This window comes from Citrobacter sp. Cpa228 (assembly GCF_030333085.1).
Lineage (GTDB): Bacteria > Pseudomonadota > Gammaproteobacteria > Enterobacterales > Enterobacteriaceae > Citrobacter > Citrobacter pasteurii.
Genome location: NZ_JAOWGQ010000031.1, coordinates 114,007 through 229,349 on the forward strand (window position 1 = coordinate 114,007; position 115,343 = coordinate 229,349).

95 protein-coding genes, 1 pseudogene and 1 other annotated feature (1 of these 97 running past the window's edge) are annotated in these 115,343 nt (G+C 49.4%); of the genes and pseudogenes, 58 read left to right on the top strand and 38 right to left on the bottom strand.

The window, feature by feature from the left end; genetic code table 11:
* Positions 1–200: 200 nt before the first annotated feature.
* The 5 genes from artM to OGX91_RS01760 form a co-directional block, all read right to left on the bottom strand.
* Positions 201–869: an arginine ABC transporter permease ArtM gene (artM, locus tag OGX91_RS01740; RefSeq protein WP_005122106.1), complete on the bottom strand. Its 669-nt coding sequence runs from the start codon at positions 867–869 to the stop codon at positions 201–203.
* On the bottom strand, positions 869–1,585 hold the full coding sequence (gene artQ / locus OGX91_RS01745) for an arginine ABC transporter permease ArtQ (protein ID WP_040231854.1): 717 nt from the start codon (positions 1,583–1,585) through the stop codon (positions 869–871). The genes artM and artQ overlap by 1 nt, the downstream gene beginning before the upstream one ends.
* Positions 1,586–1,591: 6 nt before the next feature.
* Complete coding sequence (artI, locus tag OGX91_RS01750) at positions 1,592–2,323, bottom strand: arginine ABC transporter substrate-binding protein ArtI (protein ID WP_005122104.1); 732 nt, start codon at positions 2,321–2,323, stop codon at positions 1,592–1,594.
* Positions 2,324–2,339: 16 nt separating this feature from the next.
* Complete coding sequence (artP, locus tag OGX91_RS01755; RefSeq protein ID WP_003027295.1) at positions 2,340–3,068, bottom strand: arginine ABC transporter ATP-binding protein ArtP; 729 nt, start codon at positions 3,066–3,068, stop codon at positions 2,340–2,342.
* 225 nt (positions 3,069–3,293) lie between these two features.
* The gene (locus OGX91_RS01760) at positions 3,294–3,809 is read right to left on the bottom strand and encodes a lipoprotein (protein WP_040231856.1); all 516 of its coding nucleotides are present in this window, start codon (positions 3,807–3,809) and stop codon (positions 3,294–3,296) included.
* Positions 3,810–3,935: 126 nt separating this feature from the next.
* On the opposite strand from OGX91_RS01760, the gene OGX91_RS01765 reads away from it, so the two are divergent.
* A complete protein-coding gene (locus OGX91_RS01765; RefSeq protein ID WP_001160725.1) occupies positions 3,936–4,259 on the top strand; it encodes a heavy metal-binding domain-containing protein in 324 nt (107 codons plus the stop codon).
* Positions 4,256–5,086, top strand: coding sequence for an N-acetylmuramoyl-L-alanine amidase (locus OGX91_RS01770; RefSeq protein WP_005122087.1), 831 nt, complete (start codon positions 4,256–4,258; stop codon positions 5,084–5,086). Before OGX91_RS01765 ends, OGX91_RS01770 begins: the two co-directional genes overlap by 4 nt.
* Before the next feature lie 164 nt (positions 5,087–5,250).
* Here the strand turns inward: OGX91_RS01770 and OGX91_RS01775 are convergent, their stop codons facing one another.
* From OGX91_RS01775 to poxB, 4 genes are all read right to left on the bottom strand, one after another.
* Positions 5,251–6,264, bottom strand: coding sequence for a 3-beta-hydroxysteroid dehydrogenase (locus OGX91_RS01775; RefSeq protein ID WP_040231857.1), 1,014 nt, complete (start codon positions 6,262–6,264; stop codon positions 5,251–5,253).
* Positions 6,265–6,361: 97 nt separating this feature from the next.
* Positions 6,362–7,792 (bottom strand): SDR family oxidoreductase, encoded by a 1,431-nt coding sequence (locus tag OGX91_RS01780; protein ID WP_155020889.1) that lies wholly within the window; start codon positions 7,790–7,792, stop codon positions 6,362–6,364.
* Between the two features lie 10 nt (positions 7,793–7,802).
* Complete coding sequence (gene ltaE, locus OGX91_RS01785; protein WP_061067664.1) at positions 7,803–8,804, bottom strand: low-specificity L-threonine aldolase; 1,002 nt, start codon at positions 8,802–8,804, stop codon at positions 7,803–7,805.
* A gap of 155 nt (positions 8,805–8,959) precedes the next feature.
* Positions 8,960–10,678 (bottom strand): ubiquinone-dependent pyruvate dehydrogenase, encoded by a 1,719-nt coding sequence (gene poxB / locus OGX91_RS01790; RefSeq protein ID WP_005122077.1) that lies wholly within the window; start codon positions 10,676–10,678, stop codon positions 8,960–8,962.
* Between the two features lie 153 nt (positions 10,679–10,831).
* On the opposite strand from poxB, the gene OGX91_RS01795 reads away from it, so the two are divergent.
* Entirely contained in the window at positions 10,832–11,266 is a 435-nt protein-coding gene (locus OGX91_RS01795) for a DoxX family protein (RefSeq protein ID WP_155020890.1), read from the top strand.
* Positions 11,267–11,353: 87 nt separating this feature from the next.
* Here OGX91_RS01795 and hcr read toward each other — a convergent pair whose 3' ends face one another.
* The 4 genes from hcr to aqpZ form a co-directional block, all read right to left on the bottom strand.
* Positions 11,354–12,322: an NADH oxidoreductase gene (hcr, locus tag OGX91_RS01800; RefSeq protein WP_005122079.1), complete on the bottom strand. Its 969-nt coding sequence runs from the start codon at positions 12,320–12,322 to the stop codon at positions 11,354–11,356.
* Between the two features lie 10 nt (positions 12,323–12,332).
* Positions 12,333–13,985 (bottom strand): hydroxylamine reductase, encoded by a 1,653-nt coding sequence (hcp, locus tag OGX91_RS01805; protein WP_005122080.1) that lies wholly within the window; start codon positions 13,983–13,985, stop codon positions 12,333–12,335.
* Positions 13,986–14,140: 155 nt separating this feature from the next.
* Entirely contained in the window at positions 14,141–15,040 is a 900-nt protein-coding gene (locus tag OGX91_RS01810) for a LysO family transporter (protein ID WP_005122081.1), read from the bottom strand.
* 143 nt (positions 15,041–15,183) lie between these two features.
* Positions 15,184–15,879 (bottom strand): aquaporin Z, encoded by a 696-nt coding sequence (aqpZ, locus tag OGX91_RS01815; protein ID WP_005122082.1) that lies wholly within the window; start codon positions 15,877–15,879, stop codon positions 15,184–15,186.
* A 362-nt stretch (positions 15,880–16,241) separates the two neighbouring features.
* On the opposite strand from aqpZ, the gene OGX91_RS01820 reads away from it, so the two are divergent.
* Positions 16,242–17,900, top strand: a complete 1,659-nt coding sequence (locus OGX91_RS01820) for an ATP-dependent endonuclease (RefSeq protein ID WP_005122083.1) — start codon at positions 16,242–16,244, stop codon at positions 17,898–17,900.
* Here OGX91_RS01820 and OGX91_RS01825 read toward each other — a convergent pair.
* On the bottom strand, positions 17,897–18,847 hold the full coding sequence (locus tag OGX91_RS01825; RefSeq protein ID WP_040231861.1) for a VirK/YbjX family protein: 951 nt from the start codon (positions 18,845–18,847) through the stop codon (positions 17,897–17,899). The genes OGX91_RS01820 and OGX91_RS01825 overlap by 4 nt on opposite strands.
* 161 nt (positions 18,848–19,008) lie before the next feature.
* Here OGX91_RS01825 and macA point away from each other — a divergent pair, with 161 nt between their 5' ends.
* On the top strand, positions 19,009–20,124 hold the full coding sequence (gene macA, locus OGX91_RS01830; protein WP_040231863.1) for a macrolide transporter subunit MacA: 1,116 nt from the start codon (positions 19,009–19,011) through the stop codon (positions 20,122–20,124).
* Positions 20,121–22,067: a macrolide ABC transporter ATP-binding protein/permease MacB gene (gene macB, locus OGX91_RS01835; protein WP_005128370.1), complete on the top strand. Its 1,947-nt coding sequence runs from the start codon at positions 20,121–20,123 to the stop codon at positions 22,065–22,067. The genes macA and macB overlap by 4 nt, the downstream gene beginning before the upstream one ends.
* Before the next feature lie 84 nt (positions 22,068–22,151).
* On the opposite strand, the gene cspD is transcribed toward macB, so the two are convergent.
* On the bottom strand, positions 22,152–22,376 hold the full coding sequence (gene cspD / locus OGX91_RS01840; protein ID WP_005128369.1) for a cold shock-like protein CspD: 225 nt from the start codon (positions 22,374–22,376) through the stop codon (positions 22,152–22,154).
* A 322-nt stretch (positions 22,377–22,698) separates the two neighbouring features.
* On the opposite strand from cspD, the gene clpS reads away from it, so the two are divergent.
* Together clpS and clpA are read left to right on the top strand one after the other, a co-directional pair.
* Positions 22,699–23,019, top strand: coding sequence for an ATP-dependent Clp protease adapter ClpS (gene clpS / locus OGX91_RS01845; protein ID WP_005128368.1), 321 nt, complete (start codon positions 22,699–22,701; stop codon positions 23,017–23,019).
* Between the two features lie 30 nt (positions 23,020–23,049).
* Positions 23,050–25,326: an ATP-dependent Clp protease ATP-binding subunit ClpA gene (gene clpA, locus OGX91_RS01850; RefSeq protein WP_048212056.1), complete on the top strand. Its 2,277-nt coding sequence runs from the start codon at positions 23,050–23,052 to the stop codon at positions 25,324–25,326.
* Between the two features lie 269 nt (positions 25,327–25,595).
* Here clpA and trhP read toward each other — a convergent pair whose 3' ends face one another.
* The 7 genes from trhP to OGX91_RS01885 form a co-directional block, all read right to left on the bottom strand.
* On the bottom strand, positions 25,596–26,957 hold the full coding sequence (gene trhP / locus OGX91_RS01855; RefSeq protein WP_040231866.1) for a prephenate-dependent tRNA uridine(34) hydroxylase TrhP: 1,362 nt from the start codon (positions 26,955–26,957) through the stop codon (positions 25,596–25,598).
* A 166-nt stretch (positions 26,958–27,123) separates the two neighbouring features.
* Entirely contained in the window at positions 27,124–27,846 is a 723-nt protein-coding gene (baeR, locus tag OGX91_RS01860; RefSeq protein ID WP_286625296.1) for an envelope stress response regulator BaeR, read from the bottom strand.
* Positions 27,843–29,246, bottom strand: a complete 1,404-nt coding sequence (gene baeS / locus OGX91_RS01865; protein ID WP_005128351.1) for an envelope stress sensor histidine kinase BaeS — start codon at positions 29,244–29,246, stop codon at positions 27,843–27,845. Before baeS ends, baeR begins: the two co-directional genes overlap by 4 nt.
* Positions 29,243–30,658 carry an MFS transporter gene (locus tag OGX91_RS01870; protein WP_199947544.1) on the bottom strand — a complete coding sequence of 472 codons (1,416 nt, stop codon included), beginning with the start codon at positions 30,656–30,658 and terminating at the stop codon, positions 29,243–29,245. The genes baeS and OGX91_RS01870 overlap by 4 nt, the downstream gene beginning before the upstream one ends.
* Positions 30,655–33,735, bottom strand: a complete 3,081-nt coding sequence (mdtC, locus tag OGX91_RS01875; RefSeq protein ID WP_286625297.1) for a multidrug efflux RND transporter permease subunit MdtC — start codon at positions 33,733–33,735, stop codon at positions 30,655–30,657. The genes OGX91_RS01870 and mdtC overlap by 4 nt, the downstream gene beginning before the upstream one ends.
* Positions 33,736–36,858 (bottom strand): MdtB/MuxB family multidrug efflux RND transporter permease subunit, encoded by a 3,123-nt coding sequence (locus tag OGX91_RS01880; RefSeq protein ID WP_188232513.1) that lies wholly within the window; start codon positions 36,856–36,858, stop codon positions 33,736–33,738.
* Entirely contained in the window at positions 36,858–38,105 is a 1,248-nt protein-coding gene (locus OGX91_RS01885; RefSeq protein ID WP_199947543.1) for an MdtA/MuxA family multidrug efflux RND transporter periplasmic adaptor subunit, read from the bottom strand. Before OGX91_RS01885 ends, OGX91_RS01880 begins: the two co-directional genes overlap by 1 nt.
* Before the next feature lie 278 nt (positions 38,106–38,383).
* On the opposite strand from OGX91_RS01885, the gene OGX91_RS01890 reads away from it, so the two are divergent.
* Positions 38,384–38,443: a type I toxin-antitoxin system Ibs family toxin gene (locus tag OGX91_RS01890; RefSeq protein ID WP_109017525.1), complete on the top strand. Its 60-nt coding sequence runs from the start codon at positions 38,384–38,386 to the stop codon at positions 38,441–38,443.
* Positions 38,444–38,542: 99 nt separating this feature from the next.
* Here the strand turns inward: OGX91_RS01890 and yegD are convergent, their stop codons facing one another.
* The gene (gene yegD / locus OGX91_RS01895) at positions 38,543–39,895 is read right to left on the bottom strand and encodes a molecular chaperone (RefSeq protein WP_199947542.1); all 1,353 of its coding nucleotides are present in this window, start codon (positions 39,893–39,895) and stop codon (positions 38,543–38,545) included.
* Positions 39,896–40,031: 136 nt separating this feature from the next.
* On the opposite strand from yegD, the gene alkA reads away from it, so the two are divergent.
* Positions 40,032–40,901: a DNA-3-methyladenine glycosylase 2 gene (gene alkA / locus OGX91_RS01900; RefSeq protein WP_040231874.1), complete on the top strand. Its 870-nt coding sequence runs from the start codon at positions 40,032–40,034 to the stop codon at positions 40,899–40,901.
* Here the strand turns inward: alkA and OGX91_RS01905 are convergent.
* A complete protein-coding gene (locus OGX91_RS01905; RefSeq protein ID WP_286625434.1) occupies positions 40,869–44,198 on the bottom strand; it encodes a diguanylate cyclase in 3,330 nt (1,109 codons plus the stop codon). The genes alkA and OGX91_RS01905 overlap by 33 nt on opposite strands.
* A 315-nt stretch (positions 44,199–44,513) precedes the next feature.
* On the opposite strand from OGX91_RS01905, the gene udk reads away from it, so the two are divergent.
* From udk to asmA, 3 genes are all read left to right on the top strand, one after another.
* Positions 44,514–45,155 (top strand): uridine kinase, encoded by a 642-nt coding sequence (udk, locus tag OGX91_RS01910; protein ID WP_005128328.1) that lies wholly within the window; start codon positions 44,514–44,516, stop codon positions 45,153–45,155.
* Between the two features lie 91 nt (positions 45,156–45,246).
* A complete protein-coding gene (gene dcd, locus OGX91_RS01915; protein WP_003036774.1) occupies positions 45,247–45,828 on the top strand; it encodes a dCTP deaminase in 582 nt (193 codons plus the stop codon).
* Between the two features lie 26 nt (positions 45,829–45,854).
* Positions 45,855–47,708 carry an outer membrane assembly protein AsmA gene (gene asmA / locus OGX91_RS01920; protein ID WP_286625301.1) on the top strand — a complete coding sequence of 618 codons (1,854 nt, stop codon included), beginning with the start codon at positions 45,855–45,857 and terminating at the stop codon, positions 47,706–47,708.
* Between the two features lie 44 nt (positions 47,709–47,752).
* Here the strand turns inward: asmA and OGX91_RS01925 are convergent, their stop codons facing one another.
* The gene (locus OGX91_RS01925) at positions 47,753–49,336 is read right to left on the bottom strand and encodes a TerC family protein (protein WP_040231876.1); all 1,584 of its coding nucleotides are present in this window, start codon (positions 49,334–49,336) and stop codon (positions 47,753–47,755) included.
* A gap of 655 nt (positions 49,337–49,991) precedes the next feature.
* On the opposite strand from OGX91_RS01925, the gene OGX91_RS01930 reads away from it, so the two are divergent.
* The 31 genes from OGX91_RS01930 to OGX91_RS02080 all read left to right on the top strand — a co-directional run bounded on the left by OGX91_RS01930 (position 49,992) and on the right by OGX91_RS02080 (position 89,452).
* Positions 49,992–51,131, top strand: coding sequence for a polysaccharide export protein (locus tag OGX91_RS01930; protein WP_040231878.1), 1,140 nt, complete (start codon positions 49,992–49,994; stop codon positions 51,129–51,131).
* A 5-nt stretch (positions 51,132–51,136) separates the two neighbouring features.
* Entirely contained in the window at positions 51,137–51,586 is a 450-nt protein-coding gene (gene wzb / locus OGX91_RS01935) for a low molecular weight protein-tyrosine-phosphatase Wzb (RefSeq protein ID WP_199947541.1), read from the top strand.
* Positions 51,583–53,745, top strand: a complete 2,163-nt coding sequence (gene wzc, locus OGX91_RS01940) for a tyrosine-protein kinase Wzc (protein ID WP_199947540.1) — start codon at positions 51,583–51,585, stop codon at positions 53,743–53,745. The genes wzb and wzc overlap by 4 nt, the downstream gene beginning before the upstream one ends.
* A gap of 77 nt (positions 53,746–53,822) precedes the next feature.
* On the top strand, positions 53,823–54,665 hold the full coding sequence (wcaA, locus tag OGX91_RS01945) for a colanic acid biosynthesis glycosyltransferase WcaA (RefSeq protein WP_005128312.1): 843 nt from the start codon (positions 53,823–53,825) through the stop codon (positions 54,663–54,665).
* Between the two features lie 37 nt (positions 54,666–54,702).
* A complete protein-coding gene (wcaC, locus tag OGX91_RS01950; protein ID WP_005128311.1) occupies positions 54,703–55,920 on the top strand; it encodes a colanic acid biosynthesis glycosyltransferase WcaC in 1,218 nt (405 codons plus the stop codon).
* The gene (gene wcaD / locus OGX91_RS01955; RefSeq protein ID WP_040231882.1) at positions 55,895–57,112 is read left to right on the top strand and encodes a colanic acid polymerase WcaD; all 1,218 of its coding nucleotides are present in this window, start codon (positions 55,895–55,897) and stop codon (positions 57,110–57,112) included. The genes wcaC and wcaD overlap by 26 nt, the downstream gene beginning before the upstream one ends.
* Before the next feature lie 5 nt (positions 57,113–57,117).
* The gene (gene wcaE, locus OGX91_RS01960; protein ID WP_199947539.1) at positions 57,118–57,864 is read left to right on the top strand and encodes a colanic acid biosynthesis glycosyltransferase WcaE; all 747 of its coding nucleotides are present in this window, start codon (positions 57,118–57,120) and stop codon (positions 57,862–57,864) included.
* A gap of 9 nt (positions 57,865–57,873) precedes the next feature.
* Positions 57,874–58,428: a colanic acid biosynthesis acetyltransferase WcaF gene (gene wcaF, locus OGX91_RS01965; protein ID WP_040231884.1), complete on the top strand. Its 555-nt coding sequence runs from the start codon at positions 57,874–57,876 to the stop codon at positions 58,426–58,428.
* Between the two features lie 24 nt (positions 58,429–58,452).
* A complete protein-coding gene (gmd, locus tag OGX91_RS01970; RefSeq protein WP_199947538.1) occupies positions 58,453–59,574 on the top strand; it encodes a GDP-mannose 4,6-dehydratase in 1,122 nt (373 codons plus the stop codon).
* Between the two features lie 5 nt (positions 59,575–59,579).
* Positions 59,580–60,548 carry a GDP-L-fucose synthase gene (gene fcl, locus OGX91_RS01975; RefSeq protein WP_005128296.1) on the top strand — a complete coding sequence of 323 codons (969 nt, stop codon included), beginning with the start codon at positions 59,580–59,582 and terminating at the stop codon, positions 60,546–60,548.
* Positions 60,548–61,027, top strand: a complete 480-nt coding sequence (locus OGX91_RS01980; RefSeq protein WP_199947537.1) for a GDP-mannose mannosyl hydrolase — start codon at positions 60,548–60,550, stop codon at positions 61,025–61,027. Before fcl ends, OGX91_RS01980 begins: the two co-directional genes overlap by 1 nt.
* On the top strand, positions 61,024–62,247 hold the full coding sequence (locus OGX91_RS01985) for a WcaI family glycosyltransferase (protein ID WP_199947536.1): 1,224 nt from the start codon (positions 61,024–61,026) through the stop codon (positions 62,245–62,247). The genes OGX91_RS01980 and OGX91_RS01985 overlap by 4 nt, the downstream gene beginning before the upstream one ends.
* Before the next feature lie 3 nt (positions 62,248–62,250).
* A complete protein-coding gene (gene cpsB / locus OGX91_RS01990; protein WP_005128293.1) occupies positions 62,251–63,693 on the top strand; it encodes a mannose-1-phosphate guanyltransferase in 1,443 nt (480 codons plus the stop codon).
* A gap of 290 nt (positions 63,694–63,983) precedes the next feature.
* A complete protein-coding gene (wcaJ, locus tag OGX91_RS01995) occupies positions 63,984–65,378 on the top strand; it encodes an undecaprenyl-phosphate glucose phosphotransferase (RefSeq protein WP_149691688.1) in 1,395 nt (464 codons plus the stop codon).
* A 1-nt stretch (position 65,379) separates the two neighbouring features.
* The gene (locus tag OGX91_RS02000) at positions 65,380–66,858 is read left to right on the top strand and encodes an MOP flippase family protein (protein WP_286625311.1); all 1,479 of its coding nucleotides are present in this window, start codon (positions 65,380–65,382) and stop codon (positions 66,856–66,858) included.
* 63 nt (positions 66,859–66,921) lie between these two features.
* A complete protein-coding gene (wcaK, locus tag OGX91_RS02005; protein ID WP_040231891.1) occupies positions 66,922–68,202 on the top strand; it encodes a colanic acid biosynthesis pyruvyl transferase WcaK in 1,281 nt (426 codons plus the stop codon).
* A complete protein-coding gene (gene wcaL / locus OGX91_RS02010) occupies positions 68,199–69,419 on the top strand; it encodes a colanic acid biosynthesis glycosyltransferase WcaL (protein ID WP_199947535.1) in 1,221 nt (406 codons plus the stop codon). Before wcaK ends, wcaL begins: the two co-directional genes overlap by 4 nt.
* An 11-nt stretch (positions 69,420–69,430) precedes the next feature.
* A complete protein-coding gene (wcaM, locus tag OGX91_RS02015) occupies positions 69,431–70,819 on the top strand; it encodes a colanic acid biosynthesis protein WcaM (RefSeq protein ID WP_005122446.1) in 1,389 nt (462 codons plus the stop codon).
* 165 nt (positions 70,820–70,984) lie between these two features.
* Positions 70,985–71,875, top strand: a complete 891-nt coding sequence (gene galF / locus OGX91_RS02020) for a GalU regulator GalF (RefSeq protein WP_005122445.1) — start codon at positions 70,985–70,987, stop codon at positions 71,873–71,875.
* A gap of 381 nt (positions 71,876–72,256) precedes the next feature.
* Positions 72,257–73,672 (top strand): mannose-1-phosphate guanylyltransferase/mannose-6-phosphate isomerase, encoded by a 1,416-nt coding sequence (locus OGX91_RS02025; RefSeq protein WP_005122441.1) that lies wholly within the window; start codon positions 72,257–72,259, stop codon positions 73,670–73,672.
* 20 nt (positions 73,673–73,692) lie between these two features.
* Positions 73,693–75,063: a phosphomannomutase CpsG gene (cpsG, locus tag OGX91_RS02030; RefSeq protein ID WP_040231892.1), complete on the top strand. Its 1,371-nt coding sequence runs from the start codon at positions 73,693–73,695 to the stop codon at positions 75,061–75,063.
* A gap of 10 nt (positions 75,064–75,073) precedes the next feature.
* On the top strand, positions 75,074–75,865 hold the full coding sequence (locus OGX91_RS02035) for an ABC transporter permease (protein ID WP_005122439.1): 792 nt from the start codon (positions 75,074–75,076) through the stop codon (positions 75,863–75,865).
* Positions 75,865–77,157 (top strand): ABC transporter ATP-binding protein, encoded by a 1,293-nt coding sequence (locus OGX91_RS02040; RefSeq protein WP_199947534.1) that lies wholly within the window; start codon positions 75,865–75,867, stop codon positions 77,155–77,157. Before OGX91_RS02035 ends, OGX91_RS02040 begins: the two co-directional genes overlap by 1 nt.
* Complete coding sequence (locus OGX91_RS02045) at positions 77,157–78,851, top strand: methyltransferase domain-containing protein (RefSeq protein WP_199947533.1); 1,695 nt, start codon at positions 77,157–77,159, stop codon at positions 78,849–78,851. The genes OGX91_RS02040 and OGX91_RS02045 overlap by 1 nt, the downstream gene beginning before the upstream one ends.
* 15 nt (positions 78,852–78,866) lie before the next feature.
* Positions 78,867–79,160, top strand: a complete 294-nt coding sequence (locus tag OGX91_RS02050; protein ID WP_005122434.1) for a hypothetical protein — start codon at positions 78,867–78,869, stop codon at positions 79,158–79,160.
* An 18-nt stretch (positions 79,161–79,178) separates the two neighbouring features.
* Positions 79,179–83,192, top strand: a complete 4,014-nt coding sequence (locus OGX91_RS02055; protein WP_199947532.1) for a glycosyltransferase — start codon at positions 79,179–79,181, stop codon at positions 83,190–83,192.
* A 59-nt stretch (positions 83,193–83,251) separates the two neighbouring features.
* Positions 83,252–84,286 carry a GDP-mannose 4,6-dehydratase gene (gene gmd / locus OGX91_RS02060; protein WP_005122429.1) on the top strand — a complete coding sequence of 345 codons (1,035 nt, stop codon included), beginning with the start codon at positions 83,252–83,254 and terminating at the stop codon, positions 84,284–84,286.
* Positions 84,286–85,185, top strand: coding sequence for a GDP-mannose 4,6-dehydratase (locus OGX91_RS02065; RefSeq protein ID WP_199947531.1), 900 nt, complete (start codon positions 84,286–84,288; stop codon positions 85,183–85,185). The genes gmd (OGX91_RS02060) and OGX91_RS02065 overlap by 1 nt, the downstream gene beginning before the upstream one ends.
* Positions 85,182–86,318: a glycosyltransferase family 4 protein gene (locus tag OGX91_RS02070; RefSeq protein WP_199947530.1), complete on the top strand. Its 1,137-nt coding sequence runs from the start codon at positions 85,182–85,184 to the stop codon at positions 86,316–86,318. The genes OGX91_RS02065 and OGX91_RS02070 overlap by 4 nt, the downstream gene beginning before the upstream one ends.
* A 5-nt stretch (positions 86,319–86,323) precedes the next feature.
* Positions 86,324–87,457, top strand: coding sequence for a glycosyltransferase family 4 protein (locus OGX91_RS02075; RefSeq protein WP_199947529.1), 1,134 nt, complete (start codon positions 86,324–86,326; stop codon positions 87,455–87,457).
* A 39-nt stretch (positions 87,458–87,496) separates the two neighbouring features.
* Positions 87,497–89,452 (top strand): DUF7024 domain-containing protein, encoded by a 1,956-nt coding sequence (locus OGX91_RS02080; RefSeq protein WP_199947528.1) that lies wholly within the window; start codon positions 87,497–87,499, stop codon positions 89,450–89,452.
* Between the two features lie 70 nt (positions 89,453–89,522).
* Here OGX91_RS02080 and OGX91_RS02085 read toward each other — a convergent pair whose 3' ends face one another.
* Genes OGX91_RS02085 through OGX91_RS02095 form a run of 3 tightly spaced genes read right to left on the bottom strand, consistent with a single transcriptional unit; the run spans position 89,523 to position 92,324 of the window.
* Positions 89,523–90,485 (bottom strand): NAD-dependent epimerase/dehydratase family protein, encoded by a 963-nt coding sequence (locus OGX91_RS02085; protein WP_116360231.1) that lies wholly within the window; start codon positions 90,483–90,485, stop codon positions 89,523–89,525.
* On the bottom strand, positions 90,485–90,859 hold the full coding sequence (locus OGX91_RS02090) for an SMR family transporter (protein ID WP_199947527.1): 375 nt from the start codon (positions 90,857–90,859) through the stop codon (positions 90,485–90,487). The genes OGX91_RS02085 and OGX91_RS02090 overlap by 1 nt, the downstream gene beginning before the upstream one ends.
* A 13-nt stretch (positions 90,860–90,872) precedes the next feature.
* Positions 90,873–92,324: a UbiA family prenyltransferase gene (locus OGX91_RS02095; RefSeq protein WP_005128099.1), complete on the bottom strand. Its 1,452-nt coding sequence runs from the start codon at positions 92,322–92,324 to the stop codon at positions 90,873–90,875.
* Between the two features lie 245 nt (positions 92,325–92,569).
* Here OGX91_RS02095 and gnd point away from each other — a divergent pair, with 245 nt between their 5' ends.
* Both gnd and ugd read left to right on the top strand, forming a co-directional pair.
* Positions 92,570–93,976: an NADP-dependent phosphogluconate dehydrogenase gene (gene gnd / locus OGX91_RS02100; protein ID WP_040231903.1), complete on the top strand. Its 1,407-nt coding sequence runs from the start codon at positions 92,570–92,572 to the stop codon at positions 93,974–93,976.
* A 235-nt stretch (positions 93,977–94,211) separates the two neighbouring features.
* A complete protein-coding gene (gene ugd / locus OGX91_RS02105; protein WP_005128091.1) occupies positions 94,212–95,378 on the top strand; it encodes a UDP-glucose 6-dehydrogenase in 1,167 nt (388 codons plus the stop codon).
* 46 nt (positions 95,379–95,424) lie between these two features.
* Here the strand turns inward: ugd and hisIE are convergent, their stop codons facing one another.
* The 9 genes from hisIE to hisL all read right to left on the bottom strand — a co-directional run bounded on the left by hisIE (position 95,425) and on the right by hisL (position 102,748).
* Positions 95,425–96,036, bottom strand: a complete 612-nt coding sequence (gene hisIE / locus OGX91_RS02110; protein WP_040231906.1) for a bifunctional phosphoribosyl-AMP cyclohydrolase/phosphoribosyl-ATP diphosphatase HisIE — start codon at positions 96,034–96,036, stop codon at positions 95,425–95,427.
* Entirely contained in the window at positions 96,030–96,806 is a 777-nt protein-coding gene (hisF, locus tag OGX91_RS02115; protein ID WP_040231909.1) for an imidazole glycerol phosphate synthase subunit HisF, read from the bottom strand. The genes hisIE and hisF overlap by 7 nt, the downstream gene beginning before the upstream one ends.
* Positions 96,788–97,525, bottom strand: a complete 738-nt coding sequence (hisA, locus tag OGX91_RS02120) for a 1-(5-phosphoribosyl)-5-[(5-phosphoribosylamino)methylideneamino]imidazole-4-carboxamide isomerase (RefSeq protein WP_005128084.1) — start codon at positions 97,523–97,525, stop codon at positions 96,788–96,790. Before hisA ends, hisF begins: the two co-directional genes overlap by 19 nt.
* A complete protein-coding gene (hisH, locus tag OGX91_RS02125) occupies positions 97,525–98,115 on the bottom strand; it encodes an imidazole glycerol phosphate synthase subunit HisH (RefSeq protein ID WP_005128083.1) in 591 nt (196 codons plus the stop codon). Before hisH ends, hisA begins: the two co-directional genes overlap by 1 nt.
* Positions 98,115–99,182, bottom strand: coding sequence for a bifunctional histidinol-phosphatase/imidazoleglycerol-phosphate dehydratase HisB (hisB, locus tag OGX91_RS02130; protein ID WP_149691678.1), 1,068 nt, complete (start codon positions 99,180–99,182; stop codon positions 98,115–98,117). The genes hisH and hisB overlap by 1 nt, the downstream gene beginning before the upstream one ends.
* A complete protein-coding gene (gene hisC, locus OGX91_RS02135; protein ID WP_005128081.1) occupies positions 99,179–100,258 on the bottom strand; it encodes a histidinol-phosphate transaminase in 1,080 nt (359 codons plus the stop codon). The genes hisB and hisC overlap by 4 nt, the downstream gene beginning before the upstream one ends.
* Positions 100,255–101,559 (bottom strand): histidinol dehydrogenase, encoded by a 1,305-nt coding sequence (gene hisD / locus OGX91_RS02140; RefSeq protein ID WP_286625328.1) that lies wholly within the window; start codon positions 101,557–101,559, stop codon positions 100,255–100,257. The genes hisC and hisD overlap by 4 nt, the downstream gene beginning before the upstream one ends.
* A gap of 98 nt (positions 101,560–101,657) precedes the next feature.
* Positions 101,658–102,557, bottom strand: coding sequence for an ATP phosphoribosyltransferase (gene hisG, locus OGX91_RS02145; RefSeq protein ID WP_005128078.1), 900 nt, complete (start codon positions 102,555–102,557; stop codon positions 101,658–101,660).
* Between the two features lie 45 nt (positions 102,558–102,602).
* Positions 102,603–102,725 (bottom strand) — a sequence feature (His leader region).
* The gene (hisL, locus tag OGX91_RS02150; RefSeq protein WP_101741515.1) at positions 102,701–102,748 is read right to left on the bottom strand and encodes a his operon leader peptide; all 48 of its coding nucleotides are present in this window, start codon (positions 102,746–102,748) and stop codon (positions 102,701–102,703) included. It overlaps the preceding feature by 25 nt.
* Positions 102,749–102,922: 174 nt before the next feature.
* Here hisL and OGX91_RS02155 point away from each other — a divergent pair, with 174 nt between their 5' ends.
* The 6 genes and pseudogenes from OGX91_RS02155 to tsuB all read left to right on the top strand — a co-directional run bounded on the left by OGX91_RS02155 (position 102,923) and on the right by tsuB (position 107,828).
* Positions 102,923–103,747 (top strand): SDR family oxidoreductase, encoded by an 825-nt coding sequence (locus OGX91_RS02155; protein ID WP_286625330.1) that lies wholly within the window; start codon positions 102,923–102,925, stop codon positions 103,745–103,747.
* Between the two features lie 41 nt (positions 103,748–103,788).
* Positions 103,789–104,773 (top strand): annotated as a pseudogene (locus OGX91_RS02160) (LysR substrate-binding domain-containing protein).
* A gap of 162 nt (positions 104,774–104,935) precedes the next feature.
* Positions 104,936–104,998, top strand: a complete 63-nt coding sequence (gene yoeI, locus OGX91_RS24065; RefSeq protein WP_101741514.1) for a membrane protein YoeI — start codon at positions 104,936–104,938, stop codon at positions 104,996–104,998.
* Positions 104,988–106,349, top strand: a complete 1,362-nt coding sequence (gene plaP / locus OGX91_RS02165; RefSeq protein WP_040231916.1) for a putrescine/proton symporter PlaP — start codon at positions 104,988–104,990, stop codon at positions 106,347–106,349. Before yoeI ends, plaP begins: the two co-directional genes overlap by 11 nt.
* Positions 106,350–106,525: 176 nt before the next feature.
* Positions 106,526–107,584 (top strand): thiosulfate utilization transporter TsuA/YeeE, encoded by a 1,059-nt coding sequence (gene tsuA / locus OGX91_RS02170; protein ID WP_149691675.1) that lies wholly within the window; start codon positions 106,526–106,528, stop codon positions 107,582–107,584.
* A gap of 16 nt (positions 107,585–107,600) precedes the next feature.
* Entirely contained in the window at positions 107,601–107,828 is a 228-nt protein-coding gene (gene tsuB, locus OGX91_RS02175) for a thiosulfate utilization sulfurtransferase TsuB/YeeD (RefSeq protein ID WP_005128065.1), read from the top strand.
* Between the two features lie 39 nt (positions 107,829–107,867).
* On the opposite strand, the gene sbcB is transcribed toward tsuB, so the two are convergent.
* Complete coding sequence (sbcB, locus tag OGX91_RS02180) at positions 107,868–109,292, bottom strand: exodeoxyribonuclease I (RefSeq protein WP_286625331.1); 1,425 nt, start codon at positions 109,290–109,292, stop codon at positions 107,868–107,870.
* A 397-nt stretch (positions 109,293–109,689) separates the two neighbouring features.
* Between sbcB and phsA the strand changes: the two genes are divergently transcribed.
* The 6 genes from phsA to OGX91_RS02210 all read left to right on the top strand — a co-directional run.
* Positions 109,690–111,963 carry a thiosulfate reductase PhsA gene (phsA, locus tag OGX91_RS02185; RefSeq protein WP_199947526.1) on the top strand — a complete coding sequence of 758 codons (2,274 nt, stop codon included), beginning with the start codon at positions 109,690–109,692 and terminating at the stop codon, positions 111,961–111,963.
* Positions 111,964–111,977: 14 nt separating this feature from the next.
* Entirely contained in the window at positions 111,978–112,556 is a 579-nt protein-coding gene (gene phsB / locus OGX91_RS02190) for a thiosulfate reductase electron transport protein PhsB (RefSeq protein WP_005128061.1), read from the top strand.
* On the top strand, positions 112,553–113,320 hold the full coding sequence (gene phsC, locus OGX91_RS02195; protein ID WP_005128058.1) for a thiosulfate reductase cytochrome B subunit: 768 nt from the start codon (positions 112,553–112,555) through the stop codon (positions 113,318–113,320). The genes phsB and phsC overlap by 4 nt, the downstream gene beginning before the upstream one ends.
* Before the next feature lie 150 nt (positions 113,321–113,470).
* On the top strand, positions 113,471–114,643 hold the full coding sequence (dacD, locus tag OGX91_RS02200) for a serine-type D-Ala-D-Ala carboxypeptidase DacD (RefSeq protein WP_137378377.1): 1,173 nt from the start codon (positions 113,471–113,473) through the stop codon (positions 114,641–114,643).
* 124 nt (positions 114,644–114,767) lie between these two features.
* Positions 114,768–115,235: a DNA gyrase inhibitor SbmC gene (gene sbmC, locus OGX91_RS02205; RefSeq protein ID WP_005128054.1), complete on the top strand. Its 468-nt coding sequence runs from the start codon at positions 114,768–114,770 to the stop codon at positions 115,233–115,235.
* Positions 115,236–115,342: 107 nt separating this feature from the next.
* Position 115,343, top strand: partial view of an FUSC family protein gene (locus OGX91_RS02210; protein ID WP_040231920.1) — a 1-nt sliver only. It continues 1,058 nt past the right edge of the window; only 1 of the gene's 1,059 nt is visible here; only part of the start codon is in view: it crosses the right edge, with 1 base visible at position 115,343; its stop codon lies off the right edge, out of view.

Genomic DNA, 115,343 nt, shown 5'->3' on the forward strand with positions numbered 1-115,343 from the left:
TGCCACTTAATGAATTTATATGCAATAAAAATGATTAATTATTTTTTTGATATAAAAAAAGACGGACAATTTAGGTTGTTGTCCGTCTTTATTATTTTGTTTTATGCATATTTGCCGGATGGCGGTGCTAGCACATTATCCGGCCTACAAAAGGTGCATGAACCGTAGGCCTGATAAGCATAGCGTCATCCGGCATATGCTTAATTCCGGTGTTCAAACGCCAGCGCTTTACGTTCGATCAAGCGCATCATCAACGTCAGCAAACCGTTGACGATCAGGTAAATCACGCCAGCCGCGCCGAAAACCATCACGTCATAAGTGCGACCGTACAGCAACTGGCTATAGCCCATAACTTCCATCAGCGTGATGGTGTATGCCAGTGAGGTACTTTTAAACACCAGTACCACTTCGTTGGAATACGAGGAGAGGGCGCGTTTAAAGGCGTACGGCAGCAGAATGGCCAGCGTATCCTTCTTGCTCATCCCCAGCGCACCACAGGACTGCCACTGGCCTTCCGGGATTGCTCGAATCGCACCGTAAAACAGTTGCGTGGTATAGGCCGCACTGTTTAACGACAGGGCGATTAACGCGCACAGCCACGGTTCGGACAGCAGATGCCAGAGCACTGGATATTCCTGCAGCGTCGGAAACTGCCCTGGCCCGTAGTAGATCAGAAAGATCTGCACCAGCAGTGGTGTGCCGGTAAACAACGTGATATAGGCGCGAACCAGCCAGACCACAATCGGCGTCTTTAGCGTCAGGATGACGGTGAAAATCAGCGCCAGCACCAGAGCAACTACGATGGAGGCGACCGTCAACGTCAGGCTGGTATGCAGCCCTTTCAGTAGTTCAGGTAAATACTCAAGCATCAGCCCGGTCTCCGCTCAAAACGTGTCGCGCGCAGGTCAATGCGTTTGAGAATGTACTGACTCACCAGCGTAATCACCAGGTAAATAGCCGCCGCGACGATGTACCAGGTAAAGGGTTCCTGGGTACGGGTGGCGATGCTCTTGGTTTGCAGCATCAGATCGTTCACGCTGATCAGGCTGACCAGCGCGGTATCTTTCAGTAATACCAGCCACTGGTTACCCAGCCCCGGCAGCGCGTGACGCCACATCTGCGGCATCACCAGGCGAAAGAAAATCGCGGTTTTAGATAAACCCAGCGCCTGGCCTGATTCCCATTGCCCGAGTGGCACGGCCTTCAGCGCGCCACGCAGTGTTTGTGAGGCATAGGCTGCGTAAAGCAATGACAGTGCAATCACTCCGCACAGGAACGGGCTGACGTCGAAGTTTTCGATCTGCATCTGCACCGGGATTTGCACGAACCCGAGATTGATCGTAAAGCCATCGGCCAGCGTCAACAGCAGTTGTGAGGAGCCAAAATAGATAAACAGAACCACCAGAATTTCCGGCAGACCGCGCAGGATGGTGACCAGGGCCGAGCCCGCCCATGCTACCGGGCGCCATTTTACTGACTCCCAGACGGCAAAAAACATGGCGAGCGCGAGGCCGATGATCAGCGCACAAACGGCAAGGCCGACGGTCATCCCGGCGGCGCTTGCTAAAGGAAAAAATTCATTCATCAAATATTACTTCTGGAACCATTTGTTGTAGATGGTCTCGTAAGTCCCATCTTTCTTCACTTTTTCCAGCGCAGCGTTAAATTTCTGCTGCAGCTCGGTATTGCCCTGGCGCACAGCGATGCCCAGACCGGTACCGAAGTAATCTTTATCCGTGACTTTGTCGCCAACTGCGGCCAGTTTTGGATTGTCTTTCAGCCACTCTGTCACTACTGCGGTATCACCAAAGACGCCGTCAATACGGCCGTTTTGCAGATCGAGTTTGGCATTCTGGTAGCTGTCATACGGCACGGTAGTCACTTCCGGATGTTTATCCATGATGAATTTCTGGTGCGTAGTACCGTTCTGGACACCGACTTTTTTACCTTTCAGCTGATCAATGCCGGTGTATTTACCCTGTTGGCTAACAAACAGCGCAGAGTTGTCGTAATAAGGAGTGGTGAACAGAACCTGTTTTTCACGCTCAGGCGTGATGTCCATACCGGCCATTACCGCGTCAAAACGACGGAATTTCAGGCTCGGGATCAGGCTGTCGAAGGCCTGATTGGTGAAGGTACAGGTAGCGTCAATCTCTTTACACAGCGCATTCGCCAGATCAACGTCAAACCCTACGATCTTGTTGTTAGCATCGATCGATTCAAACGGAGGATAAGACGCTTCGGTGGCGAAACGAATGGTTTGGGCTGCGGTAGCGGAAAGGCTAAAACCTGCGATTAGCGCGGCAATCAGAACTTTTTTCATTGTATTGTCCCGAATCTTAGTGAGAAAGATAGTTTTTAAACGCTTCGGTTTGCGGGTTGGCAAAGCAGCTCGCATCCCCAAACTCGACGATATGACCGTTTTCCATGTACACCACACGACTGGCTGTTTTACGTGCAACTTCCACTTCGTGGGTGACGATCACCTGAGTAATATTGGTTTCCGCCAGCTCACGAATGATGCTGACGATTTGGGCGGTGATTTCCGGGTCAAGCGCTGCGGTAGGCTCGTCAAACAGCAGCACCTGCGGTTCCATCATCAACGCGCGGGCAATGGCCACACGCTGCTGCTGGCCGCCGGAGAGATGCAGCGGATAGCGATCGCTGTATGGCTTCAGGCGCAGACGTTCCAGCAGTTTCTCGGCACGCGCCATCGCTTGCTCTTTTGTCAGACCCAGTACGCGGCAGGGCGCTTCAATCAGGTTCTGCACCACCGTGAGATGCGGCCAAAGATTATATTGCTGAAAGACCATGCCCACGTTTTGACGCAGATCCCGAATGGCTTTATCTGACGGGGTTTTCGTGAAGTCGAAACGGTTACCCGCAATAGAGAGCGTGCCCGAGCGCGGCATCTCAAGCAGGTTGAGTACGCGCAGTAGCGAGCTTTTCCCGGCTCCACTTGGGCCAAGTAACACCAGTGTTTCACCCTGAGGGCAATCCAGCGTGATATCGAACAGCGCCTGATGTGCGCCGTAGAAGCAGTTAATGCCGTTTAATTGAATACTCATTGACACTCGATACTGGCAGTCTGATAGCTATTGAAGCCGCAGATACTACCTTTGACAGAATAGTTATGCAATATTTATGCGTTAAAAGTTAAATGCAAACCGCATTCTTATCTAAACATAGCACAAAATAGCGGAGCTACCAGCGGGTAAGAATAATTGTCGGCATTCTATGCAGAATGCCAGACAATTTATGGGGGTTATGATTTAGACGGGTGAATGGCGCGATTAGCGGTTTTCGACAGACTGGCGCAACGTCCCGGCTGGCGCGTGTACGCTGCCGCCCAGATAGCGGACATCATCAATGACCCAGCACTGGCCCTCACGGATCATCAGCACTTCATCACGCCAGCTTTGATCGCCTTGTTTAAGCTCTACGCGCAGCGGGATGTTGCGTGCATCACTATTCGGAATGGTTGATGCGCTGGCTACGCTGGCGCTATCCGGCAAAGTCGTGCGACTGGAGAACGGATCGCTGTTAAACAGTTCGCGATGCGCGTTATCACGGCTGGCATCGTTCAGCAGTTTCGCCAGGTTGTCGCTAAGGTATGGACGAAGGGGGGTAAGATCGTTGTTTCGATGCTGAATACGGTAATCATAGAATTGTTGAGCCACGCTGTCTGGCCCGCCTTCTACGCATGAACCGCTACGCGCGCCGTTATCTTTATAAACCGGCGTCACGGTAGTACAGGCGCTGAGAAGGAGTGCACAGGGAACCAGCAGAGAGAGTTTCGAGTAGCGCATAATGATTTCCTTATTAGCTTTCTACTATTAGTGTTCTACGTTGATAGAATATATCCTTTCAATGATAGTGGATCGGTTCGATAATGCTTTTGAGATCGTGCTCTTAGCGCAAAAAGGAGATTAACCATGCAGTTTTCGACTACCCCTACGCTGGAAGGGCAGAGCATCGTGGAATACTGCGGTGTTGTTACCGGTGAAGCTATTTTAGGCGCGAACATCTTCCGCGATTTCTTTGCTGGCATCCGCGATATTGTCGGCGGTCGCTCCGGCGCGTATGAAAAAGAGCTGCGAAAAGCGCGCGAAATTGCTTTTCAGGAGCTCGGTGAACAGGCCAAAGCGCTGGGTGCTGATGCGGTTGTCGGTATCGATATCGATTACGAAACCGTGGGCAAAGACGGCAGTATGCTGATGGTGAGCGTCAGCGGTACCGCGGTGAAAACTCGCCGATGAAGCGTCTGTTGTGTCTGCTGGCATTTACGCTGTTGCTGGTGGGATGTGCTGGCGAAAAAGGGATTGTCGACAAAGACGGGTATCAGTTAGATACCCGCCGTCAGGCGCAGGCTGCTTACCCGCGCATTAAAGTGCTGGTTATCCATTACACGGCGGATGACTTTGATTCTTCTCTGGCAACGCTGACGGATAAAAACGTCAGTTCGCATTATTTGATCCCGGCGGTGCCGCCGTTGTATCACGGTAAGCCGCGTATCTGGCAACTGGTTCCGGAAAAAGATCTGGCCTGGCATGCGGGGATTAGCTTCTGGCGTGGCGCGACGCGCATCAACGATACCTCGATTGGCATTGAGCTGGAAAACCGCGGCTGGCAAAAATCGGCGGGGACAAAATATTTTGCGCCGTTTGAGCCCGCGCAGATTCAGGCGCTGATCCCATTGGCGAAAGATATTATCGCCCGCTACGACATAAAACCGCAGAACGTGGTAGCCCATGCGGACGTCGCCCCGCAACGAAAGGACGACCCCGGACCGCTTTTCCCATGGAAAGTGCTGGCCGAACAGGGAATTGGCGCCTGGCCGGATGCTCAGCGTGTGGCGTTTTATCTTGCCGGGCGAGCGCCTCATTCGCCGGTAGAAACCGCATCTTTACTCGATCTGCTGTCGCGCTACGGCTATGAGGTAAAATCCGATATGACGCCGCGTGAACAGCAGCGGGTGATTATGGCGTTCCAGATGCACTTCCGCCCGACGTTGTGGAACGGCGTGGCGGATGCAGAAACTCAGGCGATTGCCGAAGCGTTACTGGAAAAATACGGGCAGGGTTAACGCAGAACACCAATGCCTGATGGCGCTTCGCTTATCAGGCCTACGGCTAATTTGGGCTGTTTTTTTGTAGGCCGGATAAGGCGCTTCGCTTATCAGGCCTACGGCTAATTTTGGCTGGTTTTTAGTAGGCCGGATAAGGAGCTTGCGCCGCCATCCGGCAATGGCTAACGCGGCAGCTTACCGTGGTCACGCAGCCAGGCAGCGGTACGTTCAATCCCTTCATCCAGCGTCACAACGGGTTGATAACCTAATTCTTCCTGAGCGCGGGTGGTATCCAGCGTAAAATCAAAATTCAGCTTCGAAACGCCGTAGTGCGTAAGTTTTGGCTCTTTCGCCGATTTATTGCCCAAACGCTCCATGCTGCGGGCAATCATGTCCAGCATCGGGTAGGGAACGGAGCGGATCCGACAATCAATATTCAACTCGTCGATGAGCTTCTGCACAATGCTGCGCAGGGTGCGATGCTCGCCGTTGGTGATGTTGTACGCGCGACCTGACGGCAGCTTATCGCAGGCGTGCTGGCTTGCCAGCCACATCGCATGCACTGCGTTCTCGTAATAGGTCATATCCACCATCGCACTTCCACCGTGTGGCAACAGGATGCTGCCATAGTGGTGCATCATATGCGCCAGACGTGGGATAAACACTTTGTCATGAGGGCCGAACAGGCTTTGCGGACGCAAGACCGTAAAACGGGTCTGCGGGTTGGCCTGGGCCAACAGCGCGATCACGTCTTCGCCAGCCGCTTTGCTGCGGGCAAATTCATTGGCGAAGCGGTGTGGGCGGAAGTCCTCTTTGATATCACGATGGTGGTGATAGTCAAAATACAGTGATGGAGAGGATATATGAATGAAGTTACGCACGCCCCAGGCCACGGCCCACTCGCCCAGACGGCGAGTTGCGCGAACGTTGGCCAGATCGAAGGCTTCCTGAGTTCCCCACGGTGAGGTAAAACTGGAGCAGTGCCACAGCGTGTCGATGCCGGCAAGCATCACTTTTGCCTGCGAAGAAACCAGCTCGGTCAGATCGGCATGCACAAATTCTGCGCCCATTTTTTCCAGCAGCTTGCCCATCGCTTCGTTGCGACCGGTCGCTCTGACGCTGACACCTCTGCTGCATAAAAACTCAACCGCGTTTCGGCCTAAGCCGCTGGTGGCTCCGGTAACCAGTACCTTCATATCAATCCACTGTGTTTAAAAAACGTCGTGCGCATTCTTCCGTGAATTACGTCTGTATGCAATGGGAAACATGAAAGAATACAGTCTCTTTTTCGCATTAGTCTGTGATTTGTTCTGCAAGTCTGGCAATACGCTTCGCCATCCCTCTGAAAATGAATAAGTGCGCTGGGATCATCAACAGCCAATAGAAAAGACCGGGCATGCCGTGCGGATGCCACCAGGCGCGTACATCAATGCGTCGGTGATCGCCTTTATCTTCCAGCGTGAAGCTCAGGCGACCCAAACCAGGCGCTTTCATCCCAAACAGCAGCGTCAGCTGTTTCTCGGGTTCAACAATGATAACTTTCCAGCTATCAACGGTATCGCCAACCTGCAACAGAGAGCGTTCTGGCCGACCTTTCGCCAGCTTATGGCCAACCAGCAGATCTAACGCCGCACGCGTTTTCCACAAAATGTTGCCAAAGAAGTAGCCTTCTTTGCCGCCGAGCCGGTTCACGACCTGCCACAACGCTTTTTTGCTGGCGGAGGTTCCGACGCTAAAGCCAGCCTGTTTGGCAAAATAGCCATATTCAGGACGCCAGCGGGCAAACGCCTGCGCGTCGTAACCCCAGTCGCTGGAGTTAACCAGTTTTTCTTCTTCCTTCAACGTGCTGCGCACCGCGTCATCAAAGGCAATCAGCTTTTGCGGGATCAGCGCACGTAATTCGGTATCATCGGCCAACAGGTCGTGTTTCAGGCCCTGGATCAGCGCTTTGGCAGTGGTAGGCGGCACCGACGTAATGACGTTTAAAAACCAGACTGAAATCCAGCGGGTAGGAAAGGGAATGGGGATGAGCAGGCGATGTTTACCGCTGACCGCCATAAAATGTTCGAACTGCTCCTGATAGCTCAACACCTGCGGGCCGGCGGCTTCGAGTACGCGGTTATGTTGTGTGGGATGATCCAACAGCGCCACCAGGTAATACATTAAATTCTCCAGCGCGATAGGTGTGGTATGCGAACGCACCCAGCGCGGAGGGGTGAGTACCGGCAGGTTGTAGACCATGTCGCGCATCACTTCAAAGGCAGCGGAACCTGCCCCCACGATAATACCCGCGCGCAATTCCGTCATCGGCACGCCTGATTCACGCAGAGTGTCTGCGGTTATTTGCCGCGCACGCAGATGATCGGATTGTTCATGCCGGGGAGCCTGTAATGAGCTCAGGAAAATAAGCTGATTGACCGGCGTATTACGCAGCGCATCGCGCACGTTCATCGCCACCTGACGTTCGTGGGCGATAAAATCACCGCCTTCACCCATTCCATGGACCAGGTAATAAACCGTATCAACGCCGGTCAGCAACGGCGTAAGGTTATCTGGCCAGTTTAAATCGACCTTATGGCAACTGACGTTGGCCAGTTGCTGCTTTTCCAGTCGTTCAATGCGACGTGCCGCAGCCAACACCTGATGCCCTTGCTGACTGAGCGCCTGTACCAAATGCTGACCAATGTAGCCACTGGCGCCAAGAACCAAAATCCGTTGCGGCACGCCCATCTCCTTAACGGGTTAAAAAAGCGCGCCAGTGGGCGACGACTTCAGCAAGTTGTTCACGCGATACGTCCAGATGCATCACCAGGCGTACAATCGGCGAGGCGTTAATCAGCACGCCTTGCGCTTTCATGTATTCGCCCAGCGCGGCAGCGTGCTCTTCGCCAACGCGAACAAACAGCATGTTGGTGTCGTGGCGCATGACGTCCGCCCCTGCTTCGCGCAGCTGTTCAGCCATCCATGCCGCATTGTCATGGTCTTCCTGCAAACGTGCGACGTTATTTTTTAGCGCATACAGTCCGGCCGCCGCCAGAATACCCGCCTGGCGCATTCCGCCGCCGGTCATTTTGCGCCAGCGAATGGCGCGCTTGATATACTCGTGGCTGCCGACCAGCAGCGAGCCTACCGGCGTTCCCAGACCTTTGGAAAGACAAATGGTGAACGAGTCGCAGTATTGAGTAACGTCTTTTAACTCACAGCCATAGGCGACGATGGCGTTGAAAATACGTGCACCATCAACGTGCAGGGCAAGGTTGCGCTCACGGGTGAATTCCCAGGCCTCTTTCAGGTACTCACGTGGCAACACTTTACCGTTGTGTGTGTTTTCCAGACTGAGCAGACGGGTGCGGGCAAAATGGATATCGTCTGCTTTGATTTTTGCCGCCACTTTGTCCAGCGGCAGGGAGCCATCCGGCGCGGCATCAATGGGTTGCGGTTGGATACTCCCGAGCACCGCGGCGCCGCCAGCTTCATATAAGTAGTTATGAGCACCCTGACCGGCGATATATTCCTCGCCGCGCTGGCAATGGCTGAGTAACGCAACCAGATTAGCCTGAGTGCCGGTAGGCAGGAAAATAGCCGCTTCTTTACCAGAAAGTTCTGCGGCGTATTGCTGAAGGGCGTTAACGGTAGGGTCATCTCCGTAAACGTCGTCCCCGACCGGGGCGGCCATCATCTCTTCGAGCATGGCGCGACTGGGTCGGGTGACGGTATCACTGCGTAAATCAATCATGGTATCTCCTTATTACACTTCATCCTTCAAGCTGCCTCGGCGTTGGCCTCACCCTCAAACCCCAGTCACATAGTATTCCTATGCTCCTGGGGATTTTCGGGCTTGCCGCCTTGATGCATCATGAATGATTTTGTGTGTGGTTTAATAAGGATGTTTTACCTGAGCCAGTTAGTTTTCGCCAGTTCGATCACTTCATCACCGCGTCCACTGATGATCGCGCGCAGCATATACAGGCTAAATCCCTTCGCTTGTTCGAGTTTTATTTGTGGTGGAATGGCCAGCTCTTCTTTCGCCACAACGACATCGACCAGCACCGGACCATCGATTGACATGGCGCGTTGCAAGGCCTCATCGACCTCAGAGGATTTCTCTACGCGGATGCCGGTAATACCACAGGCTTCGGCAATACGTGCGAAGTTAGTGTCGTGTAGTTCGGTGCCGTCGGTCAGATAACCCCCCGCCTTCATCTCCATCGCCACAAATCCCAGCACGCTGTTGTTGAAGACAATAATCTTCACCGGCAACTTCATTTGCACAACCGACAGAAAATCACCCATCAGCATGCTGAAGCCGCCATCGCCGCACATCGCGACGACCTGACGACCTGGTTCAGTCGCCTGCGCACCGAGCGCCTGCGGCATGGCATTGGCCATTGAGCCGTGGTTAAACGACCCTAGCAGGCGGCGTTTACCGTTCATTTTCAGATAGCGTGCGGCCCATACTGTTGGTGTGCCGACGTCACAGGTGAAGATGGCGTCGTCAGCGGCAAAGTGGCTGATTTGCTGTGCGAGATACTGCGGGTGAATGGCTTTATCACTGGGTTTGGCTAAATCATCCAGCCCTTTACGCGCCTCGCGATAGTGTTCCAGCGCTTTATCCAGGAACTGTCGCTCGGTTTTTTCTTCCACCAACGGCAGCAGGGCGCGGAGGGTGGATTTAATATCGCCTACCAGCGCCATATCAACTTTACTGTGCGCGCCAATGCTTGCGGGATTGATATCAATCTGAATAATTTTGGCATCTGTGGGGTAAAACGGGCGATAGGGGAACTGGGTGCCGAGCAAAACCAGCGTGTCGGCATTCATCATGGTATGGAAGCCGGATGAAAAGCCAATTAACCCGGTCATGCCCACGTCGTACGGGTTGTCGTACTCAACATGCTCTTTCCCGCGCAGGGCGTGCACGATCGGGGCTTTGATTTTAGCCGCAAACTCAACCAGCTCTTTATGCGCACCGGCGCAGCCGCTGCCGCACATCAGGGCGATGTTGCTGGAGTAGCGCAGCAGTTGCGCCAGTTTTCTCAGCTCTTCTTCTTCCGGGGTGACTACCGGGAGCGGCGCATGATACCAGTGCGTACTGGCGCTTTCAGGGGCGGGCTTCAGCGCCACGTCGCCGGGTAATACCACCACGGAGACGCCACGGTTGAGCACCGCTTTACGCATAGCTATAGCCAGCACCTGGGGGATCTGTTCAGGGCTGGAGACCAGCTCGCAATAGTGGCTACATTCACGGAACAACTCTTGCGGGTGGGTCTCCTGAAAATAACCACTGCCTATTTCACTGGATGGAATATGCGCGGCAATCGCCAGCACCGGGACGTGGTTGCGATGGCAATCAAACAGGCCGTTAATCAGGTGCAAGTTGCCTGGTCCACACGAGCCTGCACAGACCGCCAGTTCGCCCGTCAACTGCGCTTCAGCGCCCGCGGCGAAGGCGGCAACCTCTTCATGGCGGGTTGGCATCCAGTCAATCGTTCCCATACGATTCAGACTATCGCTGAGGCCATTCAGCGAGTCGCCGGTCACACCCCAAATACGTTTAACGCCAGCTTGTTCAAGGGTTTTAGCAATAAAAGCGGCAACCGTTTGTTTCATGGTTCTCCATCTCCTTTAATGTGATACCGGTTACAAGTTTAGATGAAGATAATAGTTATGCTTCTCATTACCCCCTTATTTTCGGCAGCTTACATTTCACGAAGATAAAGCGTAGCTTGGCAGAAGACATGGTAAAACAAGGAATGAATTCAAATGGTTACAAAACTATTAAATGCAGTTAACCGGACGCTGACGCACGAAGATTTTGGCAAGTTTTTGTTACGCCTTGCTGTCGGTGGACTGATGCTGTTTCATGGACTGCATAAACTGTTCGCGGGTATTGATGGCATCAGCGGCATGCTGATAGCGAAAGGTTTCCCGGGCTTTATTGCGTACGGCGTTCTGCTGGGAGAGGTTGTAGCGCCGTGTCTGATTATTCTAGGCATCCTGACGCGCCCGGCGGCATTAGGGCTGGCGTTTACAATGATTGTGGCGTGGCTGATGGTCGGGATGGGAGAAACCTGGTCTCTGGACAAAACCGGTGCCTGGGCGATTGAGAGTCTGGTGTACTTTTTTGTTGGCGCGATGGCGGTGGCGTGCCTGGGCGCAGGAAAATATGCTCTGGGCGGCAATTCAGCCTGGCGGTGATAAATGATCGGATGACGGTATTAATACTTCGTCCGGCCTACAATGATTGTTGTAGGCCGGATAAGTATGCCATCCGGCAATGACTCTTTACGCAAGAACCAGATCACCCTGCGGATGACAGGAACAAGCCAGAACGTAACCTTCCGCAATTTCCGCATCGGTTAGCGTCATGGTGCTGCTGACCGTGTAGTTACCATCAACCACTTTGGTTTTGCAGCAACCGCACACGCCTGCGCGACAGGCGGCAACGACCGGAACCTTATTGCTTTCCAGTGCTTCCAGTAGCGTCGTGCCAACCGGCGCATAGAACTCTTGTGCGGGTTGCAGCTTGGTGAACTTCAGGCCGCTGGTTGCCGCTTCGGCTACTGGAGTGAAGAACTGCTCTTTAAAGAAGCGTGTTACGCCAAGCGCTTTCACTTCTTTTTCGACCAGGTCCATATACGGAGCTGGGCCACAGGTCATCACGGTACGTGAGGTCAGATCCGGGACGTTCTTCAGCAGTTCGGTGGTCAGTCGGCCGGAAACAAAACCCTGAGTGGCATTGTTTTCAGCAACTAATGTCACTGGATACTCACGCCATTCATTGGCAAAGATGACATCTTCTGGCGAGCGAACGTTGAAAATCACCTGCACGTCGGCTTGTGGACGGTACTTCGCCAACCAGCGACGCATCGACATGATTGGCGTTACGCCACAGCCGGCAGCCAGCATCAGGAACTTGTCTTCTGCTTTATCTTCACAGGTAAATTCACCCATGGCATTGGACAGCCAGATGTAGTCGCCACGCTTCACGTCACGGGTTAACCACTGAGAACCTGCACCGTCGTCAATGCGGCGGATGGTCAGCGTGATGTACTCGCTTACGCCCGGCGTTGAAGAGATAGTGTAAGCACGCAGCGTATCCGCTGAGTTACGAACGCTGACCAGTGCATACTGCCCGGCACGATAGGGATAATAGTCGTGGCATAGCAACGAAATTGTCCACACATCCGGCGTTTCCTGATGGATGTGATGAACCTGCATCCGCCATGGGCACTGATGGGTTGGCATTGTCATTCTTTACTCCTTACGCGCTCAGCAGCTGCTTCATGTCTTCTTCAACGGTGGTCACGGAACGCAGACCAAATTTCTCGTTGAGTACAGCCAGCAGATCGGGTGTGAAGAAGCCAGGTGCAGTTGGGCCGGTCACGATGTTTTTCACACCCAGAGACAGCAGGGTCAGCAGGATGACAATCGCTTTCTGTTCGAACCAGGAGAGCACCAGAGACAGCGGCAGATCGTTCACGCCACAACCCAGTTTCTCAGCCAGCGTGACCGCCAGGATAATGGCAGAGTAGGCATCGTTACACTGACCGGCATCGACCAGACGCGGCAGACCTTCGATATCGCCGAATTCCAGTTTGTTGAAACGGTATTTACCACAGGCCAGAGTCAGGATCAGGCAGTCGTCTGGTACGCTGGTGGCGAAATCGGTGAAGTAGTTACGTTCACCGCGCGCGCCGTCACAACCGCCAACCAGGAAGATGTGACGCAGTTTTTCGCGGCTCACCAGATCAATCAGGGTATCAGCTGCACCCAGCAGCGTCTGACGACCGAAACCGACGGTTATCAGATGAGGAATTTCGCTGTACGGGAAGCCAGCCATCTGCTGCGCCTGAGCAATAACCGGGCCGAAGTCATCACCTTCGAGGTGGCTGACACCCGGCCAACCGACGATGCTACGGGTCCAGATGCGGTCATCATATGCGCCAACGGTTGGGTCGATGATGCAGTTAGAGGTCATGACGATTGGGCCAGGGAAACGAGCAAATTCAACCTGCTGGTTCTGCCAGCCGCTGCCGTAGTTACCGATCAGATGTTTGAACTTACGCAGTTCCGGGTAGCCATGTGCAGGCAGCATTTCACCGTGGGTATAAACGTTAACACCGGTGCCTTCAGTCTGCTCAAGCAGGTTGTACAAATCTTTCAGGTCGTGACCGGAGATCAGAATACATTTACCTTCGGTAGCTTTAACGTTGACCTGAGTCGGGGTTGGGTGACCGTATTTTGTGGTTTCACCGGCATCCAGAATGCTCATCACTTTAAAGTTCATCTGGCCGATTTCCATTGAGCACTCCAGCAGAGCATTCATATCGGAAGGCCAGGTACCCAGCCACGCCATGATTTTGTGGTACTGAGCGTAGATATCGTTGTCGTACTGGCCGAGAACGTGTGCGTGCTCCATGTAAGCTGCCGCACCTTTCAGACCGTACAGACACAGCAGACGCAGGCCGAGGATATTGTCGCCGATGGTCGCTTTGTCTTTATTCGGGGTAAATTCAGCGGCCTGACGTTGCAGGTCGCCCAGATCGTCGCTGACCAGTTGCAGGTCGGCCATCGGGTTTTCAACAGTTGCCTTAGCATCAATGTTCAGGCATTGCGCTTTCAGTGCATCGCGCATGGCGATAGCTTCACGAGCATAGCCAACAATACGCGGGGAATCGAAGTTCACGTTAGTCAGCGTGGAGAAGAATGCACGCGGCGCGAAGTTATCAACTTCATGGTCGATGATGCCGTATTCACGCGCTTTAACAGCCCATGCAGACAGACCTTGTAGGGAAGCAATCAGCAGATCCTGCAGATCGGAGGTTTCCGCTGTTTTACCGCACATACCCTGCGCGTAAGAGCAGCCGTTTCCTGCCGGAGTACGGATGGTTTGTTCACATTGCACACAAAACATGGTCACACCTTTTAAAGTTATATTTGATATACATGTTTAAGGTTATGCCTGCGCGCGAAGGGATTAAAGGGATTTCTGCTACAACTTGCAGGGAGATTGATTTAGCGCAATTTTGGCGGTAGCTGACTACCGCCAGAGAGGTATTTTTCTGTGTATCAGGCGGAGAAAAAGGCCATTAACAGTGGCACTAACAGGCTCAGAATAAAGCCGTGCACAATGGCTGCGGGAACCATCTCCAGACCGCCACTGCGTTGTAACACGGGCAGCGTGAAATCCATTGACGTCGCCCCGCAAAGACCCAATGCGGTTGAACGACTGCGGACCACCAGTCCAGGGATCAGCATAATGGCAATCAACTCACGCGCCAGGTCGTTAAAGAAGGCGGCGCTGCCAATTACTGGACCGAATGATTCGGTCAACAGAATGCCTGACAGGGAATACCAGCCAAAACCCGATGCCATCGCCAGTGCTGTTTTCAACGGCAGGCCGAGGATCAGCGCATTGATGACGCCGCCCAGCAGAGAACTGGCCACCACGACCACGGCAACAATCATACCCCGACGATTCAGTACGATCTGCTTTAATGTCATACCGCTGTTTCGCAGTTGGATCCCGACCAGGAATAATAAAAAGATCAGCGTATATTCGCTGGCTTCGGTCGCGTGCTGCAGCATCGACAATCCGGTAAGCCCCAACAGAAAACCCAGCACCACGACGCCGCAAAGCTGTAGCGACTCAAGCGCCATTGCTATTCGGGAGGGGAGCTTCTCTTGCTGGTGGCTGTGTCGCCAGGGGAGTGAGCGCTCCAGCCACAGCAGCGCTGCGATATTACACAGCAGAATGACCGTCACACTGACGGCAGAATAATAAAGAATGGATAACAGATTACTGGCGAGATTATCCAGAAACGCCAGGCTGATCCCCATAAAAAAGAGAATAAGGTAGACGATCCAACTCAACAGCCGATTGATAAGTTTTAATGCGGCTCTGTGTCGAAGCGGAATGAGGTAACCCACAATAAGAGGTACCAGAATGATTAACAGCCCTGAGAACATGAAACCCCGATCCTTGCTGAGAAGTAAGACGAAATGCGCCTGCACACACTACTGAAAGCAAAGAGGGGAGTAAAGTTGCAAATAAAAGGAAATATAGCGAGGAAAAAAAAGCCTGACAGTTCATCAGGCCTTGTTGTTAGCGATTAATCGCGTTTTTCCAGCAGGGTGCGGTAAATAAGACCGCCGACGATCCCGCCGATAATCGGCATAACCCAGAATAACCAAAGTTGTTGTAATGCCCAGCCACCCTGGAAGATAGCAACCGCAGTACTACGAGCCGGGTTTACGGATGTATTGGTGACCGGGATACTGATTAGGTGAATCAACGTTAATGCAAGACCGATGGCAATTGGCGCAAAACCTGCCGGAGCATGTTTATCGGTCGCACCGTGGATCACTAATAAGAAACCTGCGGTCAGGACGATTTCAATTACGATGGCAGAAAGCATGGAATATCCGCCAGGTGAATGCTCACCGTAACCGTTTGAGGCGAAGCCACTGGCTGCTGCATCAAAACCGGTTTTGCCGCTGGCAATAAGATAAAGTACTGCTGCTGCTACAATGCCGCCCACAACCTGAGCAATAACATAACCAATAACGTCTTTCGCCGGGAAGCGACCACCTGCCCATAAACCGAATGTCACTGCAGGGTTAAAATGGCCACCGGAAATATGACCTACGGCGAATGCCATTGTCAGTACGGTCAGACCAAACGCCAGTGCCACACCGGCAAATCCAATACCCAACTCCGGGAATGCTGCTGCCAGAACGGCGCTACCGCACCCACCAAAGACGAGCCAAAACGTACCGAAGAATTCGGCTGCTAATTTCCTGAACATAACCACCTCAATTAAAAGTTCCGGGTTCGTGTTCCTTGCCCGGTAATTCATCGCTAAAAGGGACGATGATGAAAGAGCGGGTATTTTAGAAAAAAACATCATCCCTTCGCCAGTTAAATTGATGAAAAAATTTGATTTAAGGCAATATGTTGTGATTCCTTTTTGAATATTGGATGAATGAAGCATAGTTCAATTAAAAAAAAGCGATGATTGAGTTCGGAAATAATATTTAAGGGTAAACATAAGAAGAATATTCTTAACGCTTTCGATTTATCTGCGGATGATATCGGGTGTTCTGAGCGCCCGCTTACCGTTATACTCCTGATAACTTGAAGGAAAAAGTGAGCATTTCCGGAGGCTATATGATTCTCGAACGCGTTGAGATTGTTGGGTTTCGTGGTATTAATCGGCTGTCGTTGATGCTGGAGCAAAACAACGTGCTGATTGGGGAAAACGCGTGGGGTAAGTCCAGCCTGTTGGATGCGTTAACCCTGCTGTTGTCGCCAGAGTCGGATTTGTACCACTTTGGCCGCGAAGATTTCTGGTTCCCGCCGGGTGATATTCAGGGCCGGGAACATCACCTGCATATTGTCCTGACATTTCGTGAATCTCAACCGGGTCGCCATCGCGTGCGTCGATATCGCCCGTTAGAAGCGTGCTGGTCGCCGTGCCACGATAACTATCACCGTATTTTTTATCGGCTGGAAGGTGAGTGTGCTGACGACGGTAGCGTCCTGACATTACGCAGTTTTCTTGATGGCGAAGGCCACCCGTTACCCATCGACAATATTAACGATCAGGCGCGTCATCTGGTGCGCTTGATGCCAGTATTACGTTTACGTGATGCGCGTTTTATGCGGCGAATCCGTGATGGAACTGTGCCGGATTCAGCGGATGTTGAAGTGACTGCGCGTCAACTGGATTTTATGGCACGTGAGTTGGCCACCCGACCGCAGAATCTGACAGATGGGCAAATTCGCCAGGGGCTGTCGGCGATGGTTCAACTACTGGAGCACTACTTTTCAGAACAAGGTTCCGGTCAGTCCCGCTATCGTTTGATGCGCCGACGCTCCAACAACGAGCAACGCAGCTGGCGTTATCTGGATATTATCAACCGTATGATTGATAAACCCGGAGGGCGCACGCACCGTGTGATTCTGCTGGGGCTGTTTTCCACGCTGTTACAGGCCAAAGGGTCGCTAAGACTGGATAAAGACGCTCGTCCATTGCTACTGGTAGAAGATCCTGAAACGCGCTTACACCCCATTATGTTGTCTGTTGCCTGGCAACTGTTGAATCTGCTTCCCCTACAGCGGGTGACGACGACCAACTCTGGTGAACTGTTATCGCTTACGCCCGTTGAACATGTTGTCCGTCTGGTACGAGAATCTTCCCGCGTCGCGGCCTGGCGACTGGGACCGGGAGGACTCAATGCGGAAGACGGGCGGCGCATTGCCTTCCATATCCGTTTTAATCGGGCGTCTTCACTGTTTGCCCGTTGCTGGCTGTTGGTGGAGGGAGAAACAGAAACATGGGTCATTAACGAGCTGGCTCGTCAGTGTGGGCATCACTTTGATGCCGAAGGGATTAAAGTCATTGAATTTGCCCAGTCAGGGCTTAAACCCCTGGTGAAGTTTGCCCGCCGGATGGGAATTGAGTGGCATGTGCTGGTCGATGGCGATGAGGCGGGGAAAAAGTATGCGGCCACGGTACGCAGCCTGCTGAACGATGACAAAGAGGAAGAACGCGAGCATTTGACCATGTTACCTGCGCTGGATATGGAACACTTTATGTACCGCCAGGGGTTCTCGGACGTTTTTCATCGGGTGGCGCAAATACCGGAAAATGTGCCGATGAATATGCGGAAAATTATAGCGAAGGCGATCCATCGCTCGTCAAAACCGGATCTGGCGATTGAAGTGGCGATGGAAGCGGGCAGACGCGGTGTTGAAGCGGTGCCAACGTTGCTGCGGAAAATGTTTTCCCGCGTGCTGTGGTTAGCACGCGGGCGAGCGGATTAGCAGCGGAACATGACTGATAACTGCGAGTGGATACTGTCTAGTAACTGATAGCGGCGGCGATATTCCGCGCGCTTCTTACTGGCAATATCTGCTTCGCTTTTACGCGCCAGCGTACGCGGAATATGATAGTAGCCGTTGCTGTCACATTCGCCGCCAACTGACTCCCAAAATGAATTGTAGTCAGAAAGAATAACCTTGTTTTTATCATGGTAACGCTGGCTGCGAAAAATATGCTGGTCATTGCTGACGGCCAGTACTTGTTCAATATTCAATTGTTCTGCAAAACGACAAATAGCTTCCATTACAATACGTTTAGGAAACAAACCATGGCATGATTTTGTCGCTTTTTGAATTTCTTCGTGCGGCATTAATCGGTTACCCCCCTGCAAACCGCCAATAAAAAGCGCGCTACGCCCTTCATAGTTGCACAGGGTGAAGGTCATTTCTGCTAATGTCTCGCCCTCACTATTACGGACAAGAATGGTACTTTCACCTTCTTTATCCAGGGCAATAAATGATGACATTATAATGGTGTATATTGCGCTGTCTTTGCCTTCAATTTGTGCCAGTTGTAACCCATCGGCACTTAAATAATCATTAAATTCTGTCGATGAAAAAGCGTTACGAATAATATTGTAATGAAAACGCACAGCATCGAGTTTTGTTTTACGGTCAAGGTTTACTGCGAGATACGCGCGATGCAGGCGAACCGGTATACGGGGTTGGATCGCGAGAATTTTTTCGAGATCCGGCCATTGCGCCAGCTCAGCCATCCATTCACGTGTTAATCGTGGCATCAGCAATGAGCGCCATACAAACTTACGGCGAAAGCTTCGTTGATGCCAAAATTTACCTGGTCGCCATTGTCCGGTTGTCAGACGACAAAAAAGACTAAAACTTGTGGCGGGTCTGGAAGAATGAAAAGTGCTTTCTGTTAGCTGGCTCATAATAACAATCCAATAGATACTCTGATACCAATTTCAGCACAGTGGACCTTAACGGTTCATCAATAACTCTGTTATTCTTGGCACTTTTCAACGTCTGTTAATTTATCGTTGATGGTTATCACTCCACTCTGGTAGGCGTATTGGGGGACACTGGGACATTTATGAAGCTCAAGGGAAAAATTAAAAAACGTTATTTTCTGCTCGCCATCATCATTATTGTGGCGATGATTTCACTTTGGCGAACGCTTAATGCGCCACTACCACAGTATCAAACGTTAATTGTACGTCCAGGCGATCTCCAGCAAAGTGTGCTGGCCACCGGGAAACTGGATGCGTTACGCAAAGTTGATGTTGGTGCACAGGTGAGTGGGCAGTTAAAAACGCTGTCAGTAGCCATCGGCGATAAAGTTAAAAAAGATCAGTTGCTCGGCGTTATCGATCCTGAGCAGGCGCAAAACCAAATCAAAGAAGTAGAAGCGACTCTCATGGAGTTGCGGGCTCAGCGTTTACAGGCTGAAGCTGAGTGGAAACTGGCGCGCGTAACGCTTTCTCGTCAGCAACAACTGGCGAAAACGCAGGCGGTTTCGCAGCAAGATCTCGACACGGCAGCGACCGAAATGGCGGTCAAGCAGGCACAGATTGGCACTATTGATGCACAAATTAAGCGTAATCAGGCTTCCCTTGATACAGCAAAAACGAACCTCGATTACACGCGAATCGTCGCGCCAATGGCGGGTGAAGTGACGCAAATCACCACCCTCCAGGGGCAAACCGTGATTGCCGCCCAGCAGGCGCCCAACATTTTGACGTTGGCAGATATGAGCACCATGCTGGTAAAAGCGCAGGTCTCCGAGGCAGATGTTATTCACCTGCAGCCGGGCCAAAAAGCCTGGTTCACTGTGCTGGGCGATCCGCAGACACGGTATGAAGGCGTGCTCAAAGATGTACTTCCGACGCCTGAGAAGGTGAATGACGCCATTTTCTACTACGCCCGCTTCGAGGTGCCTAACCCGAAAGGGATCCTGCGCCTTGATATGACCGCGCAGGTGCACATCCAGCTCACAGACGTTAAAAATGTACTGACGATCCCGCTGTCGGCGTTGGGCGATCCTATTGGCAACAACCGCTATAACGTCAGGCTGCTGCGCAATGGTGAAACTCGCGAGCGCGAAGTGGTCATCGGTGCCCGTAATGATACCGACGTAGAAATTGTGAAAGGACTGGAAGAGGGTGATGAAGTTATCACCGGTGAGGGTAAAGCGGGAGTAGCACAATGACGGCATTGCTTGAGTTGAGCAATATCCGCCGTAGTTACCCGTCAGGCGAGGGGCAGGTCGAGGTATTAAAGGACGTTTCCTTACGCATTCAGGCCGGTGAAATGGTGGCGATTGTCGGGGCGTCAGGCTCGGGTAAATCGACGCTGATGAACATTCTGGGATGCCTGGACAAGCCGACCAGTGGAACCTATCGGGTTGCGGGGCGGGATGTTTCCACCCTGGATAGCGATGCGTTAGCGCAACTGCGGCGTGAGCATTTCGGCTTTATCTTCCAGCGTTATCATTTGCTGTCACATTTAACGGCGGCACAAAACGTTGAAGTCCCGGCGGTGTATGCCGGGACTGAACGTAAGCAGCGTCTGGCTCGTGCTCAGGAATTACTTCAGCGCCTGGGATTGGGTGACCGGGTTGATTATCAGCCTTCCCAGCTTTCCGGTGGTCAGCAGCAACGTGTCAGTATTGCGCGTGCGTTGATGAACGGTGGCCAGGTCATTCTGGCCGATGAACCCACTGGCGCGTTGGACAGCCACTCCGGCGAAGAGGTGATGGCTATTCTGCATCAGCTACGCGATCGCGGGCATACGGTGATTATCGTCACGCACGACAGCCAGGTTGCCGCCCAGGCAGAACGCGTCATTGAAATTCGTGATGGCGAGATTGTGCGTAATCCACCGCCACAAAAGCCCGCTGCCGGACGTGATATCGATGAACCAACGGTGACGACGGCTTCTGGCTGGAGCCAGTTTGTCAGCGGTTTTCGTGAAGCATTGACCATGGCCTGGCTGGCCATGGCCGCCAACAAGATGCGTACACTGCTCACCATGCTGGGTATTATCATCGGCATCGCTTCGGTGGTATCGATTGTGGTAGTGGGCGATGCGGCAAAACAGCTGGTGCTGGCAGACATCCGAGCGATTGGGACGAATACTATCGATATCTATCCGGGCAAAGATTTCGGTGATGACGACCCACAATATCAGCAGGCGCTGAAGTATGACGATTTAGTCGCGATTCAGAAGCAACCCTGGGTCAGTTCCGTTACACCTGCGGTATCGAAGAACCTACGCCTGCGCTATGGCAATATTGATGTCGCCGCCAGCGCAAACGGTGTTAGCGGTGATTACTTCAACGTTTATGGCATGACGTTCAGTGAGGGCACCACCTTTAATGCAGAGCAGCTGGCGGGGAGGGCGCAGGTGGTGGTGCTCGACAGCAATACCCGACGTCAGTTGTTCCCCAGCAAAGCGAAAGTGGTGGGTGAGGTTATTCTGGTGGGAAATATGCCAGCCACCGTTATTGGCGTCGCGGAAGAAAAACAATCGATGTTTGGCAGCAGCAAGATCCTGCGCGTCTGGCTGCCATACAGCACCATGTCAGGGAGGATCATGGGGCAATCGTGGTTAAACTCTATTACCGTGCGGGTAAAAGAGGGGTTTGATAGCGCCCAGGCCGAGCAGCAGCTCACCCGTCTGTTATCGCTGCGTCATGGCAAAAAAGATTTCTTCACCTGGAACATGGATGGCATCTTGAAAACCGCCGAAAAAACCACACGTACATTACAGCTCTTTCTTACGCTGGTGGCGGTGATTTCGCTGGTGGTGGGCGGGATCGGTGTGATGAACATTATGCTGGTATCGGTGACAGAGCGTACGCGTGAAATCGGTATTCGGATGGCAGTGGGGGCGCGGGCCAGCGATGTATTACAGCAGTTCTTAATTGAGGCAGTGCTGGTGTGTCTGGTGGGAGGCGCGCTCGGCATCAGTTTGTCGATGTTAATTGCCTTTACGCTACAGCTGTTCCTGCCCGGGTGGGAAATTGGTTTCTCTCCTGTCGCGCTGCTAACGGCTTTCCTGTGTTCAACCGCCACCGGAATTTTGTTTGGCTGGCTTCCGGCCCGTAATGCAGCGCGTCTGGATCCCGTTGATGCTCTGGCACGAGAATAACGTGTTGTATTGCATAAGAAATAAAAATGCCAGCCTCAGGGGCTGGCATTTTGTCTGCGGGATGTACACAATGAGACAGAAGAGCTATGCGACAGCTTCTGCTTCAATGACGGGCACGATAAGACTGGCATGATTGCCTTTTGGCCCCTGGTGGACATCAAACTGGACAGACTGTCCGGCTTTTAGCGTTCTGTAACCATCCATCTGAATGGTGGAATAATGGGCGAAGATATCTTCACCACCGCCTTCGGGGCAGATGAAACCAAACCCTTTGGCATTGTTGAACCACTTAACAGTACCCGTTTCCATACTTCGACATCCTTCGTAAATCTTATATAAGTAAGATGGAATGAACCGGTGGCGGAGTGGGGGCTGTTCAAAACCTCGCCAACTCTCGAAACTACAATTTAGAGAAATCAGGCGAGGCGTCAAGCGCCAGGCAGGTGGAATAGGGTAAAAATGCATCAAAATTTGAAGCAGTTAACGCTATTGTCGGATATGTGACAGATGTCGCGGATGGCACTGATAGATGATAGTTATCTAATACTTGAGGTAGATTGATTGTGCGCATAGGCTCTTGTCAGCGGCAAGTTATTCTGCCGGTAACCGTAACTGAAGATGACGACTGACAATGGGTAAGACGAACGACTGGCTGGATTTCGAACAGCTGGCGGAAGACAAATTGCGCGACGCGCTAAAACCGCCATCTATGTATAAAGTGATATTAGTCAATGATGATTACACTCCGATGGAGTTTGTTATTGACGTGTTACAAAAATTCTTTTCTTATGATGTAGAACGTGCAACGCAACTGATGCTTGCCGTTCACTATCAAGGTAAAGCCATCTGCGGCGTATTCACCGCCGAGGTTGCTGAAACCAAAGTGGCGATGGTGAACAAATATGCGAGGGAAAACGAGCATCCGTTGCTGTGTACGCTGGAAAAAGCCTGAATGCAGGCATAAATATTGGGGGAGGTGCCTATGCTCAATCAAGAACTGGAACTCAGTTTAAATATGGCTTTCGCCAGAGCGCGCGAGCACCGACATGAGTTTATGACCGTCGAGCACTTGTTACTGGCGTTGCTCAGTAACCCATCGGCCCGCGAAGCGCTGGAAGCGTGTTCTGTGGATCTGGTGGCGCTCCGTCAGGAACTCGAAGCCTTCATTGAACAAACCACACCCGTATTGCCTGCCAGCGAAGAAGAACGCGACACGCAGCCGACGCTGAGTTTTCAGCGTGTTTTGCAACGCGCTGTCTTTCATGTTCAGTCCTCCGGGCGCAATGAAGTGACTGGCGCTAATGTGCTGGTTGCTATCTTCAGCGAGCAGGAGTCACAGGCGGCCTATCTGCTGCGTAAGCATGAAGTCAGTCGCCTGGATGTGGTGAATTTCATTTCTCATGGCACGCGTAAAGACGAACCGAGTCAGTCTTCTGACTCCGGGAATCAGCCAAATAACGAAGAGCAAGCTGGCGGGGAGGACCGTATGGAGAACTTCACGACTAACCTTAACCAGCTGGCTCGCGTGGGCGGGATTGATCCGCTTATTGGCCGGGACAAAGAGCTGGAGCGCGCCATTCAGGTACTGTGTCGTCGGCGTAAAAATAACCCACTGCTGGTGGGTGAATCCGGCGTCGGGAAAACGGCGATTGCCGAAGGTCTCGCCTGGCGTATTGTTCAGGGGGATGTGCCGGAAGTGATGGCTGATTGTACGCTGTACTCTCTGGATATCGGTTCGCTGCTGGCAGGCACCAAATACCGCGGTGATTTTGAAAAACGCTTTAAGGCGCTGCTGAAACAACTGGAACAGGATACCAACAGCATTCTGTTTATCGATGAGATCCACACCATTATCGGTGCGGGTGCGGCATCGGGCGGCCAGGTGGATGCGGCTAACCTGATCAAGCCGCTGCTCTCCAGCGGGAAAATCCGTGTGATAGGTTCAACCACTTATCAGGAGTTCAGCAATATCTTTGAGAAAGACCGTGCGTTAGCGCGTCGCTTCCAGAAAATCGATATCACTGAGCCGTCAGTGGAAGAGACCGTGCAGATCATCAACGGTCTGAAACCGAAGTACGAAGCGCACCATGACGTTCGTTACACCGCCAAAGCGGTACGTGCAGCGGTCGAACTGGCAGTGAAATACATTAACGATCGTCATCTGCCGGATAAAGCGATTGATGTGATTGATGAAGCGGGCGCACGTGCGCGTCTGATGCCGGTCAGCAAGCGCAAGAAAACCGTCAACGTGGCAGATATTGAGTCCGTGGTGGCTCGCATTGCGCGGATCCCGGAGAAGAGCGTTTCGCAGAGCGATCGTGATACGCTGAAAAATCTGGGCAACCGTCTGAAAATGCTGGTATTCGGGCAGGATAAAGCCATTGAAGCACTGACCGAAGCGATCAAAATGAGCCGTGCCGGTCTGGGTCATGAGCATAAGCCTGTCGGTTCGTTCCTGTTCGCCGGACCGACTGGCGTCGGTAAGACCGAAGTCACGGTGCAGTTGTCTAAAGCGCTGGGCATCGAATTGCTGCGTTTTGATATGTCCGAATATATGGAACGTCATACTGTCAGCCGCTTGATTGGTGCGCCTCCAGGGTATGTCGGTTTTGACCAGGGCGGTTTACTGACCGATGCGGTGATTAAGCATCCGCATGCTGTACTGCTGCTGGATGAAATTGAAAAAGCGCACCCGGATGTCTTTAACCTGCTGCTGCAGGTCATGGATAACGGTACGCTGACTGACAATAACGGACGTAAAGCGGATTTCCGCAACGTGGTGCTGGTGATGACGACCAACGCCGGGGTACGTGAAACTGAGCGTAAATCGATTGGGCTTATTCATCAGGACAACAGTACTGATGCGATGGGCGAAATCAAAAAAGTGTTTACGCCGGAATTCCGTAACCGCCTCGACAACATTATCTGGTTCGATCATCTCTCTACTGAGGTGATTCATCAGGTGGTGGATAAATTTATTGTCGAGCTGCAGGTTCAGCTGGATCAGAAAGGTGTCTCTCTGGAAGTGAGTCAGGAAGCACGTAACTGGCTGGCGGAAAAAGGCTACGACCGCGCAATGGGCGCACGTCCAATGACGCGAGTGGTTCAGGACAACCTGAAAAAACCATTGGCCAACGAATTGCTTTTTGGTTCGCTGGTGGATGGTGGTCAGGTTACCGTCGCGCTGGACAAAGAAAAAAATGAGCTGACCTATGGTTTTCAGAGTGCACAAAAGCACAAGCCAGAAGCTGCCCATTAATTTCTAATTACATAATAAACCGGGTGTAATGCCCGGTTTTTTTTCGCCTGAAAGTAGTGATTTGAATTGGGGGGACTCGGAGAGTTTAAACGGCAGGCAAAAAATAAGCCTGCGTAAGGGAGATTACGCAGGCTAAGGAGGTGGTTCCTGGTACAGCTAGCATTTATGGGTTATGTTTTTCAGCGGGTGGGATAATACCCTTAATGAACGAAACGGTATGTGATCGATTTCTAAGAATCTTCCGAACGCTGAAAAATAACCGTAATTAACTACTTAGCATGTGGGTTGCGCGTGGACTCACCGGCAAAATTACGCATCAACAATGCATAATTCAGATCGATATCCTGCGGCACGGGCATCCACACGGTATAACCATCACCAGGCGCAACGGGCATCGCTTCGCCTTTGGCGTTTTCCATCTGCTCAAGGGTGAAATTGACGTTACCCTGCGGCGTCATCAGCTCCAGACTGTCACCGACGGTGAATTTGTTTTTCACCAGCACAGCGGCCAGATCGCCTTTACGTTCGCCGGTGAATTCACCGACAAACTGCTGACGTTCGGAAACAGAAAAACCGTATTCGTAGTTCTGATAGTCGTCATGCGTATGGCGGCGCAGGAATCCTTCGGTATAACCACGGTGCGCCAGGCCTTCCAGTGTTTCCAGCAGTTGCGGATCGAACGGTTTACCGGCTGCAGCATCGTCAATGGCTTTACGATAGACCTGTGCGGTACGGGCGCAGTAATAGTAAGACTTGGTACGGCCTTCGATTTTCAGCGAATGCACGCCCATCTGGGTCAGGCGTTCAACGTGGGCAATGGCACGCAAATCTTTTGAGTTCATGATGTAAGTACCGTGTTCGTCTTCGAACGCGGTCATGTATTCACCCGGACGCTGGGCTTCTTCAATCATAAACACTTTGTCCGTAGGCGCGCCGATCCCAAGCGTCGGTTCCACGTTTTGTACCGGGATGGGTTCGTATTTGTGTACGATATTACCCACCACATCTTCTTTCCCTTCCTGCACGTTGTATTCCCAGCGGCAGGCGTTGGTACAGGTACCCTGGTTAGGGTCGCGCTTGTTGATGTAGCCGGAGAGCAGGCAGCGGCCGGAGTAGGCCATGCAAAGCGCGCCGTGCACGAAGATTTCAATCTCCATATCCGGAACCTGGGTGCGGATCTCTTCAATTTCTTCCAGCGACAGTTCGCGGGACAGGATCACGCGGGTCAGTCCCATTTGCTTCCAGAATTTTACCGTTGCCCAGTTTACGGCGTTAGCCTGTACCGACAGGTGAATGTCCATATCGGGGAAGTTCTCGCGCACCAGCATGATCAGGCCAGGATCGGACATGATCAGCGCATCCGGCCCCATTTCCACAACGGGTTTCAGGTCACGAATGAAGGTTTTCAGCTTGGCGTTATGCGGGGCAATGTTAACCACCACATAGAATTTTTTACCCAGTTCATGGGCTTCATTAATGCCGAGCTGCAGGTTTTCGTGGTTGAATTCGTTGTTGCGTACACGCAGAGAGTAACGCGGTTGGCCCGCATACACAGCATCTGCGCCATAGGCGAAAGCGTAACGCATATTTTTCAGCGTTCCCGCCGGGGAAAGGAGTTCCGGTTTAAACATAATTTTCTCGTTCTGATGACAGGTCAGACTCGCTTCACTGAATGAAGCGGTTGGGGGAGTGCCCCCATATTAAGGGCGGGCATTGTATCGCTGCGTGACGGGCAGGTAAAGTTATTGTGCCGGGTGGGCGTTTTGCCTTACCCGGCCTCGATTGACTTCTGGCAGATTACGCAATGCGGCAGGCATCGGCTTCCCAACGATACCCTACGCCATAGACCGCGCGGATAAACGACTGCTCTGTATCCAGCGATTCCAGTTTACGGCGCAGGTTCTTGATATGGCTGTCGATGGTACGGTCGGTAACGACGCGGTAGTCATCGTAGAGATGGTTGAGCAATTGCTCGCGGGAGAATACTTTTCCCGGTTCAAGCGACAGCGTTTTGAGTAAGCGAAATTCAGCGGGCGTCAGGTCGAGCATTTTTCCACGCCACGATGCCTGAAAACGGCCTTCATCGACGATCAGCGGACTGTCTGCATCCATCTGTTGCAACTCGCGCTGTGGTTTACAACGGCGCAGGATCGTTTTCACTCGTGCGACGACTTCCCGCGGGCTGTACGGTTTACAAATGTAGTCATCTGCACCGATCTCCAGCCCCAGCAGGCGGTCAATCTCTTCGATTTTAGCGGTTACCATCATGATGGGGACTTCCGAGAAACGGCGAATCTCCCGACACAGAGTCAGACCGTCGGTACCGGGCAGCATCAGATCCAACAAGATCATATCGGGCGGCGTCTGGCGTACGTAAGGCAACACCAGATCGCCGTGATTGATGAGCGTAGGGGCATAGCTTGCCGCACGCAGGTAGTCGATGAGCAGTTGCCCCAGCTTGGGCTCGTCTTCCACGATCAGAATACGCGGCGTGTTTTCATCAATGGGTAACTCAGTCATACATCTCTCTGTAAATCGCGTTCCAGCGGTAACTCTACTGTAATGCTAACCCCGCCAAAAGGCGAATGGGCGGCGCGGATCAGACCATTATGCGCCTGGACAATGTTGACGCAAATCGCCAGCCCCAGCCCGGATCCTCCGCTGGCCCGATTACGGGACCCTTCGGTACGATAAAAACGTTCAAACAGTTTCTGTAACTGTTCGTCGCTAACGCCGGGGGCGGAATCGGCGAAGGTTAATAACACCATCCGCTCGCGCTGTTCGGCGCTGATATGCAGACCGCCACCGCTGTCGGTGTAGCGCAGGCTGTTTTCCAGTAGGTTGTTAAACAGTTGCATCAGGCGATCCCTGTCGCCAAAGACCGTCATGCTGTCCGGGAGTGAAAGTTGGATCGTCAGTCCACGGCTGGCGAAACGTTCGCGAAACGCGCCGCTCGCCACTTCCAGCAGAGGGATCAGGTCCAGAGAGGTTTTCTGATAGGCCAGCGCACCTTCATCAGACATAGAAAGCTGATGGAGATCGTCTACCAGTTTGGTGAGCGTACCCACTTCGGCCTGCAGTGAGGCTACCGAATCCGGGGTAAACTGACGTACACCATCCTGGATGGCTTCGAGTTCGCCGCGCAAAACTGCCAGCGGCGTGCGCAGTTCGTGAGAGATATCAGCCATAAAGTCCCGGCGCATCTGCTGGTTTTTTTCCAGCGTACTGGCGAGCTGGTTGAAATCCTGCGCCAGTTTGCCCAGCTCATCCGTACTGGTCGGTACAACGCGAGTGGTGAAATCGCCAGCTGCCAGTTTGTGCGTGCCGTCCACCAGCCGTTTGACGGGGGCCAGCAGGCTACGTGCCAGCGTAAATGTTGCCAGTGCAGCCAGTATTGTGGAGAGCGCGACGATCAGCCAACTGGTGCGCCGCTGTTGTTTATCGAAGTTAATATCCGTATTGCGCGTCAGCCGTTCAACGGGTGAGGCGATGACGGCACCAACTTCGAGACCGTTGACGCGGATCGGGCGGCGAGTGCCGTCACGCGGTACGGGACCGCGCGGGCCGACCAGCACGCTGGCACTTTGATCAACCACCCAGAATTGCGTACGCCAACCGTGCGGCGGCATGCCGGGTCCCGGTTTATCATCGTCATTGTCGTGTTCAAATGAGCGCAGGATCTGAAAGATAAAACGATCGTTGTTACGTAAAAATCGCCAGTTGCCGTGCTGCTCATACTGCTCGCCAAGGGCATCGCTGAGCATTTGCAGTCGTTGTTCGTTACCGTGTTTGATGTAGTCAATAAAACCGCGTTCGAAGCTAATGCGCACGGCCCAGTGCATACTGATCAGCAATACAATGCAGGTGGCGAAAATAGCCAGAAACAGTTTGCCGGTGATACCGGGTCGCCAGAACTTCATCGGGTGCTCCTTTTGTGCCGTGAAATCACCGCGTTGGTCTGCGTGTCGTTCGGCACGCGGGCAAAAATGATGGCGGGCAGTGCGATAAGGAACGCAATGCACAGCCAGGTATACATAAAGACGGTATGCGTAGACGCGCTGTCGATGGCGATATGTTGCTGCCCGAACATGCCTAACAACAGACCGGCGATGGTTACCCCAATACTCATCGACAGCTGCATGATCATCGACAGCAGGCTGTTGCCGCTGCTCGCGAGGTCATCCGGCAGGTCTTTTAGCGTCAGCGTGTTCATCGAGGAGAAGCGGGTAGAATTGACCATTCCCTGTAAGAACAGTATGAACGGCAGGGCGTAATACCAACCGAGTAATGCGGTGCCCATCAGCAACAGGCTGACCAGCGACAGGCCAAGCGTGGTGGTGACCAGTACGCGACGGTAGCCATACCGGTTAACGACCTGCACCACAATGCGCTTCATGCCCATACTGCCCAGCACCATCGGGATCATCATCAGCCCGGCATGAAATGGCGAAAAACCCAATCCAATCTGCAGGAATACCGGGGTCATGAACGGTAACATCCCGCTGCCAATCCGCCCGGCAAAGCTGCCAAACAGGCCTAACGAGAAGGTGTGTGTACGAAACAGATGCAGGCTAAACAGTGCACGAGGGTTGTTGTGGGCGTGTTTGAGATACAGCAGGATCGCCAGTACGCCACAGATAATCAGCGCTGCCAGCGTGATGTGGGAAATGCCGGTTCCTTTACTACCATCGAGCGCTAACGTGAGTACCGCCATGCCGGCAGCCAGCATCATGAATCCAGAAAGATCGAAACGGCGAGTTTGCATGGTGTAGTTGGGCATCAGCATTAACGTCGCAATTGCCCCGACAATGCCAACCGGAATGTTAATCAGAAATATCCAGTGCCAGGAGGCATATTCCACCAGGATACCACCTAATGCCGGGCCCAGAAGTGGACCAATCTGACCGGGCAAAGTGACGAATGTCATTGCCGCCATGTATTGCTCGCGTGGGACGATTTTCATCACCGTCAACCTGCCGACGGGCACCATCATTGCGCCGCCTACACCTTGTAACACGCGAGCCATCACCAGTTCATTCAGCGTTCCGGACCAGGCGCAAAAAAACGATCCCAGCGTAAACAGAATGATCGCGGTGAAGAAGATATTACGCACGCCAACTTTGTCCGCCAGCCAGCCGCTGGCGGGGAGCATGACGGCAACGGTTAAAACATATGACACAATGACCATATGCATGTGTAACGGGCTTTCCCCGAGGCTTGCCGCCATCGAGGGAAGCGCGGTGTTGACGATGGTGGTATCCAGCGACTGCATAAAAAAACCAAATGCCACAATCCAAAGTTGCCAGCGGGTGCTGTCGGGAAGTTCTGTCATAACTCTGCTACCGGTTTGCTGTTTTTACGCGAAAAACGCAGACGCAGACGGTCGAAAAAGAGATAGACCACCGGAGTGGTGTACAGTGTCAGTAGCTGACTGACAACCAGCCCGCCAACAATGGTTATCCCCAACGGCTGGCGCAGTTCAGAGCCATCTCCTGCGGATAACACCAGCGGCAGTGCGCCAAACAACGCCGCCAGCGTGGTCATCATTATTGGGCGAAAGCGCAGCAGACAGGCCTGGAAAATCGCTTCTTCCGGCTGCAAATTGCCATTTCTCTGCGCTTCCAGCGCAAAATCGACCATCATGATGGCGTTTTTCTTCACAATGCCAATTAATAGCATGATCCCTATCAGAGCGATTAGGCTGAACGGGGCATTGAACAGCTCCAGCGCCAGCAAAGCCCCGACGCCCGCTGAAGGTAGCGTGGAGAGAATGGTCAGCGGGTGAACATAGCTTTCATACAGCATGCCCAGCACGATGTAGACCGTGGCGATGGCGGCGATAATCAGGATCACCTGCGAGTTCATGGTGTCCTGAAATACCTGCGCGGTACCGGCAAAGCTGCCGCGAACCGTGGAGGGAACGCCGAGCTGGGTCATGGTTCGGTTGATGGCCTCTGTCGCTTCAGAGAGTGAAGAACCCGTCGGCAGGTTAAACGACACGGTTGAGGCGGCAGATAATCCCTGATGGTTTACCGACAGCGGGGCATTCGCCGGTTGCCATTTGGCAAAGTACGATAACGGGATCGCCTTACCGTCATTGTTGATGACGAACATTTTGTCCAGGGCGCTGATGTCCTGGGTGTAACGCCGATCGACCTCCATCACCACTTTGTACTGGTTCATCGGTTGATAAATAGTCGAAATTTGCCGTTGTCCAAAGGCGTTATTCAGCAGGCTGTTGGCGGCTGCGACGTCGATCCCAAGACGAGACATGGTGTCGCGATCGTAGATAAGGTTCATCTCGGCACCATTGTCCTGCTGATCGGAGTTGACGTCCGCCAACTGGGGCAGGGTGGCCAGCGCCTTACGAATTTTCGGTTCCCATTCGCGTAGTGCGGCGAGGTCATCTGACAACAGAGTGTATTGGTAGTTGGCATTAGCCTGGCGACCGCCGACGCGAATATCCTGCACCGCCATCAGAAACAGGTTTGCGCCGGGTTCTTTGGCAAGCGCGACCCGCAGGCGGTCGATCACCTGTTGCGCCGTTTCGTGACGTTCTCCACGTGGCTTCAGGGTGATAAACATCATTCCGCTGTTGACGCGTGAGCCGCCGGTAAATCCGGTGACGTTATTCACCGCAGGATCGTCGCGGATGATCTTCATAAAGTCCTGCAGTTTGCCGCGCATCGCCTGGAAAGAGATGCTCTGGTCGGCCTGGATCCCGCCCATGAGTACGCCGGTATCCTGCTCCGGGAAGAAGGTTTTGGGGATTGAAATATAGAGCCAGACGTTCAGGGCAATGGTTGCGAGTAGCACCACGCCCACCATGCGCGTGTGGCGTAGCACCCACTTCAGCGAGGTGGCGTAGCTTTGTTGTAATGCCACCAGTACGCGGCCAAATCCCCGCTTACGCGACTGTTCGCGTGGCGTGCTGGATTTGAGCATCCAGCCGCACATCATCGGCGTCAACGTCAGCGATACCAGCAGTGAAATACCGATGGCAACCGACAGCGTGACGGCAAATTCGCGCAGCAGGCGTCCAGGCAATCCGCCCATTAACAGCAGCGGCAGGAATACCGCCACCAGCGACAGGCTCATGGAAAGCACGGTGAATCCCACCTCGCGCGTGCCCTGTAGCGCCGCCTGTAACGGTTTCATTCCTGCTTCGAGATGGCGCGCAATGTTCTCCAGTACCACAATGGCATCATCGACGACAAATCCGGTGGCGATGGTTAGCGCCATCAACGACAGGTTGTTGAGGCTGAATCCGCACAGATACATGGCGGCAAAGGTACCGATCAGCGAGACCGGAACCGCTACCGCGGGGATCAGAGTCGCACGCCCGGATCGCAGGAAGACAAACACCACCAGGATAACCAGCGCCACGGAGATAATCAGCGTCTGTTCGACTTCCTCTAGTGAAGCGCGAATGGTCGGTGAACGGTCCTGGGCGATTTGCAGATCGATGGCGGCCGGGACCAGCGTTTGTAACTCCGGTAATTTGGCGCGAATACTATCTACCGTCTGAATAATATTGGCCTCCGGTAGCTTGCGGATCATCAGCAGAATGGCCGGTTTGGCGTTGGTCATCCCCGCGTTACGAACGTCCTGTACAGAGTCGGTTATAGACGCAACATCACCCAGTCGCACCGCTGCGCCGTTGTTATAGTGGATGATAATCGGTTGATATTCGGCGGCGGTTTTCAGCTCATCGTTAGTTTGTACCTGCCAGCGATGGGTATCATTCTCGATAGCGCCCTGCGGCTTACGCACGTTGGCATTGTCGATCGCGCTACGCACGTCGTCCAGTGACACGCCCTGGTTAAAGAGCGCCTGCGGGTTGAGTCCTACCCGCACGGCAGGCAGAGAACTGCCTCCAACGTCCACGTCGCCCACTCCGTCGATTTGCGCGATGGTCTGCGCCAGTTGCGTCGATGCGAAATCGTATAATTCACCTTGCGAGTACGTGTCTGATGTCAGCGTCAGGATCATGATTGGCGCATCGGAAGGGTTAGCTTTGCGATACGTTGGTCGGCTAGGCATCCCGCTGGGTAGCAGGCTTTGCGCCGCGTTAATCGCAGCCTGAACGTCCCGCGCTGCGCCATTGATGTCACGGTCAAATTTGAATTCGAGAATAATCCGCGTACTGCCAAGCGAACTGCTTGAGGTCATTTCGTTCACACCCGCGATGCGCCCAAGCGAGCGCTCCAGCGGGGTCGCGACCGAGGAGGCCATTGTTTCAGGGGAGGCGCCGGGTAATGATGCGCTGACCATAATCACCGGAAAATCCACCTGCGGCAGCGGAGCGACCGGCAACAGACGAAAGCCCAGAATACCGCACAGGGTGATAGCCACCGAAATGAGAATGGTCGCCACCGGCCGATGAATGAAAAGCGCGAAAAATTTCATTTACGCTTCCTCTTCCTGACGCGGGAAGCAGCTTTTCACGTACAGCGACAGTCGATCAAACAACAGATAAATCACCGGCGTGGTAAACAGGGTTAATACCTGACTTACCAACAGACCGCCGACCATGCCAATCCCTAATGGGCGGCGTAACTCTGCACCTACGCCGGTGCTCAGCATCAGCGGCAACGCGCCGAGCAGTGCTGCCAGCGTGGTCATCAGGATCGGGCGAAAACGCAGTAAACACGCCTGGAAAATCGCGTCGCGCGGCGCCATGCCCTGTTCGCGTTCAGCGGCAAGAGCAAAGTCGATCATCATGATGGCGTTTTTCTTGACGATCCCGATGAGCAAAATAATGCCGATAATCGCGATGACGTCCAGTTCACTGCCGGCAATCATTAACGCCAGCAGCGCTCCGACGCCCGCCGTAGGCAGTGTGGAGAGAATGGTAATCGGGTGAATAAAGCTCTCATACAACACGCCGAGCACGATATACATCGCCACTACCGCGGCCACAATCAACCAGATAGTGTTGCCCAACGCAGCCTGGAAGGCGAGGGTACTGCCCTGGAACTGGGTGGTAATATTCGCGGGCAGGTTAAGCGTTTTTTCGGCATCCAGAATCGCCTGTACCGCATCGCCCAGCGAATGACCGTCCGGCACGTTGAATGAGATGGTGGTGACCGGGAACTGATCGAGGTGGTTAATCGACAGCGGGGCAAAACGCTGCTCAATGCTGGCGATAGCGCTGAGTGGTACGATTCCGCCATCGCTACTGGTTAGACGAATGGTATCCAGCGCTGCAAGTCCAGGTGTGGTGTCAGTATTATGCTCTAACACCACGCGATACTGGTTGGCTTGCGTGTAGATAGTTGAAATCAAACGCTGTCCGAAGGCGTTATACAGGGCGTTATCGACATCCGCCATACTGATCCCTAAACGGCTGGCACTGTCACGATTGACATTCACATACGCCACCAGTCCTTTGTCCTGCCAGTCGCTGCTGACATCGGACAGTTGTGGTAGCTGCTGTAGTTTTGCTAACAGTTGCGGAACCCAGGTGCTGAGGGCATCCAGGGAAGTTGCTTGCAGCGTGAACTGATATTGCGTTCGGCTGACCTGGGTATCAATTGTCAGATCCTGGGTCGGCTGAAGGTAGAGGTCAACGCCGGGGACTCTGTCAACCGCGTCCTGTAACCGGGCGATCACTTTCTGCACGCGATCGTCACGTTCATCCAGCGGTTTAAGGTTGATTTGCAAACGCGCGCTGTTTAATGCCGGATTCGTACCATCTACGCCAACAAACGCGGTCAGGCTCTCTACCGCCGGATCGTTAAGGATGACATCTGAAACCTGACGCTGGCGCTCGGCCATGCTGGTGAATGAACTGGACTGTGGTGCCTGTAGCGTACCCTGAATAATGCCGTTATCCTGAATTGGGAAGAAGCCTTTGGGGATGAAAACCCACAGCATGACGCTCAGTGCCAGCGTACCGAGGGCTACGCTCAGCGTGAGCCACGGATGGTTAAGCACTTTTGCCAGCCAGTGCCCGTACCCGGCAATTACACGATCGAACATTTTTTCTGAGGCGCGGGAGAAGCGGTTTTGCTTACGCAATGACGCCTGACTGAGCATGCGCGCGCACATCATCGGTGTAAGGGTTAGCGATACGACGGCGGAAATCAGAATCGACACCGCCAGCGTAACGGCGAATTCACGGAACAAGCGCCCGACGATATCGCCCATGAATAGCAGTGGGATCAATACCGCAATCAATGAAAACGTCAGGGAGATGATGGTAAAACCAATCTCGCCTGCACCTTTCAGGGCTGCGGCCAGTGGTTTTTCCCCTTTTTCGATATAGCGCGAAATATTCTCGATAACCACAATGGCATCATCCACCACAAAACCTGTGGCGATGGTCAGCGCCATTAAGGTCAGGTTGTTGATGGAGAAATCAAGAAATACCATCACCGCGAAGGTGCCGACTAGCGATAGCGGTACGGCGACGGCGGGAATAATCGTCGCCGGAACATTGCGCAGAAACAGGTAGATAATCATCACCACCAGCGCTATCGCCAGCATCAGCTCGAACTGGGTGTCTGCAACAGAGGCACGAATATTGGTGGTACGATCAGAAAGCACGCTGACCTTAACTGATTTCGGCAGGCTTTCCGTCAGTTGCGGCAGCATTTGCCGGATACTGTCTGCCGTGGAGATGATGTTCGCCCCAGGCTGGCGCTGCACATTCATTACAATGGCTTGTTGCTTATTGGCCCACGCGCCCAGCCAGCTGTTTTCTGCCCCTTGTTCGACGGTGGCGATATCGCCGAGGCGCACCGGCGCGCCATTTTTATAGGCCACAATCAGTTGACGATATTCGTCCGCGGACTGCATCTGGTCATTGGCTGAAAGCGTGACGGCACGCGTTGGGCCATCAAGACTTCCTTTCGCTGAATTAACGTTGGCACCGGTGATGGCCGTACGGATGGTTTCGCTGGTCAGACCGAGCGCTGCAATCGCCTGTGCGTTAAGCTTCACGCGGACCGCCGGACGCTGGCCGCCAGAAAGTGTCACCAGGCCAACACCAGAAACCTGGGAGATTTTCTGTGCGACGCGGGTTTCCACCATATCTTCCACCTGCGTCATCGGCATGGCGGTCGAGGTGACGGCCAGCGTCATGATTGGCGGATCTGCTGGATTAACTTTGCTGTAGACCGGTGGGTTAGGCAGATCACTCGGCAATAAATTGGTAGCAGCATTGATGGCGGCCTGAACTTCCTGCTCGGCAACATCCAGTGGCAGGGTCAGTTGAAACTGCAACGTGACGACCGATGCACCACCGGAACTTTGGGAGGACATTTGTTTCAGGCCGGACATCTGCCCGAACTGGCGTTCAAGCGGAGCGGTAACCGCAGACGTCATGACATCCGGGCTGGCTCCGGGATAGAGCGTTATGACCTGAATGGTGGGGTAATCCACTTCCGGCAATGCCGCAATGGGCAGGAAACGATAGCCGATGATACCAGTAAGCAGGATCGCGACCATCAGCAACGTGGTGGCGACGGGGCGCAGAATAAACAGGCGGGACGGGCCGCCTGTATTGCCGGGAGGTAACACCTGCATCAGGAGCGCGCTCCTTTTTTGCCATAGCCGCGCGGTGCGGCTTTGTCGTCGCTAACGGTGGCGGCGTGAGCTTCCACGACCTCGACTTTAGCCCCTTCCGTCAGACGATCAATCCCGTCGGTGACGACGCGATCGCCCGCGGACAGTCCGGCGGAGATAACGACGTTCTGACTGTCCTGAATACCCGGTTTAACCAGATGTTTGCTGACTTTGTTGTCGCTGTTCAGCACCCAGACAAAGTGGCCTTCGTTACCCATTTGTAGTGCGGCAGTCGGGATCACGACGGCATTTTGTTCCGTATCGACGAGCATGCGAGCGTTAACAAACTGATTCGGGAACAAGGCATCGTCCTGGTTGTTAAAGCGGGCCTTTGCTTTGATGGTGCCGGTGGTGGCGTCAATCTGGTTGTCGAGGCTCAGCAGCACGCCTTCGCTCAGTTTTTGCGAGTTGGTACGGTCCCAGGCCTCAACTTTCAGAGGCGTCCCCGATTTCTGTGCCTGTACGACGGTCGCGATATCGTTCTCTGGCAAAGTGAAAACCAGATCAATAGGATGGGTTTGTGTAATGACGACAATCCCGGTGGTATCGCTGCTGGATATCTGGTTACCCACATCCACAAGCTTCAGGCCCACCCGACCATCAACAGGTGCCGTTACCCGGCTCCAGTCGAGTTGCAATTGCGCGCTGGCGACGCTGGCTTCATCGGCTTTTATCGTCCCTTGTGTTTCGTTGACCAGCGCCTGTTGTGCATCCTGCTCCTGACGAGAGACCAGATTCGTTTTGACCAATTGCTGATAGCGGGCGAGGTCGCGACGAGCATTGGCCAGCGTGGCTTTATCTTTCGCTAGCTGACCCTGCGCCTGAGCTAACGCAACGTTAAACTGGCTCGGGTCGATCTCTGCCAGCAGATCGCCGGCTTTCACCTGTTGCCCTTCCTGAAAGTGTATGGCGATGAGCTGTCCGTCCACGCGACTGCGTACCGTCGCGGTGTTCGCGGCAGTAATGGTACCCAGCCCGGTCAGATAGCGTGGAACCGCTTGTTCGACTGCCGTGGCCGCCTGAACCGGAGCCAACGGACCGGAACGCATTCCTCGCCGTCCCGTAGCCGGAGCGGGTTGCGTCTGACGGGTTGCGCCGGGGGCTGTTCCCTGGGGTTCGCTGTGACTTTGCCAGAACCAGAAGGCGGCGATGGCGGCCACGACGATCACAATTACTATCACCCAGCGGGATTTGTTACGGCCTTTCATTGTTATGAGTTTCTCATCCTGAAACGTTTCGCGGAATGATACTAGTTTAGCCAGTGAACAAGGGAGAAAAATGGAGGAATTATGAAACACTGTCGGGATTCGTCTGAATGACGGCGCGGCTTTGCGAGGCATTACGCAACAATTTGCGGCGAAAATAGCGAATGCGTCATTGTGCGTTAGAGTGCGGTCAAGGCAAAAGGAGGTAAGCCAGAGATTTCAGCGGGACGCTGGAACGGGAAAGCCCCTCCCGAGGAAGGGGCCAAAATAAGGAAAGGGTTATGATGAAGCAGGTCATCATACTGGTGATACTCTTAGTCATTAGCTTACCGGCTTACTAAGACACCAGGGGGAGGGGAAACCCTCCCTAACCCTCATTCCTGAAAATAAGGCACAGTAACGATGATGTCAATACGCGTACCTTTAAGCCTGCGAGCCGCTTAGCGGAAAACAACGTCAGCCCAGCGGGCCAGTCCGGCGGTGACGGAGCCGAAATCATCGCCACCCGCGATAGGGATCCCTGGAAGCTGCTGCGCAAGCGCTTTTTTGATCAACGGCGAACGTGCGCTGCCGCCGGTCAGGTAAATCACGTCCGGTTTTTCTTGTGCGTTTTCCTGCGCCAGTTGCACCTGCTCCAGAATACGCGCCAGAGGTTGATTGAGTGCAGTTTCCAGGCCGTGCTGACTGATATCGGTTGCCAGCGTGTCGCTGATAAACGGTATCGCCGCCGTAACAGCGGTCTGGTCGGAAAGCGCAATTTTGCTCTCTTCTGCGCTGCGTACCAGGCGATAACTCAGGCGTTCACGCCAGACTTTAAGCAGCAGCGCCACTTTGTCTGCTTCACGCGCATCGCGGATCAGATCGTTGAGTAAACGTCCATTGGCGGTACTGTAGAAATCACTTTGCGCGGGAACATCGTTGATCGCGACCGCGTTCCACCAGGGTAAAATCGGCAATGCGATGCCTTTTTCCGTTTCGCCGCCCATGCCCAGCAGTGGCATCAGATGTTTAAAGGCTAACGCAATATCCAGATCGTTACCGCCCACGCGGCAGCCGCTGTGTCCCAGCAGGCTGTTTTCGCGATCGGCGCGCTGATGCCATTGCGGTCCCATTAGTAGTAGCGAACAGTCAGTGGTGCCACCGCCGATGTCCACCACCAGTACGCGTTTTTCTTCCTGCAAGGTTGCTTCAAAATCCAGACCCGCGGCTACCGGCTCGTACTGGAAGACGACATCCTGAAAACCGGCGCGTTTGGCCGCACGTTCAAGAATACCCTGCGCCTGGGCGTTGGCGTCATCGCCGCCTAACCCCTGGAAGTTGATCGGGCGACCGATAACGGCCTGGGTGATCGCTTCAGGCAGCTGGTTTTGCGCCTGATTGCGAATATGCAGCATCATCGCACAAACCAAATCCTCAAATAGCGCAACCTGCTGCGGCTTCAGACCGCTGGCACCCAAAAATGATTTCGGCGATTTAACGAAGTACACCTCTTCCGGGTCGTCAATGTATTGCGCCAGTGATGCCAGACCAAACTGCACGCTATTGGCGCTAACATCGATGTCTTCATCGCGGTTATAACGCATCGCACGACTCAGTAGCGCCTGTGTTTCGGCATCCGTCGTGGGGACATCATGATGGCGATACAACCATTCGCTCACCGCTTCGCGCGTAGGTGCACAAAGCATTGAGGGCAGTAACGTGCTGTTGTTTTCCATTTTGAGCAAGTGTGGCTGCCCGTCACGCATTACGGCTACTGAACAGTTTGCCGTACCGTAGTCAAAACCAATAAACACCGTAGAAATCCCCATGCCAGTGAAGAAGGGGCGTGACTTTAGCGAAATGTCGCCGCCCCGACAACTGGAATATGAAAGCAAGGCGTATCGATTGAATACCGTTTATGCTGTAGGTTTAACTAAAAAGGACACCTGAATGTTAACACTGAGCTGGCAGCCGCCCTATGACTGGTCCTGGATGCTAGGGTTTCTTGCCGCCCGTGCGGTGGAGGGTGTCGAAACCGTCGGGGAGCTGTATTACACCAGAAGCCTGGTTATCGGCGAATATCGTGGACTGGTTAGCGTAGTGCCTGACCTGAAGACACACCAGCTTCAGGTCAGGCTAAGTCCGGGGTTACAGCCTGTTGCGCCAGAATGCCTGGTCAAAATTGAGCGGTTGTTCGATCTTCGCTGCTGCCCACAGCATATTGCTAACGCGCTGGGCAGCCTGGGCGCAGCGCGTCCTGGCCTGCGGCTGCCTGGCTCTGTCGATGCCTTTGAACAAGGTGTGAGGGCGATATTAGGCCAGTTAGTTAGCGTTGCAATGGCGGCAAAACTGACCGCGAAAGTTGTACGCACCTACGGTGACAGGCTTGATGACGCGCCTGAGTATGTTTGTTTTCCCACACCACAAGCGCTGGCTGCTGCTGAGCCTTTGCATCTGAAAGCCTTAGGGATGCCGCTCAAACGCGCCGAAGCGCTCATTCATCTGGCACGAGCAACGCTTACCGGAAGGCTTGCATCGGTTGCACCAGCTGATATTGAGCAAGGCGTAAAGCACTTACAAACGTTTCCGGGTATAGGGCGCTGGACTGCCAATTATTTCGCGCTACGCGGTTGGCAGGCGAAAGATGTTTTTCTTCCTGACGATTATTTGATCAAACAACGCTTTCCGGGCATGACACCAGCCCAGATCCGGCGCTATGCCGAGCGCTGGAAGCCGTGGCGCTCCTATGCGTTATTGCATATCTGGTATACGGAAGGGTGGCAGCCGTCAGTTGATAGCGAAGTTGCTGGTATTGAGTAGCAGATCCAACGGCTGAGCATCAGCAATGATGTCGCCGTAGATCATATCAATACCGATGCCAGAAAGTGCGTCCATAATAAGCGGCATTTGCACGGGGCCGGCGATCGTTTTGATATCCAGTCGCTGTGCATGTCCCTGGATAATAGAAACCCACATTTCATCCATCAGGTTGCCGTGAACACTGGCACTGATCTCACTGTCGAGTAACAGGTAATCGACGGTGTGAAACTTCAGGTTTTCAACGATCTCTAAGTCACGTCCAACCTGGCTTAAAATAATCCGACAACCCGCGTGACGAAGTCGCTGAATGGCCGATAGGCTCTGAGCTGGATGCGATTTCATCACTCCGGCTGGAATGGTCAGGTGTAATAAGCGTGGTGGTAGCGAACTACGTTGCAACTGCGCCAGCATTTCATCCACAAATTCGGTACTCAACAGTCCGGCGGCAGAAAGGGGAAGGGCAATACTGAGCCCCTTACTGGCAATCGCCGCCGCTGCATGCTGGAAAAATTCGTTAAAAACCCGACGGTCAAGCGCATGATTAAGCGCAGGGTCAACGAGTCCGGTTCGGAGGATATGCTCTTCGATAACATCACCGTCCTCTGTCCCCAGGCGCAGTGAGAGTAGCCAGAAGCTGAATGTCTCAGGAATGCGTGGAGAGGCCACACCCCGGGCGATCATGAGCATCGGGTTATGCGCAATAATGTGCTTCTGTTCATCAAACGACAGCAGTTCCCGTGAGACATGCGTCTGACTTTGCTGGGGTTCATACACACAGACCCGGCCACGCCCACTATTTTTGGCGGCATAACAGGCGATATCTGCCTGAGACATGACCTCAGTCGCGATATAATTTTTCTCATCGATCAGCGTAATACCCGCACTGGCGCCTATGCGGTGCAGACGGTCTTCCCACCTGAACTGATACTCGTTGATGGCGTTGATAATACGGCCTGAGATAAAGCGAGCGCTTTCGATGTTGCAATCAGGCAGCAACAGGCCGAATTCATCGCCACCGAGACGAGCCAGTACATCGCTGGTGCGCAGCATGCTGAGCATCAGAGAAGCCAGTTCGCGCAGCAGGGCATCGCCTGCAGCATGGCCCGCGCTATCGTTCACGGCTTTAAACCTATCCAGATCGATAAAGACCAGAACATGGCGTTGATGCGTATCGTGTACGGCTTGTAGCAATTGTTTCAGATGGTTCTCGAAGCTGACCCGGTTAGCAAGATGGGTGAGGTCATCATGCGACGCGCTGTAGCTCAGTTGGCGTAACATCTTACGTGACTCGGTGACATCCTGAATGACCAGTACGGAGCCAATGCTACCACCGTCAAGGGTACTGAGTGGCGTAATGCTGTACTGAATGTCGTAACTGCCGCCGTTACGGCAATGCAGAACCACCTCCTGCTCTATGGCAGTACGCGACATATCGGCACTGTAGATGTTTTCCATCAATGGGCCGTTATCACCAAAGGTAATTCGCAGCACTGTCAGTAACGGAATACCTATCGCGTCGTCCTGCTGCCAGCCGCTCATCTTCTCGGCAACCGGGTTCATGAAGGTCACGTTCATGTCGACATCAATGCAAATCACTGCTTCGCCGATTGAGTCCAGCGTGATGTGCAGACGCTCTTTTTCCTGGTACAGCGCTTCGTTGAGCTGCTTCACTTCGGTCATATCCAAATTGATACCGAGTAAGCGTTCAACTTCTCCGTCTTTATTCAGTACCCGGTTAGCTAACGAGCGGATATGGCGCACGCCGTCACGTACTGCAATACGAAATTCGAGCTTAAAGGGAATTCGTGCGGCCAGAGAGTCGCGAATCACATTTTCAGCATGCTCGCGATCTTCCGGTACGACGCACTCGTACCAGACTTGCCAACTGGGTTTGATATGTGGCGGGACTTCATAGAGATCGAACATGCGCTTATCCCAACTGATCACGTCGGGTTGCAGTTCCCACTCCCAGATACCGATACCGCCCGCTTCGTTGGCGAGGGTAATGCGTTCCATCAGCCGCTTATTCATCCACTCGGTGTGCTTCAGGTCGTTTATGTCTTCAACCTGTGCAATAAAGTAGAGTGGGGTGTTGTCGCTGTGGCGTACCAGCGAAACGGCCAGCAATGCCCAGACGACGTCGCCCGCGCGCGTGTAATAGCGCTTTTCCATGGAGTAGCTATTGATTTCACCACGGACCAACATGCCGAGTTGTTCGAGGTCGTTATTCAGATCTTCCGGCCAGGTGAGCTGCTGGAAGGTCAGCGCTCTCAGCTCTTCCTGACTGTAGCCAAGAAACTGACACAACGCTTTGTTTGCCTGTAACCACTGCCCTTCGGTACCGACCAGCGCCATACCAATCGCAGAATATTCCATAGCATTACGAAAACGCGATTCACTTTCCGAGATGTGTTTTCGCTCGGCCCGAAATGCGTACATCACCATAGTCATCATGTTGGCTGGCAACAGAATCATCAAAAACGGCAGCCACGGAATACTTGTCATCACATTCGCTTTCGGGGTGTAGAGCAGCGATGGGTTGGCAGCCAGCATCAGAGAGACCATCAGGATGGTGCTGAGAAAAATTAAAAATGCTTCCATACGCGGCAAACGGACGGCGCTCCACATCAGCAACACAATGACGCAGGTAAACGGCCACGGCACGTACATCATGGAGAGCCAACTGAACGTTAAGGTGACGAGCAGCGTGATGAGGGTCTCAAGCAGTAAACGTGGATCGCGGTGGCGCAGCAGATAATGAGGCTTGAATAACAGACCTAATGGCACCAGCGCCAGCGCGCCGATGGATTCGGAAAGCACCCAAATGAGAAACGTATTTAACGAGGTTCCCTCCGGGAGCAGTAGCCACATTAGCGCACCACCTAATAGCGGAGGTATGACGGCGCTACCCAAGGCCAAACGCGCCCAATCATTCAGATTCTGTAAGGGGTTATACCAAGGGAGCAGTTTGCGCAATAACATCGCGCCGACGACCGCTTCAATAATATTGATGGTCGTATAAGTATAGTTAAGCGAATCTCCAGGAAAAAACAGCAAAGACGCGCCGATGCTGCCGAATGAGCAAGCCAGCGCTATTCCGGGCCACATTTTTCCTGCATGGCGGTAAAACGCCACCATCATGATTGAGGTTGGAAACCAAAGCGGTGCCAGTTGGGTACCGAAACGCGACAGCTCCAGCGAGAATAGCGTAAAGATAAATGCTACCAGACCTAAACTGGCCAGGCGCAGCAGAGGATGGGGTAGGGTAACTAAAACATGTTGGAATTGTTTACTCATTACCACTTTACCCAAATCGCCGATGTCGGCCAGCAGAGTTACCGACCGCATCACATTTAATCTTCGTTTATGCTAGTACAAATAATTTACAATTTATACGCCAGTTGCTCATAAATTAACACGCTCAAGCCATTAATTCTTAAGGCGGGTGGATAAAACTTGAGCCTGCTTTAAAATTAACCGTTTTAATTTGCGACAGGGAAAGCATTGGTGCAGCCTGGGCTGGCATCGCGCTGCTGAAATCCCTATAATTGCCGCGTTTGGCGTTTCGACGCCGCCCTTCCTTACATCCAGGTTAATCAGGTCGCTAAATTTATGACTGATCAGTCCCATCAGTGCGTCATTATCGGCATTGCCGGCGCATCGGCTTCCGGCAAGAGTCTTATTGCCAGTACCCTTTATCGCGAATTGCGTGAACAAGTCGGTGACGAACATATTGGCGTTATTCCCGAAGACAGCTATTACAAGGATCAAAGCCATCTGTCGATGGAAGAACGCGTAAAAACGAACTACGACCATCCGAACGCGATGGATCACAGTTTGTTGTTTCAGCATCTGCAAACACTTAAACGCGGTTCCGCCATTGAATTGCCCGTTTATAGCTATGTTGAACACACGCGCACACAAGAAACTATTCATATTGAACCCAAGAAAGTCATTATTCTGGAAGGCATTTTGTTGCTGACGGATGCGCGTTTGCGTGATGAAATGAACTTCTCTATTTTTGTTGATACGCCGTTGGATATTTGCCTGATGCGCCGTATCAAGCGGGATGTGAATGAACGTGGTCGTTCAATGGATTCGGTGATGGCGCAATACCAAAAAACCGTACGTCCGATGTTCCTGCAATTTATTGAGCCTTCAAAACAATACGCCGATATTATCGTGCCTCGCGGGGGTAAAAACCGCATTGCTATCGATATTCTGAAGGCGAAAATCAGTCAGTTCTTTGAATAAGTTCAGCGAATTGTGTACCGTTCAGTGATAACCTGGTTCACCCTTAACGCGCCTGGCATTAAGGGGTTGAAGCACGAAAGGAGAAAGTGCCATGCGTTTATGTGACCGAGATATTGAAGCCTGGTTGGATGAAGGTCGTCTGTCGATCAATCCCCGTCCTCCTGTCGAGCGTATCAATGGCGCAACGGTAGATGTGCGTCTTGGTAACAAATTTCGTACGTTCCGCGGTCATACGGCGGCGTATATCGATTTGAGCGGACCGAAGGATGAGGTCAGCGCCGCGCTTGACCGCGTAATGAGTGATGAAATTGTCCTCAAAGACGGCGAGGCGTTTTTCCTGCATCCGGGTGAATTAGCGCTGGCGGTAACTTTCGAATCCGTTACGCTGCCTTCCGACCTTGTTGGCTGGTTAGACGGCCGTTCTTCGCTGGCACGTCTGGGCCTGATGGTACATGTTACGGCACACCGTATTGATCCGGGTTGGTCGGGGTGCATCGTCCTGGAATTTTACAACTCAGGAAAATTACCGTTGGCTCTGCGCCCCGGTATGCCGATTGGTGCACTGAGCTTCGAACCGCTTTCCGGTCCGGCAGCGCGACCTTACAACCGTCGCCAGGATGCGAAGTATCGCGATCAGCAGGGCGCGGTAGCCAGCCGGATCGATAAAGACTGAGTGTTTTTCAGTCCATTGGGGATAGCATGAGACGATTTCTGACGACGCTGATGATTCTTCTGGTCGTGCTGGTGGCCGGTTTCTCTGCGTTAGTATTGTTGGTGAATCCGAATGATTTCCGCGCATACATGGTGAAGCAAGTTGCTGCGCGTAGCGGATATCAACTGCAGTTAGATGGTCCTCTGCGCTGGCACGTATGGCCCCAGTTGAGCATTCTCTCCGGGCGCATGGTGCTAACGGCCGAAGGTGCCAGCGAACCTCTGGTTCGTGCCGACAATATGCGTCTGGACGTCGCCTTGTGGCCGTTGTTGAGTCACCAACTCAGCGTAAAGCAAGTCATGCTCAAAGGCGCGGTGATTCAACTCATACCTGAAACCGAGGCTGTGCGCGGAGTCGATGCTCCTGTTGCGCCAAAAGATAATACACTGCCGGATCTGGCAGAAGATCGTGGATGGTCGTTTGATATCGCTCGCCTGCGTGTGGCTGACAGCGTTCTGGTATTCCAGCATGAAGACGATGAACAGATAACGGTTCGTGATATTCACCTGAATATGGAACAGGATGCCCAGCATCGCGGAACGTTCGATTTCACCGGCCGCGTTAACCGCGACCAGCGCGACCTGACGTTGTCCATCAGCGGCGCTGTCGATGCGTCTGACTATCCGCATGATTTAGTCGCCAATATTGAGCAGCTGAGCTGGCAGGTACAGGGCGCTGACTTGCCGCCGCAGGGGATCCGCGGCCAGGGTCAACTGCAGGCTCGATGGCAGGAAGAGAAAAAACAGCTCAACTTTACGCAGATTAACTTAACTGCCAATGACAGTTCACTCGCCGGGCAAGCTCAGGTGACGCTGGCGGAGAAACCCGCATGGGACGTCGATCTGAAATTCGGCCAGCTCAATCTGGATAACCTGATCGTACGGCATGACGCTCTGGCGGCGACAGATACCGGGGCACAGCAGAGTCAGAGCCAGCCGACGCTGGCGCGACCGGTCATTACCTCGCAGGTTGATACCGTCTCTTATCAGGGGCTGAAAGGATTTTCCGCCAATATTGCACTTCAGGCGGATAAAGTTCTCTGGCGGAAAATGGCATTTGATAATGTTTCTGCAAAAATCGTCAACCAGGCTGGCTTATTGAATATCAATGAGTTGCAGGGGAAAAGTGACGGTGGATTGATCTCACTTCCAGGCTCGCTGGATGCCAGAAAAGGCTCACCACGGGCAGTCTTTCACCCACGGCTGGAAGGCGTAGAAATTGGCACTATCCTGAAAGCCTTTGACTATCCGATTGCCCTTACTGGCAAACTGTCACTGGCTGGCGATTTTTCGGGCTCTGACATTGATGCGCAGGCATTTCGTCACAGCTGGCAGGGACAGGCCAATCTTGAGATGAGCAGCACGCGTATGGAAGGCATGAACTTCCAGCAACTGGTACAACAGGCGGTTGAACGTAGCGGCGGTGATGCAGGCTCACAACAGGATTTGGATAATACGACGCGGCTGGATCGCTTTGTGACCGATCTGACGCTGGATAACGGCAAGGTTACGCTGGATAACATGGAAGGGCAGTCTGCCATGTTGGCGCTTTCGGGTAAGGGCACGTTAGATCTGGTTGAGCAAAATTGTGATACTCAGTTTAACGTGCGCGTGCTGGGCGGATGGAATGGGGAAAGCAAATTGATCGATTTCCTTAAAGCGACCCCGGTTCCACTCAGGGTCTATGGCAAGTGGCAGTCGTTAAACTATAACCTGCAGGTGGACCAACTCTTGCGTAAGCATATGCAGGATGAAGCGAAACGCCGATTGAACGACTGGGCCGATCGCAATAAAGACTCTCGCAACGGCAAAGACGTTAAAAAGCTGCTGGATAAACTTTGAACCCTGGTGCCGGATGGCGGCTTCAGCCCCATCCGGCATGTTGCTTATACCTCGTAATCCATCTCTTCTTCACTGCGCAGTGGTATCAACTGGACTTTCTGCACTCGATGGTTTTCTACTTGCAAGGTTTTCAGCAAATAGTCGCCAACCTGTACTTCCTCTCCGGTTTTCGGGATACGCTGCAAATACTCCATTAACAGCCCGGCAATGGTGTGATACTCACGTTTCTCATCTAATGGGAGCGGGACATACTGCACCAGGTCTTCCAGCGGCATATGGCCGTTTGCCGTCCACGACCCATCGGCATTTTTCTGAATATCATGACGAGCGTCGATCTCTTCGACTTCATTTGGCAAGTTACCCGCGATGGTTTCCATCACGTCGCTCAGCGTCACAATTCCTTCCACCGAACCAAACTCATCGGCCACAAAAGCGAAGTGTGTACGGGCATTACGGAACTGCTCCAGCGCCGGAAGAAGCGGCAGGGTTTCCGGGAATACCAACGGCTGGCGAAGTAAGACGCGCAAATCGAGCGGTTCGCCACGCAGCGACTGTTGCAGAAGGTCAATCACATGCACCACACCGAGCAGTTCTTCCTGTTCATCTTCTCCGGTTACGACCAGACGCGTATGCTGGTTTTTCTCCAGTAGTGTGCGAATTTCTGTTTCCGGTGCATTGAGATCAATATGCTCGATATCATGGCGTGACGTCATGATGCTGCTGACGGTTCGCTGATTAAGGTTCAGTACGCGCTCAATCATCCGCCGTTCTTGTGGTGCAAAAATCTGGCCTTCATGATGATCCGCCAACATGGCGGCAGTTTCGGCATCCAGCTCGGCATCTTCTTTTTGACCGCTTATCAGGCGCATCACCGCCTCGGCGGTACGCTGGCGTAACGTGTGGTTAGCCGACAGGAAACGACGACGGTTAAAAATAGCCAACTGGTTCAGGGCTTCTATCATGACCGAGAAGCCGATAGCCGCGTACAGATAGCCTTTCGGTATGCGAAAACCAAAGCCTTCCGCGACCAGGCTGAAACCAATCATCAGCAGAAAGCTCAGGCACAGAATAACAATAGTTGGGTGGCTGTTAACAAAGCGGGTCAATGATTTACTGGCCAGCATCATCAGGCTGATGGCAATAATCACCGCCGCCATCATGACCGCCAGATGATCAACCATACCAACAGCGGTGATCACCGAGTCCAGAGAGAAAATGGCATCCAGTACCACAATTTGCGCGACCACGCCCCAAAATTTCGCACCCCGACGTTGGGTGGGATTGTCGCTGTCTTTGCCTTCCAGCCTTTCGTTAAGCTCCATCGTCGCTTTGAACAGCAGGAAGAAGCCGCCAAATAGCATGATCAGGTCACGGGCACTGAAGCTGAAGTCCCGAATGCTGAACAGCGGTGTGGTCAGCGTCACCAGCCATGATATTGACGCCAGCAGCAGCAGGCGCATAACCATTGCCAATAGTAGCCCGGTAATACGCGCTTTATCCCGCTGCGATGGCGGAAGTTTCTCCGCGAGGATGGCAATAAAAACAAGATTATCAATGCCAAGAACGAGTTCTATCACGATTAGCGTGACGAGCCCGGCCCAGATTGACGGATCGGCAATCCATTCCATAGTAAATGCTATACCCATAGTTATATGACAATTGTCACAATTCGATCATGGGTAAAACCGACGAAAAATGCAATGGCGAGAAGGGATTTCTCTGCCCTTTATATCAGGACAGGGGCGAGAGAATAGTCTGAGGGTAACTGCAAGAAATGGCTTTATTTATGCAGTTATATTTAGGAAATATCGCAGGCTGGATATTTATATATTAACATTGTCAACATCAATAAAATCCTAAAAATATATATGTCTCACGCTTAATATTAATCTTAAAAGGCTACGTTTCAGGGCTTGTTATCTTGCCTGCTATTCGGTTAGCTGCAACAATTCTTCCCGTAATAATCAAAAGAGAAATATGTTGCCAGTATCGCACCATGCTATTACTGATGGGTAGGCGCTATGAATATGATGATAACTGCGAGGATGGGAAAAATATAAATTAATCAGTGCATTGGTAGCTAATAAAGCCAGGGGCGGTAGCGTGCCTGGTCGCCTGATGATAAACCTAAATTATTCTGTCAAGAGACTGCAGATGAATTCATTTTTTTAGGACTGATGCCAGTTAAATTTCTATTCAATTAACGGCAAGGTAAATGCAAACAGGCGTAATGGCTATTTAAAGCGCACGTGATAATTACTCTGCCAAAGTGATAAATAATCAATGATGAAATCCAAACTTAAATTGATACCAGTATTGGTGTCGGTAATATTGATCAACGGTTGTACCGTACTTCCGGGCAGCAATATGTCTACCATGGGCAAAGATGTGATTAAGCAGCAGGATGCCGATTTTGATATCAACCGGATGGTGAATGTTTATCCGCTTACCCCAAGACTGGTTGAACAATTGCGTCCGCGACCGAATGTTGCTCAACCTAATATGTCGCTGGATCAGGAGATCTCCGGGTACCAGTACCGGGTCGGACCCGGCGATGTCCTGAATGTCACCGTCTGGGATCATCCCGAACTCACCACGCCTGCGGGACAGTATCGTAGCTCAAGCGATACGGGTAACTGGGTGCAACCTGACGGCACCATGTTTTATCCCTACATTGGCAAAGTTAGCGTGGTGGGGAAAACGTTGGCAGAAATTCGTAGTGATATTACCGGGCGCTTAGCGAAGTACATCGCAGACCCGCAGGTGGACGTTAATATCGCCGCTTTCCGCTCGCAGAAGGCTTACGTCTCCGGGCAGGTGAACAAATCCGGCCAGCAGGCCATCACCAACGTGCCGCTTACCATTCTCGATGCCATTAACGCTGCAGGCGGTCTTACCGAAGCGGCAGACTGGCGCAACGTTGTACTGACGCATAAAGGCCAGGAGCAACGCATTTCACTGCAAGCGCTGATGCAAAATGGCGACCTGAGCCAGAACCGCCTGCTCTATCCTGGTGACATCCTGTTTGTTCCACGTAATGACGACCTGAAAGTGTTCGTGATGGGGGAAGTGAAAAAACAGAGCACCCTCAAGATGGACTTCAGCGGTATGACACTCACCGAAGCGCTGGGTAATGCGGAGGGCATTGACCTGACCACCTCCAATGCCAGCGGCATCTTTGTTATTCGTCCATTAAAAGGCGAGGGTGGGCATAACGGCAAGATAGCCAATATCTACCAGCTTGATATGTCTGATGCGACATCGCTGGTGATGGCGACTTCTTTCCGACTTCAGCCTTACGATGTGGTGTATGTCACGACCGCGCCGGTTGCTCGCTGGAACCGTTTGATCAATCAGTTGCTGCCGACCATTAGCGGTGTTCGTTATATGACGGACACGGCCAGCGACCTTCACAACTGGTAATCGCCATGTTTAACAAAATCTTAGTTGTCTGCGTGGGGAACATTTGCCGCTCTCCAACGGCAGAGCGCTTGTTAAGGCAATTCCATCCGGCGTTGACGGTGTCTTCCGCTGGCCTCGGCGCGCTGGTAGGTAAGGGTGCCGATCCATGCGCCATCAGCGTGGCGCAGGCACATAACCTGTCACTGGAGAATCATTGTGCGCGGCAGATCTCGGGACGAATTTGCCGGGAGTCTGACCTGATCCTGACCATGGAAAAACGTCATATTACGGCGTTGTGTGAAATGGTACCGGAGATGCGTGGCAAAGTGATGTTGTTCGGCCATTGGGACAGCGAACGCGAAATTCCCGATCCGTATCGTAAAAGTCGTGACGCGTTTGACGCGGTGTACGCCTTACTTGAACGGTCTGCCCGCCAATGGGCTCAGGCACTGAATACGGAGCAGGGAAAACAATGACAGAAAAAGAAAAACAGTCTGCAACGTCAGTAACAGGCAACGATGAAATCGATATCGGACGTCTGGTAGGGACCGTAGCCGAAGCACGTTGGTGGGTACTGGGCATAACCGCCGCATTTGCGCTGTGTGCGGCGGTCTACACCCTGTTTGCCACGCCGATCTACAGTGCCGATGCGCTGGTACAAATTGAGCAAAACACCGGCAGCTCGTTAGTCCAGGATATTGGCTCGGCGTTATCCAACAAGCCACCTGCTTCTGAAGCGGAAATTCAGCTTATTCAGTCACGACGGGTATTGGGCAAAACGGTAGCCGATCTCAATCTGGATATTTCCGTCACCAAAGATTCATTTCCTCTTTTTGGTGCCGGCTGGGACCGTCTGATGGGCCGCCAGAATGAAACGGTCAATATGACGACTTTCACCTTGCCAACGTCAATGAATGAACAGACCTTCACGTTGAGCGTACTGAACGACAAAAGTTATCAACTGATGAGTGACGGCGGTTTTAGCGCGCGTGGTCAGGTTGGGCAGTTACTGAACCATGACGGTGTAACGATGATGGTTGAGGCGATTCATGCCAGTCCGGGTAGCGAATTTACCGTCAGTAAGTTCTCTACGCTTGGCACGATCAACAATCTGCAAAATAACCTGATGGTGACGGAAACAGGTAAAGATACCGGGGTGCTGAGTCTGACTTTTACGGGGGAAGATCGTGAAAAAATCCGCCAGATCCTCGACAGTATTACCCGCAACTATCTGCAACAAAACGTGGAGCGTAAATCTGAAGAGGCCGCTAAAAGCCTGGCGTTTCTGGCAAAACAATTACCGGAGGTGCGCAACCGTCTGGACGTTGCCGAAAACAAGCTGAATGCATTTCGTCAGGATAAAGACTCCGTCGATTTACCGCTGGAGGCCAAAGCGGTGCTGGACTCGATGGTTAATATTGATGCTCAGTTAAATGAACTGACCTTTAAAGAAGCTGAAATCTCCAAACTGTTCACCAAAGCGCACCCGGCGTACCGCACGTTGCTGGAAAAACGCCAGGCGCTGGAAGATGAAAAAAACAAGCTGAACGGGCGTGTGACGGCGATGCCGAAAACGCAGCAGGAAATTGTCCGCCTGACGCGTGACGTGGAGTCCGGCCAGCAGGTCTATATGCAACTGCTGAATAAACAGCAGGAGCTGAAGATCACGGAAGCCAGTACGGTTGGCGATGTGCGCATTGTCGATCCCGCCATTGCCCAGCCCGGTGTCCTGAAACCGAAAACGGCGCTGATTATTCTCGGCAGTATCCTTCTTGGCTTGATGCTTTCAGTGGTTGGCGTGCTGCTGCGGTCGCTGTTCAATCGCGGTATTGAAAGCCCGCAGGTGCTTGAAGAGCACGGCATCAGCGTGTATGCCAGCATTCCCCTGTCAGAATGGCAAAAAGCCCGTGATAACGTGCAGACCATTAAAGGCGTTAAGCGCTATAAGCAGAGCCAGTTGTTGGCGGTGGGTAATCCGACTGACCTGGCAATAGAAGCGGTGCGCAGCCTGCGTACCAGCCTGCACTTCGCCATGATGCAATCACGTAATAATGTGCTGATGCTGACCGGGGTCAGCCCGTCGATCGGCAAAACGTTTGTCTGTGCCAACCTGGCTGCGGTTATCAGTCAGACCGACAAGCGCGTGCTGCTAATCGACTGTGATATGCGTAAAGGCTATACCCATGAGCTGCTCGGGACCAATAACGTCAACGGTCTGTCTGAGATCCTTAGCGGCAAGGGGGACATTCTCTCCTGCGCAAAACCGACTTCAATTGCACATTTTGACCTGGTCCCTCGCGGGCAGGTTCCCCCTAATCCTTCAGAACTGCTGATGAGCGAACGCTTTGGCGAGCTGATGACCTGGGCCAGTGCGAACTATGACCTGGTGCTGATCGATACGCCGCCAATACTGGCCGTGACCGATGCGGCTATCGTTGGTCGTCACGTCGGAACCACGCTGATGGTGGCGCGTTACGCGGTCAACACGCTGAAAGAGGTGGAAACCAGTCTGAGTCGTTTCGGGCAAAACGGAATTCAGGTGAAAGGGGTGATCCTCAACTCCATTTTCCGGCGCGCCAGCGGGTATCAGGATTACGGTTACTACGAATACGAATACACGTCGGATTCGAAATAGATAACTAACAGCAACGCATATCGAATGTAGGCCTGATAAGCGTAGCGCCATCTGGCAACTTTATCTGGGACAAAAAAATGACGACAGACAACCCGCTAATTTCTATTTATATGCCCACCTGGAACCGCCAGCAGTTGGCTATCCGGGCGATTAAATCGGTGCTGCGCCAGGACTATAGCCACTGGGAAATGATCATTGTCGATGATTGCTCTGCCGAGTATGAGCAACTGCAACAGTTTGTTGAGGCGTTAAACGATCCACGCGTGAGCTATACGCATAACGAGATGAACTCCGGCGCGTGCGCGGTACGCAATCAGGCCATCATGCAGGCCAGTGGGCAGTACATTACGGGGATTGATGATGACGATGAGTGGACGCCGAATCGCCTGAGCTCATTCCTTCAGTCTCGTCATCAACTGGTAACGCATGCTTTTCTATACGCTGATGATTATGTCTGTGAAGGTGAGGTTTATTCACAGCCAGCCAGTCTGCCGCTGTATCCAAAATCGATGTACTCACGCCGCCGATTTTATAAACGCAATATCATTGGTAATCAGGTCTTTAGCTGGGCCTGGCGTTTCAAAGCATGCCTGTTTGATACGACGTTAAAAGCCGCGCAGGATTATGACATTTTTCTGCGCATGGTGGTGGCCTACGGTAAACCCTGGAAGGTAAAAGAGGCGACGCAGATCCTGCATGTGAATCACGGCGAGATGCGCATTACTTCATCCCCACATAAGTTCTCCGGTTACTTCCAGTTCTATCGCAAGCACAAAGGTAAATTTGACCGGGCGAGTAAAAAATATCAGCTGTTTACCCTTTATCAGATCCGTAACAAGCGGATGAACTGGCGCACATTGCTGACGTTGCTTTCCATCCGTAACGGTAAGCGTCTGGCTGACGGTCTGCGAGGACGTTAAGTATGCTGGGTCAACATGTGAGAGCAAAGGTAATGCCATGAATATTCTGCAATTTAATGTTCGACTTGCCGAAGGCGGGGCGGCAGGGGTAGCGCTGGATTTACACCTGCGCGCGCTGGAAAAAGGATGGGCGTCGCGGTTTGTATACGGTTATGGCAAAGGAGGCAAGAGAAGCGCCAGTCACGGGAATTATCCGCACGTGATTAAACATGCGCCGCGTTTGACGTCGGCGGCGAATATTGCGCTGTTTCGCCTCGCAAACCGCGATCTGTTTGGCAACCTCGACAGTATGTATCGCACAATCATCCGCACCGCGGGCCCGCTGGTTCTGCATTTCCATGTGCTGCATAGTTACTGGCTGAACCTCGAAGAGGTAGTGGCGTTTTGCCAAAAGGTGAAGACACATAAGCCCGATATCACCTTTGTGTGGACGTTGCACGATCACTGGAGTGTTACCGGACGTTGCGCCTTTACCGATGGCTGCGAAGGCTGGAAAACGGGTTGCCAGAAATGCCCAACGTTAAGCAACTATCCCCCGGTTAACGTTGATAAAGCACATCAGCAACTGCCCGGAAAACGTCAAATGTTTCGCACGATGCTGGCGCTTGGCTGCCAGTTTATCTCGCCCAGTCAACATGTGGCGGAAGCATTTAACAGCCTGTACGGTGCCGGGTGTTGTCACATCATCAATAACGGTATCGATGTGGCGACGGAAGCGATTCTTGCTGACTTGCCGGTTCAGCATGAGCCACCGGGCAGACCGAAAATTGCCGTGGTGGCCCACGATTTGCGCTATGACGGCAAAACCAGCCAGCAACTGGTTCAGGCGCTTATCGCGCTCGGTGACAAAATAGAGCTGCATACCTTCGGTAAGTTTTCCCCGTTTGCCGGAGCAAACGTCATCAACCATGGGTTTGAAAGTGACAAACGAACCTTGCTGGGGTCGCTAAATCAGATGGATGGGCTGGTGTTCAGTTCGCGGGTTGATAACTATCCGCTAATCTTGTGCGAAGCGCTTTCTATCGGTGTACCGGTTATCGCCACGCACAGTGAGGCGGCACAGGAAGTGCTGGCAAAATCAGGCGGCAAAACATTCAGTGAAGCGGATGTTCTGCATCTGGTACAACTGAAAAAATCAGAAATTGCACAGGCGGTATTTGACACCACGCTGGCTACCTTTAGCCAGCAGAGCCGGACAGCATACAGCGGACAACAGATGCTGGAGGAATATGTCTCGTACTATCAGGGTCTGTAGCTATCTGGTGTTGCCGCTGCTGTATCTGCTGGTTAACGTCAAGCTTGCGCAACTGGGTGAAAGTTTCCCTGTCACCGTTGTCACTTTTTTACCGCTGTTGCTACTGCTGTTTGTCGACCGTATCAATATTAAAAAGCTGTTGATTGCGTTGGGAGTGGGTGGGGGGCTGACGGTGTTTAACTACCTGTTTGGCCAATCGCTGGATGCCAGCAAGTATGTAACATCCGCCATGTTGTTTATCTATACCGTGATCATTATTGGCATGGTGTGGAGCATTCGCTTCAAAACCATTTCGCCACATAACTATCCTAAGATTTTGCGTTTATTCTGGCTGGTGGTGGGGTTAGTGGTCGGTCTGGCGGCCGTTGAAATGACACAGATCATTCTCAGCGGTGGTAGCAGTATAATGGAAGCTATTTCGAAATATCTTATTTACAGCAATAGCTATGTGCTGAACTTTATTAAATTTGGTGGAAAACGTACCACTGCACTCTATTTTGAACCTGCATTTTTCGCTCTGGCGTTAATCTCAATTTGGCTCAGCATCAAACAGTTTGGTATCAAAACGCCCAGGACCGATGCTATGATTCTGACAGGGGTGATATTGTCAGGATCGTTTTCAGGGGTAATGACATTTATTTTGTTTTACCTGCTGGAGTGGGCATTTCAGTATCTGAATAAGGATGCGATAAAAAAGAAGTTACCCTTGGCGATTATCTCACTGAGTGTGTTTATGGTGGGCGTGATATTTGCCTTCCCCTACATCGCGACGCGTCTTGGTGATTTAGGTACTGAAGGCTCTTCATCTTATTATCGCATAGTAGGACCGTTGGTCATGGTTGGATATTCATTACTGAATGTCGACGGTGTAGTGAGATTTGGCTCACTTTATGAATATGTTGCATCATTCGGAATCTTTAACGGTGCAGATGTAGGTAAAACGATAGACAATGGTTTGTATCTGTTAATTATCTATTTTTCGTGGTTCGCCGTAATATTATCCCTGTGGTACATGGGGAAAGTAACGAAAATGATGATGAATGCGTTTGGTGATAATCAGAATTATCGGGTGCAGCTTTATCTTTTTACACCGTTGTCGTTGTTTTTCACCGGTTCAGTATTTAGTCCGGAATACGCATTTTTAATCGTATGTCCGTTTATTTTGCGCAAGGCGCTGAATATCGCGAGGTAATTTACATGCTGCTGAGTATTATCACCGTCGCTTTTCGCAATCTGGACGGGATCGTCAAAACCCATGCGTCACTGGTGCATCTTGCGCAGGTGAGCGATATCAGTTTTGAGTGGATTGTTATCGATGGGGGGTCTACAGACGGTACGCCGGCGTTCCTGGAGAATCTCAATGGAGAGCACCAGTTACGTTTTGTCAGCGAGCCTGATAACGGTCTCTACGATGCAATGAACAAAGGTATCGCTATGGCGCGCGGGCGTTTTGCACTCTTTCTCAACTCTGGCGATATTCTGCATGCCGATTCTGCACATTTTATCCGCCAGTTAAAAACGCAGAGTGATAAAGCGATGGTGATTGGCGATGCTTTGCTGGATTTTGGTAATGGTAAAAAAATGACGCGCCGGGCTAAACCGGGTTGGTATATCTACCACAGTTTGCCAGCCAGTCATCAGGCAATATTTTTTCCGCTGACGGGGCTGCAAACCTGGCATTATGATTTGCAATATAAAATATCATCGGATTATGCGCTGGCAGCAAAATTATACAAGTCCGGGTTCGCTTTTAAAAAACTGACTGGTTTAGTGTCGGAGTTTTCCATGGGGGGCATATCGACTACGAATAATCTGGAATTGTGTCGGGATGCCAAAAGAGTCCAACGTCAAATATTGCGTATGCCCGGTTTTTGGGCTGAATTTTCTGAATACATACGTCTGCGTACAACCGCTAAGACAAAACACTTATATGGTAAAACGTAAGGTCACACTATGCAGGACTTAAACGGCTTCGCGGTGCCGAAAGGTTTTCGCGGCGGCGGTGCAATTAAAGTGCAATTATGGTGGGCGGTACAAGCAACATTATTTCACTGGTCACCACAGGTGATGTACCGCTGGCGTGCTTTTTTATTAAGGATATTTGGCGCAAAAATAGGAAAAAACGTAGTTATTCGGCCTTCAGTAAAAATTACTTATCCGTGGAAATTGACACTGGGGGATTACGCCTGGGTGGGGGATGACACGGTTTTATATACGCTGGGTAATATTACGATTGGGGCTCATACGGTTATTTCGCAGAAAAGCTATTTATGCACCGGAAGTCATGATTATGCCAGCCAACACTTTGATATTAGCGCCACGCCAATTGTGATTGGCGAGAAATGCTGGCTGGCGACAGATGTTTTTGTCGCGCCTGGCGTGACGATTGGCGACGGCACCGTCGTGGGTGCACGCAGCAGCGTTTTTAAATCGTTGCCGGCCAATGCCATATGTCGGGGTAACCCCGCAGTAGTTACGCGTAAACGCGTCGAGAACGTTACTCCCTGAAGGGAAATTTTAAGAGGTAATAACATGTCAAAAGTCGCTCTCATTACTGGCGTAACCGGGCAGGATGGTTCTTACCTGGCAGAGTTTCTGCTGGAAAAAGGTTATGAAGTTCATGGTATTAAGCGCCGGGCTTCGTCATTTAATACCGAACGGGTAGACCATATTTACCATGAACCACATGCGGGTAATCCCAAATTCCATCTGCATTATGGCGATTTGACGGACTCCTCTAATCTGACCCGCATTTTGCAAGAGGTTCAGCCGGATGAAGTCTATAACCTGGGTGCAATGAGCCACGTGGCGGTGTCGTTTGATTCACCAGAATATACTGCTGATGTTGATGGGATCGGCACGCTGCGTCTGCTGGAAGCGATTCGCTTCCTGGGTCTGGAAAAGAAAACCCGTTTCTATCAGGCCTCCACCTCTGAACTGTACGGTCTGGTTCAGGAGATCCCACAGAAAGAAACGACGCCGTTCTATCCGCGATCGCCCTATGCCGTCGCCAAACTGTATGCCTACTGGATCACCGTCAATTACCGCGAATCTTATGGCATGTATGCCTGTAACGGCATTCTGTTTAACCATGAATCTCCGCGTCGTGGCGAAACCTTCGTCACACGCAAAATTACCCGTGCAATTGCCAACATCGCCCAGGGCCTGGAGTCCTGTCTGTACCTCGGCAATATGGATTCGTTGCGTGACTGGGGACATGCCAAAGACTACGTCAGGATGCAGTGGATGATGCTGCAGCAGGAGCAGCCGGAAGATTTCGTGATCGCCACTGGCGTGCAGTATTCCGTCCGTCAGTTTGTGGAAATGGCCGCTGCCCAACTCGGTATTAAGCTGCGCTTTGAAGGTGAGGGCGTGAATGAAAAAGGCATTGTGGTTTCGGTGACTGGGCATGATGCGCCAGGGGTGAAACCGGGGGATGTGATGATCGCCGTCGACCCGCGCTATTTCCGTCCTGCAGAGGTTGAAACGCTGTTGGGCGATCCGACAAAGGCACACGAAAAACTGGGCTGGAAACCAGAGATCACACTGCGCCAGATGGTTTCTGAAATGGTTGCTCACGATCTGGAAGCAGCGAAGAAACATTCACTGCTGAAGTCCCATGGTTACGATGTTGTTATTGCACTGGAGAGCTAATGATGATGCAGAAGAAACGTGTTTATATTGCGGGACATCGGGGCATGGTGGGCTCTGCTATTTACCGACAACTCGCACAACGTGAAGATGTAGAGTTAATCATCCGTAACCGTGAGCAGCTCAATTTATTAGACACAACGGCAGTTAATGATTTCTTTACCAGTGAACATATTGACCAGGTTTATCTTGCCGCGGCAAAAGTTGGCGGGATTATGGCTAATAATAATTATCCATCTGATTTCATTTATGAAAACATGATGATGGAAAGTAATATCCTTCATGCGGCTCATAATTCAAATGTCGAGAAGCTATTATTTTTAGGCTCATCATGTATTTATCCTAAGTTTGCGCAGCAACCAATCAAAGAGAGCGAGTTGTTGCAGGGATCGCTGGAGCCGACAAATGAGCCCTATGCCATCGCTAAAATTGCAGGGATAAAACTGTGTGAGTCCTATAACCGGCAGCATCGCCGGGATTACCGTTCCGTGATGCCGACGAACCTGTATGGGCCTAACGACAATTTCCATAAAGATAATTCCCATGTGATTCCTGCGCTATTGCGTCGTTTTCATGAAGCCACCCAACGGGATGACAAGTATGTTGAAGTTTGGGGCAGTGGAAAACCCATGCGTGAATTTTTGCATGTTGATGATATGGCGGCAGCAAGCATCCATGTTATGGAGCTAGACAATGAGGTTTGGCAGGAAAATACAGAGCCAATGCTTTCTCATGTCAATGTAGGCACGGGGGAAGATTGCACTATTCGCGAACTATCCAACGCCATTGCAAAAGTTGTTGGTTTTCGCGGTGATATTATTTTTGATGCTTCTAAACCTGATGGGACACCACGAAAACTGCTTGATGTCAGTCGCCTGAGAAGACTCGGCTGGCATCATGAAATAGGACTTGAACAGGGATTGGTTAATACTTATCGCTGGTTCCTTGATAATCAGCAGCGGTATCGGGGTGAGTAATGTTTCTCAATAATGAAGACTTCGCTATTGCGGTGCGCACGACGCCGCTGATCTCTCTGGACTTTATCATTGAGAATGAGTTTGGGGAGTTTTTAGTTGGGAAAAGAACTAACAGGCCTGCTCAAGGATATTGGTTTGTGCCCGGCGGTAGAGTATTAAAAGATGAAACGCTGGAACAAGCATTTATGCGTTTGACGGAAGAAGAATTAGGCCAGCAGTTTCCCATAACACACGGTCAGTTTTTTGGTGTCTGGCAGCACTTTTATGAGGATAATTTTTCTGGTTCTTCATTTACAACGCATTATGTGGTGCTGGGTTTTCGACTGAAGATTAATACCAGTACATCAATGTTGCCGTCAAAACAGCATGATACCTGGCGTTGGGCTAAAACAGATGAGCTGATTGCCGATGGGAATGTGCATAAGAATACGCAGGCATATTTCAACCCAGCGACGAAAGATCGGGTGCCCGGGATATGAGAATTCTGGTTTATGGCATCAATTACTCGCCCGAATTGACCGGAATTGGTAAATACACGGGAGAGATGGTGGAGTGGATGGCGAGCCAGGGGCATGAGGTTCGGGTGGTTACGGCGCCTCCTTATTATCCACAGTGGCAAGTCGGCGAACCTTATTCTTCCTGGCGCTATCGTCGGGAAGTTGGTGTCACCACTGTCTGGCGCTGTCCATTATATGTACCAACTCAACCTTCAACGTTAAAGCGGCTGCTACATTTGGGCAGTTTTGCCCTGAGCAGTTTTTTTCCCCTATTGGCTCAGTATCGGTGGAAGCCTGAATACATTATCGGCGTGGTACCCACGCTATTCTGTACACCAGGGATGCGTTTGCTGGCAAAACTGTCTGGCTCTCGCACCGTGCTGCATATTCAGGACTATGAAGTTGATGCGATGTTGGGGCTGGGATTGGCGGCAACCGGAAATTCCACAATGATTGCGCGCATAGCCAAAGCATTTGAGCGTAGCAGTTTGTTGAATGTGGATAATGTTTCCACGATCTCCCGCTCTATGATGCAAAAAGCGCAGGAGAAAGGCGTTGCTGCAGAAAAAATTATCTTTTTCCCGAACTGGTCCGAAGTGGAAAGATTTAGCAAGGTGGATAGTGCTGATATAGCGCAAATTCGTCAGCGATTTGATTTGCCAACCGATAAAAAAATTATTCTTTATTCCGGCAATATTGGTGAGAAACAAGGCGTTGAAAATATCGTTGAGGCTGCAAGCCAGACTCAGGATAAACCATGGATATACGTTATTGTGGGTCAGGGAGGGGGAAAATCCAGGATGGAACAAATGGTCAAGGAACGAGCCCTAACGAATGTTAAGTTCTACCCCCTGCAACCATACGAAATGTTGCCAGCGTTATTAAGGTTGGCAGATTGCCATTTAGTCATCCAAAGACGTGGCGCTGCAGATGCGGTTCTTCCTTCGAAGTTAACGAATATATTGGCGGTCGGGGGAAATGCCGTGATTACAGCAGAGATACACACCGAACTGGGGCAGCTTTGTCAGAAACATCCCGGTATTGCGATCTGTATTGAGCCAGAATCAGTTGAGATGCTTGTGGCCGGTATTACGGAGGCAATCACTATGCCTGAATACAATATGATTGCACGTTCATATGCAGAGTCTGCACTTGAAAAAGATAATGTCTTAAATCAATTTATTAATCATTTGAAGGGTTGACTTATGAGTCAGAATAACATTCATCCGGTAATTATTGCCGGTGGTTCCGGTAGCCGTCTGTGGCCATTATCCAGAACATTATATCCAAAGCAGTTCTTGTGTCTGGATGGGCAAAATACAATGTTGCAATCGACAATTTGTCGTCTTGATGGACTGGATTGTTCACCACCGCTGGTAATATGTAATGAAAAGCATCGATTTATTGTTGCTGAACAATTGCAAGAAATCGATCAGCTAACGGGGAATATTATTCTTGAGCCACAAGCCCGGAATACCGCACCAGCAATCGCACTGGCAGCAATCGCAGCATGTAACAATAATTCCGATCATAACCCGTTGTTGCTGGTCCTGGCAGCTGATCATATTATCGAAGAAAATAAATACTTCCACGATGCAGTGACCTCAGCCATTCCGTTAGCCGAAAATGGCAAGCTGGTAACATTTGGTATCGTCCCGGATACACCGGAAACAGGGTACGGTTATATTCGACGCGGTGAAGTCAGTAGTACCCAGATTCAAGTTGATTCTGTTGCTTTCAATGTTGATGCTTTTGTGGAAAAACCTGACCTTGAAACAGCCGAAAAATATATCTCTGCTGGTGAATATTACTGGAATAGCGGTATGTTTTTATTCCAGGCCCGACGCTATCTTGAAGAGCTTGAAAAATATCGCCCGGATATTCTACAGGCCTGCTTGGTAGCGATGGATAACGCTGAACTGGACAATGATTTTATCCGTGTCAGTCGGGACGATTTCCAGGCTTGCCCAGAGGAATCGATCGACTATGCTGTAATGGAGAAAACCACGGATGCTGTAGTCCTGCCGATGAACGTTGGCTGGAGCGATGTGGGTTCATGGTCATCACTTTGGGAAATCAGCGATCGTAACCACGAGGGCAATGTTTATCATGGCGATGTCATTGACCATAATACAGAGAACAGTTATGTCTACGCCGAGTCGGGATTGGTAGCAACCGTCGGCGTAAAAGATCTTATCGTCGTCCAGACTAAAGATGCAGTATTAATCGCAAATAAAACGGATGTACAAGATGTAAAAAAAATCGTTGCACAAATTCAGGCGGATGGTCGCTCGGAACATCATATTCATCGTGAAGTTTTTAGACCCTGGGGAAAATATGATTCTATTGATGAAGGTGAACGTTATCAGGTTAAAAGGATAACCGTGAAACCCGGTCAGGGCTTTGCATTACGTATGCACCATCATCGCGCTGAACACTGGATTATTGTTGCGGGAACGGCAAAGGTCACGATCTGTGATGAGGTCCAATTATTAAGTGAAAATCAATCAGTGTATATTCCTCAGGGCACTATTCATTGTCTTGAAAACCCAGGAAAGGTTCCGCTGGAGATGATTGAAGTCCGCTCTGGAGTCTACCTTGAAGAAGATGATATTGTAAGATTTGGCACACATCATGAGCATATATAGAAATCTATTATTCTTTTCTGTTAACTGACTCTCTGCGAACTTTTATGAAATAAAATAACAGAGACTGGACTTTGTTATTTATTTAGGCAATCAGGCCTGGGCTAACTATTGCCTGAAGAAGGAGATAACATGAGCCAAATAATCCGCGTTACCACTTGTGATATTTGTTACGGGTCAGTTGGTGATGTCCGCCTGAACGTGCGAACGCGCACTCTCCTGGCATTGCTGAATCAGTAATGCTGGTATTTCCCTTGCCCGATAAGGGCAAGTGGCGACTAACAGGAACCACGATGACACATCTAAAAAAGCGCGAACGAGCCAAAACCAATGCGTCGTTAATATCGATGGTGCAACGCTTTTCAGATATCACCATCATGTTTGGTGGATTATGGATAGTCTGCGAACTGAGCGGTTTGCCTTTCCTGTATATGCACCTGCTGGTGGCGTTAATCACGCTGGTCGTTTTTCAGATGCTGGGCGGGATAACGGATTTTTACCGCTCCTGGCGCGGAGTGAAAATTTCAACTGAGTTGGTGCTGCTGCTGCAAAACTGGACGCTGAGTCTGATTTTTTGCGCGGGTCTGATTGCCTTTAATAACGATTTTGATAACCGGTTTGCTCTCTGGCTGGCATGGTATCTGCTGTCAAGTATTGGCCTGGTGCTGTGCCGTGCGTTTATTCGCTACGGGGCGGGATGGTTGCGAAATCGTGGTTATAACACACGTCGGGTAGCGGTAGCAGGGGATCTTCCTGCCGGACAGGTGCTGCTGGACAGCTTTCGCCATGAGCCGTGGTTGGGGTTTGAGGTCGCGGGTGTTTATCACGACCCCATACCGGGGAAAAACGCCCGGGATTGGGCGGGAAATCTGCAGCAACTGGTGGATGATGCCAAAGCTTCACGCATTCATAACGTCTATATCGCTATGTCGATGAGCGATGGGGCGCGGGTAAAAAAACTGGTACGCGAACTGGCTGATACCACCTGTTCAGTGCTCCTGATTCCTGATGTTTTTACCTTCAACATTCTGCATTCACGGATTGAAGAAATGAATGGCGTTCCGGTGGTGCCGCTGTATGACACGCCGCTCTCGGGGATTAATCGTCTGCTGAAGCGCGCGGAGGATATCGTCCTTGCATCGTTAATCCTGCTGCTAATTTCTCCTGTGCTATGCGCCATTGCGCTGATGGTGAAGCTGACCTCAAAGGGGCCGGTAATTTTTCGTCAGACCCGCTATGGCATGGACGGGAAGCCGATCAAAGTCTGGAAATTTCGCTCCATGAAAGTGATGGAGAACGACGCGGTGGTTACCCAGGCCACACAAAACGATCCGCGTGTGACCCGCGTGGGTAACTTCCTGCGGCGGACGTCTCTGGATGAATTACCACAGTTTATAAATGTGCTGACAGGAGGGATGTCTATTGTCGGGCCGCGTCCACATGCGGTGGCGCATAACGAACAGTATCGTCAGTTGATAGAAGGGTACATGTTGCGCCATAAGGTGAAGCCAGGCATTACCGGTTGGGCGCAAATCAACGGCTGGCGTGGTGAAACCGATACGCTGGAAAAAATGGAAAAACGGGTAGAGTTTGACCTCGAATACATTCGTGAATGGAGCGTGTGGTTCGATATCAAAATCGTTTTTCTGACGGTGTTTAAAGGCTTCGTCAATAAAGCGGCATATTAATATGAGCTTACGAGAAAAAACCCTCAACGGTGCTAAATGGTCAGCCATTGCTACGGTAATCATCATCGGTCTGGGGCTCATTCAGATGACGGTTCTGGCGCGGATTATTGATAATCATCAGTTCGGGTTATTAACCGTGTCGCTGGTGATTATTGCGCTGGCCGATACGCTGTCTGATTTTGGCATCGCCAACTCGATTATTCAGCGCAAAGAGATAGGTTATCTTGAACTAACCACCTTGTACTGGTTAAACGTTGGGCTGGGGATAGTCGTATGTATTGCTATGTTTGCGCTCAGCGAAACCATTGCCGATGCGCTTAATAACCCTGAGCTGGTGCCACTGATTAAAACCTTAGCGCTGGCGTTTGTGGTGATCCCGCATGGGCAGCAGTTCCGTGCGCTGATGCAAAAAGAACTGGCCTTCAACAAAATTGGCCTGATTGAAACCAGTTCAGTACTGGCCGGTTTTACTTTTACTGTGGTTAGCGCGCATTTTTGGCCGATCGCCATGACGGCCACTGTTGGATATCTGGTGAACAGTACGCTACGTACGCTGCTGTTTGGCTATTTTGGCCGCAAAATATATCGACCAGGGCTGTGTTTTTCACTTTCATCCGTGTCGCAAAATCTGCGCTTTGGGGCATGGCTGACGGCGGACAGCATTATCAATTATGTGAACACCAACCTTTCGACGCTGGTGCTGGCCAGAACCCTGGGGGCTGGCGTGGCGGGAGGCTTCAATCTTGCCTGGAACGTGGCAGTTGTACCGCCAATCAAACTGAATCCGATAATTACCCGAGTACTGTTTCCTGCGTTTGCCAAAATTCAGGACGATACCGTAAAACTACGGGTCAATTTTTACAAGCTGCTATCTGTTGTTGGCATTATCAATTTCCCGGCCCTACTGGGACTGATGGTGGTATCAAATAACGTCGTACCGCTGGTGTTTGGTGAAAAGTGGAACAGTATTGTTCCGGTGCTGCAATTGCTGTGCATTGTGGGTCTGCTGCGCTCAGTCGGTAATCCAATAGGCTCTCTGCTGATGGCCAAAGCACGGGTCGATATCAGCTTCAAATTCAATATATTCAAAACCTTTTTGTTTATCCCCGCGATCCTGGTTGGCGGAAATATGGCGGGAGTTATTGGCGTCACGCTGGGTTTTTTACTGGTACAGGTCATAAACACCATCCTGAGCTATTTCGTGATGATCAAACCGGTACTGGGACCGAGCTATCGGCAGTACATGCTCAGCCTGTGGCTACCGTTCTATCTCTCTTTACCCACGCTGGTGGTGAGCTACGCACTGGGAATGACATTGCAAAATAAATTGCCGTTAAGTGCGTTGCTGAGCCTACAGATAACCGCTGGCGCGCTGGCGTTTGTCGTGATGATTGTGCTGTCGCGTGATCCGCTGGTGGTAGAAATCAAACGCCAGTTCTGCCGTGGTGAAAAAATGAAAGCCTTGTTCCGCGCAGGGTGAATTGCGTTTGTTGTCGTCCGGGGACGGGAAAACCGTCATCCGCACTGATTTTAAGAGGTCATGATGAAATTACTGATTTTGGGCAACCACACCTGCGGTAATCGCGGGGACAGCGCTATTTTACGTGGTTTGCTGGATGCCATTCATACGCTCCAGCCTGAGACGGAAGTGGATGTGATGAGCCGCTACCCGGTGAGTTCCTCCTGGTTACTAAACCGACCGGTGATGGGTGATCCTCTGTATTCACAGATGAAGCAGCATAACAATGCTGCAGGCGTCATGGGCCGTGTAAAGAAAGTGCTGCGTCGTCGCTATCAGCATCAGGTGTTGCTCTCGCGCGTCACCGATTCCGGAAATCTGCGCAATATCGCTATCGCTCAGGGGTTTACTGACTTTGTCCGTCTGTTGTCGCGTTATGACGCCATTATCCAGGTCGGCGGATCGTTTTTTGTCGATCTGTATGGCGTGCCGCAGTTTGAACATGCCTTGTGTTCGTTTATGGCTAAAAAACCGCTGTACATGATTGGTCATAGCGTAGGGCCATTTCAGGATGAACAGTTCAATCAGTTGGCGAACTACGTTTTTGGGCACTGCAAGGCGCTAATTTTACGCGAATCGGTCAGTCTGGAACTGATGAAACGCAGTGACATAACGACAGAGAAAGTCGAGTCGGGGGTGGATACCGCCTGGCTGGTAGACAACCATCACGATGACTTTGACCCGGGTTATGCCGTACAGCACTGGCTACAAGCGGCTGCAAAGCAGAAGACTGTCGCCATTACATTACGTGAACTGGCGCCGTTTGATAAGCGTCTTGGAACCACACAACAGGCCTATGAGCAAGCCTTTGCCGGCGTGGTTAATCGGATCCTTGATGAAGGTTACCAGGTGATGGCGCTCTCAACCTGTACCGGTATTGATAGTTACAACAAAGATGATCGCATGGTTGCACTGAACCTGCGTCAGTACGTTAACGATCCGGCCCGTTATCACGTGGTAATGGATGAACTAAACGATCTCGAAATGGGAAAAATATTGGGCGCATGTGACCTGACGGTGGGCACACGCCTGCACTCTGCCATCATCTCGATGAACTTTATGACGCCGGCGATAGCCATTAATTATGAGCACAAATCGGCGGGAATTATGCAGCAACTGGGGTTAGCGGAAATGGCGGTTGATATCCGCCATCTGCTGGATGGTAGCCTTGAGGGCAGGGTTGCCGATACCCTGGGACGGTTGGCTGAACTTAACGTCAGGGTGGCGGAGGCTGTTAAGCGTGAACGTGAACACGGTATGCATATGGTGCAATCGGTACTAACGCGTATTGAGGAGGGGAAATGAAAGTCAGTTTTTTCCTGCTTAAATTTCCGCTGTCCTCTGAAACCTTTGTGCTGAATCAGATCACCGCGTTTATTGATATGGGGCACGATGTTGAAATTATCGCGTTATATCAGGGCGATCTTGATAACACCCATGCTTCCTATGTGGACTACTGTCTGGGTGATAAAACGCGATGGTTATTGAAAGAGCCGACTGGCAGGTTGGCGAAGCTGAAATATCGCATCACGACGATTTTACAAGGCATTACCCGGACAGCGACCTGGAAAGCGCTCAACGTTCCACGCTATGGCGATGAGGCGCGTAATCTGATTCTAGCGTCCATCTGTGCGCTAACCCCACGAGCATTCCTGGCCGATGTCTTTATTGCGCACTTTGGACCCGCTGGCGTAACGGCGGCCAAACTACGTGAACTCGGCGTGATTCGCGGCAAAATAGCCACTGTCTTCCATGGTATTGATGTTTCACACCGGGACATCCTTGCCCGCTATACCCCTGAATATCAGAAGCTGTTTCAGCGCGGTGATTTGATGTTACCCATCAGCAATCTCTGGGCCGGACGTTTGCGGAATATGGGATGCCCACCGCATAAAATTGCGGTATCGCGTATGGGGATTGATATGACGCGTTTTACACCTCGTGAGGTGAAAGCGCCGGGTACGCCGCTAGAAATTCTCTCCGTTGCACGGTTAACCGAGAAAAAAGGGCTGCATGTCGCTATCGAAGCGTGCCGCCAGTTGAAGGAGCGGGGTATCTCATTTCGTTATCGCATTCTGGGAATTGGCCCTTGGGAGCGTCGGTTACGTACGCTTATCGAGCAATATCAACTGGATGACGTGATTGAAATGTCAGGATTTAAACCCAGTCATCAGGTTAAAGAGATGCTTGAACAGGCGGATGTCTTCCTGTTGCCTTCTGTCACGGGAATTGATGGTGACATGGAAGGGATCCCGGTGGCGTTGATGGAGGCCATGGCCGTAGGGATACCGGTCGTCTCTACCGTTCACAGTGGGATCCCTGAGCTGGTGGAATCTGGAAGGTCCGGCTGGCTGGCACCGGAGAATGATGCTCAGGCCCTGGCGGAGCGATTAGCGACGGTCAGTGTGCTCGACAGTGAGCAAGTGAAGCCGGTGGTGGCGTGCGCCCGCGAAAAAATAGCCGCTGAATTTAACCAGCTTGCGATCAACAAACAGTTAGCCAGTCTGCTGAAAACGATGTAAATCGAGGTTGTATGCCAGAGAAAAAACTCTCCCGACGTACTTTTCTGACGGCAGGTTCTGCGCTTGTCGTACTGCATTCTCCCGTCGCCCGGGCGCTTGAATCATCGGGCAGCGTCAACATTCAGGATTACAATCCACAGGATTGGGTGGCTTCTTTCCGGCAGGCATTTATAGACGCGCAAACCGTTGTCGTACCTGCTGGTCTGGAGTGCAGGAATATCAATACCGCAATCGTGATCCCACCAGGTAAAATGTTGCATCTGCAAGGCGGGGTCAGTAGCAGCAGTCGTGGGCGATTTATTCTGCAGGATGGCTGTCGCGTGACAGGGGAGCAGGGGGGGCGCTTGCGAAATATTACCCTTGATGTTAGGGGATCCGACTGTGTGATAAAAGGCATAGCCATGAGCGGTTTCGCCCCCGTGGCGCAAATTTATATCGGGGGGAAAACGCAGCGAGCGATGCGCAACCTCACCATTGATGACATTACTGTCACTGATGCGAATTACGGGATCCTGCGTCAGGGGTTTCATAACCAGATGGATGGGGTACGGATAACCAACAGTCGTTTTAGTGATTTACAGGGGGACGCCATCGAGTGGAATGTCGCGATAAACGACAGTGACATCGTGATTTCAGACCATGTTATAGAACGCATCAATTGTACGAACGGAAATGTTAACTGGGGTATCGGTATTGGGCTGGCAGGTAGTACGTACGACAACACCTATCCAGACGAACTGGCGGTGAAAAGATTTGTGGTTGCCAATATAACGGGCTCGGATTGTCGGCAGTTAGTCCATGTCGAGAACGGCAAACATTTTATCATTCGTAATATTACCGCACAAAATATCACCCCGGATTTCAGCAAGAAAGCAGGTATCGACAATGCTACAGTCGCTATTTATGGATGTGATAATTTCGTTATCGATAATATCAATATGAAAAATAGCGCAGGGATGCTGATTGGTTACGGTGTGATCAAAGGACGATATTTGTCCATCCCACAAAACTTTAAGTTAAATAATATTCAACTGGATAACACACAACTCGATTATAAATTACGTGGTATTCAGATTTCCTCTGGTAATGCAACTTCATTTGTGGCCATTACTAACGTTGAGATGAAGCGCGCGACGCTGGAGCTGCACAACAAACCTCAACATCTTTTCTTGCGAAATATCAATGTGATGCAGCAATCCACCATAGGGCCGGCGCTTAAGATGCACTTTGATCTGCGCAAAGATGTCCGCGGTCAGTTTATGGCCAAACAGGGGACATTGCTCTCGCTGGCCAATGTTCATGCAGTTAATGAAGCAGGACAAAGCTCGGTTGATATTGACGGCGTAAACCACCAGGTCGTGAATGTCGCGGCGGTGAATTTTCGACTACCGGGCCGGTAATTTTACGACCATTCCTGGCTAAAAACCTACCCGGCTAAGATTATGATTACTGCATTCTGCCGATAAGCGGCGTAACATGCGTCCTAACTGAGCAATGTAATTCATACTGGCTAAAACAAGCTAAAAAGCTATAATTCAGCAACTATTGAATAGGTGAATGACTTAATGATTAATTTGAAAGCAGTTATTCCGGTAGCGGGCCTCGGGATGCACATGTTGCCTGCCACAAAGGCCATCCCAAAAGAGATGCTACCAATCGTTGATAAGCCGATGATTCAATACATTGTCGACGAGATTGTAGCTGCAGGTATCAAAGAAATCGTTCTGGTAACACATGCGTCTAAGAACGCGGTTGAGAACCACTTCGACACCTCTTATGAACTTGAATCACTGCTTGAACAGCGTGTTAAACGCCAGTTACTGGCCGAAGTGCAGTCCATCTGCCCTCCAGGTGTGACTATCATGAACGTTCGTCAGGCACAATTGCTTGGTCTGGGTCACTCGATTCTTTGCGCGCGCCCGATAATCGGAGACAACCCTTTCGTGGTGGTGTTACCTGACGTCATTCTTGACACGGCGAGCGCGGATCCGCTGCGTTACAACCTGGCCGCAATGGTGGCCCGCTTTAATGAGACCGGGCGTAGCCAGGTGCTGGCAAAACGTATGGCTGGCGATCTTTCCGAGTATTCCGTTATTCAGACCAAAGAGCCTTTAGACAACGAAGGTAAGGTCAGTCGCATCGTTGAATTCATTGAAAAACCCGACCAGCCGCAAACCCTTGATTCGGACCTGATGGCCGTAGGGCGTTATGTGCTTTCTGCTGATATTTGGGCGGAAATTGAGCGCACGCAGCCTGGTGCGTGGGGGCGTATTCAGCTTACGGATGCTATCGCTGAGCTGGCGAAAAAACAGTCTGTTGATGCCATGTTGATGACCGGCGATAGCTACGACTGTGGTAAGAAAATGGGCTACATGCAGGCATTTGTGAAGTACGGACTGCGCAACCTGAAAGAAGGGCCGAAGTTCAGGGATCAAATTTTAAAACTGCTGAGCTAGTGCTATTGCTACCCTCGTTGCCTACGATTTGAACCGAGTATCGTAGCAGTATATGTAAAGAGTCATGATTTGTCTGATACCCGCAGAATGCTGCTATAAATGTTTTTTTTAAATTTCAAATACTAAAAAAGGTAGATCGGTAAGAAATTACCGGTCCGCCGTAGGACATTTTTCTTGTCTACACAGTGAATAAATAAGAGAATATTCGGTTGAGATATTCCTTAATTCGTTGAGGGTTATCAGCAATTTGTTTGCCCAACATAAAATGAGCAGTGTCCTGGTAGCTGTAGAGCCAGTGCGGTAGCGTGCCCATTTTTCATTGAGCGACGATGAAACTCTTCTGTTGGTTTAGTATAACGCATTGATATTTAAGGACCTAAGATGTTACTTCCTGTGATAATGGCCGGTGGTACCGGTAGTCGTTTATGGCCGATGTCGCGCGAGCTCTACCCAAAACAGTTTCTTCGTTTGTATGGACAGCGTTCAATGCTGCAAGAAACTGTGCTTCGTCTGGATGATGTCGATGCACGGGAACCGGTAGTCATTTGCAATCAGGAACACAGATTTCTTGTTGCTGAGCAACTAAGACAAATTAATAAGCTCTCTCATAATATCATTCTTGAACCCGTTGGCCGCAATACTGCGCCAGCAATAGCGCTGGCAGCATTAAGTGCAATAGAGAATGGCGATGACCCAATTCTTCTGGTATTAGCCGCAGATCACATCATTAACAATAAACCGGCATTTCACCAGGCGGTAAAGTCAGCATTTAAATTTGCCATGCAGGGGCGCCTTGTCACATTTGGGATTGTACCAACCGGTGCAGAAACGGGTTATGGCTATATTCACCGCGGTAAGGAAGAGGTTCTTGGTGAGAATATCGCTTACCAGGTTAGCCGTTTCGTGGAAAAACCGAACAAAGAAACCGCGGAAGGTTATTTAGCTTCTGGTGAATATTACTGGAACAGCGGAATGTTCATGTTCCGGGCCAAGAAATATCTTGAAGAACTGGAAAAATTCAGACCCGATATTCTTGAGTCCTGCAAGGCGGCAATCCGCGGTTGCAAAGATAGCGATGAGTTTATCAAGATCGATCGCGATCTGTTTATCGCTTGTCCGGATGAATCCGTTGACTACGCGGTCATGGAGAAGACGACAGACGCTGTCGTCGTTGGGCTTGATGCAGACTGGAGTGACGTGGGTTCCTGGTCGGCACTATGGGAAGTGAGTCCTAAAGATAAAAAAGGTAATGTCCTGACGGGTGATACCTTCATGCACAACGCAAATAACTGCTATATCAACACTGATGAAAAATTGGTCGCAGCTATCGGTGTCGATAATCTGGTGATCATCAATACAAAAGATGCTGTACTGGTCGTTGATAAAGATCAGGTGCAGGATGTTAAGAAAGTTGTTGAGTATCTTAAAGCTAATCATCGCAGTGAATATAAGCGTCACCGGGAAATATACCGTCCGTGGGGGCGATGCGATGTGGTGGTACAGACCGAGCGTTTTAATGTAAATCGAATCACCGTTAAACCGGGTGCAGCGTTTTCGATGCAGATGCATCATCACCGGACCGAACACTGGGTTGTGCTGTCTGGCACGGGTGAAGTAACGATTAAAGATCAAAAATTCCTGCTGACTGAAAACCAATCAACCTTTATTCCCATCGGAGCACAACATCGACTGGAAAACCCAGGCAAGATTCCATTGGAACTGCTTGAGATCCAATCTGGCTCCTATTTAGGGGATGACGACATTATTCGTATTAAAGACCAGTATGGTCGTTGCTAATTTTGAAGGTATAAAGATCTATGTCTAAGCTGACTTGTTTTAAAGCCTATGATATTCGTGGAAAATTAGGCGAAGAATTAAATGAAGATATTGCGTATCGCATTGGTCGCGCATACGGTGAATTCCTCAAGCCTAAAACAATCGTGGTGGGCGGTGACGTACGCTTAACCAGTGAGAGCCTGAAACTGGCATTAGCGAATGGCCTAATGGATGCGGGTACCGATATCCTCGATATTGGTTTAAGCGGGACAGAAGAGATCTATTTTGCAACCTTCCATCTTGGTGTAGATGGCGGCATCGAAGTTACCGCCAGTCATAATCCGATGGATTATAACGGAATGAAACTGGTTCGCGAAAATGCGAAACCTATCAGTGGTGATACAGGACTACGCGATGTACAGCGTTTAGCCGAAGAAAATAATTTCGCGCCTGTTGATGCCCAACTGCGCGGAAGCTACAAGAAGATTTCTATTCTTGACGCTTATGTCGATCACTTAATGGGCTACATTGATTTCGCGAACTTCACTCGTCCAATGAAGCTTGTGGTTAACTCTGGCAATGGTGCCGCAGGCCACGTCATTGACGCGATTGAAAAACGTTTCGTTGCTGCTAGTGTCCCCGTTTCATTTATTAAAGTTCATCACCAGCCGGATGGCACTTTCCCTAATGGGATCCCTAATCCTCTGTTACCAGAATGTCGCAAAGACACTGCCGATGCTGTTAAAGAACATGGCGCAGATTTAGGGATCGCTTTTGACGGCGATTTTGACCGTTGCTTCCTGTTTGATGGGGAAGGGCAGTTTATCGAAGGCTATTACATTGTAGGTCTGTTAGCCGAAGCATTCTTACAAAAAGAACCGGGCGCGAAGATCATTCATGACCCGCGACTGACCTGGAATACCATCGATATTGTGACAAAAGCTGGCGGCATTCCTGTGATGTCTAAAACGGGTCACGCCTTCATCAAAGAGCGTATGCGTAAGGAAGATGCGATCTACGGCGGAGAGATGAGTGCACATCACTACTTCCGCGATTTTGCATATTGCGATAGTGGGATGATTCCGTGGCTTCTGGTCGCAGAGTTGATTGCCAAAAGCAACTTATCGCTTGAGACACTAGTGAGCGAGCGTATGAATGCATATCCTTGTAGCGGTGAAATTAACTATAAGGTCAACAATGCAAGTGTAATGATTGAGGCAATAGAGCAGCAATACGCGCTGATGGCGGAGCAAATCGATAAGGTAGATGGGTTGAGTATGGAGTTTTCTGACTGGCGATTTAATATCCGTACATCGAATACAGAACCATTATTGCGTTTGAATGTTGAAACAAAATCTAATACTGAAAAAGTTAAACTAAAAGTTTCTGATTTAGAAGTCTTCATCAAGTAAAGGTGAAACAGTGAAGGTTATAGAGTTAATATGGGAATATCGGGGGTTTATTCTCGGTAACATTAAAAGAGAATTCCAGTCAAAGTATAGAAACTCCTTGCTTGGGGTAACCTGGAGTGTATTAAATCCACTATCAATGATAGTGGTGTATACAGTTATATTTTCTCAAGTTATGCGGGCAAAATTACCCGGCGTTGATTCACAATATGCTTATAGTATCTATATATGTGCAGGTATTTTGACATGGGGATTGTTCTCAGATCTTGTGCTTAGATCTCAAAATATGTTTTTGGATAACGCCAATCTTATAAAGAAAATTAATTTCCCCAAATTATGCTTGCCTGTTACTGTAATTGGTAGTGCATTAGTCAATTTCTTTATCATATTTTCTTTATTTACGATATTTTTAATTGTAACTAATGATTTTCCTGGGTTTGCCTATTTGGCTCTTATTCCAGTATTAATTGTTATGATAATACTTGCTATGGGAATAGGTATTATTACTGGCGTTTTAAATGTATTTTTTCGCGATGTTGGGCAGTTTTTTGGCATTGTTTTGCAGTTCTGGTTTTGGCTGACGCCAATTATATATCCAGCAACAATTTTGCCTGCAAGTATTCATCCCCTAATGAAAATAAATCCTATGGCTAGCGTGATTGAAGCATGTCAAAAGATTTTGGTGAGTGGAGTTTTCCCAAGTTGGCTTGGATTAATCTACCCACTTAGTCTTGGTATCATACTTTGTTTCATCGGTTTGCATTTGTTTAGAAAACATATTGGTGAAATGGTGGATGAATTATAATGGGTAGCATTACTGTTAAACAATTATATAAAGAATACAAAAGTTACCCAAATAAATGGGGGCGATTAATTGAGTGGTGTGGGTTTACCAAGAAAAAGAGGCACAAAACCAAGTCTGTCCTTAATGATATTAACTTTACAATCGAAGCCGGCGAGTCAGTAGGAATCATTGGCGTAAATGGTGCCGGTAAAAGTACCTTACTAAAGTTAATCACTGGTACTACACAACCTAGCAGTGGTGAAATAAAAGTAAATGGACGCATAGCAGCACTACTAGAGCTAGGTATTGGGTTCCACCCAGATTTTTCAGGTCGCCAGAATGTGTATATGGCTGGTCAACTGCTGGGCTATTCCACTGAAGAAATTGATAGTTTATTTCCTGAGATTGAAGCATTTGCAGAGATTGGAGAATATATTGATCAACCACTGAGGATGTATTCTTCTGGGATGCAAGCCCGTCTTGCATTCTCGGTAGCCACAGCGACAAAACCGGATATACTTATTGTCGATGAAGCTCTATCAGTGGGCGATGTGTATTTTCAGGCGAAATGTTATTCGAGGATTGCGGAGTACAAAAAACAGGGTATGACTCTGTTACTTGTTTCCCATGCTGTAATGGATATCTCCAAGCAATGTGACAGAGCTATCTTTTTAAAAGCAGGCAAAGTTTATGCTGATGGTCCTTCCAGAGAAGTCGTTAATCTATATATGGATGACTTGTTTGGTAAAAAGAAAGAGAATATTGCAAGTAATCAAGATAATGAAAGCAATGTAATTAAAATCAATCAAGATTCAGAAGATCTCTATCATACACACCCTGGATATGTGAAAGAGGAGCATCGCTGGGGGCAAGGTGGTGCAAAAATCATCGATTACCTGACGGTAAGCGGCGGTGTAGAATATCCAACTGTAATCAATACTAATGATAAATTAGATGTTTATGTGAAAGTACTTTTTGAAGACGATTTTGAGCATGTTACTCCGGGGATTTTACTCAAAAGTCTTGAAGGTGTATTTATCTATGGAAGTAATTCATATCTTTCCACAAAAGGGAAAATATTACCTACTGGGAAGTCTGGTCATATTGTAGTTTATAAATTCAGTATGAACTTATGCTTAAATGAAGGTGCCTACCTACTCTCGTTAGGACTTTCGTCTGGGGACCCGACAAAAACAACAGATCCTATCGATAGAAGATACGATTCTATATTATTAAAAGTTACAAACCATGTCCATATGTGGGGATTGGTTGATATGCAGGCTGATTTTGAGCAAATCGAGGAATTTATTTAATGACATATAAAGAACAATCAATTTCAGAACTGGTAAAGCAATTACCAGAGGTTTATCAGCCAATTTTCAAGCACTCTGAATTTAATGCGCAAGCATCGCGAACTCATGCCTGCTTCGATAGATTAGAAACTATAACATCGTTTTATGACTATATATCCAAGGATAAAGGGCGCCCTTTAAAAGTACTCGATTTAGGCTGTGCGCAAGGATTCTTTAGTCTGAACTTAGCTGCTCGAGGAGCTAGTGTTACAGCTGTAGATTACAGCCAGCCAAATATTAATGTCTGCAATAAATTAGCAGATGAGAACAATGGTCTTGATATCGAGTTCTTGCTGGGTAGCATCGAAACAATTATTCGGGAAAGAGTCAAAGAACAAGAATATGACCTTGTTCTTGGGTTAAGCGTATTCCATCATTTAGTTTATGAGCATGGGGCTGATTATGTTTTCGGACTTTTTGAAGAGTTGTCCAGTAAAGTTGAAACTGGCATTTTCGAGTTTGCGTTAAATTCCGAACCATTGTATTGGGCAGACGCTCAACCAGAAGAACCTCGTCAACTGATTGAGAGTTACACCTTTAATCATAATTTATCGATGCATGGTACACATTTATCGATAGTAGAGCGTCCTTTATATTTCGCCAGTAATAAATACTGGAGCGTTGATGGAAACTTCGGTGTTATTGAGCACGCAATGCGTAGATCACACCAGTTGGATAATTATTATCACGGGGACAAACGGCGTTACTATTTCTCAGATAACAAAATCATCAAGATTTTCTTAAAAGACGCTACCAATTGTAATTTTAATGAGCTAAAGAATGAATCAGTTTTCCTTGAAAGAAAAATCGAAGGGTTTCGTTCTTCAGATTTGCTCTGCTATGGTAGTAATGAGAGTGAGTCATGGTTAGTTAGAACTTTAACACCAGGTCGTCTGTTATTAGATATTATTATGGCAGGTGATGAATACGATGATGAGAAGATTGTTGCAGATATTCTTGAACAGATAATTCTTCTTGAGGAAAATGGTTTATATCATAACGATCTTCGCTCCTGGAATATTTTATTGGGAGATGATGGGAAGGTTCATCTAATCGATTATGGTTCTATCTCTAATCGAATTTCTGATGGTGATGATCTCTATGGACAAATACTGTCATTCTTTGCTCTTATTAAAGAAATAGCGCATCATAGAATTCGGGAACAAGGGAGTCAGCGGCCACCGTTTATATCTCCTCATGATTTCCCAGAAAAATACAAAAAATGGATCGCTAAGGTGTGGCTTCTGCCAAGTCATCAATGGAATTTTAAGAATATATATGCAGCTTTCCTTGATCAGAATGAGGCCAATGAAGATATCCCAGTCTCAGCCATTCTGGAAAGCTATATGTCATCAGCACTAAATCATATGAATTGGCAAATTAAGCTTATCCAGAATAGAATTGATACTTGTGACAGTAACTCATCTATTCATAATCATGAACTGGATGGGAAACTTTCAGCTAAAATCGATAATCTTAGTGAGAAAATTGATGATACTAACAATCGTATCGCTGGAATAATAGATAAGAATAATATTGAAAACCAATTACGCAACGAGCTTAATTTAGTTTATGCTAGTACTTCCTGGAAAATAACTTATCCTGTGAGGCTGCTATCAAGATTAGTAAGAAAAGTGTTACGGTTCCGTGGGTGATTTCAGGAGAAAATCATGTTGCAAAAGATAAGTAAAGACATAATTTCTGCTGCGCGAATCTTTTTCGAAAATCGTCCACTGCTGAAACAACGTGTTGTGCGTTTTTTGAATCGCTATCCAAAATTAAAAAGTAGAATCAAAAGAGGGATGCAAGAAAGCTACAATAATACCTCCTCATTAGATTTATTTGTAAATGGTTCCGTATCTGAAGATAACTGTAAAATAATAGAGCAAGAAGGTTCTTTATCTATTAAGAAAAAAGGTATCCATGAAGATAAGAAATCAGTACTTGAATCATGGTTCTACTAATCAATGGCTGTGGAAATAATGAAAAAAATACTTGCGCTTAACTTCTTCCCGGCATTCGTTCCGATCTCTAATGGTGGTGAGTCCAAACTTTATAATTTTTATAAAGCATTGAGCAAGTATCATCATGTAACATTGCTAACCTCTACTCATCCGGGAGTCAAAGAAGAAAAAATATATCATACGGCGACATTCGTTGAGCGACGAATCCCGAAGGATAAATATTTTGATCAATGCTGGCAAAATTTAGAAAGCTATACTTCGGATGGCCACGGTGATCTGTCTGCTCCTGCTATTGCCGCTAGTGCACAGTATCCAACAACTATGTTGGCAGCATATCTTAGTGAATATGAATCTGCCGATATAATAATTCATGATTTCCCATTCACCGTTGATTTTGACATTTTTCTGGGTATAGATTGTAAGCCAAGAATTTATAATTCGCATAATTGCGAGACTGAATTATATCAGACTCTTCATCCATCAGAGAAATCGCAACCTATAGTTGACCTGGTTTCTAAAGCTGAAAAGAAATTACTGAATAACGCTGACCTGATACTTTATTGCGGTGAAAGTGATTATGAATCATTTAAAAAGATCGCGCCTCAAAAAGAATCTGTAATGTTTTATTCTCCGAATGGTATGGTCGATAACCATCGAGTAATACCCCGGAGAACAACAAAAGTTAAGCATTCAGCCGTTTTTGTTGGTAGCGCCCATTTACCGAATGTAAACGCTGCAATCTATATTGCTAAAGAAATCGCTCCTAAATGTCCTAATATTATATTCGATATTATTGGTAATTGTTTACCAGTAGGTGAGTACGTAAAAAATGTTGTTAGACATGGCCGCGTTACTGACGAAGAGAAAGTTCGGTTATTTGAAAACGCGAGCATTGCATTAAATCCCATGGAGTCAGGCAGCGGTTCTAATATTAAAGCACTAGACTACTTCGCCTATGCTTTACCTATCTTGTCTACTCCTTTTGGCATGCGCGGATTTAATACTGAGTCTGGTAAGAATGTGATTGAAGGGGCGTTGGAAGATTTCCCTGATCTTTTGAAGCAACATCTTTCAGATAGTGATTTTGCAAACACAGTTGAGATAGGTCTTGCAGGGAAATTATTTGCTAGCGAAAATTATACGTGGGACGTTATCGTTGCAAATATCCTGCCTGAGCTAGATAGGCTTGAGAAACAATCAAGTAATTACACATTAGTTCTTAATGACTATAATTCATTTTTAAATGTCGGTGGTGGCGCAACTCGGACCAGAGGGATCTATCAAGCTGTTAATGATATATCCTCTGTTGTTTTCATTTGCTTCTCAGACGATGAGAAGTTGTCTGTGGAAAAGTATAATGAAAAAACATATGTAATTTGCGTCCCTAAATCACCAGAACATCGTAAGCAAGTTGATGAATTAAACGCACAATTTCATGTGTCCTGCGATGATATAATTGCTAGCGCGCATTGTGCTAAGAATGATTTATTAGTAGCTGTTTATAATATCTTGAAAGTATCTGCACGATTTATAATTGTCGAGCATCCATATATGGCACCGGTGCCGATTACTTATCGTGATCGTTTTATCTATTCTTCGCAGAATGACGAAACAATTCTTAAAAAATCTCTACTAGAATGGCATCCCAAGAAGGATTATTTGATTGATTTAGTTACATCCGTTGAGAAAAAAGCGGTTGAATGTTCAGCGGCAACAATTGCAGTATCGGATGATGATGCTTATAGTCTTTTAGTCGGGAAAAAGACAGCGGGACCCATGATCGTTGTCCGTAATGGAGCACAGCTACCGTCCCCAATTACTAATGATATTAGTCAGCAAGTAGCACAGAGAATTATAAAAAAATCGGCAGTATTTCTTGGATCCGCGCATATGCCAAATGTGGATGCTGCCAATTTTTTATTAAAAAATATAGCGCCTAAATGTCCAGATGTTCAGTTTAATATTGTTGGGTCAGTTTGCAACTCTATCAACGTCAATCCGGGGAAAAATGTTATTCTGTGGGGGGTCGTAGATGAAGAAGCCAAGTCCGCTATCCTTCAAAACTGTCTTTTTGCAGTGAACCCTGTGACTTCAGGTAGCGGATCTAATATTAAGTTGGCAGACTTCTTCGCGAATGGTCTGTTTGTCGTCAGCTCAAAATTTGGTTTACGTGGCTATCCGAGTCATCTTCACAAACATATCGCACTGACGGAACCTGAAACATTTTCAGATGTGATAAATGCTTTATCTATTTCAGATGGTGTTTTCACTGATGAAATGAGAGCAGAGCGTAAAGATATATTCCGTGCTGAACTTTCTATGGTGGGAATCGCGAAGAAATTCGTGGATTTATTATTAAGCATGGAAAAACCAAAACGCAAGGTACTGTTTGTTACATATCGCTATACTCATCCTGAATTAGGTGGGGCAGAGTCAAATTTGAAGCGTTTTTTGAAAGCGCTTGGTGACACACAAGAATTCGAAATTGATGTCGTGACTACAGAGGTCAGTCGAACAACTAATCATGCACGTTTCATGGAACGTTACGAATTTGATGCCGAGATTGGTGCACCAATTGAAATGTCTAATCTCCGTTTTGCTCGCTTTCCTGTTGATGATAGTTCGAGTTCAGCATTAAGTAATGCAACGAGTCTAGCGTGGCGTGTGCAGCCTGCATTTGAGAAGGCTATTGTTCAACAAACCGATAAATTATCATTAGATGGGCTCGCATGGGGATGGGCTGATTTAGAGGGTGAAGTTTCTAGCCACTATCGCTGGAGCTACTCTTCTTGTGCAGTCAATGTGGCAAAAGCAAGTAAAGTAAAACTGACAGGGTATATCCCCGAAAAATCATTAATTACATTGCAGTCTCCTGATGGGGGTATTTACCTTAGTCAGGAAATCGAGCATAACTTTACGCTTGAATTGGAAGTTGATGCGGGTATATTCGAGATCTTTACATCTAGCCGATTTATGGGGGGGCAGGATCCTCGACCATTAGGTTTTATGCTTACTGAGTTAATTATTGATAGTGCACCACTCGATCTGACACGACCAACTCTGGCAAGTTCTCAAAGCATCTCGCCAGACAAAGTGTTTGATGTTCTGTCTACGGCTGCAGAGAAAACACGTTTTCCATTAGGTGTCAACCTGACAGATATCAGAGGTCCGCACTCTTCGTCGATGGAACATTATATTGCTACTAACATTGGTAAGTACGATTTGGTAGTAACGCACAACATTGTTTTCAAACCAGCGGTATTTGCTCTTGACCTGGCGAAACAGCATAATGTGCCTTCATTATTGATACCGCACGCGCATCTGGATGATGACTATTACCATTTCCCAGATTTAATTCATGCTGCACGAAATGCAACAAAAGTCCTCGCTGTACCTAAAGCTGCAAATGCATTCTATGTTGAGAAAGGGTGCTGCTCTGAATATCTTCCGGCCGGTGCCGATACTGATGAAGAGTTCCTTGAGAGCGATCGCCATGAGTTTGAAAGCGTGTACGGCAGTGATGATGAATTCGTTCTGGTCCTGGGGCGTAAATCCGGAGCTAAGGGTTATCGTTCAGTAATCCAGGCTGTTGAATCTATTAACCAGTCTGGTAAAAAACTTCGATTAGTAATGATTGGTCCAGATGATGACGGATTGATGATCACATCCCCACACGTTTCTTATTTGGGGAGGCAGCCGCGTTCAGTGGTGCGTGGTGCATTGATGTCTTGTCTGGCTCTGGTAAATATGAGTTCAAGCGAAAGCTTTGGTATAGTGTTGCTCGAAGCCTGGCTGGCCAGAAAACCGGTGATAGCCAATAAATCTTGTGTGGCTTTTCATGATATGGCTGTTGATCAAGAAAATGCCCTGATGGTGGGTCACGAAGAGCTACAGGATGCTTTGGTGCGCTTAAGAAACGAGCCGGCTTTGTGCGAGCGCCTGGGGAGTAATGGTTTTGAAACAGCTCAAAAATTTAGCTGGAAAGTGGTTGAAAACGACTTTGTGAATATTTGTCGTAAAGTAGTTCGATAAGACTTCTCTTTACATTGTTACATTGTCACTAATTATTAATAAGAGATTGATAGATTATTATGAATATAGCGATTGTTACTGGTATTACGGGTCAGGATGGTGCTTATCTGGCAGAACTGCTGCTTGGTAAAGGGTATAAAGTATACGGAACATACCGACGTACCAGCTCTGTCAATTTCTGGCGTATTGAAGAGTTGGGCATTGCACAGCACCCGAACTTGACTTTGGTTGAATACGATCTGACTGACCTGTCTGCTAGTATCCGCTTGCTGCAGCAAACTGAAGCTACTGAGATATATAACTTAGCTGCGCAGAGCTTCGTCGGTGTATCTTTCGAACAACCGATTACTACAGCAGAAATTACCGGTCTCGGCCCTGTAAATCTTCTGGAAGCTATTCGTATCGTTAATCCTAAAATTCGCTTTTATCAGGCATCGACGTCAGAAATGTTTGGTCTGGTGCAGGCTGTTCCGCAGAAAGAGGATACTCCGTTCTATCCGCGCAGCCCATATGGCGTAGCTAAACTGTATGCTCACTGGATGACCGTGAACTACCGTGAGAGCTATAATATTTTTGCATCAAGCGGAATCCTGTTTAACCACGAATCACCATTACGTGGTCAGGAATTTGTAACGCGTAAAATCACTGATTCTGTTGCAAAAATTAAGCTTGGTAAACTTGACGTTCTTGAACTCGGCAATATGGACGCTAAGCGTGACTGGGGTTATGCCAAAGAGTATGTAGAAGGAATGTGGCGTATTCTGCAGGCAGAAAAACCAGATACCTTCGTGCTGGCAACTAACCGCACAGAGACTGTGCGCGACTTCGTCAGCATGGCTTTCAAAGCTGCTGGGTATACGCTGCGTTTTGAGGGTAAAGATGAACAAGAAGTGGGTATTGATACCGCAACTGGAAAAACGTTGGTCCGTGTAAATCCGAAATTCTTCCGTCCTGCTGAAGTTGACTTGCTGATTGGTAACCCCGCTCGTGCCAAAGAAATTCTGGGTTGGGAGCCAAAAACTTCGCTGGAGCAGTTGTGCCAGTTGATGGTTGAGGCTGATTTACGTCGTAACCAGCAAGGATTTTCTTTCTGATGTTCGGCGCCGGCAAACATGCCCTGGTAACAGGGATTAATGGATTTACCGGCCGCTATGTGGCAGCGGAATTATCCGCTGCCGGATATCGGGTATTTGGTATTGGCGCAATGCCTTTTGATGGACCTGATTATTATCAGGTTGATCTAATGGACACTGCGAAGTTGCAGGATATTGTTGAGCTTATACAACCAAACGTTGTTATTCATTTGGCCGCTATCGCTTACGTCGGGCATGGTGATGCCGATGCTTTCTACAATGTTAATTTGCTTGGTACGCGTAATTTATTGCAGGCTTTGAGTGCGTGTAGTTCAACCCTTGATGGTGTGCTTCTCGCCAGTAGTGCTAACATTTATGGAAATGGTACCGCCGGGCAACTGAGTGAATCTGCGGCAGCAAATCCAGCGAACGATTATGCCGTTAGCAAGTTGGCCATGGAGTATATGTCTCGATTGTGGATGGATAAACTACCCGTATTCATTACGAGGCCATTTAACTATACAGGTGTTGGTCAGGCGGAAAACTTCCTTCTGCCAAAGATAGTTAAACACTTTAAATCAAAATCACCGACGATCGAGTTAGGTAACATTGATGTTTGGCGTGATTTTACAGATGTTCGTGCACTAAGCCATGCTTATGTCAAGTTATTACAGGCGAAACCAATTGGCGAAGTTATTAACATCTGCTCTGGCCGCACATATTCACTGAGAAAAGTCATTGAACTTTGTGAAAAAATAACCGGACACCATCTGACCATCCAGATTAATCCTGAATTTGTCCGCGCAAATGAAGTTAAGACACTTAGTGGGGATCCATCTAAACTACAATCATTTATTCCAGATTGGAATGTCCCACCACTCGAAGATACCCTGCGCTGGATGTTGGAAAACGAGCAATGAAAGTCATATTTGGAACTGATGCAATAAAATACCCATTAACGGGTATCGGTCGCTATGCATTTGAGTTGGCTAAATGTTTATCTGATGCTCCAGAAATATCCGAATTGCTTTTTTTAAATGGGCATCGACTTACTCAGCAAATGCCCGTGGCTAAAGAAAATAGCTCTTCAACAGAGGGGCTTAAAAGTTTAATAAAAAAGAGTCGACTGGCTTCGGAAGTATATAGGCTTACAGCACCGTGGTTGAAGACTAATGTCTTGAGAAATCATAAGGATGCGATTTATCATGGGCCGAATTTTTATCTGCCACCGAAGGTAGAGCGCTGTGTTGTCACGTTTCATGATCTTTCTGTTTTTACTTTGCCGCAATGCCATCCTCCTGAGAGAGTTAGGTATATGCGTAAAGAGCTTTTACAAACGGTAAAGCGAGCATCAGTATTTATTACAGACTCTGATTTCACCAGATTGGAACTGATTAATTATTTTAATATTTCTGAAAGTAGGGTATTTACTGCAAAGTTAGCATGTAGTGATGAATTCAAGCCCCGCCGTGAAGAAGATATAACTTCTGTTCTCGGAAAATACGAACTTACCTTTAAAAAATATTCCCTATTTACTGGCTCGATTGAGCCGAGAAAGAATATTGCGACATTGCTTGATGCCTACGAACGTCTGCCACTATCACTGAGAAAGCAGACTCCTCTTGTTATTAGCGGATTCAAAGGCTGGAACAGTGATACTTTACATCGTCGATTTGAACAAGGTAAACGAGAAGGGTGGCTGCGCTACCTGGGATTTACACCGTCAAGCGATTTACCTGCACTCTATGCAGGTGCTGTTAGTTTTTTATTTCCATCAGTCTATGAGGGATTTGGGCTACCAGTATTGGAGGCAATGGCATCTGGGACTCCGGTTGTTTGTTCAAACAGCTCTTCACTTCCTGAGGTTGCAGGTAGCAGTGCTTTAATGTGTGATGCTATGGATGTTGAGACACTTACGTCTTTAATTATGAAGAGTCTTACTGATACGGAATGGCAGGATAATGCCACTAAAAGTGGATTATCACATGTTAACCAATTTTCATGGAAACGATGTGCAACTGAAACGGTTGCTGCATATAAACAGGTGAAGTAAGATTAATGTTGAAAGTACTGCATTTTTATAAGACATACTATCCAGATACTTTTGGTGGCATCGAGCAAGTTATCTACCAGCTAAGTGAGTCTGGAGCTGAATATGATGTTGAATCAACCGTACTTTCTCTAAGTAAACGCGGGGATATTGATAATCAAAAAATTGGTAAGCAGCGTGTCTTCTACGCAAAAACTAATTTTGAAATAGCCTCAACACCATTCTCTCTATCTTGCATTAAAAAATTTAAAGAATTAGCAAAGCAAGCAGACATCATCCATTACCATTATCCATTTCCCTTTATGGATATGCTGCATTTTTTATGTCGAATCAATAAACCAACAATTGTCAGTTATCATTCTGATATTGTTAAGCAGAAGTTTTTTTCTCGGCTATATTCGCCACTAATGAATCATTTTCTCAAATCAGTTGATTGTATTGTTGCTGCTTCGCCAAACTATGTAAAAACTAGTATTGTATTGCAGAAGTTTGAATCCAAGGTAAAAGTCATACCTTATGGTTTAAATGAGAAATCTTATCCAGGTATTAGTAACGAAAAACTCAAATTTTGGCAAGACAGGTTTGACGGAGGTTTTTTCCTGTTCATTGGTGCATTTCGTTATTATAAAGGGTTACACACTCTTCTGGAAGCAGCACACACTACTTCGTTACCCGTAGTTATTGTTGGTGGCGGAGGGATCGAAAGTGATATAAAAGCTAAAGCAGAAGAACTTAATCTTACTAATGTGCATTTTGTTGGCTCATTACCCGATGAAGACAAGGCTGCACTACTAAAGCTATGTACTGCTATTGTTTTTCCTTCACATCTTAGATCGGAAGCCTTTGGTATTACTTTACTTGAAGGTGCTATGTATGGAAAGCCGCTAATCTCATGTGAAATAGGTACAGGTACAAGCTTTATTAATCTTGATGGCTACTCTGGTTTTGTTATTCCACCTAACGACCCCGTGAGATTAAGGCAGGTAATGCAAGAACTATACTCGAATCCTGAATTGGCTAAACGATACGGCTCAAATGCATATGCCAGATTTAAAGATGTATTTACATCGGAAAAAATGCTAACTGACTATAGCGCTGTCTATAGAGAGTTGTATACCGTTGATAAAAAAAATCATTCATAACTATTCTCATAAAATATTTTAAATTTCTAAGGTTGAATAATGGTCAATAGGTTTAGTTCTCTATTGTTTATTGGATTGTCTATTGTTCTACTTGTTATCGGATTAACAAGTAAGCCAGTACAACTTGGCGATGGACATGAGTATTCACTCACAACAAAAGCATTTTTAAATAATCTATCACCAAACATTACTGCGAGTGAGGTTACAGACAGACTAAATGATATTAAGAGTTTCGAGTCAGCAGGGTATATTCCAGAATACTTTGAAAAAATTAGAACAGGGTTAGAAAATAGTGAAAATAATGCGGGCGCTGTAGGTATATATAAATCTAAAACTAATGAATACTATGGATACCACTTTTGGTTCTATCCACTATTGACTGCTGTTACTGAAAAAACAATATCAATATTAGATATTAATCCTCTTAAATCCTTTCAATTAACGAATGTAATACTTCTAATATGCACTTTATTCGTTTTGATGAATAATGAAAAAAGTAATCCCGTTGCGCAATTACTTTTCTTATCTGGTGGAGTCATATTCTATCTTAAATGGTCGCATCCAGAAGTAATGATATATTCGCTGTTGTTTCTTGCATTTTATTTTTTAATGAAATGCAAACCGTTAACCTCTGCATTTTTTATATCATTAGCGTCAATTCAAGTTGTATCTTTATCACTATTGTTCATCGTTATACCCATTTATCTTACTTTGGTAAGTCATAAGAATATAGTTTCGGTTATATTTAATTTATTAAGGAAATGGCAGATATGGATTTGTGGACTTATTTCTATAAGTTCAATTATATTTTACTACATAAAGTTTAGCCAGTTTAGTTTGATAGGAAGTCAGGCTAGCAGTATTTCAAATATTAACTTTGGACATTTCATTTCATACTACTTTGACTTAGACCAGGGTCTATGGGTTGGAGCCCCATGGTTAGTGATTTTTGTTATTTTTCTATGTTTTCGATTTGATAAAATCATTATTCGAGATTTCTTGTTTAGCCTTTTATTTTCAGTTGTAATTTGTATACCGCTGTTAGCAAATAACAATATGAACTCAGGGCAGAATGTCTTTCAACGATATGCCTTGTATTCTATTGCGCCTATTATTGCATGGTCTTGCGCTTACTCTTCTGTAATTTTGAATACAATATATAAGAAAGTAATAATTATACTATTAGCGTTCATGTATATAATATTTAGCAATGGATATGAAACGGATGCGAATTATTTGGCTCATAAGCCGTGGACAGCATATCTGCTAGAAAATTATCCTGAAATGTATAACCCAGAACCTCAGATATTTATATTGAGAACATTTCCTTATAATATGTGGTCCGGAAAAGGGCAAGGCTCTTATGCTTATGAAAACCAAGATGGTATAGTCACCAAAATAATATTTAGGGATAAAAATGAGCATGCGCTTAGTGATAGTTGTAAAGCGGGATATAAAGATTTAAGGACTCATCAGCCTATTAATATTGATAAAGCATCTGCACCCAAATACGGATGGCGCTATATTACAGGGGCGATGTATTGCGATGACTTTGCACCAGTGTACAAAGGTGTTAAATATTTTCAAGAAGCATCTAATGTCATTGACTTCAGAAAAAATGGTCTTCCCAATTTTGTGATTGGACTCTCCGGTCTAAGTCATGAAGAAGGTTGGGGACGTTGGAGTGAAGGAAGTAATGTTAAATTAAATTTAGATCTTAAGTTAAATAAAGAAACTACTTTCTATGCAGAGCTTTTTCCCTTCGGGCCTAATGCAGGTGAGCCTATTGTTTTAACTATAAATAATGAATCACATGTAATGGAGCCAGTTGAAGGTAAGGGAAATGTATTTTATGCAAAATTTGACTCCATTGACGAAAAACAAAATACAGCTATCACTGTCAATGTTTCGAAACCAACGTCTCCAGCAGAATTAGGTGTCAGTTCTGATAAAAGGAAAATTGGGCTGGGATTGATTCAGTTTTATTGGCAGTAAAGTTAGTTAAATATAATTTTGACAAATCATTAGAGGATAGGATCTAGCAGATCCTATCCTTTTTTTATGCTTACTTTCTTATGAATGAATCGTATGCTTCACTCATTGCCACGATATCAGACTTTGTTGGCGACCACCCAAGAGTTTCATATGTAAGCGTTGTGTCAAGTAAAACATCTTTATCGGCTATACCAAACTGCTCGGGGTACAGTAGGGTTAATCCTATCTTGTCCATTGTGGCTAAAACTGGTTTCAATAGCATGGCAGGGATAGGCAATAGTATAGACTTAGATTTTGCATGTTTAATCACACCATTGAGTAACTCTTTTGTAGTTGGTGGCGTTGCAGAGCCTAAGTTAAAATTTATGTTTGGACAATTTTTTTCAACGGCGAGTTCTGCTGCTAGAGCGCAATCCTCGACACTCACCATTTGATAACGATTATTTCCGTTACCAATCATTGGGACGGGTATTCCATGTTGAATGAGTTTAAATAATTTACCCAGTATACCTAAACGACCCGGACCAGTGATTAAGCGAGGGCGAAATATAGTTGCATCAATAAAATGTTCACCACGGATGATTTTCTCGGCTAATATTTTACTATTACCATAAGGCCCGAGGGGATTTTGTGGATGATCTGGCGACACAGGACAGACGGTAGGGATGCCGTAAGTCATATCGGTTGAAAAGAATACGAGTTTATGGCAGCCAGTATTTTTCATTTCATTCACTACAGCTTTTGTCCCGCATACGTTCACTTCATTAAACCATTCTTCACGGGATTTTTTGGGGACAGCATCGGCAAATTGTCTTGCAGCAAGATGATAAACAACATCATCTTCTTTTAAATGCAATTTTTTTAATGTATCGCTATCTGTTACATCACCATTGACAAAATGAACATTTTTTCGTAGTGCCACATTGGGTTGCTCACGGATATCGATATTGACAACTTCTTGCCCTTTTTCAAGTAATCGTTTAGTGAGAACACTTCCTGTAAAACCACTTCCGCCAGTAATAATATGACGCATTATGCACTCCTAGAGATAAATACAATTCCGACGCAAATTAGAGATAAGCCAATGAGTCTCATTGTGTTTATGTCTTCTTTCAGGAAAAAATAGCCAATTACTGCAGTAATAACATATCCAACCGATAGTAGAGGATATGCCAGGCTAACCTCAACTTTGCCAAGAACTGCCATCCACAAACCAATGCTGAGTACATAACAACTCATACCAGCAATAAACCATGGATTTATGAGAAGTTGAATTGCAAAACCTAAATAGCCTGCAATAGCATCTGGAAGCGGTGCTATAGTGAGCATCGTCTTACGCAGGGCCACTTGGGCAAGGGCATTTAGGGATACACTTGTTAATGCAAGTAGTAAAACAAGTAAACTCATAATTCATCACACCTCAGTAATAGCTTGCAATTATAAAGCTTAAGATAGCAGCAGCACCTAATAAAATACTTGTCCTATCCTTGATCGCGAAAATTACAGGATCATCCGTTAATACTTTCCTATGGCTAAGGAACCATATTCTCATTACCCAAAGAAATACGCATATTGGTTCAAGCAATAGCCATTCAGGAGCACTATAATTTATCTGCACCATTGCTTCCTGAGTCAGGAAAAGCAGCATGATTAAAATTGAACAGATCGCGCTACTTACACCAAAGGCTAAGGTTAATGGCCAGTCTTGATGAGTGTAACCGCGACCACCAATTTTGTTAGTCATTGTTTGATCAGATTTGAGAATCTCAACATGCCGTTTTGCCAGAGCCAGCGAGAAAAATAGCAAGGCAGAGAATGAATTCAACCATGGAGATAGGGGAAGATCATTCAACACCGACCCCATGATTATTCTTAATGTAAAAAGAGCGCCGATGATTGAAACATCTAACATTGGAACTCTTTTTAGTTTGAATGAGTAGCAAAGCGTTAACATTACATAAATTAAAATACAGTATGTTAAACCTATTGATATATTTATTGATATTATTCCGCCGATTAAGAATAGTATCAACGCACCAATGAGCCCTTGAAATGTGGAAATATTACCAGATGCAAGAGGTCTGTTTCTTTTTGTCTTATGTCGACGATCGGCTTCAAGGTCTGCAAGATCGTTAATAATATAGGTTGCGGAGGCAATTAAACCAAATGCGACAAATGCCAATGTGGTTTTTGCAATAACGTTCGCATCATTTGCGATATGTGCCAGAAATATAGGGATAAAAACCAGTATATTTTTAGCCCACTGATGTAATCTCAGTTGTTTTATCCATTGTTTGAAAATACTCATCTTGGCATCTTCAAAAGCAAGGCATGGGATTTCACTTTTTATATCTTTCTTAAATTTATTCCCATTTCCTACAAGAATAACACCTTTAGACTCGTTCCAGATTATAATATCAGCTTTATGGTCACCTGCATAAATAAAACCCTGCGGGAATCTATCTTTTAACCATGCTAATTTATTGACTCCTTTCAAATTCAATTGGTTATCTGAGCCTTTTACACCATCAAAGATCCCCAGATACTCATTTATAGAGTCTGCAATTTTTTGGTTAGAGGCTGTAACAAGATGGATTTCTCTTCCTTTGCGTTTTTCTGTTTTTAAATAATCTATTAGATTATGTCTGTAACAGAATGAGTCTGCATTTTGCGTTACAGTTTCTGTAACGAGACGTTTAAAAGATGTTTTTCCATCAAATAAGGCTTTAGTTAAGCCAATTATTTTAATTGGTTTTTTGAATAATATTGACACAATGCCTTCATGCAGTGTGTCAGTTTTAGACAGAGTGCCGTCTAAATCAACAACAAGAGGCACATTTATGTCGATAGCATCAAATGGCTTGGTGGACATTTACATTCCTTGGCTAAGCAGAATCTACATCGATTCTCAATCGAGAAGTATCGAAAACATTATTAACTGATTATTTTATACAAACTTAGTTATATTTTAAAGAAAAAGATAGTCCCTAAGCCAGAGTTTACCCAACAGTGCTTGTTGAGATCAGGTTATGGCTTCGATGCAGGGTTTTGCGATAGTATGTTAGAAATTATGCGAGTAATGCATCTGCTCGTTAGATCACCTGACAGGAGTACATAATGTCTAAGCAACAAATCGGCGTCGTTGGTATGGCTGTGATGGGGCGCAACCTGGCGCTCAACATCGAAAGCCGTGGTTACACCGTGTCCGTTTTCAACCGCTCACGTGAAAAAACGGAAGAGGTTATCGCCGAGAATCCGGGGAAAAAACTGGTTCCTTACTATACGGTAAAAGAGTTTGTTGAATCCCTTGAAACACCTCGTCGTATCCTGTTAATGGTGAAAGCGGGTGCTGGCACTGATGCTGCTATCGACTCCCTGAAACCTTATCTGGATAAAGGTGACATCATCATTGATGGCGGTAATACGTTCTTCCAGGACACTATCCGTCGTAACCGTGAGCTCTCCGCTGAAGGTTTTAACTTCATCGGAACCGGCGTCTCTGGTGGTGAAGAAGGTGCGCTGAAAGGCCCATCCATCATGCCGGGTGGCCAGAAAGAAGCTTATGAACTGGTAGCGCCAATCCTGACTAAAATCGCAGCGGTTGCTGAAGATGGTGAGCCGTGTGTGACGTATATTGGTGCCGACGGTGCAGGCCACTACGTGAAGATGGTGCACAACGGAATTGAATATGGTGACATGCAGCTGATTGCCGAAGCCTATTCATTGTTGAAAGGGGGTCTGAACCTGAGCAATGAAGAACTGGCCAGCACCTTTACCGAGTGGAATAACGGTGAGCTGAGCAGCTATCTGATCGACATCACCAAAGATATCTTCACCAAAAAAGATGAAGATGGTAAATATTTGGTGGATTTCATTCTGGATGAAGCGGCGAACAAAGGTACCGGTAAATGGACCAGCCAAAGCTCTCTGGATCTTGGTGAACCGCTGTCTCTGATCACTGAATCTGTGTTTGCGCGTTACATCTCCTCGCTGAAAGATCAGCGTGTCGCTGCCTCTAAAGTCCTGTCTGGACCTAAAGCTCAGCTTGCGGGTGATAAGGCAGAATTTATTGAGAAAGTACGTCGTGCACTGTACCTCGGTAAGATCGTTTCTTATGCTCAGGGCTTCTCACAGCTGCGTGCCGCATCCGACGAGCATAACTGGGATCTGAATTACGGCGAGATTGCAAAAATCTTCCGTGCGGGCTGTATTATTCGCGCGCAATTCCTGCAGAAAATCACCGATGCCTACGCTAAAAATCCTGGCATCGCGAACCTGCTGCTCGACCCGTACTTCAAGAACATTGCCGATGAATATCAACAGGCACTGCGTGATGTCGTAGCGTATGCCGTGCAGAATGGTATCCCGGTACCGACATTCTCTGCTGCTGTTGCTTATTACGACAGCTATCGTGCAGAAGTATTGCCCGCTAACCTGATTCAGGCCCAGCGTGATTACTTCGGTGCGCATACCTACAAACGTACTGATAAAGAAGGTGTTTTCCATACCGAATGGATGGAATAAGTCTTCTGATAGTCACTGGCCCGGTTCTCTAACCGGGCTTTTTTTTATCTTAAATCTGATTGATTTACGTTGATTGCTTAATCTTTACTTAATATTTCTGGCGTACCCTGATCAAGAAAATCTGAATTGTTTTAACCTTCGTTGACACAATATTCGACAAAACGTTAAAACATTATTCTCTTATCAGGATGTACGACATCATGATTAAATATTAAGTTAATACTGAGAGCATGAAATGAAAATTACCATTTCTGGTACCGGATATGTTGGCCTGTCAAATGGTCTTCTTATCGCCCAACATCATCAGGTCATTGCTCTGGACATTGTCCCTTCACGTGTCGAGATGCTAAATAATCGGATATCTCCGATAGTCGATAAAGAAATTGAACAGTATCTACAATCAAGCGATATAAATTTCAAAGCCACGCTGGACAAGTACGACGCCTACCAGAATGCAGATTTTGTTATTATTGCAACGCCGACAGATTACGACCCGAAAACAAATTATTTTGATACCTCCAGCGTTGAATCAGTTATCAAAGATGTGATTGCAATAAATCCTGATGCGCTCATGGTGATTAAATCAACGGTGCCTGTTGGTTTTACGCAGACTATGCGACAGAAGTTTAACTCGGATAATATTATCTTTTCTCCTGAGTTCCTGCGCGAAGGAAAGGCACTGTATGATAACTTATACCCATCACGAATTGTCATCGGTGAACGGTCTGCTCGTGCTGAACGTTTTGCTGCCTTGTTACAGGAAGGGGCAATAAAGCAGGATATCCCGGTGCTGTTCACTGATTCTACTGAAGCTGAAGCCATTAAGCTTTTTGCAAATACCTATCTGGCAATGCGTGTTGCCTATTTTAACGAACTTGATAGCTATGCAGAAAGCCTGGGGCTTAATGCACGACAGATCATCGAAGGGGTTTGTCTGGACCCGCGTATTGGTAACCATTACAACAACCCTTCATTCGGTTATGGTGGATATTGTCTGCCAAAAGACACGAAGCAATTACTCGCCAACTATCAATCTGTACCTAATAATATTATTTCAGCCATCGTTGATGCTAACCGCACACGAAAAGATTTTATTGCTGATGCTATTCTTTCGCGTAAACCCAAAGTTGTCGGTATCTATCGCCTGATTATGAAAAGCGGCTCGGATAATTTCAGGGCATCGTCTATTCAGGGCATCATGAAACGCATTAAAGCGAAAGGTATCCCGGTCATAATTTATGAACCGGTAATAGCAGAAGAGAGTTTCTTCCATTCACGGGTTGAGCGTGATCTGGCTAAATTTAAACGTGAGGCCGATGTGATTATCTCTAACCGCATGGCAGAAGAACTGCAGGATGTCGCTGATAAAGTGTATACCCGCGATTTATTCGGTAACGATTAAACGCTCGGCGAAATAATGATACCGGCATCATGCCGGTATCAGTCTATTATTGATGACGTTTGCGTAAATTCTCAATCACCGTCGTCAGATCGAGATCCTGGTCCTGCAGCAGAACCAGCAGGTGATACATCAGATCCGATGCCTCATTGGTCAACTCGAAACGGTCATGCACGGTCGCGGCCAATGCTGTCTCAACACCTTCTTCTCCAACTTTCTGGGCAATCCGCTTCGTACCGCTGGCGTACAATTTTGCGGTATAGGAGCTGGCGGGATCTGCCGTTTTGCGCTCAGCCAGCAATTGCTCCAGTTGATACAGGAACAGCCATTGGTGGCTGGACTCACCAAAACAGCTGCTGGTGCCTTTGTGACAGGTTGGCCCAATAGGGTTAACCAGCACCAGCAGAGTGTCGTTGTCGCAGTCAGGTGCAATGCTCACGACGTTCAGGAAGTGACCGGATGTTTCTCCTTTGGTCCACAGGCGCTGTTTAGTACGCGAGAAAAAGGTCACTTTCCCGCTTTCGATCGTTTTATCCAGCGCTTCCGGGTTCATATACCCGAGCATCAGTACTTCACCGGAAACCGCATGCTGCACGATGACCGGCATCATCCCATCGGTTTTTTCCCAGTCCAGCTCGCGGCATTGTTGCTTGGTTAACATATCCTGATCTCCACGCCCTGTGTTGCCAGGTACGCTTTTAATTCGCCAATATTGATAATTTGCTTGTGGAAGACCGAGGCGGCAAGCGCGCCATCGACATCCGCATCCCTGAAGGCTTCGAGAAAGTGCTCCATCGTTCCGGCACCGCCTGAGGCGATCAGCGGAACGTGGCAAACTTCGCGCACTTTTTTCAATTGCTCAAGATCGTAGCCGTTACGCACGCCGTCCTGGTTCATCATATTAAGAACGATTTCACCGGCGCCCAGTTTTTGCACCTCTGTTACCCAGTCGATCGTTTCCCACTGTGTAACGCGCGTACGGTTTTCATCTCCGGTGTACTGATTGACGTGATACTTCCCGGTTTGTGCATCATGCCAGGTGTCGATACCCACCACGATGCACTGCACGCCAAAGCGATCCGCCAGGCGGGTGATCAACGTTGGGTCAGCCAGAGCCGGGGAGTTGATAGAAATTTTATCTGCGCCGAAAGACAATATCTTTGCGGCATCCTCTGGTGATTTAATCCCACCGGCGACACAGAACGGAATGTCGATCACTTCTGCCACGCGTGATACCCAGCTTTTGTCTACCACACGACCATCGCTCGATGCGGTGATATCGTAAAAAACCAGCTCATCTGCGCCTTCATCGGCATAGCGTTTCGCCAGCGGGACGATATCGCCAATAATCTCGTGATTGCGGAATTGAACACCTTTGACAACCTGCCCGTCACGAACATCAAGGCAAGGGATTATGCGTTTTGCCAGCATTGGATGGCCTCCTCAACGGTGAATTTACCTTCCAGCAAAGCACGACCCACAATGACGCCGCCAACGCCGGTTCCGCGCAGGGCGGCGACATCTTCAATCCCACCAATCCCGCCGGATGACTGAAATGCCACCTGGGGGTATTTCGCACACACTTCTTCGTACAGTGCAACGTTTGAGCCAGCCAGCGTGCCGTCGCGGGAGATATCGGTGCACAGCACGTGCTTCAGACCGACGGGTAAATAGGCCTCAACCAGTTCTTCCAGTGAAACCCCGGAATCTTCCTGCCAGCCGCTGACCGCAACCTGTTTATTCCCGTGCTCGTCAATCCGTACATCCAGCGCCAGAACCAGCGCGTCGGCACCAAAACGGGCAAACCAGTTCCTGACGACTTCGGGAGATTTTACCGCCGTCGAACCCACCACTACGCGCGCGACGCCAGCGTTAAGCAGCGCCTCAACATCTGCTTCGGTACGTACGCCACCCCCTACCTGCACCGGTACGTTTACGCCAGCCACCAGTGTTTTAATCAGCGGTATTTGCCGTTTCTGCGGATCTTTTGCCCCGGTCAGATCCACAAGGTGCAACACCTTTGCGCCTTGTGCTGCATAGCTTTGTAAACGGGGCAGGGGATCGTTACCGTAATCACGCTGCGTTGCGTAATCGCCCTGATGAAGACGCACAACCGTGCCGTCGATTAAATCTAATGCCGGAATAATCATTACATCTCCAGAAAGTTTTTCAGCAACTTCGCGCCAGCAGCACCTGAACGCTCCGGGTGGAACTGCACGCCAAAGAAATTATCTTTTTGTACCGCTGCGGTGAAGGGCTCACCGTAATTGCATTGCGCAATAGTCCATGGGTTCACCGGCATGGCGTAGCTGTGTACAAAATAGAAATACGCCCCATCCTCAATGCCCTGGAAAAGGCGGTTTCCGGCCTGTGGATAGACACGGTTCCAGCCCATATGCGGCAACGGCAGACCAAAATCGGTCATTTTGGGTACGTCTTGATCAATAATCCCCAGCAGGGAGACACCGTTACTTTCTTCACTGCGTCGACCAAGCAGCTGCATACCTAAGCAAATCCCCAGTACAGGCTGTGTGCATGCTTTGATCAGTTCAATCAGCTCACGCTCGTGTAGCTGATCCATTGCCGCCTGGGCGGTACCGACGCCCGGCAGAAACAGTTTATCGGCGCGCAGCACAACATCCGCATCGCGGCTAACTACCGGATCGTAGCCGTGGCGTGCGACGGCGGATTTCACCGAGTTCAGGTTGGCACAGCCGGTGTCGAGGATCACCACGTTCATCACAGCACCCCTTTTGAAGAAGGAAGCGTGTCGCCTTCTACGCGAATAGCCTGGCGCAGCGTGCGGCCAAAGGCTTTGAACAGACTTTCCACGCGGTGGTGGTCATTTTTACCTTTGGTTTTAAGGTGTAACGTGACGCCCATGGTGTAAGAGAGCGAACGGAAGAAGTGTTCGATCATCTCCGTACTCAGATCGCCGACGCGCTGGTAGGTAAACTCAGCCCGGTACTCCAGGTGTGGACGCCCGGAGATATCCAGGGCGCAGCGTGCCAGGCACTCATCCATCGGCAGCACAAAACCAAAACGGTTGATGCCTCGTTTATCGCCCAACGCCAGTTTTAAGGCTTCACCCAGTGCCAGTCCGGTATCCTCAACGGTGTGGTGATCGTCAATATACAGATCGCCTTTGACGGCTATCTCCATACGAAAACCGCCGTGGGTCGAGATTTGATCCAGCATGTGGTCAAAGAAGCCGACGCCGGTATTAATTTTGCTGCGGCCTTCACGGTCCAGCCAGACTTTAACGTCAATCTGTGTTTCTTTGGTATTACGCTCAACGTGCGCGTAACGATCCCGTTTGGTTAGCTGCTCACCGATCATTGCCCAGTTAAGCGTGTCGCGGTGATAGCGTAACCCGGCGATACCCATGTTTTCCGCCAGTTGAATGTCGGTTGCGCGATCGCCGATCACGTAGCTGTTCTCGGTATCCAGCGCCTGTTCAATCAGGTATTGCTCGACCAGCTTCACTTTGGGTTTACGACAGTCACACTCGTCTGCCGGCAGGTGCGGACAGATCAGTACTTCATCAAATATGACCCCCTGCGAGGTGAAAACTTGCATCATCAGGTTGTGTGGACCGTCAAAATCCGCCTGCGGGAAGCTCTGTGTTCCCAGTCCATCCTGGTTGGTGATCATCACCAGCTTAAAGCCTGCCTTTTGTAGTTTTAGCAAGACCGGGACAACCTCCGGCTCAAAGGCAAGCTTGTCGAAGCGATCAACCTGAAAGTCACTGGGCGGCTCGGAAATCAGGGTTCCATCACGGTCAATAAAAAGATACTTCTGGCTCATACTTGCTCCGCACGTAAGGCGTCAATGACGCGCTGGCTCTCTTCGCGGGTTCCGACAGTAATACGCAGGCAGCCGCTCAATGAAGGTTGTTTGTTCTGGTCTCGTAAGATAATGCCCTGATCCCACAAAGATTTAAATACGCTGCTTGATGCTGTGAAGCGCGCCAGAACATAGTTGGTTTCAGAGTCGAAAACCTGTTCTACGCAGCGGATGGTTTTCAGGCTATCAACCAGGTACTGACGCTCTTGCAGAATCTGCGCCACGCGCTCGCGCATGGCGGAAATGCCTTGCGGCGTTAGTGCCTGAGCGGCGATATCTGCCACCGGTGTAGAGAGCGGGTAAGGAGCGATCACTTTCAACAACAGGTTGATGACGTCTTCATTAGCTAGCGTAAATCCGCAGCGCAAACCGGCAAGGGCAAACGCCTTAGACAGGGTGCGCAGTACCACCAGATTTGGGTATTCCGATAGCCAGCCCGCCAGTGTGGCCTGCGGGCAAAACTCGATATACGCTTCATCGGCAACCACGATGGCTTTACCCTGCGTCATGTCGAGCAGTGAACGCAGATCCTGCGGGTTAATTAACTGGCCCGTCGGGTTATTGGGGCTGCAAACGTAAACCACTTTCACGCCATCAAGCTTGTCAGCGATGCCCTGTAAATCCAGTTGCCAGTCGGCAAGTGTCGGTACTGTACGGCATTCAACGCCAATGGTTTCCGCACTGACGCTATACATGCCATAGGTCGGCGGGCAGTAGAGAATCGCATCTTTACCCGGCTCGCAAAAAGCACGTACCAGCAACTCGATACCTTCATCAGCACCGCGGCTGACCAGTACCTGCGCCGGCTTAACGCCTGCATACTGTGCGTAGTTCTCGATCACTGCCTTCGGCTGACACTCCGGATAACGGTTCAGTGTTTGCTGAGTTAGCTGGAATTCAACGGCGGTAGGGAACTCATTGGCATTGAGCCAGACGTCGCCATTTCCGCCCAGACGACGAGCAGACTGATACGGTGTTAGCTCACGGACATTTTTACGGGCTAAATCAGTAACGCTGAGAATGTTGTCAGTGCTCATGCTTGCTCCTTCAGGGCGTTAACGCGCAGGGTAACGGCATTTTTGTGGGCTGTCAGTCGTTCTGCTGCGGCCAGCGTTTCGATGGTTGCGGCCAGGGCAGAGAAACCTTGCGGCGATAATTCCTGTACGGTCATCCGCTTCTGGAAATCGGCCAGTCCAAGACTTGAGCAGGTTGCGGTATAGCCGTAGGTAGGCAGCACGTGGTTAGTCCCGGAGGCATAGTCACCGGCAGATTCCGGTGACCAGTCACCGAGAAAGACAGAGCCCGCACTGGTGATGCCATCGACAAGTTCGCGAGCATTGCGGGTCTGAATGATCAGGTGCTCCGGACCGTACGCATTAGAAATTGCTACGCATTGCGCAAGGGAGCGGGTGACAATCAGACGACTGGCGCTTAACGCCTGCCGCGCGGTTTCAGCGCGTGGCAGCGCGGCAAGCTGGCGTTCTACTGCTTCAGCAACCCGGCTGGCCATACCTGCATCCGGCGTCAGCAGGATCACTTGGGAATCGGGGCCGTGTTCGGCCTGCGAGAGTAAGTCAGAGGCAACGAAATCCGGCGTGGAGCCGCTGTCGGCAATCACCAGCACTTCAGACGGACCTGCTGGCATATCGATGGCGGCGCCGTCCAGACGCTGACTCACCTGACGTTTGGCTTCGGTCACAAAGGCATTACCGGGGCCAAAAATTTTGTCCACTTTCGGCACGGATTCACTGCCAAATGCCAGCGCGGCAATAGCTTGTGCGCCCCCAACGTTAAACACATCCTGTACGCCGCAGAGCTGCGCAGCATACAGAATTTCATCGGCGATAGGTGGGGGAGAGCACAACACCACTTTTTTACAGCCTGCAATGCGGGCCGGGGTGGCGAGCATTAACACTGTTGAGAAGAGCGGCGCGGAGCCTCCGGGAATGTACAGTCCAACAGAATTTACCGGGCGGGTAACTTGCTGGCAGCGTACACCGGGCTGCGTCTCAATATCGACTACCGGCAGTTGTTGCGCGTTATGAAACGTTTCGATGTTTTTCACGGCGACTGCCATGGCCTGTTTCAGGTCATTGCCAAGACGTGCGCCGGCGGCGGCAATCTCTTCAGCGCTGACTTTCAGCGCACTCACGTTAGTTTTATCAAACTTTGCGCTGTATTCACGTAGCGCTGCGTCACCGCGCGACTTTACGTTATACAGAATTTCGCTCACGGTACGGGTGATGCTATCTGACGCCGAGATTGCCGGGCGCATCAGTAATTCACTTTGCTGCTCTTCAGTACAGCTATTCCAGTCGATAATGGTATTAAAGCTCATAATCGTCTTCCTTTTTTTGCCGGATGGCTCGTTGTTTATCCGGCCTACGGGTCTTGTAGGCCCGGCTAGCGAAGCGCCACCGGGCAGCATAAGTGGAATTACTCCATCATCTTCTCAATGGGCAGCACCAGGATGGAGCTGGCGCCAAGCGCTTTCAGTTTTTCCATCGTTTCCCAGAACAGGGTTTCGCTGCTAACCATGTGCATTGCCACGCGCTGCTGATCGCCGGCCAGTGGCAAAATCGTTGGGCGTTCAGCGCCTGGCAGCAAGGCGATAACGTCGTCCAGACGTTCACTTGGCGCGTGCATCATGATGTATTTAGATTCGCGCGCCTGAATAACCCCCTGAATACGGGTCAGCAGCTTATCGATCAGTTGTTGCTTAGCATCGGCCATTTCTCCGTCACGCTGAATCAGACAGGCTTTGGAGCGGTAAATGACTTCCACTTCACGCAGGCCGTTGGCTTCAAGCGTTGCACCGGTAGAGACCAGATCGCAGATTGCATCTGCAAGTCCCGCACGGGGAGCAACTTCGACAGACCCGTTTAACAAACAGGATTTGAACGAAACCCCTTTCTGGTCGAGATAGCGTTTGAGCAGATGCGGATAAGAGGTGGCGATACGTTTGCCGTTCAGTGCAGACGGACCGTCCCAGGCTTCGTCTACCGGGGTCGCCAGCGAAAGACGACAGCCGCCGAAGTCCAGACGACGTAACGTAAAGTAACGAGGATCTTCACCCTGTGCCCGGCGGTTGAGCAGTTCTTCTTCCAGCACGTTTTCACCGATGATGCCGAGATCAACGACGCCATCCATGACCAGACCCGGGATATCGTCATCGCGTACGCGAAGAATATCGATAGGCATATTTTCTGCCATCGCAATCAGGCGCTGGGTGTGAAGATTAATTTTAATGCCACAGCGGGCCAGCAATTCGCGTGAGTCATCGCTTAAACGGCCTGATTTCTGCATAGCTATGCGTAAGCGGGTGTTGTCTAACATTCTTTATTCCTCGTTATCCTGTCTGAATCGGTTTGGGTCACGCACAAAAAAAAGCCCCCGGAAGAAATCTTCCGGGGGCTTTCTCATACGCTCATGCACCGCTGGAAGATTTAAATGTCTCCCAGCACACATCGCCTGAAAGACTAGTCAGGATGATGGTGATGATGGTGATTAAATTGAGCGCGTGTCATAAATTTTCTCGATGAATGCTTATTCATTTGATGTCTTTTAACCTAAACCACTTTAGCCACGGAAAGCAAGGGCTTTTTTTGATCATTAATTCATTTCATATTGATACTATGAATTGTCAGCCACCGTGGGCTGGCGTAGCCTTGGGTTATAGGCCAAAAGTCAGGAGAAAAGGCATGAAAAAGGTCGCAATTGTCGGATTAGGTTGGTTAGGCATGCCGTTAGCCATGTCTCTGGCGGCCAGGGGCTGGCAGGTTGCCGGCAGTAAAACCACATTGGATGGGGTGGAAGCGGCCCGAATGAGCGGTATTGAAAGCTACTCGCTGCGCCTGGAGCCTGAACTGGTCTGTGAACCTGACGATCTCGATGCGCTAATGGATGCGGATGCGTTGGTCATCACCCTGCCTGCACGCCGGAGTGGCCCGGGCGAGACGTTTTATTTGCAGGCAATGCAGGAACTGGTCGACAGTGCGCTGGCGTATCGTATTCCACGGATTATTTTTACCAGTTCTACCTCGGTTTATGGTGATGTGCAGGGGACCGTGAAAGAGGGCACACCACGCAATCCGGTCACGGCAAGTGGTCGTGTCCTGAAAGAACTCGAAGATTGGCTGCACAATCTGCCGGGAACGTCGGTGGATATTCTGCGCCTGGCAGGCCTTGTGGGACCGGGCAGACATCCAGGTCGTTTTTTTGCGGGTAAAACAGCACCTGATGGACAGCATGGCGTCAATCTGGTGCATCTGGATGACGTGGTTTCTGCTATCACGTTGCTGCTACAAGCGCCTAAAGGGGGACACATCTATAATATATGTGCGCCTATGCATCCGGCGCGCAATGTGTTCTACCCTCAGATGGCTCGCCTGTTGGGGATGGAACCACCGGATTTCCGGGACGGAGTGGATAACGGTAAAGGTAAAGTCATTGATGGCAACCGAATTTGCAATGAGCTTGGGTTTGAGTACCAGTATCCCGATCCGCTGGTGATGCCGATGGAGTGACAGATCAGCAGAGTGTCGCTGTATACCGCCAGGGGGCGAGTATGAAACCACTGCTGGATGTTCTGATCATTCTTGATGCGTTAGAGAAAGAGGGGAGTTTCGCGGCGGCGTCCGCAAAATTGTTTAAGACGCCGTCAGCGCTGAGTTATACCGTCCACAAACTGGAAAGCGATCTCAATATTCAGTTGTTGGATCGCAGTGGACACCGGGCCAAATTTACCCGTACCGGACAGATGCTGCTGGAAAAGGGACGCGAGGTATTACATACCGTGCGCGAACTCGAAAAGCAGGCCATCAAACTGCATGAAGGATGGGAGAATGAACTGGTTATCGGCGTAGACGATACCTTTCCCTTTTCGCTTCTTGCCCCGCTTATCGAATCTTTCTATCAACACCACAGCGTGACGCGTCTTAAATTTATCAACGGCGTGCTGGGCGGCTCATGGGATGCTCTGATTCAGGGCCGGGCCGATATCATTGTGGGTGCCATGCGTGACCCACCCACAGCGAGTGACTTTGGTTTTGCGCGTCTGGGTGTGCTTGAACAAGCTTTTGTTGTTGCCCCCCATCATCCATTGGCGCAGGAACCGGAACCGTTGAGTCGTAGAACGATCAAACGTTTTCGCGCCATTGTGGTCGGCGATAATGCACATCCCGCGAACGTATCGGCTTCTCAACTACTTGACGATCAGGAAGCCATCACCGTTTTTGACTTCAAAACCAAACTGGAACTGCAGATAAGTGGTTTGGGGTGTGGTTATATTCCGCGCTATCTGGCACAACGATTTCTGGACAGCGGGGCCCTGATTGAGAAGAAAGTTGTCGCGCAGATTCTGTTTGAACCCGTGTGGATTGGCTGGAACGAGCAGACCGCGGGATTAGCCAGTGCATGGTGGCGGGATGAAATTTTAGCAAATAGTGCTATCGCGGGTGTCTATGTAAAAACGGTTGTCGATAATTCAATCGGTTAGGAAAAAATATTTTTTGACAAGGCTCTCATTCTCTTGTCATTTCGCCCTAATTTAGTGCAAAATACGCCGCTTGCAAAAAATGACATTAACCGACGTTTTAATACGCGTCGGTTATTTTTTTGCATCAAACCAATCATTCATAAAAGAGGCCGGGCTTCGTACCGGATAGATACTTACTTAAAAATCGACAGTTGTTGTCGCTGAGGATTAACAAAAAATGGGGCAATTTTTTGCTTACGCGACGGTTTCCGCCGTAATGGAGGATAACCATGTCGCATAACGCTACTCCAAACACCTCTCGCGTGGAATTACGTAAAACGCTTACGCTGGTTCCGGTTGTCATGATGGGCCTTGCCTATATGCAGCCGATGACGCTGTTCGATACATTCGGTATCGTATCAGGAATGACCGATGGTCACGTCCCGACAGCTTACGCCTTTGCACTGATCGCCATCCTTTTTACCGCACTGAGTTACGGTAAACTGGTGCGTCGCTATCCGTCTGCAGGCTCTGCCTACACTTACGCCCAGAAATCCATAAGCCCGACCGTTGGCTTTATGGTGGGTTGGTCATCACTGCTGGACTACCTGTTCGCACCGATGATCAACATTCTGTTGGCGAAAATCTATTTTGAAGCCCTGGTGCCGTCGATACCGTCATGGATTTTCGTGGTAGCACTGGTGGCCTTTATGACTGCTTTTAACCTGCGCAGCCTCAAATCTGTCGCGAACTTCAACACCGTGATCGTGCTGTTGCAGGTCGTGTTGATTGCGGTGATCCTCGGCATGGTCGTTTATGGCGTGTTCGAAGGGGAAGGTGCGGGTACGCTGGTGAGCAGCCGTCCGTTCTGGTCAGGTGACGCACACGTGATTCCAATGATCACGGGTGCCACTATCCTGTGCTTCTCGTTCACTGGTTTCGACGGTATCAGCAACCTCTCTGAAGAGACCAAGGATGCTGAGCGCGTGATCCCGCGTGCAATTTTCCTGACTGCGCTGATTGGTGGCCTGATCTTTATTGTCTCTACCTATCTGTTGCAGCTGTACTTCCCGGATATCTCTCGCTTCAAGGACCCGGATGCTTCACAGCCTGAAATCATGCTGTACGTAGCCGGTAAGTTCTTCCAGGTCGGCGCGCTGATTTTCTCCACCATTACCGTATTGGCATCCGGGATGGCGGCGCATGCAGGCGTAGCGCGTCTGATGTACGTGATGGGGCGTGACGGTGTATTCCCGAAAAGTTTCTTCGGTTATGTACACCCGAAATGGCGTACTCCGTCCATGAACATCATCCTGGTTGGCGCGATTGCCCTGCTGGCAATCAACTTCGACCTGGTGATGGCGACGGCGCTGATTAACTTTGGTGCGCTGGTGGCGTTTACCTTCGTTAACCTGTCGGTAATCTCCCAGTTCTGGATCCGTGAGAAGCGTAACAAGACGCTGAAAGACCACTTCCAGTATCTGTTCCTGCCGATGTGTGGTGCGCTGACCGTGGGTGCGTTATGGGTAAACCTGGAAGAGAGCTCTATGGTTCTGGGGCTGATCTGGGCTGGTATTGGTCTGATCTACCTGGCTTGTGTGACCAAGAGTTTCCGCAACCCGGTACCTCAGTACGATGAAGATATTGCGTAATAGCTTAATCTGACATCGAAAAACCGGAGACATGTTCTCCGGTTTTTTTATTCCGCTGCTTTATTTCCAGCCAATATTAATAACCGTTAGTTCTAAATTAGAGAATTTGGTTATTGGTTCTGAACCAGTTAGTCATGAATAATTTCCTGACTAATATACTTCTGGCTAATTAATTTATGTTTTCAATGATCTTAAGCGGGCTCATCTGTGGCGCGCTGCTTGGCTTTGTCATGCAACGTGGACGATTTTGTCTGACGGGCGGTTTTCGCGATATGTATATTGCGAAAAACAATCGTATGTTTTATGCGCTACTGATAGCCATCTCTGTGCAAAGCGTGGGTGTCTTTGCGCTGATCCAGGCGGGTGTACTCAGCTATGATGCCGGCACCTTCCCATGGCTGGGAACTGTTGTTGGTGGTTATGTCTTTGGCATCGGAATTGTTTATGCGGGCGGGTGTGCTACCGGAACCTGGTACCGTGCAGGAGAAGGGCTTATTGGTAGCTGGATTGCGTTGTTTACCTACATGGTGATGAGTGCGGTGATGCGCTCTACGCATGCGAGCGGGCTGAATCAGGCGCTGAAAAACTACAGTACTGAGCATAATTCCATTGCAGACACGTTGAACCTGTCCGTATGGCCACTGATCGCTATTCTGCTGGCGGTTACAGTATGGGTGGTGGCGAAAGAGCTGAGAAAACCAAAATTGAAAGTCGCTACGCTACCGCCTCGTCGTACCGGCCTTGCGCATATTCTGTTTGAGAAACGCTGGCATCCATTTGTTACTGCGGTTCTGATTGGGCTGATTGCGCTGTTGGCATGGCCGTTGAGTGAAGCAACCGGACGAATGTTTGGCCTGGGTATCACGTCACCAACCGCCAATATTTTGCAATTTCTTGTCGCAGGCGACAGTAAGTTTATTAACTGGGGAGTGTTCCTGGTGCTGGGCATTTTTCTCGGCTCATTTATTGCAGCGAAAGCCAGTCGCGAATTTCGCGTGCGCGCAGCCGACGCACCCACCACGCTGCGTAGCGCTTTTGGCGGTCTGTTAATGGGCTTTGGTGCCAGCATCGCGGGTGGTTGTTCGATTGGCAACGGTCTGGTTATGACGGCGATGATGACCTGGCAGGGATGGGTTGGCCTGGTCTTTATGATTTTCGGCGTCTGGACCGCGTCATGGATTGTGTATATCAGACCGCAGCGTAAGGCAAAACTAACCGCTGCTGCGGCAAATTAAGCGTAAGGATTGGATGATGGCAACTAAAAAACTGGATGTGGTCACGCAGGTTTGTCCGTTTCCACTGATTGAAGCAAAAGCGGCACTGGCAGAAATGGCAAGTGGTGATGAGTTGGTGATCGAGTTTGACTGTACCCAGGCCACTGAGGCAATCCCGCAATGGGCCGCCGAAGAGGGGCACGTGATTACTGATTATCAACAGGTGGGTGACGCCGCCTGGAGCATTACGGTGCAGAAAGCGTAAAGAGGAGCCCTCCGCCGTCTGGCGGAGGGCATTTCATCTTCAGACTATCTCTTGCGCATACTGCCAGAGTGATTTCAGTAGCATCAGCTTCTCTTTGTTGTCAGCGTATTGCTGACTCAATATCTGCAATTCATTCGCGTAATTTTGCAAAAACTCCGGTGTGAATACCTGACGACGATGATCCAGCCAGCGTTGCTGCTCTTCCTCATCCAGTGTCCCGGGGAAATTGCGCGCGCGATAATTAAACAACAGTTTTTCAATGCGCTTGTCGACAAAAGTAATGTCCAGTGCGGGTAAATTGCGAGGTTCGGTTTCCAGAACGATCTTCATTGCGGCGCGGTCGGCATCGCTGAAAAAACCGTTGTATAACTGCGCATCTACGTTATCCGATGGCGCAAAGGGTTCTGCTTCAGCAAAAATAGCTACCACTTTATCGCGCACCTGCGGGTTTTCACGCAGGACTTTAAGATTATCCAGGCAATGCTGGCGGTTAATTCCGAGACGATCGGCATCTTCCGGGCGTAGCGTATTAGCCTGTGCCAGAACCGGACATTTGTTGATATGCACCAGTTTAACCGGCACCGCGGCGTTATCTCCCAGATCGGCTTTGGCGGTGTAAAGACGTGCGCGCAGGGTATCGCTATCCAGTTCAAGCAAGGGAGAAATATCACCGGCTAAGTCGACCATAATAACCGCATTACGATTATCCGGATGCCAGGCGAGCGGGGCAACCCAACTGGTGTTACCTCGCCATGCACCGAACATCCCAGATACATGCACTAAGGGCTTCATTTGCGGGACATCAATCAACGCAGCCAGCTTGTGTTTATTGCGGTGACTGTAGAGATAGTCAAACAGACGCGGCTGACGTGACTTTACGAGTTGCGCCATGGCAATGGTGGCATACACGTCTGCCATCGCGTCGTGGGCATTAGCATGCTCAATGCCGTTGGCGCGAGTCAGATGCTCAAGGCGGAAGCTGGGTAGACCGTCGTCGTTTTCTGGCCAGTTGATCCCTTCCGGTCGTAGCGCATAGCAGGCGCGCATCACATCCAGCAAATCCCAGCGAGAATTGTCGTTCTGCCAGCTCCAGGCGTAGGGATCATAAAAATTGCGATACAGGATATTACGTGTCACTTCATCATCGAAGCGCACATTGTTATAGCCGAGGATACACGTTTTCGGCACGGTAAACAGCGCATGGATGCGGGCAGCAAAAGCGGCTTCATTCTCACCCTTATCACGTGCTTCTTGCGGCGTAATACCGGTTATCAGTACCGCTTCTGGTTGTGGCAGATAGTCGTCGGCGGGCTTGCAGTAAAAGACTTCGGGATCGCCAATGATATTGAAATCGCTATCTGTGCGGATGGCCGCAAACTGTGCGGGTCTGTCCAGTGCCGGATGGGTACCAAAGGTCTCGTAATCGTGGAAGAGAAAACCAGGTTGCTGCTTGCCGTCATTCATTGTTCAGTTATGTCCGGGATCAATTTAGCGCTTATCTAAGAATACCAAAAAATAGCGCGGTAATCAGCAACGGGATTATCAATGCTCGGCGGTGGCCGCAATAAAATTGCGGTAAACATGATTAAAATAAAACGAATTAATAGGTTTGGGGTTTTAAAGATATTTCATGAAATAAGGTCATGTTAGCGTGTAAGCTTATAAATAAGTTAATTGATAACTATTATTGTTATTTTTACGTTTGTCAGTGCGTTCTGGAAACTTTAAAACTCCTTTATAAACAATAAGTTTTATTCTTGCCGGTTAACGGAATTTCATTGTAATGAAATGTGAGTGAGGTTAAAAATTAATAATTTAAAGGCCATATAATCATTGGATATATCTAATAACAGGAGGTTATATGAGCATTAGTCGGCGTAATTTTTTGCGGGGTGTAGGTATTGGCTGCTCGGCCTGTGCGATAGGCAGTTTCCCACCTGGCGCACTGGCGCGAAATTCGCCAGAAAGTATTAAAGGGAAAACATCCCTGACGCCGAGTCTGTGTGAAATGTGTTCCTTTCGCTGTCCAATTCAGGCTCAGGTGATTAATAATAAAACAGTTTTTATCCAGGGAAACCCTAATGCCCCTCAGCAAGGCACGCGCGTTTGTGCTCGTGGGGGCAGCGGTGTTAGCCTGGTAAACGACCCGCACCGGATTGTTAAACCAATGAAACGCACCGGGCCGCGTGGCAGTGGCGAATGGCAGGTCATTAGCTGGCAACAGGCGTATAAAGAAATTGCCGAAAAGATGACGGCAATAAAAAATCAATATGGGCCGCAGGGCGTTGTCTTCTCCTCTAAATCCGGTTCGCTTTCCGGCCATTTATTTCATTTGGCGACGGCTTTTGGCTCACCAAATACCTTTACGCACGCTTCAACTTGTCCAGCAGGTAAAGCCATTGCCGCCAAAGTGATGATGGGTGGGGATTTAGCAATGGATATCGCCAATACCCGCTATATGGTCTCTTTTGGACATAACCTGTATGAAGGGATTGAGGTTGCCGATACGCATGAATTGATGACCGCACAAGAGAAGGGCGCGAAGATGGTCAGCTTCGACCCCCGGTTGTCGGTATTTTCCAGCAAGGCGGATGAATGGCATGCGATTAAACCGGGGGGAGACTTACCGGTGCTGATGGCGATGTGCCACGTCATGATTACTGAAAAATTGTATGACGCGGAGTTCGTTGAACGCTACACAACAGGTTTTGACCAACTGGCAGAGGCGGTACAAGAGGCCACGCCGGGATGGGCACAAAAGTTGGCCGACGTGCCTGCGGATGTCATTACCCGGGTAACTCGAGAAATGGCGGCCTGCGCCCCCCATGCGATTGTCAGCCCTGGTCACCGTGCGACTTTTTCGCAGGAAGAGATCGACATGCGGCGCATGATTTTCACCCTCAACGTGCTGCTGGGAAATATTGAGCGCGAAGGCGGCATGTACCAGAAAAAAGCCGCTGCAACCTACAATAAGCTGGCAGGAGAGAAGGTGGCTCCGGTGCTGGCGAAACCGGATGCCAAACTCCCTAAGCCAACGGCGCAGCGTATTGACCTGGTCGCGCCGCAATTCAAATACATCGCTGCGGGCGGTGGGGTGGTGCAGAGCATTATCGATGCTGTGTTAAACCAGACGCCTTATCCGGTGAAAGGATGGATTATGTCCCGGCATAACCCTTTTCAAACTGTGACCTGTCGGCCGGATCTGGTCAAAACCGTTGAGCAGTTGGATCTGGTGGTGAGCTGCGATGTCTATTTAAGCGAAAGCGCGGCCTATGCCGATTACCTGTTACCTGAATGCACCTACCTTGAACGCGATGAAGAAGTCTCTGATATATCGGGGCTGAATCCGGCCTATGCGCTGCGCCAGCAGGTCGTTGAGCCTATTGGTGATGCGCGGCCAAGCTGGCAAATCTGGAAAGAGCTGGGCGAGCAACTGGGTCTTGGACAGTACTATCCGTGGCAAGATATGCAAGTACGCCAGCTATATCAGCTCAATGGTGACCATGCGTTATCTGCTGAACTGCGCCAGAAAGGGTATCGGGAGTGGGGCGTTCCACTGTTACTCCGTGAGCCTGAATCGGTACGCCAGTTTACTGCGCAGTATCCGGGAGCAGTGGCCGTTGACAATGATGGTACGTATGGCGAACAACTCCGCTTCAAATCCCCATCCGGAAAGATCGAACTTTATTCCGAAGAACTGGAAACTCTCCTGCCGGGCTATGGTATTCCGCGTGCACGCAATTTTGCGCTCAAGGCCGATAATGAACTCTATTTCATTCAAGGCAAAGTCGCGGTTCACACCAATGGCGCGACGCAATATGTTCCATTACTCAGCGAGCTGATGTGGGATAACGCGGTGTGGATCCACCCGAAAACGGCTGGAGAAAAAGGGATTAAAAGCGGTGATGACATCTGGCTTGAAAATGCGACGGGTAAGGAGAAAGGCAAAGCGCTGGTCACTGCCGGTATTCGACCCGATACGCTGTTTGTCTATATGGGATTCGGCGCCAAGGCTGGCGCGAAAACCGCGGCGACAACGCATGGGATCCACTGTGGCAACCTGCTTCCGCATGTGACCAGTCCGGTTTCCGGCACGGTGGTTCACACCGCTGGCGTTACGCTTCGTCGGGCATGAGAAAGGAGAACATCATGAATCAGTCAACAAATCCGTATGTCATGCTGCATGACGAGAAACGCTGTATTGGTTGTCAGGCGTGCACAGTTGCCTGCAAAGTTCTGAATGACGTGCCAGAAGGTTTTAGCCGGCTGCAGGTGCAGATCCGCTCACCGGAAAACGAACCTGAGGTGCTGTCTCACTTCCAGTTTGTCCGCGTCTCCTGCCAGCACTGCGAAGATGCGCCTTGTGTCAGCGTCTGTCCGACTGGCGCTTCGTTTCGGGACGAAAACGGCATTGTGCAGGTGGACAAGTCCCGCTGTATTGGCTGTGATTATTGCGTAGCTGCCTGTCCGTTCCATGTGCGCTACCTGAACCCACAAACAGGAATTGCAGATAAATGTAACTTTTGCGCAGACACCCGTCTGGACGCTGGACAATCGCCTGCCTGTGTTTCCGTATGCCCTACGGATGCGCTGAAGTTTGGTCGCCGTGATGACCCTGAAATTCAGCACTGGATTCTTCAAAAAGAGGTTTACCGTCAGCAGGATACGCGTAGCGGTGCGGTAAGTATTTTCCGGCGTAAAGAGATTCATCAGGAGGGAAAAGTATGAATTCTATCTGGGGAGCAGAGCTTAACTATGCGCCAGACTACTGGCCGCTGTGGCTCATTTATGCAGGCGTAGTCATTCTGTTAATGATTGCCGGTCTGGTGATGCATGCGCTGCTGCGTCGAATGCTGGCACCCAAAACGGCAGCCGGAGAAGAGCACCGTGACTATCTCTACTCATTGGCTGTCCGCCGTTGGCACTGGGGAAATGCGCTGCTTTTTATCCTGCTTCTGCTCAGCGGTTTATTCGGCCATTTTTCTATCGGACCGGTAGCGCTAATGGTGCAGGTGCACACCTGGTGTGGATTCGCATTACTGGCTTTCTGGATTGGCTTCGTCATGATCAATGCCACCAGCGGCAACGGTAGTCACTATCGTGTGCAATTTAGCGGGTTGATAACGCGTTGCCTGCTGCAAACGCGTTTTTATCTGTATGGGATAATGAAAGGTGAGGCACATCCGTTTGCGGCAACAGCGGAGAATAAATTTAACCCCCTGCAACAGTTAGCCTATCTGGCCATCATGTATGCGTTGGTTCCGCTGTTAATCATTACCGGGTTGCTCTGTCTTTACCCGCAGATTATAGGCGCCGGGCCGGTGGTGCTGGTGCTGCATATGGTGTTGGCGATTGTTGGCATTCTGTTCATTTGCGCACATATTTACCTGTGTACATTGGGTGACACACCGGGGCAAATCTTTCGCAGCATGATTGACGGCTATCACCGTCATCGCAGCCATCATGCAGAAACAGCATCACATAAAGGCTAATCCTGCGCGTTTTTTGCAGGAGAAGTCCGTCTGACTTTCTTCTTTAACAGCAAGAAAATGTGCCTTATGTCACATTTTCTTGCAATTTATCCCTGTTTGTTCGGCAGAACTTCCGTAAAAAGAACGGCTATTTCTCTTGGTTATGAGGACATGCTGTTGAAACGCCGTTTGTTTATTGCCGCTTCGCTATTCGCGATAAGTTTTTCGTCCGCTTATGCGACTGATGTCGCCAGTTTTGCACCTCGGCCTCCCGCCATCAATGCTGGCGCGTGGGTGCTTATGGATTACACCACGGGCCAAATCCTGACCGCCGGAAATGAACACCAGCAACGCAACCCCGCCAGCCTGACCAAGTTAATGACCGGCTATGTTGTCGATCGCGCGATTGATAGCCACCGCATTAGCCCAACGGATATCGTCACAGTCGGACGTGACGCATGGGCGAAAGATAATCCGGTGTTTGTAGGCTCATCATTAATGTTCCTGAAAGAAGGCGATCGCGTGTCAGTACGTGATTTAAGTCGCGGCTTAATTGTCGATTCCGGCAATGACGCATGCGTCGCGCTGGCGGATTACATCGCGGGTGGACAGCCACAGTTTGTCGCGATGATGAACAGTTACGTTGAGAAGCTGAAGCTTAAAGATACACATTTCGAAACGGTGCATGGGCTGGACGCACCGGGTCAGCATAGCTCGGCCTACGATCTGGCCGTCTTGTCCCGGGCGATTATTCACGGGGAACCTGAGTTCTACCACATGTACAGTGAGAAGAGTCTTACCTGGAACGGTATCACGCAGCAAAACCGTAACGGACTGCTGTGGGATAAAACGATGAACATCGATGGCCTGAAGACCGGGCACACATCCGGGGCAGGATTTAACCTGATCGCCTCCGCAGTTGATGGACAACGTCGCTTGATTGCCGTGGTCATGGGAGCCGAGAGCGCGAAAGGGCGCGAGGATCAGGCACGCAAACTGCTGCAGTGGGGGCAACAAAATTTTGATACGGTGCAGGTTTTGCGTAGCGGTAAGCAAGTCGGCGTCGAACGAATCTGGTATGGCGATAAAGAAAAAATTAGCCTCGGTACCGAGCAGGATTTCTGGATGGCGCTACCTAAGGCTGAAGTCCAGAATATCAAAGCAAAATATGTTCTTGATAAGAAAGAATTGGTAGCGCCTATTGCCGCGCATCAACGCGTGGGGGAAATTGAACTCTATGACAGGGATAAGCTGGTGGCGCATTGGCCACTGGTCACCCTGGAATCAGTGAGTAAAGGCAGCGTATTTTCGCGTCTGAGCGATTACTTCCACCATAAGGTGTAATTTTTCACCCATGCTACTGACTGGCAAGAGTGCGAAACTGCTCACATAATAATCACTATTTCCTTGTGGCCGTAATACACAATAATTACACTGTATATAAATACAGTGTAATGACGGAGGTTATATGGAGTACGAGATAAAGCAAGTCGATAAACGCAGGATTGCCGGTTTTCATATGGTTGGACCGTGGGAGCAAACGGTAAAGCAGGGTTTTGAGCAGTTAGTCATGTGGGTGGATGACAAGCAGATAGTGCCGCTGGAATGGATCGCCGTTTATTACGACAACCCGGATGTTGTGCCTGCTGACAAACTGCGCTGCGATACTGTGGTTTCCGTCGCAGAGAATTTCGAGATCCCAGAGAACAGCGAAGGTGTGATACTGACTGAACTGGCCGGTGGTGAGTATGCTATTGCTGTTGCTCGTGTTGAAAATCATGACTTTGCGACGCCATGGTATCAGTTTTTTAATCTTCTGTTGCAGGACGCAACATACCAGATAGCAGCCAAACCCTGTTTTGAGATTTATATGAATAATGGCATGGAAGACGGTTACTGGGACATCGAAATGTATGTTCCAGTACAGCCGAAGTAGCTGTTTTTTGTGTAAATCAGGATAAAAGTCCTGGTGATAACGATGATGTTTTCACTAAAAAAGCAGGTACAATTCTGTTCTTTGCTATTCCCTGACGGAGTGGATGAG

Coding starts and splice junctions, on each gene's coding strand:
- artM (WP_005122106.1), bottom strand. CDS start 869: ATGCTTGAGTATTTACCTGAACTACTGAAAGGGCTGCATACCAGCCTG.
- artQ (WP_040231854.1), bottom strand. CDS start 1,585: ATGAATGAATTTTTTCCTTTAGCAAGCGCCGCCGGGATGACCGTCGGC.
- artI (WP_005122104.1), bottom strand. CDS start 2,323: ATGAAAAAAGTTCTGATTGCCGCGCTAATCGCAGGTTTTAGCCTTTCC.
- artP (WP_003027295.1), bottom strand. CDS start 3,068: ATGAGTATTCAATTAAACGGCATTAACTGCTTCTACGGCGCACATCAG.
- OGX91_RS01760 (WP_040231856.1), bottom strand. CDS start 3,809: ATGCGCTACTCGAAACTCTCTCTGCTGGTTCCCTGTGCACTCCTTCTC.
- OGX91_RS01765 (WP_001160725.1), top strand. CDS start 3,936: ATGCAGTTTTCGACTACCCCTACGCTGGAAGGGCAGAGCATCGTGGAA.
- OGX91_RS01770 (WP_005122087.1), top strand. CDS start 4,256: ATGAAGCGTCTGTTGTGTCTGCTGGCATTTACGCTGTTGCTGGTGGGA.
- OGX91_RS01775 (WP_040231857.1), bottom strand. CDS start 6,264: ATGAAGGTACTGGTTACCGGAGCCACCAGCGGCTTAGGCCGAAACGCG.
- ltaE (WP_061067664.1), bottom strand. CDS start 8,804: ATGATTGATTTACGCAGTGATACCGTCACCCGACCCAGTCGCGCCATG.
- poxB (WP_005122077.1), bottom strand. CDS start 10,678: ATGAAACAAACGGTTGCCGCTTTTATTGCTAAAACCCTTGAACAAGCT.
- OGX91_RS01795 (WP_155020890.1), top strand. CDS start 10,832: ATGGTTACAAAACTATTAAATGCAGTTAACCGGACGCTGACGCACGAA.
- hcr (WP_005122079.1), bottom strand. CDS start 12,322: ATGACAATGCCAACCCATCAGTGCCCATGGCGGATGCAGGTTCATCAC.
- hcp (WP_005122080.1), bottom strand. CDS start 13,985: ATGTTTTGTGTGCAATGTGAACAAACCATCCGTACTCCGGCAGGAAAC.
- OGX91_RS01810 (WP_005122081.1), bottom strand. CDS start 15,040: ATGTTCTCAGGGCTGTTAATCATTCTGGTACCTCTTATTGTGGGTTAC.
- aqpZ (WP_005122082.1), bottom strand. CDS start 15,879: ATGTTCAGGAAATTAGCAGCCGAATTCTTCGGTACGTTTTGGCTCGTC.
- OGX91_RS01820 (WP_005122083.1), top strand. CDS start 16,242: ATGATTCTCGAACGCGTTGAGATTGTTGGGTTTCGTGGTATTAATCGG.
- OGX91_RS01825 (WP_040231861.1), bottom strand. CDS start 18,847: ATGAGCCAGCTAACAGAAAGCACTTTTCATTCTTCCAGACCCGCCACA.
- macA (WP_040231863.1), top strand. CDS start 19,009: ATGAAGCTCAAGGGAAAAATTAAAAAACGTTATTTTCTGCTCGCCATC.
- macB (WP_005128370.1), top strand. CDS start 20,121: ATGACGGCATTGCTTGAGTTGAGCAATATCCGCCGTAGTTACCCGTCA.
- cspD (WP_005128369.1), bottom strand. CDS start 22,376: ATGGAAACGGGTACTGTTAAGTGGTTCAACAATGCCAAAGGGTTTGGT.
- clpS (WP_005128368.1), top strand. CDS start 22,699: ATGGGTAAGACGAACGACTGGCTGGATTTCGAACAGCTGGCGGAAGAC.
- clpA (WP_048212056.1), top strand. CDS start 23,050: ATGCTCAATCAAGAACTGGAACTCAGTTTAAATATGGCTTTCGCCAGA.
- trhP (WP_040231866.1), bottom strand. CDS start 26,957: ATGTTTAAACCGGAACTCCTTTCCCCGGCGGGAACGCTGAAAAATATG.
- baeR (WP_286625296.1), bottom strand. CDS start 27,846: ATGACTGAGTTACCCATTGATGAAAACACGCCGCGTATTCTGATCGTG.
- baeS (WP_005128351.1), bottom strand. CDS start 29,246: ATGAAGTTCTGGCGACCCGGTATCACCGGCAAACTGTTTCTGGCTATT.
- OGX91_RS01870 (WP_199947544.1), bottom strand. CDS start 30,658: ATGACAGAACTTCCCGACAGCACCCGCTGGCAACTTTGGATTGTGGCA.
- mdtC (WP_286625297.1), bottom strand. CDS start 33,735: ATGAAATTTTTCGCGCTTTTCATTCATCGGCCGGTGGCGACCATTCTC.
- OGX91_RS01880 (WP_188232513.1), bottom strand. CDS start 36,858: ATGCAGGTGTTACCTCCCGGCAATACAGGCGGCCCGTCCCGCCTGTTT.
- OGX91_RS01885 (WP_199947543.1), bottom strand. CDS start 38,105: ATGAAAGGCCGTAACAAATCCCGCTGGGTGATAGTAATTGTGATCGTC.
- alkA (WP_040231874.1), top strand. CDS start 40,032: ATGTTAACACTGAGCTGGCAGCCGCCCTATGACTGGTCCTGGATGCTA.
- OGX91_RS01905 (WP_286625434.1), bottom strand. CDS start 44,198: ATGAGTAAACAATTCCAACATGTTTTAGTTACCCTACCCCATCCTCTG.
- udk (WP_005128328.1), top strand. CDS start 44,514: ATGACTGATCAGTCCCATCAGTGCGTCATTATCGGCATTGCCGGCGCA.
- dcd (WP_003036774.1), top strand. CDS start 45,247: ATGCGTTTATGTGACCGAGATATTGAAGCCTGGTTGGATGAAGGTCGT.
- asmA (WP_286625301.1), top strand. CDS start 45,855: ATGAGACGATTTCTGACGACGCTGATGATTCTTCTGGTCGTGCTGGTG.
- OGX91_RS01925 (WP_040231876.1), bottom strand. CDS start 49,336: ATGGAATGGATTGCCGATCCGTCAATCTGGGCCGGGCTCGTCACGCTA.
- OGX91_RS01930 (WP_040231878.1), top strand. CDS start 49,992: ATGATGAAATCCAAACTTAAATTGATACCAGTATTGGTGTCGGTAATA.
- wzb (WP_199947541.1), top strand. CDS start 51,137: ATGTTTAACAAAATCTTAGTTGTCTGCGTGGGGAACATTTGCCGCTCT.
- wzc (WP_199947540.1), top strand. CDS start 51,583: ATGACAGAAAAAGAAAAACAGTCTGCAACGTCAGTAACAGGCAACGAT.
- wcaA (WP_005128312.1), top strand. CDS start 53,823: ATGACGACAGACAACCCGCTAATTTCTATTTATATGCCCACCTGGAAC.
- wcaC (WP_005128311.1), top strand. CDS start 54,703: ATGAATATTCTGCAATTTAATGTTCGACTTGCCGAAGGCGGGGCGGCA.
- wcaD (WP_040231882.1), top strand. CDS start 55,895: ATGTCTCGTACTATCAGGGTCTGTAGCTATCTGGTGTTGCCGCTGCTG.
- wcaE (WP_199947539.1), top strand. CDS start 57,118: ATGCTGCTGAGTATTATCACCGTCGCTTTTCGCAATCTGGACGGGATC.
- wcaF (WP_040231884.1), top strand. CDS start 57,874: ATGCAGGACTTAAACGGCTTCGCGGTGCCGAAAGGTTTTCGCGGCGGC.
- gmd (WP_199947538.1), top strand. CDS start 58,453: ATGTCAAAAGTCGCTCTCATTACTGGCGTAACCGGGCAGGATGGTTCT.
- fcl (WP_005128296.1), top strand. CDS start 59,580: ATGCAGAAGAAACGTGTTTATATTGCGGGACATCGGGGCATGGTGGGC.
- OGX91_RS01980 (WP_199947537.1), top strand. CDS start 60,548: ATGTTTCTCAATAATGAAGACTTCGCTATTGCGGTGCGCACGACGCCG.
- OGX91_RS01985 (WP_199947536.1), top strand. CDS start 61,024: ATGAGAATTCTGGTTTATGGCATCAATTACTCGCCCGAATTGACCGGA.
- cpsB (WP_005128293.1), top strand. CDS start 62,251: ATGAGTCAGAATAACATTCATCCGGTAATTATTGCCGGTGGTTCCGGT.
- wcaJ (WP_149691688.1), top strand. CDS start 63,984: ATGACACATCTAAAAAAGCGCGAACGAGCCAAAACCAATGCGTCGTTA.
- OGX91_RS02000 (WP_286625311.1), top strand. CDS start 65,380: ATGAGCTTACGAGAAAAAACCCTCAACGGTGCTAAATGGTCAGCCATT.
- wcaK (WP_040231891.1), top strand. CDS start 66,922: ATGAAATTACTGATTTTGGGCAACCACACCTGCGGTAATCGCGGGGAC.
- wcaL (WP_199947535.1), top strand. CDS start 68,199: ATGAAAGTCAGTTTTTTCCTGCTTAAATTTCCGCTGTCCTCTGAAACC.
- wcaM (WP_005122446.1), top strand. CDS start 69,431: ATGCCAGAGAAAAAACTCTCCCGACGTACTTTTCTGACGGCAGGTTCT.
- galF (WP_005122445.1), top strand. CDS start 70,985: ATGATTAATTTGAAAGCAGTTATTCCGGTAGCGGGCCTCGGGATGCAC.
- OGX91_RS02025 (WP_005122441.1), top strand. CDS start 72,257: ATGTTACTTCCTGTGATAATGGCCGGTGGTACCGGTAGTCGTTTATGG.
- cpsG (WP_040231892.1), top strand. CDS start 73,693: ATGTCTAAGCTGACTTGTTTTAAAGCCTATGATATTCGTGGAAAATTA.
- OGX91_RS02040 (WP_199947534.1), top strand. CDS start 75,865: ATGGGTAGCATTACTGTTAAACAATTATATAAAGAATACAAAAGTTAC.
- OGX91_RS02045 (WP_199947533.1), top strand. CDS start 77,157: ATGACATATAAAGAACAATCAATTTCAGAACTGGTAAAGCAATTACCA.
- OGX91_RS02050 (WP_005122434.1), top strand. CDS start 78,867: ATGTTGCAAAAGATAAGTAAAGACATAATTTCTGCTGCGCGAATCTTT.
- OGX91_RS02055 (WP_199947532.1), top strand. CDS start 79,179: ATGAAAAAAATACTTGCGCTTAACTTCTTCCCGGCATTCGTTCCGATC.
- gmd (WP_005122429.1), top strand. CDS start 83,252: ATGAATATAGCGATTGTTACTGGTATTACGGGTCAGGATGGTGCTTAT.
- OGX91_RS02065 (WP_199947531.1), top strand. CDS start 84,286: ATGTTCGGCGCCGGCAAACATGCCCTGGTAACAGGGATTAATGGATTT.
- OGX91_RS02070 (WP_199947530.1), top strand. CDS start 85,182: ATGAAAGTCATATTTGGAACTGATGCAATAAAATACCCATTAACGGGT.
- OGX91_RS02075 (WP_199947529.1), top strand. CDS start 86,324: ATGTTGAAAGTACTGCATTTTTATAAGACATACTATCCAGATACTTTT.
- OGX91_RS02080 (WP_199947528.1), top strand. CDS start 87,497: ATGGTCAATAGGTTTAGTTCTCTATTGTTTATTGGATTGTCTATTGTT.
- OGX91_RS02085 (WP_116360231.1), bottom strand. CDS start 90,485: ATGCGTCATATTATTACTGGCGGAAGTGGTTTTACAGGAAGTGTTCTC.
- OGX91_RS02090 (WP_199947527.1), bottom strand. CDS start 90,859: ATGAGTTTACTTGTTTTACTACTTGCATTAACAAGTGTATCCCTAAAT.
- OGX91_RS02095 (WP_005128099.1), bottom strand. CDS start 92,324: ATGTCCACCAAGCCATTTGATGCTATCGACATAAATGTGCCTCTTGTT.
- gnd (WP_040231903.1), top strand. CDS start 92,570: ATGTCTAAGCAACAAATCGGCGTCGTTGGTATGGCTGTGATGGGGCGC.
- ugd (WP_005128091.1), top strand. CDS start 94,212: ATGAAAATTACCATTTCTGGTACCGGATATGTTGGCCTGTCAAATGGT.
- hisIE (WP_040231906.1), bottom strand. CDS start 96,036: ATGTTAACCAAGCAACAATGCCGCGAGCTGGACTGGGAAAAAACCGAT.
- hisF (WP_040231909.1), bottom strand. CDS start 96,806: ATGCTGGCAAAACGCATAATCCCTTGCCTTGATGTTCGTGACGGGCAG.
- hisA (WP_005128084.1), bottom strand. CDS start 97,525: ATGATTATTCCGGCATTAGATTTAATCGACGGCACGGTTGTGCGTCTT.
- hisH (WP_005128083.1), bottom strand. CDS start 98,115: ATGAACGTGGTGATCCTCGACACCGGCTGTGCCAACCTGAACTCGGTG.
- hisB (WP_149691678.1), bottom strand. CDS start 99,182: ATGAGCCAGAAGTATCTTTTTATTGACCGTGATGGAACCCTGATTTCC.
- hisC (WP_005128081.1), bottom strand. CDS start 100,258: ATGAGCACTGACAACATTCTCAGCGTTACTGATTTAGCCCGTAAAAAT.
- hisD (WP_286625328.1), bottom strand. CDS start 101,559: ATGAGCTTTAATACCATTATCGACTGGAATAGCTGTACTGAAGAGCAG.
- hisG (WP_005128078.1), bottom strand. CDS start 102,557: ATGTTAGACAACACCCGCTTACGCATAGCTATGCAGAAATCAGGCCGT.
- OGX91_RS02155 (WP_286625330.1), top strand. CDS start 102,923: ATGAAAAAGGTCGCAATTGTCGGATTAGGTTGGTTAGGCATGCCGTTA.
- plaP (WP_040231916.1), top strand. CDS start 104,988: ATGTCGCATAACGCTACTCCAAACACCTCTCGCGTGGAATTACGTAAA.
- tsuA (WP_149691675.1), top strand. CDS start 106,526: ATGTTTTCAATGATCTTAAGCGGGCTCATCTGTGGCGCGCTGCTTGGC.
- tsuB (WP_005128065.1), top strand. CDS start 107,601: ATGGCAACTAAAAAACTGGATGTGGTCACGCAGGTTTGTCCGTTTCCA.
- sbcB (WP_286625331.1), bottom strand. CDS start 109,292: ATGAATGACGGCAAGCAGCAACCTGGTTTTCTCTTCCACGATTACGAG.
- phsA (WP_199947526.1), top strand. CDS start 109,690: ATGAGCATTAGTCGGCGTAATTTTTTGCGGGGTGTAGGTATTGGCTGC.
- phsB (WP_005128061.1), top strand. CDS start 111,978: ATGAATCAGTCAACAAATCCGTATGTCATGCTGCATGACGAGAAACGC.
- phsC (WP_005128058.1), top strand. CDS start 112,553: ATGAATTCTATCTGGGGAGCAGAGCTTAACTATGCGCCAGACTACTGG.
- dacD (WP_137378377.1), top strand. CDS start 113,471: ATGCTGTTGAAACGCCGTTTGTTTATTGCCGCTTCGCTATTCGCGATA.
- sbmC (WP_005128054.1), top strand. CDS start 114,768: ATGGAGTACGAGATAAAGCAAGTCGATAAACGCAGGATTGCCGGTTTT.